Source organism: Pseudomonas sp. JUb42 (assembly GCF_024807945.1).
GTDB lineage: Bacteria > Pseudomonadota > Gammaproteobacteria > Pseudomonadales > Pseudomonadaceae > Aquipseudomonas.
Window position 1 is genome coordinate 1 of the sequence record NZ_JANUFD010000023.1, and the last position, 82,581, is coordinate 82,581.

The 82,581-nt window shown below is 60.4% G+C and carries 72 protein-coding genes, 1 tRNA gene and 1 pseudogene; 30 read left to right on the forward strand and 44 right to left on the reverse strand.

Annotated elements, in window-relative coordinates:
- Positions 1–5 precede the first annotated feature (5 nt).
- A tRNA-Leu gene (locus M2401_RS32170) sits at positions 6–92 on the reverse strand.
- Between the two features lie 215 nt (positions 93–307).
- Here M2401_RS32170 and rnr point away from each other — a divergent pair.
- From rnr to dnaB, 7 genes are all read left to right on the forward strand, one after another.
- On the forward strand, positions 308–2,959 hold the full coding sequence (gene rnr / locus M2401_RS32175) for a ribonuclease R (RefSeq protein ID WP_259110410.1): 2,652 nt from the start codon (positions 308–310) through the stop codon (positions 2,957–2,959).
- Positions 2,956–3,717, forward strand: coding sequence for a 23S rRNA (guanosine(2251)-2'-O)-methyltransferase RlmB (gene rlmB, locus M2401_RS32180; RefSeq protein ID WP_259110412.1), 762 nt, complete (start codon positions 2,956–2,958; stop codon positions 3,715–3,717). Before rnr ends, rlmB begins: the two co-directional genes overlap by 4 nt.
- Before the next feature lie 251 nt (positions 3,718–3,968).
- Positions 3,969–4,394, forward strand: a complete 426-nt coding sequence (gene rpsF, locus M2401_RS32185) for a 30S ribosomal protein S6 (protein WP_259110413.1) — start codon at positions 3,969–3,971, stop codon at positions 4,392–4,394.
- A gap of 28 nt (positions 4,395–4,422) precedes the next feature.
- Positions 4,423–4,653 carry a 30S ribosomal protein S18 gene (rpsR, locus tag M2401_RS32190; protein ID WP_002551829.1) on the forward strand — a complete coding sequence of 77 codons (231 nt, stop codon included), beginning with the start codon at positions 4,423–4,425 and terminating at the stop codon, positions 4,651–4,653.
- Between the two features lie 39 nt (positions 4,654–4,692).
- A complete protein-coding gene (locus tag M2401_RS32195; protein WP_259110728.1) occupies positions 4,693–5,589 on the forward strand; it encodes a hypothetical protein in 897 nt (298 codons plus the stop codon).
- 19 nt (positions 5,590–5,608) lie between these two features.
- Entirely contained in the window at positions 5,609–6,055 is a 447-nt protein-coding gene (gene rplI / locus M2401_RS32200; RefSeq protein ID WP_259110731.1) for a 50S ribosomal protein L9, read from the forward strand.
- 123 nt (positions 6,056–6,178) lie between these two features.
- On the forward strand, positions 6,179–7,573 hold the full coding sequence (dnaB, locus tag M2401_RS32205; protein WP_259110734.1) for a replicative DNA helicase: 1,395 nt from the start codon (positions 6,179–6,181) through the stop codon (positions 7,571–7,573).
- A 31-nt stretch (positions 7,574–7,604) separates the two neighbouring features.
- On the opposite strand, the gene M2401_RS32210 is transcribed toward dnaB, so the two are convergent.
- Positions 7,605–10,505, reverse strand: a complete 2,901-nt coding sequence (locus M2401_RS32210; protein WP_259110737.1) for an RHS repeat domain-containing protein — start codon at positions 10,503–10,505, stop codon at positions 7,605–7,607.
- Positions 10,506–10,655: 150 nt separating this feature from the next.
- The gene (locus M2401_RS32215) at positions 10,656–14,978 is read right to left on the reverse strand and encodes a DUF6543 domain-containing protein (protein WP_259110740.1); all 4,323 of its coding nucleotides are present in this window, start codon (positions 14,976–14,978) and stop codon (positions 10,656–10,658) included.
- A gap of 214 nt (positions 14,979–15,192) precedes the next feature.
- On the opposite strand from M2401_RS32215, the gene M2401_RS32220 reads away from it, so the two are divergent.
- The gene (locus M2401_RS32220; protein WP_259110743.1) at positions 15,193–17,499 is read left to right on the forward strand and encodes a YgiQ family radical SAM protein; all 2,307 of its coding nucleotides are present in this window, start codon (positions 15,193–15,195) and stop codon (positions 17,497–17,499) included.
- Between the two features lie 47 nt (positions 17,500–17,546).
- On the opposite strand, the gene M2401_RS32225 is transcribed toward M2401_RS32220, so the two are convergent.
- A complete protein-coding gene (locus M2401_RS32225) occupies positions 17,547–18,035 on the reverse strand; it encodes a type VI secretion system tube protein Hcp (RefSeq protein WP_259110746.1) in 489 nt (162 codons plus the stop codon).
- A 186-nt stretch (positions 18,036–18,221) separates the two neighbouring features.
- Between M2401_RS32225 and M2401_RS32230 the strand changes: the two genes are divergently transcribed.
- The 6 genes from M2401_RS32230 to azu all read left to right on the forward strand — a co-directional run bounded on the left by M2401_RS32230 (position 18,222) and on the right by azu (position 27,822).
- Complete coding sequence (locus M2401_RS32230; RefSeq protein WP_259110747.1) at positions 18,222–19,094, forward strand: NAD synthetase; 873 nt, start codon at positions 18,222–18,224, stop codon at positions 19,092–19,094.
- A gap of 1 nt (position 19,095) precedes the next feature.
- Complete coding sequence (locus tag M2401_RS32235) at positions 19,096–19,866, forward strand: hypothetical protein (RefSeq protein ID WP_259110749.1); 771 nt, start codon at positions 19,096–19,098, stop codon at positions 19,864–19,866.
- A gap of 226 nt (positions 19,867–20,092) precedes the next feature.
- Entirely contained in the window at positions 20,093–23,383 is a 3,291-nt protein-coding gene (locus tag M2401_RS32240) for a DUF2126 domain-containing protein (protein WP_259110752.1), read from the forward strand.
- A 111-nt stretch (positions 23,384–23,494) separates the two neighbouring features.
- Entirely contained in the window at positions 23,495–26,008 is a 2,514-nt protein-coding gene (locus M2401_RS32245) for a circularly permuted type 2 ATP-grasp protein (protein WP_259110755.1), read from the forward strand.
- Entirely contained in the window at positions 26,008–26,901 is an 894-nt protein-coding gene (locus M2401_RS32250; RefSeq protein ID WP_259110758.1) for a transglutaminase family protein, read from the forward strand. The genes M2401_RS32245 and M2401_RS32250 overlap by 1 nt, the downstream gene beginning before the upstream one ends.
- A 474-nt stretch (positions 26,902–27,375) precedes the next feature.
- A complete protein-coding gene (gene azu / locus M2401_RS32255; protein WP_259110761.1) occupies positions 27,376–27,822 on the forward strand; it encodes an azurin in 447 nt (148 codons plus the stop codon).
- 35 nt (positions 27,823–27,857) lie between these two features.
- Here the strand turns inward: azu and M2401_RS32260 are convergent, their stop codons facing one another.
- The 5 genes from M2401_RS32260 to M2401_RS32280 all read right to left on the reverse strand — a co-directional run bounded on the left by M2401_RS32260 (position 27,858) and on the right by M2401_RS32280 (position 33,057).
- Positions 27,858–28,538: a hypothetical protein gene (locus M2401_RS32260; protein ID WP_259110763.1), complete on the reverse strand. Its 681-nt coding sequence runs from the start codon at positions 28,536–28,538 to the stop codon at positions 27,858–27,860.
- Between the two features lie 208 nt (positions 28,539–28,746).
- Complete coding sequence (locus M2401_RS32265) at positions 28,747–29,763, reverse strand: DUF1338 domain-containing protein (protein ID WP_259110765.1); 1,017 nt, start codon at positions 29,761–29,763, stop codon at positions 28,747–28,749.
- A gap of 224 nt (positions 29,764–29,987) precedes the next feature.
- Positions 29,988–30,815, reverse strand: a complete 828-nt coding sequence (gene nadE / locus M2401_RS32270; protein ID WP_259110767.1) for an ammonia-dependent NAD(+) synthetase — start codon at positions 30,813–30,815, stop codon at positions 29,988–29,990.
- A 40-nt stretch (positions 30,816–30,855) separates the two neighbouring features.
- Positions 30,856–32,055, reverse strand: coding sequence for a nicotinate phosphoribosyltransferase (gene pncB, locus M2401_RS32275; protein ID WP_259110769.1), 1,200 nt, complete (start codon positions 32,053–32,055; stop codon positions 30,856–30,858).
- Between the two features lie 99 nt (positions 32,056–32,154).
- A complete protein-coding gene (locus tag M2401_RS32280) occupies positions 32,155–33,057 on the reverse strand; it encodes a LysR family transcriptional regulator (protein WP_259110771.1) in 903 nt (300 codons plus the stop codon).
- Positions 33,058–33,202: 145 nt separating this feature from the next.
- Here M2401_RS32280 and M2401_RS32285 point away from each other — a divergent pair, with 145 nt between their 5' ends.
- The 8 genes from M2401_RS32285 (at position 33,203) to M2401_RS32320 (ending at position 43,130) form a co-directional block, all read left to right on the forward strand.
- Positions 33,203–34,693 (forward strand): aldehyde dehydrogenase family protein, encoded by a 1,491-nt coding sequence (locus tag M2401_RS32285; protein ID WP_310504170.1) that lies wholly within the window; start codon positions 33,203–33,205, stop codon positions 34,691–34,693.
- Between the two features lie 160 nt (positions 34,694–34,853).
- The gene (locus M2401_RS32290) at positions 34,854–36,137 is read left to right on the forward strand and encodes an FAD-binding oxidoreductase (protein ID WP_259110773.1); all 1,284 of its coding nucleotides are present in this window, start codon (positions 34,854–34,856) and stop codon (positions 36,135–36,137) included.
- Positions 36,138–36,495: 358 nt separating this feature from the next.
- Entirely contained in the window at positions 36,496–37,629 is a 1,134-nt protein-coding gene (locus M2401_RS32295) for an ABC transporter substrate-binding protein (protein ID WP_259110776.1), read from the forward strand.
- A 185-nt stretch (positions 37,630–37,814) separates the two neighbouring features.
- Positions 37,815–38,729, forward strand: a complete 915-nt coding sequence (locus M2401_RS32300) for an ABC transporter permease subunit (protein ID WP_259110778.1) — start codon at positions 37,815–37,817, stop codon at positions 38,727–38,729.
- A 2-nt stretch (positions 38,730–38,731) separates the two neighbouring features.
- A complete protein-coding gene (gene livM, locus M2401_RS32305; protein WP_259110780.1) occupies positions 38,732–40,027 on the forward strand; it encodes a high-affinity branched-chain amino acid ABC transporter permease LivM in 1,296 nt (431 codons plus the stop codon).
- Positions 40,028–40,903 carry an ABC transporter ATP-binding protein gene (locus M2401_RS32310; protein WP_259110783.1) on the forward strand — a complete coding sequence of 292 codons (876 nt, stop codon included), beginning with the start codon at positions 40,028–40,030 and terminating at the stop codon, positions 40,901–40,903.
- A complete protein-coding gene (locus M2401_RS32315; protein ID WP_259110786.1) occupies positions 40,900–41,616 on the forward strand; it encodes an ABC transporter ATP-binding protein in 717 nt (238 codons plus the stop codon). Before M2401_RS32310 ends, M2401_RS32315 begins: the two co-directional genes overlap by 4 nt.
- A 749-nt stretch (positions 41,617–42,365) precedes the next feature.
- On the forward strand, positions 42,366–43,130 hold the full coding sequence (locus tag M2401_RS32320) for an SDR family oxidoreductase (protein WP_259110789.1): 765 nt from the start codon (positions 42,366–42,368) through the stop codon (positions 43,128–43,130).
- A gap of 99 nt (positions 43,131–43,229) precedes the next feature.
- Here the strand turns inward: M2401_RS32320 and M2401_RS32325 are convergent, their stop codons facing one another.
- From M2401_RS32325 to M2401_RS32355, 7 genes are all read right to left on the reverse strand, one after another.
- Entirely contained in the window at positions 43,230–44,363 is a 1,134-nt protein-coding gene (locus tag M2401_RS32325; protein ID WP_259110791.1) for an AGE family epimerase/isomerase, read from the reverse strand.
- 246 nt (positions 44,364–44,609) lie between these two features.
- Positions 44,610–45,182 (reverse strand): HupE/UreJ family protein, encoded by a 573-nt coding sequence (locus M2401_RS32330; protein WP_259110794.1) that lies wholly within the window; start codon positions 45,180–45,182, stop codon positions 44,610–44,612.
- 26 nt (positions 45,183–45,208) lie between these two features.
- Positions 45,209–45,826, reverse strand: a complete 618-nt coding sequence (ureG, locus tag M2401_RS32335) for an urease accessory protein UreG (protein WP_259110797.1) — start codon at positions 45,824–45,826, stop codon at positions 45,209–45,211.
- A gap of 23 nt (positions 45,827–45,849) precedes the next feature.
- On the reverse strand, positions 45,850–46,524 hold the full coding sequence (locus M2401_RS32340) for an urease accessory protein UreF (protein WP_259110800.1): 675 nt from the start codon (positions 46,522–46,524) through the stop codon (positions 45,850–45,852).
- Positions 46,521–47,021, reverse strand: coding sequence for an urease accessory protein UreE (gene ureE / locus M2401_RS32345; RefSeq protein ID WP_259110803.1), 501 nt, complete (start codon positions 47,019–47,021; stop codon positions 46,521–46,523). Before ureE ends, M2401_RS32340 begins: the two co-directional genes overlap by 4 nt.
- 248 nt (positions 47,022–47,269) lie before the next feature.
- Complete coding sequence (locus tag M2401_RS32350) at positions 47,270–47,902, reverse strand: TetR family transcriptional regulator (protein WP_259110805.1); 633 nt, start codon at positions 47,900–47,902, stop codon at positions 47,270–47,272.
- Between the two features lie 223 nt (positions 47,903–48,125).
- Entirely contained in the window at positions 48,126–48,341 is a 216-nt protein-coding gene (locus M2401_RS32355) for a hypothetical protein (protein ID WP_259110807.1), read from the reverse strand.
- 322 nt (positions 48,342–48,663) lie between these two features.
- Here M2401_RS32355 and M2401_RS32360 point away from each other — a divergent pair, with 322 nt between their 5' ends.
- Positions 48,664–50,730: an AsmA family protein gene (locus M2401_RS32360; RefSeq protein WP_259110809.1), complete on the forward strand. Its 2,067-nt coding sequence runs from the start codon at positions 48,664–48,666 to the stop codon at positions 50,728–50,730.
- A 128-nt stretch (positions 50,731–50,858) separates the two neighbouring features.
- Here the strand turns inward: M2401_RS32360 and M2401_RS32365 are convergent, their stop codons facing one another.
- Together M2401_RS32365 and osmE are read right to left on the reverse strand one after the other, a co-directional pair.
- Entirely contained in the window at positions 50,859–51,392 is a 534-nt protein-coding gene (locus M2401_RS32365) for a bacterioferritin (RefSeq protein WP_259110812.1), read from the reverse strand.
- Between the two features lie 92 nt (positions 51,393–51,484).
- Positions 51,485–51,823 carry an osmotically-inducible lipoprotein OsmE gene (osmE, locus tag M2401_RS32370; protein ID WP_259110814.1) on the reverse strand — a complete coding sequence of 113 codons (339 nt, stop codon included), beginning with the start codon at positions 51,821–51,823 and terminating at the stop codon, positions 51,485–51,487.
- Between the two features lie 168 nt (positions 51,824–51,991).
- On the opposite strand from osmE, the gene M2401_RS32375 reads away from it, so the two are divergent.
- The gene (locus tag M2401_RS32375) at positions 51,992–52,882 is read left to right on the forward strand and encodes a triacylglycerol lipase (protein ID WP_259110816.1); all 891 of its coding nucleotides are present in this window, start codon (positions 51,992–51,994) and stop codon (positions 52,880–52,882) included.
- Here the strand turns inward: M2401_RS32375 and M2401_RS32380 are convergent.
- Entirely contained in the window at positions 52,871–53,758 is an 888-nt protein-coding gene (locus M2401_RS32380) for a DMT family transporter (protein WP_259110818.1), read from the reverse strand. The genes M2401_RS32375 and M2401_RS32380 overlap by 12 nt on opposite strands.
- Positions 53,759–53,853: 95 nt before the next feature.
- Between M2401_RS32380 and M2401_RS32385 the strand changes: the two genes are divergently transcribed.
- The 3 genes from M2401_RS32385 (at position 53,854) to M2401_RS32395 (ending at position 56,214) form a co-directional block, all read left to right on the forward strand.
- The gene (locus M2401_RS32385) at positions 53,854–54,660 is read left to right on the forward strand and encodes an AraC family transcriptional regulator (protein ID WP_409034020.1); all 807 of its coding nucleotides are present in this window, start codon (positions 53,854–53,856) and stop codon (positions 54,658–54,660) included.
- A gap of 76 nt (positions 54,661–54,736) precedes the next feature.
- Entirely contained in the window at positions 54,737–55,042 is a 306-nt protein-coding gene (locus M2401_RS32390; protein ID WP_259110820.1) for a PsiF family protein, read from the forward strand.
- A gap of 161 nt (positions 55,043–55,203) precedes the next feature.
- Positions 55,204–56,214, forward strand: a complete 1,011-nt coding sequence (locus tag M2401_RS32395) for an AI-2E family transporter (protein WP_259110822.1) — start codon at positions 55,204–55,206, stop codon at positions 56,212–56,214.
- 86 nt (positions 56,215–56,300) lie between these two features.
- Here the strand turns inward: M2401_RS32395 and M2401_RS32400 are convergent, their stop codons facing one another.
- Positions 56,301–57,566 (reverse strand): Hsp70 family protein, encoded by a 1,266-nt coding sequence (locus M2401_RS32400; RefSeq protein WP_259110824.1) that lies wholly within the window; start codon positions 57,564–57,566, stop codon positions 56,301–56,303.
- A 302-nt stretch (positions 57,567–57,868) separates the two neighbouring features.
- Here M2401_RS32400 and cbpA point away from each other — a divergent pair, with 302 nt between their 5' ends.
- On the forward strand, positions 57,869–58,810 hold the full coding sequence (cbpA, locus tag M2401_RS32405; RefSeq protein ID WP_259110826.1) for a curved DNA-binding protein: 942 nt from the start codon (positions 57,869–57,871) through the stop codon (positions 58,808–58,810).
- Between the two features lie 206 nt (positions 58,811–59,016).
- On the opposite strand, the gene M2401_RS32410 is transcribed toward cbpA, so the two are convergent.
- Together M2401_RS32410 and M2401_RS32415 are read right to left on the reverse strand one after the other, a co-directional pair.
- Entirely contained in the window at positions 59,017–59,307 is a 291-nt protein-coding gene (locus tag M2401_RS32410) for a type II toxin-antitoxin system RelE/ParE family toxin (protein ID WP_259110827.1), read from the reverse strand.
- Positions 59,285–59,533 (reverse strand): CopG family ribbon-helix-helix protein, encoded by a 249-nt coding sequence (locus M2401_RS32415; RefSeq protein WP_259110879.1) that lies wholly within the window; start codon positions 59,531–59,533, stop codon positions 59,285–59,287. The genes M2401_RS32410 and M2401_RS32415 overlap by 23 nt, the downstream gene beginning before the upstream one ends.
- 528 nt (positions 59,534–60,061) lie before the next feature.
- On the opposite strand from M2401_RS32415, the gene M2401_RS32420 reads away from it, so the two are divergent.
- On the forward strand, positions 60,062–60,280 hold the full coding sequence (locus M2401_RS32420; protein ID WP_259110830.1) for a DUF6124 family protein: 219 nt from the start codon (positions 60,062–60,064) through the stop codon (positions 60,278–60,280).
- Between the two features lie 187 nt (positions 60,281–60,467).
- Here the strand turns inward: M2401_RS32420 and M2401_RS32425 are convergent, their stop codons facing one another.
- Positions 60,468–61,604: a sensor histidine kinase KdpD gene (locus M2401_RS32425; RefSeq protein WP_259110832.1), complete on the reverse strand. Its 1,137-nt coding sequence runs from the start codon at positions 61,602–61,604 to the stop codon at positions 60,468–60,470.
- Between the two features lie 198 nt (positions 61,605–61,802).
- Here M2401_RS32425 and M2401_RS32430 point away from each other — a divergent pair, with 198 nt between their 5' ends.
- Positions 61,803–62,156, forward strand: a complete 354-nt coding sequence (locus tag M2401_RS32430) for a co-chaperone YbbN (RefSeq protein ID WP_259110835.1) — start codon at positions 61,803–61,805, stop codon at positions 62,154–62,156.
- 87 nt (positions 62,157–62,243) lie between these two features.
- Here the strand turns inward: M2401_RS32430 and ureC are convergent, their stop codons facing one another.
- From ureC to cbiE, 21 genes and pseudogenes are all read right to left on the reverse strand, one after another.
- Entirely contained in the window at positions 62,244–63,944 is a 1,701-nt protein-coding gene (gene ureC, locus M2401_RS32435; RefSeq protein ID WP_259110838.1) for an urease subunit alpha, read from the reverse strand.
- A gap of 147 nt (positions 63,945–64,091) precedes the next feature.
- Entirely contained in the window at positions 64,092–64,400 is a 309-nt protein-coding gene (locus M2401_RS32440; protein WP_259110841.1) for an urease subunit beta, read from the reverse strand.
- Positions 64,397–64,930 (reverse strand): N-acetyltransferase, encoded by a 534-nt coding sequence (locus M2401_RS32445; protein ID WP_259110844.1) that lies wholly within the window; start codon positions 64,928–64,930, stop codon positions 64,397–64,399. Before M2401_RS32445 ends, M2401_RS32440 begins: the two co-directional genes overlap by 4 nt.
- A gap of 10 nt (positions 64,931–64,940) precedes the next feature.
- Complete coding sequence (locus M2401_RS32450; RefSeq protein WP_259110847.1) at positions 64,941–65,483, reverse strand: GNAT family N-acetyltransferase; 543 nt, start codon at positions 65,481–65,483, stop codon at positions 64,941–64,943.
- Positions 65,484–65,513: 30 nt separating this feature from the next.
- Complete coding sequence (gene ureA, locus M2401_RS32455) at positions 65,514–65,816, reverse strand: urease subunit gamma (protein ID WP_218227681.1); 303 nt, start codon at positions 65,814–65,816, stop codon at positions 65,514–65,516.
- A 126-nt stretch (positions 65,817–65,942) separates the two neighbouring features.
- On the reverse strand, positions 65,943–66,782 hold the full coding sequence (locus M2401_RS32460; protein ID WP_259110853.1) for an urease accessory protein UreD: 840 nt from the start codon (positions 66,780–66,782) through the stop codon (positions 65,943–65,945).
- Between the two features lie 38 nt (positions 66,783–66,820).
- Entirely contained in the window at positions 66,821–67,519 is a 699-nt protein-coding gene (gene urtE, locus M2401_RS32465; RefSeq protein WP_259110856.1) for an urea ABC transporter ATP-binding subunit UrtE, read from the reverse strand.
- Between the two features lie 114 nt (positions 67,520–67,633).
- The gene (gene urtD, locus M2401_RS32470) at positions 67,634–68,506 is read right to left on the reverse strand and encodes an urea ABC transporter ATP-binding protein UrtD (RefSeq protein WP_259110858.1); all 873 of its coding nucleotides are present in this window, start codon (positions 68,504–68,506) and stop codon (positions 67,634–67,636) included.
- Positions 68,503–69,582, reverse strand: coding sequence for an urea ABC transporter permease subunit UrtC (urtC, locus tag M2401_RS32475; protein WP_259110859.1), 1,080 nt, complete (start codon positions 69,580–69,582; stop codon positions 68,503–68,505). The genes urtD and urtC overlap by 4 nt, the downstream gene beginning before the upstream one ends.
- Entirely contained in the window at positions 69,582–71,171 is a 1,590-nt protein-coding gene (gene urtB / locus M2401_RS32480; RefSeq protein ID WP_259110861.1) for an urea ABC transporter permease subunit UrtB, read from the reverse strand. Before urtB ends, urtC begins: the two co-directional genes overlap by 1 nt.
- A gap of 154 nt (positions 71,172–71,325) precedes the next feature.
- Positions 71,326–72,591: an urea ABC transporter substrate-binding protein gene (urtA, locus tag M2401_RS32485; protein WP_259110862.1), complete on the reverse strand. Its 1,266-nt coding sequence runs from the start codon at positions 72,589–72,591 to the stop codon at positions 71,326–71,328.
- Between the two features lie 359 nt (positions 72,592–72,950).
- On the reverse strand, positions 72,951–73,970 hold the full coding sequence (locus tag M2401_RS32490) for an iron ABC transporter permease (RefSeq protein ID WP_259110863.1): 1,020 nt from the start codon (positions 73,968–73,970) through the stop codon (positions 72,951–72,953).
- A gap of 163 nt (positions 73,971–74,133) precedes the next feature.
- A complete protein-coding gene (locus M2401_RS32495) occupies positions 74,134–75,090 on the reverse strand; it encodes an ABC transporter substrate-binding protein (protein WP_259110864.1) in 957 nt (318 codons plus the stop codon).
- A complete protein-coding gene (locus tag M2401_RS32500) occupies positions 75,087–75,875 on the reverse strand; it encodes an ABC transporter ATP-binding protein (RefSeq protein ID WP_259110865.1) in 789 nt (262 codons plus the stop codon). Before M2401_RS32500 ends, M2401_RS32495 begins: the two co-directional genes overlap by 4 nt.
- A gap of 199 nt (positions 75,876–76,074) precedes the next feature.
- Entirely contained in the window at positions 76,075–77,451 is a 1,377-nt protein-coding gene (locus M2401_RS32505; protein WP_259110866.1) for a PepSY domain-containing protein, read from the reverse strand.
- 83 nt (positions 77,452–77,534) lie between these two features.
- The gene (locus tag M2401_RS32510) at positions 77,535–77,939 is read right to left on the reverse strand and encodes a DUF2946 domain-containing protein (protein ID WP_259110867.1); all 405 of its coding nucleotides are present in this window, start codon (positions 77,937–77,939) and stop codon (positions 77,535–77,537) included.
- A gap of 108 nt (positions 77,940–78,047) precedes the next feature.
- Positions 78,048–78,530, reverse strand: coding sequence for a copper chaperone PCu(A)C (locus M2401_RS32515; RefSeq protein ID WP_259110869.1), 483 nt, complete (start codon positions 78,528–78,530; stop codon positions 78,048–78,050).
- A gap of 46 nt (positions 78,531–78,576) precedes the next feature.
- Entirely contained in the window at positions 78,577–78,963 is a 387-nt protein-coding gene (locus M2401_RS32520; RefSeq protein WP_259110873.1) for a DUF2946 domain-containing protein, read from the reverse strand.
- Between the two features lie 214 nt (positions 78,964–79,177).
- The gene (locus M2401_RS32525; RefSeq protein ID WP_259110875.1) at positions 79,178–79,900 is read right to left on the reverse strand and encodes a cobalt-precorrin-6A reductase; all 723 of its coding nucleotides are present in this window, start codon (positions 79,898–79,900) and stop codon (positions 79,178–79,180) included.
- Positions 79,901–79,989: 89 nt separating this feature from the next.
- Positions 79,990–81,072: pseudogene (locus tag M2401_RS32530) on the reverse strand (cobalt-precorrin-5B (C(1))-methyltransferase); the annotation flags it as partial.
- The gene (gene cbiE / locus M2401_RS32535; RefSeq protein WP_259110876.1) at positions 81,072–82,274 is read right to left on the reverse strand and encodes a precorrin-6y C5,15-methyltransferase (decarboxylating) subunit CbiE; all 1,203 of its coding nucleotides are present in this window, start codon (positions 82,272–82,274) and stop codon (positions 81,072–81,074) included. The pseudogene M2401_RS32530 and the gene cbiE, both read right to left, overlap by 1 nt.
- Positions 82,275–82,581 lie beyond the last annotated feature (307 nt).

The window sequence follows — 82,581 nt, forward strand, 5'->3', positions numbered from 1 at the left end:
TGAATTGGTGCCCAGAAGAAGACTCGAACTTCCACGACCTTGCGGTCACCAGCACCTGAAGCTGGCGTGTCTACCAATTTCACCATCTGGGCAATTCGTTGATTTCATTCGATAAATCGTTTGATTTCAACTACAACGTGGCGTGTGCCGTCGTTGTGGGGCGCATCTTACGGAGGCAAAACGGGGCTGTAAACCCCCTTTCGTAAAATTTTTTTGAAATAGCGAAAAGGCGCGGCAAATGGTGTCTTCGCGTTTCAATCGGGTATATGCCAAACTAAATGCATACAGACAAGGTGAACTCATACTAATGGCCGATTGGCAGTCCCTCGATCCCGAGGCCGCTCGTGAAGCGGAAAAATACGAAAACCCTATCCCCAGCCGCGAGCTGATTTTGCAGCACCTGTCCGAGCGTGGATCGCCGGCCAGTCGCGAGCAACTGGTGGAAGAGTTTGGTCTGACCACTGAAGATCAGTTCGAGGCCTTGCGCCGCCGCCTGCGGGCGATGGAGCGCGATGCGCAACTGATCTACACCCGCCGCGGGACGTACGCGCCGGTAGATAAGCTCGACCTGATCCTGGGCCGCATCTCCGGTCACCGTGACGGTTTCGGCTTCCTGTGCCCGGACGACGGCTCGGAAGACCTGTTCATGAGCCCGGCGCAGATGCGTCTGGTGTTCGATGGCGACCGCGCCCTGGCCCGGGTTTCCGGCCTGGACCGGCGTGGCCGTCGCGAAGGGGTGATCGTCGAAGTCATCTCCCGTGCCCACGAAAGCATCGTGGGTCGCTACTTCGAAGAAAGCGGCATCGGTTTCGTCGTGCCGGATAATCCGAAGATCCAGCAGGAAGTGTTGGTGACGCCGGGTCGCAACGCCGACGCCAAGGTCGGGCAGTTCGTTGAGGTCAAGATCACGCACTGGCCGACGCCGCGCTTCCAGCCTCAGGGCGATGTGATCGAAGTGGTGGGCAACTACATGGCGCCCGGCATGGAAATCGATGTCGCGCTGCGCACCTACGACATTCCTCACGTCTGGCCAGAGGCCGTGCTCAAGGAAGCGGCCAAGCTCAAGCCGGAAGTCGAAGATAAGGACAAGGAACACCGCGTCGACCTGCGCCATCTGCCGTTCGTCACCATCGACGGCGAAGATGCCCGCGACTTCGACGATGCGGTCTACTGCGAAGCCCGTCCGGGCAAACTGCGCCTGTTCTCCGGCGGCTGGAAGCTCTACGTGGCAATTGCCGACGTCTCCAGCTATGTGAAGATCGGTTCGGCCCTGGATACCGAAGCACAGGTGCGCGGCAACTCGGTGTATTTCCCCGAGCGCGTGGTGCCGATGCTGCCTGAGCAGCTGTCCAACGGCCTGTGCTCGCTGAACCCGCTGGTCGATCGCCTGGCCATGGTCTGTGAAATGACCATCTCCAAGACCGGCGAAATGACCGACTACGTGTTCTACGAAGCGGTCATCCACTCCCATGCGCGCTTGACCTACAACAAAGTCAGCTCGATGCTGGAGCAGCCCAAGACCAGCGAAGCGCGGCAATTGCGCGGCGACTACAAGGAAGTCCTGCCGGACCTCAAGCAGTTGTATGCGCTGTACAAGGTGTTGCTGGGCGCGCGGCATGCCCGCGGTGCCATCGACTTCGAAACCCAGGAAACCCGGATCATTTTCGGCTCCGAGCGCAAGATCGCGGAAATCCGCCCGACCACGCGCAACGATGCTCACAAACTGATCGAAGAGTGCATGCTGGCTGCCAACGTGGCCACCGCCGAATTCCTCAAGAAACACGAGATTCCCGCGCTGTACCGGGTGCACGATGGTCCGCCGCCGGAGCGTCTGGAAAAACTGCGCGCGTTCCTCGGTGAGCTGGGCCTGTCGTTGCACAAAGGCAAGGACGGCCCGACGCCGAAGGACTATCAGGCTCTGCTGGAAACCGTGCGTGAACGCCCGGACTACCATCTGATCCAGACGGTCATGCTGCGTTCGTTGAGCCAAGCGGTCTACACCTCGGACAACAACGGCCACTTCGGCCTGAACTATGAGGCGTACACCCACTTCACCTCGCCGATTCGCCGTTATCCGGACTTGCTGACGCACCGGGCCATCCGCAGCGTCATCCGCTCTAAACAGGAAACGCCGCACGTACGGCGTGCCGGTGCCGCGACCATCCCGAAAGCGCGCATCTATCCTTACGACGAAGCGGGCCTGGAGCAGTTGGGCGAGCAGTGCTCCATGAGCGAGCGCCGTGCCGACGAAGCCACCCGTGACGTGGTCAACTGGCTCAAGTGCGAGTTCATGAAGGATCGCGTTGGCGAGTCCTTCCCGGGTGTGATTACTGCCGTGACCGGTTTCGGCCTGTTCGTCGAGCTGACCGATATCTACGTCGAGGGCCTGGTGCACGTCACCGCCTTGCCGGGCGATTACTACCACTTCGATCCTGTGCATCACCGCCTGGCGGGCGAGCGCACCGGTCGCAGCTTCCGCCTGGGCGACACCGTGGAAGTGCGGGTCATGCGCGTTGATCTTGACGAGCGCAAGATCGACTTCGAAATGTCGGAAAAAACCACGACTGCCCCAGTGGGTCGCAAGCGTCGCAGCAGCGAACCTGCACCGGCTGCTACCCCGGCACCTGCTGCGGCTGCCAAGGAAAAGGCGTCTGCCCCGGCCCGTGCGCCGAGCAAGCGCCCGGCCAAGGCTGATGGGGCTTCCGATGCCTATCGTCCGAGCGATGCCGCTGCCAAGAATGCCGAAGTACGCAAGAGCCGCGAGCTGAAACAGGCTTTGCTGGCGGAGGCAAAGGGCGGCAGCAAGACCTCATCGGGAAAGTCCGGTAAAGCCGGTTCTGCGCCTGCGTCATCGGGCAAGCCTGCTAAACCCAGTAAGCATCGCAAGGGCCCGCCAAAATCGGGCTCGGCATCTGCGGCCGATGGCGGCAGTCTGCGTAAACCTAAGGCCAAGTCATGAGTCAGTTGGAAAAGATCTACGGCGTGCATGCCGTAGAAGCCCTGTTGCGCCACCATCCCAAGCGGGTCAAGCAGATCTGGCTGGCTGAGGGTCGCAGCGACCCGCGTTTCCAGGTCTTGCTGCAATTGGCTGGCGAGAACCGTGTGTCGGTAGGGCAGGCCGAGCGTCGCGAGATGGACGCCTGGGTCGAAGGCGTGCACCAGGGCGTAGTGGCTGAAGTCAGCCCAAGCCAGGTCTGGGGCGAAGCCATGCTCGACGAGTTGCTCGATCGCACCGAAGGTGCACCGCTGTTGCTGGTGCTGGATGGTGTGACCGACCCGCACAACCTCGGCGCCTGCATGCGCACCGCCGATGCCGCCGGTGCGTTGGCAGTCCTGGTGCCCAAGGACAAGTCGGCCACTTTGACACCTGTGGTGCGCAAGGTCGCCTGCGGCGCCGCCGAAGTCATTCCCCTTGTCGCCGTGACCAACCTGGCGCGCACCCTGGAAAAACTCCAGCAGCGCGGCCTGTGGGTCGTCGGTACGGCGGGGGAGGCCGAGCAGGAACTATACGAACAGGACCTGACCGGGCCGATCATCATGATCATGGGCGCCGAAGGCAAAGGCATGCGCCGCCTGACCCGCGAGCATTGCGACTACCTGGTGCGTCTGCCGATGGCCGGTAGCGTCAGCAGCCTGAACGTTTCCGTTGCTACAGGTGTGTGCCTGTTTGAAGCGATGCGCCAGCGCAATGCCAAGGCGGCCGCTGCGCGGAAGTAGTCTAGCTACGAGCTGCGAGCTACAAGCCGAACGACAGTTGCTTTGGCTTGTAGCTCAAGGCTCGCGGCTGGCAACTGCTCCTGTTCAAATAATCACCAATTGCCTTGCACCTGTGCATCCCCTTCTCTACAATTGCGCCCCTTGCTGTCACGGCAGGCGCTGATGTGCCTGTCCCTGAGCAAGACTCACAGTGTCATTCACTCCTTGTCTGACCGCATTTTGCGGCAGGCTACAACCCGTAAGGAGCATTCATGCGTCATTACGAAATCATCTTCCTGGTCCACCCGGATCAGAGCGAACAAGTCGGCGGCATGGTTGAGCGTTATACCAAGCTGATCGAAGAAGACGGCGGCAAAATCCACCGTCTGGAAGACTGGGGCCGTCGTCAACTGGCCTATGCAATCAACAATGTTCACAAGGCTCACTACGTGATGCTGAACGTTGAGTGCACCGGCAAGGCCCTGGCCGAGCTGGAAGACAACTTCCGTTACAACGATGCCGTGATCCGTAACCTGGTCATCCGTCGCGACGAAGCCGTTACCGGCCAGTCCGAGATGCTCAAGGCTGAAGAGAACCGCAGCGAGCGCCGTGAGCGTCGTGACCGTCCTGAGCACTCCGACAGCGCCGATGGCGTTGATGGTGATGACAGCGACGTTAGCGATAACGCTGACGAGTAATCCACGGACCTTTTGAGGAGCCTATTACATGGCACGTTTCTTCCGTCGTCGTAAATTCTGCCGCTTCACCGCTGAAGACGTGAAAGAGATCGATTACAAAGATCTCAACACTCTGAAAGCCTACGTATCCGAGACCGGCAAAATCGTTCCAAGCCGTATCACTGGTACCAAAGCTCGTTATCAGCGTCAGCTGGCCACCGCTATCAAGCGCGCCCGCTTCCTGGCCCTGCTGGCCTACACCGACAGCCACGGCCGCTGAGACCAGGTCGTCGACAAAAAGTAGCAAAGGATAGAACGCATGCGCGCCATGGCTAATTTCATCATGCGCGGTCGCGTGCAGGCCACTTTGATAGTGGCCGGATGTGCGGCATTGCCGCTGTTGTTCTGGTTGAGTGCTGCCGCAGGATGCCTTGTGCTTCTGCGGCGCGGGTTGAGTGATGCCATGGGTGTCCTCGCCTGGGCTCTGCTGCCGGCCTTGGTCTGGTGGTACTACGGTGATCCTCGCATCTTGATGGTGCTGATCGGCTCACTGGGGTTGGCGACGCTTCTGCGCGCCAGCGAATCCTGGGTCCGCGTGCTGCTGGTCAGCGTGGCAATGGGTCTGGTGTATGCCTTGATCCTGGGTGCGGTTTTCCGCGAACCCATCGAAGCGATGGCGCTGGAGTTGGAAAAACTCTTGCCGCGAATCCTCGAAGGGCTCTACCAACAGCTGTCGGTAGAGGAGCGAGCGCGCCTTGGAGCATTGATTGCACCGGTCCTGAACGGCCTGATAGCGGCTTTGCTGCAAATTGTCAGTGTGCTGTGCCTGATTGTCGGGCGTTACTGGCAAGCGTTGTTGTACAACCCGGGTGGTTTCGGGCGCGAGTTTCGCGCTGTCAGACTGCCTCGAGTAGCGGCGTTGGTGCTGTTGGTGTGCATGCTGGTGGGGCCGAATTTCGGTCCGCAGATGGCGATGTTGACACCGTTGTGCAGTGTCCCGCTGGTATTCGCCGGGCTGGCCTTGATGCACGGTCTGGTGGCTGAAAAGCGACTGGCCAGGTTCTGGCTGGTGGGGTTGTACGTCACGCTGCTCATGTTCATGCAGCTGATCTATCCGTTGCTGGTGGCTCTGGCCATTGTCGACAGCCTGATTGATTTTCGCGGTCGCCTGGCGTCGAAGGACGCCGATGATGGCCCTGCGAACGGTGAAGGTTAAAAGTTAAGAGGATTTTCACATGCAACTGATCCTTCTGGAAAAAGTCGCCAACCTGGGCAACCTGGGCGACAAAGTGAACGTTAAGGCCGGTTACGGTCGTAACTTCCTGCTGCCTTACGGCAAAGCCACCGCAGCGACCGCAGCTAACATTGCTGCGTTCGAAGAGCGTCGTGCTGAGCTTGAAAAACTGGCTGCAGACAAGAAAGCTTCTGCCGAAACTCGCGCTGCCCAACTGGCTGAGCTGGAAGTGACTATCACTGCCACCGCTGGCGACGAAGGCAAGCTGTTCGGTTCGATCGGCACCCACGACATCGCTGATGCACTGACCGCCTCTGGCGTTGAAGTTGCGAAAAGCGAAGTTCGTCTGCCGAACGGCACTATCCGTAACGTTGGTGAATTCGATGTAGCCGTGCACCTGCACAGCGACGTTGAAGCAACCGTTCGCGTTGTCGTGGTAGCAGCTTAAGCAGTACGTAATCGTCTGGCGGCCTGGCCGCTGGAGGATTAACATCGGGCACGATCCTGTTTACAGGTCGTGCCCTTTGTCTTTCTGCTATTCCTTTTTGCAAACACCCGAATTCAGGTGGTCATGAACGAACTTTCCGCTCCCGAGCAATACGATCTGCAAACCGCCGCCCTCAAGGTGCCGCCGCATTCCATCGAGGCCGAACAGGCTGTGCTCGGTGGTCTGATGCTGGACAACAACGCCTGGGAACGCGTGCTGGATCAGGTCTCGGACGGCGATTTCTATCGACATGACCACCGCCTGATCTTCCGCGCCATCGCCAAGCTGGCCGACCAGAACAGCCCGATTGACGTGGTGACCCTGGCCGAACAACTGGACAAGGAAGGTCAGACCTCCCAGGTTGGAGGCCTCGGCTACCTCTCGGAACTGGCGAAAAATACGCCGTCCGTCGCCAACATCAAGGCGTACGCGCAGATCGTCCGACAGCGGGCGACCCTGCGGCAGTTGATCGGTATCAGCACCGAAATTGCCGACAGCGCGTTCAACCCGGAAGGCCGCACGGCTGAAGAGATTCTCGATGAGGCCGAACGGCAGATCTTCCAGATCGCCGAAGCGCGGCCCAAGACCGGCGGCCCGGTCAGCGTCAATACGCTGCTGACGGCGGCCATCGATCGCATCGACACGCTGTTCAACAGCGACAACGCCATTACCGGCCTGTCCACCGGCTACACCGACCTCGACGAGAAGACCAGCGGCCTGCAGCCTGCCGACCTGATCATTGTCGCCGGCCGTCCGTCCATGGGTAAGACCACCTTTGCCATGAACCTGGTGGAAAACGCCGTATTGCGCAGCGACAAGGCGGTACTGGTGTATTCCCTGGAGATGCCAGGTGAATCGCTGATCATGCGTATGCTGTCGTCCCTGGGCCGTATCGACCAGACCAAGGTCCGTGCCGGTCGCCTGGATGACGATGACTGGCCGCGCCTGACCTCGGCGGTCAACCTGCTCAACGACCGCAAACTGTTCATCGATGACACCGCCGGTATCAGCCCCTCGGAAATGCGCGCGCGTACACGGCGCCTGGTACGTGAGCACGGCGATATCGCCATGATCATGATCGACTACCTGCAGTTGATGCAGATTCCTGGTTCCGCTGGCGACAACCGTACCAACGAGATTTCCGAGATCTCCCGATCGCTCAAAGCCCTGGCCAAGGAATTCAACTGCCCGGTCATCGCCCTGTCCCAGCTCAACCGCTCCCTGGAGCAACGGCCGAACAAGCGCCCGATCAACTCCGACTTGCGCGAATCCGGAGCGATCGAGCAGGACGCCGACGTGATCATGTTCGTCTACCGCGACGAGGTGTATCACCCGGAGACCGAGCACAAGGGCATCGCGGAAATCATCATCGGTAAACAGCGTAACGGCCCTATCGGTACTACGCGCCTGGCGTTTATCGGTAAGTACACGCGGTTTGAGAACCTGGCGCCGGGTAGTTATAACTTTGATGATGAATAGTGGTCAGACGTCCAAGGGGGAACGGTAAGTTTCATTGCTGAATACGCCGAGCCAGGATATTAGGCCTGTTTTTTCCATGAGTCATTATGGCGTCTGGGCGATGGGTTGAACCGACTATCTTGAAGCCCAGACGATAGTCTCCTCTGCCACCGCCGGCGCCTTCAAGAATGATGTCTGTCGTTGGTATTCCGCCTAAGCCGGTATGGCTGGGGCGATTTGGGTCGTACTTAGCCAGCGCGTCACGTATTGCATCTTCCATTCCAAGCGTTTCGCTTTTTTTCAAAAACTTCGCAATCGTTGAATCTTCAAAAAAACCGTTGATATCTAGCGTGAGCCTGGGTTTACTTGCTCGCTCCAAAGCGGAGACATCCAGCTCTGGCGCCGAACGCCTGCGTTCGTCCGCCCGGGGCAGGGGCAATAATGAGGCTTCTGTTTTTCTTCTTGCTCGTTCATCAGCACTGATAGATGCCCGTGTCGAGCCTTCCTCCATAAGGAACTGATTGATCGTGCTGGTGCTGCTCCTTACACTGGTTGAGGGGGACGGTGCGCTGAGTCTAATCCCGCTTCGTAGCTCTACGGACATAATATCCTTTAGCTTGTTTTGCTTGTTCTCCTTATAAAAATCACGGGCGTTTTTATTCTCGCTAAACCACTGAAAATCCTCGGCCGAACGAATGTCGAATATTCGCAATTGTCCCTGCCTGGTGTTTGCTACTTGTACCCACTCGACGGGGCCCTGAGCGTTTTTCACGTTTTTCAATAGTTTTGCAGTCTCTGTCTCGTTAAGGCTGAACTCTTGCGTTTGTAGATCTACATGGCTCCTTATAGCCTCAGCGTGCGCGTGCTCGGCTTGTCTCCTTCGCAGCCAGTTCGCTCCAAGGCCTGCAGCTAAAGTTATCAATACCGTCGCAATGCCGATCAGCGCAGCAGTCACGTCGAACCCCTGCCGTCCTTGTTGGTCTGCATGATTAATCGGGTTGTTGGCCACCATGCGATATAGGTTCAGGCCATCCACAGCCCCGCCCGGATCCGGGCTGATCCATCTCTGCAACCACGGCGCGTAATACCGCAGACCATAATAATAAAGCCCGCTGGCATCACGTTCCTTACCGGAATAACGAATGACCTTGTACTTCGCTTCGACGGCGGAGTGGGCCGCCCACCAGGCTGTGCTGCCGAACGGGTAATAGCCTTCATGGCTGATCAGGCGCGCCTCGCTGTCCAGTTCCAGAGTGCAGGAGCCCAAATGATCATCGACGCTGTAGCGCAGTTGATCATTGGCAATACCTTCGGGTTTGCGCTCAACCCAATGCAGGTAACGCACATTGGCGCGCCCGGCTTGCAGGGTGACCACTTCGAGGCGTTCGCCGCTGACGCTATCGGTGCGGATCTCCAGGCCCGGCAGATAGCGTACTTCACGGTTGTGTTGCACGGCTTTCGCTTGGGCCGTGGCGGTCTTGCGCAGGCGCAGGCCGGTGGCGTCGTAGGCATAGCGCTCGCAATCATTATTGCCATTGGCCCGGGTCAGCGAATTGGCTTCCAGCAACTGATTGCGCGCATCCCAGCGCAAGGCTTGCCCGGCCGTCAGTGTCTGCAAGTTGCCATTGGCGTCAAACTGCGTGGTGAAGTCGGGCGGCGCTTCGCCTTCCTGCCAGGGTAGCGCCCGGTTGCTGTCTTCGGCGACACGCATATGGCGGGTGTAGGGCTGTGCGCCTTCATGCTTGAGCTCAAGCAGGCTACCGGCTTCGTCGTATTGGTAGTGCTGGATGTAATTGAGTAACTGGCTGGTATCCAGAGGCAGGTTGGCCAGTTCGGGCAACTCCGGTCGAATGCTCGCCCCAGCGATTTCGCGTCCGGTGGCCTCGATTAGTTGATAAAGGCTGTCGTACTTATAGCGATTGATCGGATCAATGCGCTGATTGGAAAAGTGCCGGGTCGATTGCGCCCGATCTTCGATGCTGATTACGTTGCCACTTGGATCATATTCATAAAGCAGATGCTGCAACGTTTCGCTATTTGACCGGGTAGCGATCAATTCCCGCAGGCGCCCATCCGCCAGGTCGAACAGTGCCTGGCTGAGCACGCCATTACCGGCCGTCTGGGCTTCGATCTGGGCAAAGGCGTTGTAATGCACCTCATGCAACAGTGTTTGCTCGCTTGCGTATTCGGGGGTCAGGTTAATTTCTTTTAATTGTCCCCAGACGCCGTAGGTAAACGCCTGTTGATTACCCAGTGCGTCTGTCTGGGTGAGCATGTCGTCTGTCGGGCTGTAGGTGAATTGTGTGGTTGCACCTTGGCCGGGTTCCAGCAGATCCTCGATAAGTGCCGAATCCGCCGGCCAGTCCGGCAATTCCAGGCTATTGAGGAAACGCCGCTTTTGCTCCAGAACCTGGCCGGTAATCCCGCAGGCCAGCACCTGTTCGCTGCCTGCACCATCGTCGTTGCGGATCAAGCGGCCACACAGGTTGTCGGCAGCGGCTTGCCCTGAGTTGTCGGCGTAAGTGAAGCGCTCCGATGTCCGTAACCCTTGGTCGCCGGATTGCTCGTGCACAGCAGATGGTCGCAGGAATTCGTCGTAATCTGTCAACCAGTGGCTGCCCCGGGCATCCCAGCTTTCAAGTGGCTGCCCGGCTTCACCGAGCAAAGACACCTGCCAACCCGCATCGACACTGTCGACCGCCAGCGCGCTGCCGGACAGGCTGAATACTGTAGCCAGATTGGGGCGTGTTGCAGGGGTGTGATCAAGGCGCGCGGACAGGCGCGCGTCCCAAGTGGCAATGGCTCGGGCTGCCGGATCATAGTGCCGCCTTTCAGTGCGGGCTTGCGCACTGTCACCCACCCGGGCCCGGTGATAGGTGACGTGACGAACATCCAGGCCTCGCCCGTCAATGACCTGTAGTGAGGGCGTTTTTGCGTGCAGGGCATGGGGCATGGCTATGCTCCCGGCGTGCTGTTATCTAAAACGTAGCCCATTTCCATATGAGGGACCGGCTCTGGCCGGGAATACGTTTTCCCGGCTAAAGCCGGTCCCACAGAAAAGCTAAATTAATTCAGTTGATTGAGGTTCCCGGGGGAGGCGTACCTATACGAATTTTTCCGACAACAGGATCTCCCGCACCTGCGCACCGCCCAGGGTGCCGCGATGAATCTCATGGCGGCGCCCGGACTGGGCTTCCTGGATCTGCGTTTGCGCACCCTGGAATCGCTGATCAGGCCGCTTCAGGTGCGCCGCACCGAATGCCGGCGCGTCGCTGGCCAGCTCTGCGTAGTGCAGATGGGCATAGGCCCAGACCTGATTGCGGTCTTTTATCTTCAGTTCGAATTCGTCGATATAGTCGCGCGTTGCGTGTTGCCGGCTGCTTTTCCTGACTCGCTCCATCGGCATGCGCTCTTCATGGGTCTTGCGCACGCTCAGGTTGTTGCTGTCAGCCAGGTACTGCAGGTCGTTGGCGCTGGGTGCATTGTTGCTGATGATCAAGTCCAGGCGCAGGTTTTGGCCTTTTTGCCTGAGGTAGTGCGCCTGCTCACGCAGCTCTGTGGTCCTTCCCAGGGCTTGGCGGCGATCTTCAGAGTTGATGAACTGCGTCGAAGCGTCCTGGATTTCCTGCGCCAGCTCTTCAAGGCGGTTGGCCTGATATTCCAGCAAGCCTTGGGGGGCGGAGGGGGTGGAGTCATTTTTCCTGCCCAGATAATCCGCCAGCGACTCACTGTGTCGGGCTTCATCGATCAGCTTGCGGGCAGAAGCGTCGTAGCTTGGCCAGGCCGGAGCTGAAACGGTGTTGCCGCTGGCGGTGCGCTCCCGTGGCTTGCTGTTCTCGACCCAATACTGGCCATTGCTGGACAGCAGATAGGTCGCCTTGCGCTGGCCACGACTGTCGAGAATGTCGACAATATTGGGGTTGTCACTGCGGGGCTTGCCGCTGAGCACCTGATCGTCCTGAGTGCGTATCTCTACTCGATTTTTTTGCGCCGGAGCGGGCGGGGCTGTGTTGGCGGCGGCTTTTTCCGGTTTTTTCTTCTTGCCTGGAACGGGCCTGCTACGGCTTTGCGGCTCAGGCGGCTCGGGAAATTCATCGAGTTTGGTCAGCAGGCGATCAATCTCATCGTGAGCCAGACCGCGAAGGCGCTCTACTGCCGAGATGATGTATTTATTGGATGTCTGCATCTGTTCGAAAGGGGCTGGGTCTTTCAGGTCGACCGGGAGTTTGTCCAGTGCCTGGACTTCCAGCTCGCTGCTGCTGGTGTAGACATCAATGATGGCGCCGTAATTATGGGAAACATTATCCAGCAGGCAGACCGCGTCGATGAGTGCTTCGCGCTTGTAGGCGAAAGCAGCCGGTAGAGCGGCGAAGTCGGTTTTCGCGACTTTTGCATGCTGTATCAACTGATGATGCAGACTGCCCAGGCTCATATGCTTGAGTTGGTAATAGTTATCCCCGGCAGTGATCAGGTAGGCGGAGGCGTTGGGTTTTTCCAGATGCACCAGCAGTTCGTTGGCGGCGGTCGTAAAGTGATGCTTGCCCATCACGTATTGCACCCGTTGCGTCTCGGTTTTTTCGCGAATTTCCTTGAGACGATCGACTTTCGGCCCGCCGCTGATCAGCCCGACAATGGCGCCGACCCAGATGCCCTGCTCATTGCGGGTGATCGGCTCACTGCGCCCTGGACGGGTACCCACGTAGATATTGCCGACATCCTTGGCGACCGAATCGTCTGGCCTGACGATGCGCATGATCTTGCGCGTTGGGCTCGAAGCGTCAAGGTCGTGCAGCACCTGATAGAACTCGCCTTCGATCTGCACGTAGAGTTTGCCGTTATCGGTGTAGAGACCGTCGCTGTCGATCGTCGCGGTGCTGCGGTATTCGACGCCCTGACGAAAGGCTGCGAGGCGTGTCGTACTGAGCGCGTAAGTGGCCGGTGACGCCAGCAAATCCTCAATGATTGTCACGTTGAGCCGGGCCTGGCTGAAAAGTGCTTCTGTCAGTTTGCGCCCGTCATGAATCTGATAGTTCAGGCCTTCGCGCTGGCTATTGCTCAGGGTGCGCAACAACATTGAGGCCAGCGCATGTTCGCTGCCGATGGGTTGCAGCATGTCGTCGTTGGTCCGGTCGTACCCCGCATATTGATCATCGAGCCTGGCTAAAATGAGGGCACTGCTGGCGGACTCGTTGCCGTAGGTTGCCAGCAAGCGCGGGGTCCTGAAGATCTCGCCGCTGAACCCGCGCGTGCCTTGATACACCTGAATGCAAAGCTCATCAGGCCAGCCGTGCTGCACGGTCAGCAGATTGCAGAGCAGTGCCTCGCCATCCGGTGCCATGCGCCTACCCTTGGGATCATTAAGTGCATTGAAGGCGCTGAGCAGGCGGGCTTGCACGTTGTCGCCCGGATGTGGTGTCAGCATCAACGAGTCCGGACTTGGGTGTGGCTGTTGATCAAGGCCGCGTCGCCATTGCAGGTCACGAATGGCGTGTTCCAGGAGTGGAGCGATCTGGCCTTCGCCGTGCCAGATGGCTTCCAGCTCTGCGCGGGTCACCTGGGTCAGCGTCTGAAGATACTGAATATCCTCACGACTCAATGTCGGCCTGTCAGGGCGCAGCATGCTCTGCAACAGCTCGGTACTGGTCAGGTGGCTGACATCGACCGGCGCCAGGCGCCAATGACCGTGTTGCGGGTCGTAGCGCAGAGCGGGCTGGTACTGCCGTGGGTCGGCATGTTTGAGGCGGTACTGCCCGAGATCTTTGTCGTGGGAAAGTTCGCCAATTCGTGTCTGATCCTCGACCTGAATCAGCGCATAGAGCCGCTGGTTCTTTCTGAAAAGACCGTGCTCATCTGCACTTATTCCATCCAGGATTTTGGCGTCGATCCCGGTATAAGGCTTTAGATCTGCGAGCCACAGGCCGCGCTCGCCGTTGTTCCGCTCCACCTCCCGAGGCGTCCCTATGGCCTTGATCAGCTGGCGGGTGCGCTGGGCCGACAATCGGGCGCCAATACCCTGGATATGGCCGCTGATCACCAGATCGGCAATATCGCCAACGGCCTGAACAAAATCCGCAGACTGGCCACGAGACAGGGCCTCTCCAGCGCTGAGGGTGTTGTGGGCCAACAGCCCGAGAGTGGCGCCGAGCATCAGACGATTGAGCCCGGTGACCCCGCCAGGCATGGGGAGGGTAAGCAGCTCGAGTATTTCGCTGCCGATGTATTTCAGGGTTTTAGTCACCCGTTGCAGGTCACTGCTCGCGGTCGATGTGGTGAGGTGTTGCAGATCTTCGGCGATGACCCGTCTCTGACGCAGGGCCATGGCGGTCAGCAGCGAGTGGCTGGTCGGCTTCGAGATATTTGGTTCGGCACGAATATGGATTCGCGTGGCAGGGGAGGCCTGAGTGCCGAATGCCCGGTAAAGATGCCTGGCCAGCCAGTTCAACTGGCTTTCGTCCACGATCCGGGTTTGCAGCTCACCGAGCAGGGTGGCCTGATCGGTCAGGGAAATTCCGCGCAGCAACCACTCAATTCGATCGGCCGTGGCATCGGTGCAGATCTGTTCGCGCAGTGATTCGATAGCCTGGGCCGGGTCGGCATGATGGCGCAATGCACCGTGCGGGCGGCGGGGGAAATAGCTGAAGACACCGCTGCTGTACGGCAGGCGGATGACGCAGAATGGCAAGCCCAGAGTGTCCGGCCGCCCGAGTAAAGGGACGCCGAACTGCAAATGGAAAAACGTCCACTCCAGACCTTTGGCGCCGGGCGGTATGTGAAATAGCTGGACGCTATCCTCCAGCGCTTGTCCGCTGAGGGCTTTACTGCGAGCGGCTTCCAGCACATCCAACTCAATGCACGCTGTGCAATGGTTGATGACCAACGGTTTGATCGTCGTCTGCAGTTGCTCGTCCAGGGCCAGGCGCAGGCGTGTTGCGAAGTCGAACTGACGAACGGTTTTGATAAAGTCCACTACGCTGAGGCCGGGGACCGGGGCTGCCAACGGATCGCCGGAGTGGCTGTTGAGGGTGCTGGCGCGCTGAAAGTCGAGGCCGGAATGCAGGCCGCTCCCCAGGTTGAAAGCGAAGTTTTCTTTCGCTGCCTGCCATAACGTCCGTGGTGCGGTGTATCCGGGTAGGCGCGTGTGCAGCCAGGTGTGGTCCAGGTCCAGGTTCTGCCCGCACTTGTCCCGTAACAGCGCGGCCAGATCGCGGCGGGCAGACTCTTCAAAAGCCTTTTTGAAGCCTTGAATAGCCTCGGCCAATTCGTTGCGCGCCTGGGGCTCGCTGCGGCAAAGCTGCACATAGCGCTGGCGCCGCTCAATACTCAAGTCGGCGAGATGGGCGCTGAGCCTGGTTTCAATCAGGTTCAAGGCCTGATAGTCGGACCAGGTTTCGCTGGTCATCAGAAGGTCGTCGCTATTTTGCGTCATGCTGGCGTTGCCTTTGTATGAAAAAAGGCAAGCTAACTGCATGTTTCAGGCGCCCGGTCGGTAGATATCTGTCGTGTTGCCCGCCGGTTGTCGACCCGTTGGTCAGCCCTTGGCAGGCGAAGTGCTTAATCCGACGCTCACCGTCGGATTTGGTTAAATTTTGTGCTATATTCCGCGGCCGCGATTTTCCCTGAACACTCTACCGGTCATCGACATGCAAGCAGCCAAGCCGTTATTTGACTATCCCAAGTACTGGGCCGAATGTTTCGGACCAGCGCCTTTCCTGCCCATGAGCCGGGAAGAGATGGATCAGCTTGGCTGGGATTCCTGCGACATCATCATCGTCACCGGTGATGCCTACGTTGATCACCCGTCGTTCGGCATGGCGATCATTGGCCGGCTGCTGGAGTCCCAGGGCTTTCGCGTGGGGATCATCGCTCAGCCGAACTGGCAGTCCAAAGACGACTTCATGAAACTCGGCGAGCCGAACCTGTTCTTCGGTGTCGCTGCTGGCAACATGGATTCGATGATCAACCGCTACACCGCCGACAAGAAAATCCGCTCCGACGACGCCTACACCCCTGGCGGCATGGCCGGCAAACGCCCGGACCGCGCCAGCCTGGTGTACAGCCAGCGCTGCAAGGAAGCCTACAAGCATGTGCCGATCGTGCTCGGCGGCATCGAGGCTTCGCTGCGCCGCATCGCCCACTACGACTACTGGCAGGACAAGGTGCGCAACTCGATCCTGATCGATGCCAGTGCCGATATCCTGCTGTACGGCAACGCCGAGCGGGCCATTGTCGAAGTCGCCCAGCGCCTGTCGTGGGGCCACAAGATCGAAGACATCACCGACGTGCGCGGCACCGCGTTCATCCGTCGTGATACGCCGCAAGGCTGGTACGAAGTCGACTCCACGCGCATCGACCGTCCGGGCAAGATCGACAAGATCATCAACCCGTATGTGAATACCCAGGACACCCAAGCCTGCGCCATCGAGCAGGAAAAGGGGCCGGTTGAAGACCCGAACGAAGCCAAGGTCGTGCAGATCCTGGCGAGCCCGCGCATGACCCGTGACAAGACCGTCATTCGCCTGCCGTCCGTGGAAAAAGTGCGTAACGACGCGGTCCTGTATGCCCACGCCAACCGCGTGCTGCACCTGGAAACCAACCCCGGCAACGCCCGTGCCCTGGTGCAGAGGCATGGCGAAGTGGACGTCTGGTTCAACCCGCCGCCGATTCCCATGACCACTGAAGAAATGGACTACGTGTTCGGTATGCCCTATGCGCGTGTTCCGCACCCGGTCTATGGCAAGGAGAAGATCCCGGCCTACGACATGATTCGTTTCTCGGTGAACATCATGCGCGGCTGCTTCGGTGGCTGTACTTTCTGCTCGATCACCGAGCACGAAGGCCGGATCATCCAGAACCGTTCCGAAGAGTCGATCATTCGCGAGATCGAAGAGATCCGCGACAAGGTGCCAGGCTTCACCGGCGTCATTTCCGACCTCGGCGGCCCGACCGCGAACATGTACCGCATCGCCTGCAAGAGCCCGGAAATCGAATCCGCCTGCCGCAAGCCGTCGTGCGTGTTCCCCGGCATCTGCCCAAACCTGAACACCGACCACTCGTCGCTGATCCAGCTCTATCGCAGCGCTCGTGCACTGCCGGGTGTGAAGAAGATCCTGATCGCCTCCGGCCTGCGCTATGACCTGGCTGTCGAGTCGCCGGAATACGTCAAGGAACTGGTGACCCACCACGTCGGTGGCTACCTGAAGATCGCCCCGGAACACACCGAGGAAGGTCCGCTCAACCAGATGATGAAACCGGGCATCGGCAGCTATGACAAGTTCAAGCGCATGTTCGAGAAGTATTCAAAAGAGGCGGGCAAGGAGCAGTACCTGATCCCGTACTTCATCGCCGCCCACCCCGGCACCACCGATGAAGACATGATGAACCTGGCGCTGTGGCTCAAGGGCAACGGTTTCCGTGCCGATCAGGTACAGGCGTTCTACCCGTCGCCAATGGCTTCGGCGACCGCCATGTACCACTCCGGCAAGAACCCGCTGCGCAAGGTCACCTACAAGAGCGACTCGGTGACTATCGTCAAGAGCGAGGAACAGCGTCGCCTGCACAAGGCTTTCCTGCGCTACCACGACCCTAAAGGCTGGCCGATGCTGCGCGAAGCGCTGATCCGCATGGGCCGTGCCGACCTGATCGGCGCGGGCAAGGATCAACTGATTCCTGCGCACCAGCCGACCACCGACAGCTACCAGAGCGCCCGTCGCAAGAACTCGACGCCGGCTGGCAGCCATAAGGTCGCCAAGGAAACCACCACCAAAATCCTCACCCAGCACACCGGCCTGCCACCTCGCGCCAGCGACGGCAGCAAGCCGTGGGACAAGCGCGAACAAGCCAAGGCCGCCGCCGAAGCCCGCAACAGGCAGGCCGCCAAGGAGCGCATCGACGCCGCCAAGGGCAAAGGCCCGAAAGCACCGAAGCGCAAACCGGCAGTGCCGCGTTAAGCGTCTTTGAGTGATAAAAAACGCCAGCTTTCGAGCTGGCGTTTTTTTTAGATTTTTTCGTTTTGACGGATGTTCCAGCCGTATTTGACGGGGCCGCCTTCTTTGCTGCCGTCGGCATTTTGCGGTTGATAACTGACCTCTACCTTGGCGAAATTGAGGGCGATGCTTTCCTTGAGGGTTTCGTCACTGGTGCCCGCATCGGTGTCGTAAGACGCGACCATGACCTCCTTCAATGTGATGATCATGTACTCAACCGGGCTGCTACCGCCCGCTTTGCGGATGGTGAGGGTGGCTTGCGGATAATGCTTGCCACTTGAGCAGGCCATCATCAAGTTCGGGGAAGATTTATCCAGCGATTTGCAAAGACTCAGGTTGCCGATATTAACTTTGCCTGCGCCCCCACCACTGCCCTGATGCATCGAGCCGGACTGCGACATGCCCCATTGAAACTTCTCAATATCAATCTCTTCCTTGTGCACGCTGTCCTTGGATTCTCCCTTTATATCGCCCAACTTCAAAAACATATCGATAGCCATGAACGCTCCCTTAAAAACAATGGTCGACGAATTGTCGGTCAGCACTTTTTCTTACTGGGGAGTTGATCGCAAGAGAGTAAGAGTGGAACGAGACCGTTCACACACAGCTAAGAGAGATTTCCTACATCGTTGTAGAAGATGACTGCCTATTCTCGTTCGCTCTGGCTTGGTAAAAAGGGAAAAGGGATGAGTTCCATACAACTTCGGGATGGGTTTTCCGTTGCAAGAAGCTTGGCGAGGGAGCACATCGAAAGCGCTGTGGATCTCAGGAAGCTGTTTCGTGTCATCGATAGCGATCCGGCAATTGTCGGTGCCGGGGTTGTCTTCATTGATGGCGATTTCAATGTGGTAACGCTCAGGGAGTTTCAGCCGATTTGTAGTGTTGCTGTGAAGCGAGTGATTTTGCGAGAAGCGCCAGGACATATGGGGGCACAGGAGTTTCACAGGGCGCTGGAGTCGAATACTCGCGAATCTAAGCTAGTAATGGACGCGGTATCTACTGTGGCCGCATGCGGCGGAGCTTATCTAAGTTGGACAGTAGTATACGGCGGGATAATGGTTGTACCTGTCACCGCAGGCGTAAGCTTGGTGGTATCGGCAATAGGTGTGGTCTCCGCAGTGGCGGGGTCTGCTCAGTGCGTAGTGGGCGTATTGCGAGTCGCTGCTGAGATTTTGGACCCGAAGGGTCTGGATAAGGTGGATTCCGAGGAGTGGTATCAAACCATGATGGCAGTGCTTGATGGCATAACTCTTACAGGCGCAGCCCTGTCTATGTTCTCAATCATGCGGCACGTACTGGTTACAAGAGCCGCTACTAGAAAGACTTACCGGGAAATACTTCGGGGATTATCTCGTCGGGAGAGGTTGGCACTTACAGCTGAGGTGCACAAATATAGAAAGGATTTTATTGGGCTTCCCAAACGCTATACAAATGCACAAATCCGGCAGCAAACTTATACTCAGCTGAGGGATTTAATAGCTGTAGGGGCAACTGTCGGCGGTAGTCTGATCTCGGGGAATTTAAAGCCGATAGCGGTTGCGGTGTATGGGGAGTTTTGAAATGTATATGTCTGAAAGTGCCATGGAATTTAGAAGGAGGCATTTTTTAGTGTTTATCGTCTCTATTTTTTTAGGGATGATTTCTTGCGCACTCGTACTGGTGCTGGCAATAGGTACTTATTTTGAGCGTTCAGACTTGAATTTGGTGTCTAGATGGATGTTTGCGGTAATATTGATATCGAGTGCGCTCCAGACATTCTTCTGTTTTAGAATTTTGCGAGGCTGCACACGTTGGGTCGGTGGGATGGTGTTTTTATTTACATCATGTTTTTTCATTTCAGCGCCGGCAATTACCTACGATCCGGATTTTGGGTTGTATGCCATTGCGTTGAGTCTGCCGCTCCTTGGTCTGTACTGTTTGAATAGTGAGCGCTATCGGGCGATGCTGGAGGCTGCAAAGAGGAGCCGCTTGGAGAGAACGGGGGGGCGTCAGCCTAAATTGAAAACTTCAAGGCGGCAGATGGCCATAAATAACGGGCTCAGAGCAAAGTCAAAAAAGCCTTTCGTGAGGGAGGAAGTCGGCACCACGATCATAAAGTGGATATTTTGGGCTCTCACTATTTTCTTTATTTTCGGGGTGGTGGTGAAGCTATTTTTAATTTACGAAGGGCTGGTGACAGGGGTTGTAGTCAGCGCTAGTCGTTACGGTTCCCCTAAAAGCTATTCGTTTGCAGATGATCCGTGGATGTTTGGAATATCTATGCTGTTGCACTTGCTGGTAATCGGGGTGTGCGGTCTTTTCTTGAAATTAATGTTATTGCTTCGCGAATGATTGGACGTCACGCCACAATTCGATGATGCTCGGTGGCAGCGCCATTTACACAAATAACCCCGCTCGCCCCATATCCGTGCAACCCTTGCACCGTACCCTTTGCCTGGCGCGATTTTGGTGCTGTGCTTAGCTGAGCGGGCAGTACTAACGCCGCTGGCGCCGGATTTTGCCGAGTGGCATAAGTCTTGCGCGGTTCGATTACCGTCCAGGCCGCAGGAGGCACGCCGTGTCGATTCATATTGCCTTGCACCATGTCACGCATTACCGCTACGAACGTGCGGTTGAACTGGGTCCGCAGATCGTGCGCCTGCGTCCGGCTGCTCATAGCCGTACCCGAGTGCTGTCTTATTCACTGAAGGTGCTGCCGGAAAACCATTTCATCAACTGGCAGCAGGATCCCCAGGGCAATTATCTGGCGCGTCTGGTTTTTCCGGAAAAAACCAAAGAGCTGCGCGTCGAGGTCGATCTGGTCGCCGAGATGGCGGTGTTCAATCCGTTCGACTTTTTCCTCGAGCCCTACGCCGAGAAAATTCCCTTTATCTACGCCAGCGAAGAGCAGCGTGAGCTGGCCCCGTATCTGGAAAAACTGCCGCTGACGCCCAAGTTCGCGGCTTATCTGGACAGCATCGACCGCGAGCCGCTGCCAGCCATCGATTTCCTGGTGGCGCTGAACCAGCGCCTGAGTCAGGACATCGAGTACCTGATCCGCATGGAGCCGGGTGTACAGACCCCGGAGTTCACCCTCGATAACGCCTCCGGTTCCTGCCGCGATTCGGCCTGGCTGCTGGTACAGCTGCTGCGTCATATGGGCATGGCCGCGCGTTTCGTCTCGGGCTACCTGATTCAGCTCAAGGCTGACGTCGAAGCGCTCGACGGGCCGTCCGGTACCGATGTCGATTTCACCGACCTGCATGCCTGGTGCGAGGTGTATCTGCCCGGCGCCGGTTGGGTCGGTCTCGATGCCACTTCCGGTTTGTTCGCGGGAGAGGGGCATATTCCCCTGGCCTGTAGCCCTGAGCCGTCCTCCGCAGCGCCGATCAGCGGTCTGGTCGAGCCGTGTGAAACCGAGTTCAGCCATGAAATGTCCGTCGAGCGGATTTGGGAAGCGCCTCGCGTCACCAAACCCTATACCGACGTGCAGTGGGCCGAGATCCAGGCCCTGGGCCATCAGATCGATGCTGATCTGAAAGCAGAGGACGTGCGCCTGACCATGGGCGGCGAGCCGACGTTCGTGTCCATCGACGACCGCGACGGCGCCGAATGGAACACTGCCGCCCTCGGCCCGCGCAAACGCGCCTTGTCGGCCGATCTGTTCCTGCGCATGCGCAAGCACTACGCGCCCCACAGCATCGTGCATTTCGGCCAGGGCAAGTGGTATCCCGGCGAGCAATTGCCGCGCTGGTCGCTGAACTGTTTCTGGCGCAAGGACGGTCAGCCGGTCTGGCGCAATGATGCGCTGATCGCCGATGAAACCCGGGATTACGGTGCTACCGGTGAACTGGCCGGGCGCTTCCTCAGCAGCGTGGCCGAGCGCCTAAAGGTGCCGGCACGTTTTGTGTTCCCGGCCTACGAAGACAATTTCTATTACCTGTGGCGTGAAGGCGCGTTGCCGTTGAACGTCACGGCTGAAGATCCGCGCCTGAGCGACGAGATGGAGCGCGAGCGCCTGCGCAAGGTGTTCAATCAGGGACTGGACAAGGTCATCGGCCAGGTCCTGCCGTTGGCGCGTACAGCGGCCGGGGATCGCTGGCAGAGCGGTCGCTGGTACTTGCGTGACACCCATTGCCGTCTGGTGCCGGGTGATTCGGCGCTGGGCTACCGTCTGCCACTGGCGTCGCAGCCATGGGTCAAGGCGGCGGAGTACCCGTACATCCATCCGAACGACCTCAATCAGGACTTCCCCGAGCTGCCTGGCAGTGATTTGGTCAGCACGCGGCTCGATGGTTTACCTGAGCATGTCGAGGGTGCGGCCGAGGCTGTGCCGGTGGTCGACGAGTCCGCTGACTGGCTGACCCGCACGGCGCTATGCTGTGAAGCACGCGATGGCCGCTTGTATTTGTTCATGCCGCCGTTGCAGAAGCTCGAGGAATACCTGGAGCTGGTGGCCGCCATTGAGGCCACCGCGCAAGAGTTGAATTGCCCGATCCTGCTGGAAGGCTACGAGCCGCCACACGACCCGCGTCTGTCCAACTTCCGCGTGACCCCGGACCCGGGCGTTATCGAAGTCAATGTACAGCCGTCCGCCAACTGGGACGAACTGGTCGAGCGCACCGAATTCCTCTACGAGCAGGCCCGTCTCACCCGCCTGACCACTGAGAAGTTCATGATCGACGGGCGCCATACCGGCACCGGCGGCGGCAACCACTTCGTGCTGGGCGGAGCAACGCCAGGAGACTCGCCGTTCCTGCGCCGTCCGGACCTGCTGCGCAGCCTGCTCAGTTACTGGCATAACCACCCGTCGCTGTCGTATCTGTTCTCCGGGCTGTTTATCGGCCCTACCTCCCAGGCACCGCGGATCGACGAGGCGCGCAACGATTCGCTGTACGAGCTGGAGATCGCCTTCGCCCAGATGCCCAAGGCCGGCGATACCGTTGCGCCATGGCTGGTTGACCGGCTGCTGCGCAACCTGCTGATCGACGTGACGGGTAACACCCACCGTGCCGAGTTCTGCATCGACAAGCTGTATTCGCCGGACGGTGCCACCGGGCGCCTGGGGCTGCTGGAACTGCGTGCGTTCGAAATGCCACCCCATGCCCGCATGAGCCTGGCCCAACAACTGTTGCTGCGTGCGCTGGTCGCGCGGTTCTGGCGTGAACCCTATGCGCCGCCGAAACTGGCGCGCTGGGGCACCGAGCTGCATGACCGGTTCATGCTGCCGCACTTCATTCAGCAGGATTTCAACGACGTCATCGTCGAACTCAACGCCGCAGGCTATCCGCTGCGCGCCGACTGGTTCGCCGCACACCTGGAGTTCCGATTCCCAAAGGTCGGCGACTATGCCGTCAGTGGTATCGAGCTGGAGCTGCGTCAGGCCCTGGAACCCTGGCACGTGCTGGGCGAGGAGGGCTCGGCCGGTGGTGCGGTGCGCTATGTGGATTCGTCCCTGGAGCGTTTGCAGGTCAAGCTCAATGGCCTGCCGCCGCAGCGTTACGTGCTGACCTGCAATGGCATCCCGGTGCCGCTGCAACCGACCGGGCGCACCGGCGAGTTCGTCGCCGGGGTGCGATATCGCGCCTGGCAGCCGGCCAATTGCCTGCAACCGACCATTCCCGTTCACGCACCGCTGGTTTTCGACCTGGTGGACACATGGATGCAGCGCTCACTGGGCGGCTGCGAGTATCATGTCGCCCATCCTGGCGGCCGTAACTACGAAACCCTGCCGGTCAACGCCAACGAAGCAGAAAGTCGGCGTCTGGCGCGGTTTTTCCGTATCGGCCACAGCCCCGGCAAACTGGATGTGCCACCGCTGACCATCAATGATGAGTTGCCTATGACGCTGGATATGCGTCTGCATTAAATAAGTGCAACAGCCGGACGATACTATAGGGAGGGGTGTGATATCACATCGACATCCCTGTAGTGTCGTCCGTGCCTATTTGAAGTCCTTACAGTCTCTGCCGAGCCCTCCATGCCTGACCTGCTTGACCGCTATCCGCTTTCTGCGGGTACTTACCACGAGATGCTCGATGCCAGCGGCGCCGTGCGCCCGCATTGGCTGCGTCTCTATGAGCATTTGCAGCGCAGCACGCCTGCCCAGCTGATTCAGCGCCAGGCCTTGCTGACCCGGCAAATCCAGGAAAACGGTGTTACCTACAACGTCTATGCCGACCCCAAGGGCGCCGATCGTCCGTGGGAGCTGGATCTGCTGCCGCATCTGATTGCTGCGGATGAGTGGAAACAGGTGTCCGCCGGCATCGCCCAGCGCGCACGCCTGCTCAATGCGGTACTGGCGGACTTGTACGGCCCGCAGACCCTGATTGCCAACGGCTTGCTGCCTGCCGAACTGGTATTCGGTCACAACAATTTCCTCTGGCCGTGCCAGGGCGTGAAGCCGCCGGAAGACATCTTCCTGCACATGTACGCCGTAGACCTGGCGCGCACCCCGGACGGGCGCTGGTGGGTCACTGCCGACCGTACCCAGGCGCCGTCCGGTGCCGGTTATGCCCTGGAAAACCGGCAGATCGTATCCCGGGCGTTTCCGGATACGTATCGCGACTTGCAGGTGCAGCACCTGTCGGGCTTTTTCCGCAGCCTGCAGGAAACCCTGGCCCGCCAGGCGCCGTCGAGCAACGAAGCGCCACTGATCGTGCTGCTGACGCCGGGGCGTTTCAACGAAAGCTATTTCGAACACCTGTATCTGGCCCGTCAGCTCGGTTATCCGCTTGTTGAAGGCGGGGATCTGACCGTGCGCGACGCCACGGTCTACCTCAAGACCCTCAGTGGCCTGCGCCGGGTGCACGCGATCATGCGGCGCTTGGACGATGACTTCTGCGACCCGCTGGAACTGCGCACTGACTCGGCCCTGGGCGTGCCCGGCCTGCTGGAAGCGGTGCGTCAGGGCCGGGTGCTGGTGGCCAATGCCCTGGGCAGCGGCGTGCTGGAATCGCCGGGCCTGCTGGGCTTCTTGCCGAAAATCAATGAATACCTGTTTGGCGAAGAGCTGATCCTGCCGTCGGTGGCGACCTGGTGGTGCGGTGAGCCGCCGGTGCTGGCCCAGGCGCTGGAAAAGATGCCCGAGTTGCTGATCAAACCGGCCTTTCCATCCCAGAGTTTCGCTCCGGTCTTCGGTCGCGACCTTAACGAGAAACAGCGCAAGGCCCTGGCCGAGCGCATGCAGGCGCGTCCGTACGCCTATGTCGCTCAGGAGCTGGCGCAACTGTCCCACGCACCGATCTGGCAGCCCGACGGCGAGCAACTGCAACCTCGGGCCATCGGCATGCGTGTGTATGCGGTCGCCGGTAGCGACGGCAGTTATCGCGTGCTGCCGGGCGGCCTGACCCGAGTTGCTGCCGAAGCCGATGCCGATGTGGTGTCGATGCAGCGTGGCGGTGCGAGCAAGGACACCTGGGTGTTGGGCGAGCAGCGTTCCTACGGCGGCGAGCCGTGGAAAAGCCAGCGCACCCTCGGCGTCCACGACCTGATCCGCCGCGACCCGTATCTGCCGTCGCGGGTGGTGGAAAACCTGTTCTGGTTCGGCCGCTACTGCGAACGCTGCGACGACAGTGCGCGGATGCTGCGCATCATGATCGCCCGTTATGTCGACGACGATGATCCACAAGCCTTGCAGGCTGCGGTGGCCTTGGGCGAAAGCCTGGGCCTGCTGCCGGGGATCGACGAAGACGACGAGGAGGCCAGCACCCTGCATAACCGCCTGCTCGCCGGCCTGCTCGGTGAAGACTGGGCCTTCAGCCTGCGCGCCAACCTGCAACGCCTGCAATGGTCGGCGTCCCAGGTGCGCGGCAAGCTGTCCCGGGAAAACTGGCAGGCCCTAGTGGAGCTGCAGCGCGAAGCTACCAGCCTCGACACCAAGGAACCGGATTTCGGCGAACTACTGGATTTCCTCAACCGTCTGGTGATGTCCCTGGCGGCGCTGTCCGGCTTTGCTCTGGACGACATGACTCGCGACGAAGGCTGGCGTTTCCTGATGATCGGCCGGCGTATCGAGCGCCTGAAATTCCTCAGCAGCAGCCTCGCGGCGTTCATCCGTGGTGCGGCGGCATCGGATCAGGCCGGCCTGGAATGGCTGCTTGAATTGGGCAACAGCAGCATCACCTACCGCTCGCGTTATCTGGCGCTGCCGCAACTGATCCCGGTCCTGGATTTGCTCCTGCTCGACGAGCAGAACCCCCATGCCGTGCTGTTCCAGCTCAAACTGGTGTCGCGTTCGCTCAACAGGCTCAATGAAGACTTCGGTGCACCCAAGGACAACAGTTTGAATGTGCAGATCAAGCGCCTGGCGGCGTTCGATCTCGGTTGCCTGGAAAATGCACTGTTTGGCGAAAGCAGCGTACAGGCAGCTCTCGATGGCCTGGCCGACCTGCTGCAAGGCATCGCCGAAACCAGCGGTCAGGTATCCGACCGCCTGGCCCTGCGCCATTTTGCCCATGTCGATGATGTCAGCCAGCGCACGGTGTCCGTCTGATGAGCGCCCATTACCAGATTCTTCACGATACCCATTACAAGTACGACAGCCCGGTGTCTCTGGCTCAGCAGCTGGCGCATCTGTGGCCGCGGCGTAACCCCTGGCAGCGCTGCACTGAACAGCAACTGGTGATCAGCCCGGCGCCGACCACGCGCCGCGATGAGCTGGACGTATTCGGTAATCCCCTGACCCGCCTGGCGTTCGAGCGGCCCCATGACGAGCTGCAGGTCAATGCACGGCTACGGGTCGAGGTGCTGCACAAGCCGTTGTTGGACTTCTATCAGTCGCCTGCCTGGGATTCGACCCGCAGCAGCATGACTTACACCGCCCGGCCCATGTCAGCGGACATTCTGGAAGCCTGTCGTTATCGTTTCGAGTCGCCGTATGTGCACCTCAAGCAATCGTTCGTCGACTTCTCCGCCGTCTGCTTCCCGCCGGGGCGGCCGCTGCTGCTCTGCGTGCAGGCGCTGATGGAGAAAATCTTCAAAGAATTCACCTTCGACGACGAAGCGACCCAGGTGGCGACGCCGCTGGTTGAAGTGCTTGAGCGCCGTCGCGGGGTCTGTCAGGACTTCGCCCACCTGATGCTCGCCTGCCTGCGCTCGCGGGGTCTGTCGGCGCGCTATGTCAGCGGCTACCTGCTGACCCAGCCTCCGCCGGGCCAACCGCGCCTGATTGGCGCAGACGCCTCCCACGCCTGGGTCTCGGTGTTCTGCCCGGTGCTGGGTTGGGTGGATTTCGATCCGACCAACAACGTGCAGCCGGCGCTGGAACATATCTGCCTGGCCTGGGGACGGGATTTCTCCGACGTCTCGCCGTTGCGGGGGGTGATTCTGGGCGGCGGCAACCATGACCCGGAAGTGCGGGTGACGGTGATGCCGGTGAGTGGGTGATCACGTCACAAGCATTCATGGTTGGGAGAACATAAGTTGCTGGTGCCAATTGTGGGGAGAGAACTCTGTGGGAGCGAATTCATTCGCGAAGAAGGCGGCTCAGACGACAGATTTTTATCTAATGTACTGGCCTCTTCGCGAATAAATTCGCTCCCACAATTCGCTGTGACAACCGTAATTCATTGATCAATCGCGCAACCGCGCCCCTTCGATCTCATGGGTATAGCTGCCGCTGGCGCCACAGGCGTAGGCGGCGAGCAAACTGCGAAACAGGCTATTGAAGGTCATGATGGCGGGCTCTCTAAGTGGGCATGGCGCGATACTACGGCGCGGCTACGCTTGAGGCTGGTTGATTGTCTCCATGACCCTGATAGCCTTTCACTCGGTTCCGTTGATGCAAATCATTGGCAGCAGCGCAGGGATCAGGCAGTCTCGCGGGCAAATGATCGAAACTTCCTGCCTTGGAGACTCCTTATGATTCGCAAGCTTGTTGCTGTATCGCTGCTGACCCTGGCCAGTGGCCAATTGCTGGCTGCCGAGTGCGCTATCACGGTGGATTCCACCGACCAGATGTCCTACGACACCAAGGCCATCGAGATCGACAAGAGCTGCAAAGAGTTCACCATCAACCTGAAACACTCCGGCAGCCTGCCAAAAGCGGTCATGGGTCATAACCTGGTGATCAGCAAAGAGGCCGATGCCCAGCCGATTGCCACTGATGGCCTGAGCGTTGGTATCGACAAGAACTACATCAAGGATGGCGACACCCGCGTTATTGCCCATACCAAGGTGATCGGCGCCGGTGAAACAGATTCCCTCAAGCTGGATGTGTCCAAGCTCGATGCAGCTGAAAAATATATGTTTTTCTGCTCCTTTCCTGGCCATATCAGCATGATGAAAGGCACTGTCACTCTGAAGTAAGTCGGTAGACCGCGCGCGACCTGTTCCAGACTGGATCAGGTCGCCGGTTCGGCCATGCGCAACGTCATGCGAATGGTCTTGCCCGCCAGTTGCTGGCGGCTGACCGCGCCGCCGGGCCGTCGTTGATGCCTGCCATCGCTGGCCACCTTCCAGTCCTTGTCCGCCGCTTCACACTCCAGGCGCCTGGCTTCGGCTTGCCCCTCGGCAGCCCAGACAGCCCGCCAACTGCACAGCCCCCGATACTCCTTCGCCCCTGACGCCGGAAACCCCGGAACGCCGTTCTTCTGCCGTGGGCTCATGTCCGGCCGTATGGCGATGACCCCGCCGCTGGTGCTACTGCGCAGTGCGTGCTGCTCGCCATGGAAACCATCGATGACCAGGCTCACCTCGCTGAGCAGCATCTCGCAGTCGGGCAGGCTGTAGCTCAGGGCGATCTCGAAGTTGAAGGCCTGCACGTCGGGCGCGCTGTCGTGTTGCAGCAGCGCAGGCGGGTAGTTGCAACGATGGGATGAGCCGGATGGTGTGTAGTGGGCAGTGGCACGCAACGCACTATGGGCAGGGATTTCGCCGCTGAGGGTGAAGGATGCGGCGCTGCTGTCCGGGGCGCGGGAGATTGACTGGCTGGCGGCGGTGGCAATCCAGCAGACCACGGCAAATGCGGCGCACGCCGGAATGAACCACGGACGCTGGACGATGGAGCGTTGTTGAGAGAACACGGTGTAGCCCTGAACGACATGTCTGGAAACAGATTGCCGAGAGGGGCAGGCCGGTTCAAGAGTCCGAGGGAAATTCAGAAATGTCCTACAGGTCGATACCTGTGGGAGCGAGGCTTGCCCGCGAAGAGGTCAGTACATTCGATATTTATCTATCGTCAGGAATACCGTATTCGCGGGCAAGCCTCGCTCCCACAGGGGGATGTTGACGTTACCTGGCGGTCATCTTGAAGATGCCCTGGGCATTGCTGCTGTCGAAATTGAGGTCCAGACGCTCAGTGTCCGGGTCGATCTTGCGCTGGATGAACTCGACGAACGAGCCCGGCACCTGTTGTTCCCGCACGCGCCCCGAAGCATCGGCAAAGCCGCGGGTGACGGTGCAGGCGCGGTAGGCGGTCTGCATGACCCGGCCCGAGGTGGACACTTCGATGCTGTCCTTCATGGGCCGCTCGATGCGGTTCTGCTCGGCAACCACGGCTTCCAGGTCGATCACCCGGTCAGTCAAGTGGTTGAAGCTGTTGCCTTCGGTGGATATCCAGGCCATTTCCGCGCTTTCGGCGAGCAGGGTCTGGTAATCGGCCTGTTGCACCACGCCATGCTGGCGGTCGAAAGCCTGATACAGGGCTGGCAGCAGGGCGCGGGCTTCGGCCAGGCTGCAATGGCGGGTCAGGCGCAGGCGCTTGAGGATGCTCAAGTGCTCGCTGGTCAGCGGGTCACGGCTGCTGCTGACTACGCGGGTCACGGCATTCTGGAAGGCTTCGCTGAAGCGGCCCGGATGCAGCTCGGAGACGAAGAACTGGGCGATATCTTCCGGCAGGTCCATCTGGCGATAGGCCCAGCCGGTCATGTTCAGTTTGGTCAGCGGGTAGGTGCGCACATCGGTGAAGCCCAGGGGCTCCAGCAGACGCGAGAACGCCTGGCGGCCACGCGGCAGCTCGCCGTTTTCCGGCCAGTCGACGGTGCGGATGGCGCCGTGGTCGAACACCACCTTGCGGTCCTGTTGCGCCTGTTCATCGACATAGCTACGGCCCGCTGGCACGGCTTCGGTCAGCTTGTACAGTAAGCTCAGGTTCAGCGCTTCGGCCAGCCAGGCGCGGTGCAGGTTGTCTTCGCCCCAGGAGAACTCATGCAGACCCTGCGGGACTTCGACGTGACTTTCCAGCCACTGTGCGGCCGGTTGACCGACGACGGTGGCGACGAGAGAGAAGAGGCCTTGGAACGAGGACATGGGCAGCGGCTCTGACGATGGCAAATGAGGCCATCATCAAAGCCCCTATTGACGATGCGGACAAGCGAAAAAAAACGGCGGGTTCATTCCGTTTTCTATTGCTGGCCACTACATGCTGTGGGAGCGAGGCTTGCCCGCGAAGGCTTCGGCGCGGTATTTCTGAAGCACCCCGCTGTCTTTTTCGCGGGCAAGCCTCGCTCCTACGGACCGCTATAAGGCCCGAATCACGGGGCGTACGGCAGATCCCGCTTGTGCTGGGTCTTGTGGTAGGTGTCGGCAATGATCCTGAACGCTTCTTCGCGCACCGGCTCGCCATGCAGGAAAGCGTCGATCTCGGCGTAGGTCACGCCGTGGCTGGCTTCGTCGGGTTTGCCGGGGACCAGGTCTTCCAGGTCGGCAGTCGGGATTTTCTCCACCAGATTCTGCGGCGCGCCGAAGCTGCGGGCGATGGCGCGGACCTGGTTTTTCACCAGACCGCTCAGAGGCGCCAGGTCGCAGGCGCCGTCGCCGAATTTGGTGAAGAAGCCCATGACGGCTTCCGCCGCATGATCCGTACCGATCACCAGACCACCCAGGGCGCCGGCGATGGTGTATTGGGCGACCATGCGCGTACGCGCCTTGATATTGCCTTTGACGAAGTCCACGGCGCTGTCTGGCAGCCCGTCGAACGCCTTGACCTGTTCGGCCAGGGCTTTCACCGACGGGGCGATGTCCACGGTGTGGCGCTCGTCGGGGTTGATAAAGTCCACGGACGCGGTGGCTTCGTGCTCGTCATGCTGGATGTGATACGGCAGGCGCACGGCAACGAAGCGGTAGGCCTGATCACCGGTGCTCTCGCGCAGTTCCTTGACCGCGCGTTGCGCCAGCAGCCCGGCTGTCAGGGAGTCGACGCCGCCGCTGATGCCCAGTACCAGGGTCTTGAGCCGCGAGTTTTGCAGGCAGTCCTTGATGAACTGAATGCGTCGGGCGACCTCGGCCTCAAGGGCTGCCTGGTCGGCGAAAGGTGGCTGGACCTTGAGCTGTTCAGCGATTTCGAGCTGTACCGCTTGCATGATTCACTCCTTGGTTTTGAAGGCGTTGGCGGTGGTTGAGTCAGCCGGGCACCTTGAAGACATGGCGCAGGTAGGCGACAAAATTCGGGTCCTTGCATTGGGTCTTGCCGGGTTCGTCGGAGATCTTCGCCACCGGCTGGCCGGCGCAGGCGGTCATCTTCAGGACGATACTCATCGGCTCGACGCCCGGTATGTCAGCGGTCAGGTTGGTGCCGATGCCGAAGCTGACATTGATCCGACCACGCAAGGCGCGGAATATTTCCAGGGCCTTGGGCAAGGTCAGGCCATCGGAGAAGACCAGGGTCTTGCTCATGGGGTCTATGCCCAGGCGCTGGTAATGGGTGATGCATTTTTCGGCCCAGATCACCGGATCGCCCGAATCATGGCGCAGGCCGTCGAACAGCTTGGCGAAGTACAGATCGAAATCGGTAAGGAAGGCGTCGGTATTGATGCAGTCGGTCAGGGCGATACCCAGCAGGCCGCGGTATTCGCGGACCCAGCAGTCCAGCGCGGCAATCTGACTGTCGATCAGGCGCGGGCCGAGCTGTTGGTGGGCCATGATCCACTCATGGGCCATGGTGCCCAGGGGCTTGAGGTCATTCTGGCGCGCAAGCTGCACATTACTGGTGCCGACGAACTGGCCGGGGAAGTCTTTCTTGAGCACGCGTACGACTTCTTCCTGTACGCGATAGGAAAAGCGCCGACGGGTGCCGAAGTCAGCCACTTTAAGCTCGGCCAGCTCATCGGGTCGGGCATTGGCGGTCAGCCAGTCGAACTTGCGGTACAACTGCTCCCGTGCCTCGCTGAGCAGAATCCCCGAGTGACGCGTGCGGTTGCGCACTTCGCTGACGATGGCCAGCAGCGGCACTTCAAAGAGAATCACATGCAGCCACGGGCCATGCAGACGGATGCACAACTCACCATCCTCGATGCTGGCCTTGACGTAGCGCATGTTGAAACGGAACAGGCCCAAAAAGCGCAGGAAGTCAGGCTTCATGAACGTGATGCGTTCCAGAAAGGCCAGTTGCTCGTTGCTCATGGACAGCTCGCACAACAGTTCGATTTGCTGGCGAATTTCGTTCAGATACGGGCGCAGGTCTTCGCCATTGCGGCAGCGAAACTCCCACTCGACGTCGACGTTGGGATAGTTGTGCAGCACGGCCTGCATCATGGTCAGCTTGTAGAAATCGGTATCCAGCAAGTTCTGCACGATGCGGTCGGAGAAGGCGCTCTCGCTCATGTTTTATTGGTCTCCAGAGTCGCCGATAAAGTAGGGGCAGGCTGTCAGGCAGGTGATTACAGGGCAGTGCCGACAGGTGCAGAGGCGGCATTGTCGCGCTTAATCCGTCGGGTTATCCAACTGTTCCAGCATCCATTGCACAAAATCACGGACTTTGGGCACCTCGGCGGCATGCTCGGGGTAGGCCAGGTAATAGGCGTCATGGCTGGGCAGGGCGTGGGCCCAAGGGATGATCAGCTTGCCATCCGCCAGCTCCTCTTCGACCAGGAAACGCGGCAGCAGTGCCACGCCGCAACCGACCTGGGCGGCGCGGATGCACATATAAAAGGTCTCGAAACGCGGCCCGTGGTAGCTGTGTTCGGTGTGATAGCCCTGGCTGTCGAACCATTCGTGCCAGGCCTGGGGCCGATAGGCGTTTTGCAGCAGGACCATGTCGGTCAATTGCGTCGGATCGGTCAGTGGCGTCGACGGCAGGCTGTCGGGGGAGCAGACCGGCACCAGTTCTTCGTCGAACAGGCGCACGCTCTCGGCGCCAGGCAGGGCGCCCTGGCCAAAGTAGAAGGCCAGATCGCAACGGCCCTGGATCAGGTCGTCCGCGCCCTGTTCGTTGATCAGGTCCAGATGAATGTGCGGATGACGCAGGCGCCAGCCCTTGAGTCGCGGCACCAGCCAGCGCGCGCCGAAGGTCGAGGGTGTGGAAACCCGAAGGACTTCGGTTTCACCGCCGTAGGAACGCAGAAAGTGCGTGGACATCTCGACCTGGGTCAAGATCTTGCGTACTTCCGCCAGATACAGTGCCCCGGCGGGCGTCAGTTGCAAACGGCGACGGACCCGGCGGAACAGCAGGTGTTGCACCAGCTCTTCGAGCTGCGCGACCTGCTTGCTGACCGCGCTCTGGGTCAGATTCAGCTCTTCGGCCGCGCGGGTGAAGCTCAGGTGCCGGGTCACCGCTTCAAAGCATTGCAGGGCGGTGATCGAGGGCAGGTAGCGCTTGTTCAGCATGGGTGGGGTCGCCTTGACGCTGGATCGCAGGTTGCATGAATAAACGGAATGATATCTCGCCGAATGGTCGTTTGTTGCAATGTATGAACAAGGCTATTACTAGAGCCTGAAGATTTTCCCGAATTCTGCAATCAAAGGAGCCACCATGCTTACCGACCTGCTAACCCGTCTCGGTGTCGATCCAGCCCTGTACCAGAAGGGCGACAAGCCTGTGCACACACCGATCAACGGCGAGCGCATCGGCGCTGTGACCTGGCAAGGCGCGGCTGAAGTCGAGCAACAGGTGACCCGTGCCGACGCAGCGTTTGACGCCTGGCGCAAGGTTCCGGCCCCCCGTCGTGGCGAGCTGATCCGCCTGTTCGGCGAAGCGCTGCGCAAATATAAGGCTGACCTGGGCGAGCTGGTGTCCTGGGAAGCGGGCAAGATCACTCAGGAAGGCCTGGGTGAAGTGCAGGAAATGATCGATATCTGCGACTTCGCGGTTGGTCTGTCCCGCCAGCTGTACGGCTTGACCATCGCTTCCGAGCGCCCGGGCCACCATATGCGTGAAACCTGGCACCCACTGGGTGTGGTCGGCGTGATCAGTGCGTTCAACTTCCCGGTGGCCGTCTGGTCGTGGAACACCGCACTGGCGCTGGTCTGCGGTAACTCGGTGATCTGGAAACCGTCGGAAAAGACCCCGCTGACCGGCCTGGCCTGTCAGGCGCTGTTCGACCGCGTCGCCAAGGACTTCCCGGATGCACCGCCTTATCTCGCCCAAGTGATCATTGGCGGCCGCGATGCCGGTGAAGCCTTGGTCGATGACCCGCGCGTCGCCCTGATCAGCGCTACCGGCAGCACCCGCATGGGCCGTGAAGTCGCACCGAAGATCGCCGCGCGCTTTGCCCGCAGCATCCTTGAGCTTGGCGGCAACAACGCCATGATCCTCACCCCGAGTGCCGACCTGGACCTGGCCGTGCGCGCAGTATTGTTCAGCGCCGTCGGTACTGCCGGCCAGCGTTGCACCACTTTGCGTCGCCTGATTGCCCACGAATCGGTCAAGGCTGACTTCGTTTCACGTCTGAAAACCGCGTACTCGAAAGTCCGTATCGGTCACCCGCTGGAAGGCAACCTGATCGGCCCGCTGATCGATCAACAAAGCTTCCAGGGCATGCAGGACGCCCTCGAGCAGGCGCTTAGCGAAGGCGGCAAGGTATTCGGCGGCGAGCGTCAGTTGCAGGACACCTTCCCTAACGCTTACTACGTTTCCCCGGCCATCGTTGAAATGCCTGAGCAAAGCGCGGTGGTGCGCCACGAAACCTTCGCTCCGATCCTTTATGTGATTGGCTACGAGGAGTTCAGCGACGCCGTGCGCCTGAACAACGAAGTGCCACAAGGCCTGTCCTCGTGCATCTTCACCACCGACGTGCGTGAAGCCGAGTCGTTTATCTCGGCAGTGGGCAGCGACTGCGGTATCGCCAACGTCAACATCGGCCCAAGCGGCGCGGAAATCGGCGGCGCCTTCGGTGGCGAGAAAGAAACCGGCGGTGGCCGTGAGTCCGGTTCGGATTCGTGGAAAGGCTACATGCGTCGCCAGACCGCGACCGTGAACTACTCCCGCGAACTGCCGTTGGCGCAGGGTATTACCTTCGACTGATTGATGTGGCGCTGATGCAGGGCTGATGTGGGGCCGGCTTTAGCCGGGAAGACGCAGGCAGGATCGATAAGCTTCTATCGTCTTTACATTTGTCTTCCCGGCTAAAGCCGGTCCCACCGTATTCAAATGAACCATCGTTGTCTCTTTCCGGGGTTTTGCGATGTCGCTACGCGAAGAATGTCTATGGGAAACGCTGACGCCGCAGAGGCCTGACGCGTCAGCGTTGAAGGGGGAGGTGACGGCGGATGTCTGTGTGATCGGCGCAGGCATCACCGGGCTTTCCGCTGCGATACATCTGTTGGAACAGGGCAAGAGCGTCGTGATCGTCGAAGCCCACCGCACCGGCCAGGGCGGCTCGGGGCGCAATGTGGGGCTGGTCAACGCCGGTTTGTGGATCCCGCCGGACGATATCGAAGCAGGGTTTGGCGAAGCCATCGGCAGCCAATTGAACAGCATGCTCGGCGGCGCACCTTCGCTGGTGTTCAGCCTGATCGAAAAATACGGCATCGACTGCCAGGCGCGCCGTGAAGGTACGCTGCACATGGCCCATAACGCTCGTGGCGGCGCTGATCTGCGCAGTCGCGAGGAACAATGGAAGCGCCGTGGCGCGCCCGTTGAGTTGTTGACCGGCAAGGCCTGTGAAGAGGCCACCGGTACCAAACAGATCACCAGCGCCTTGCTCGACCGCCGCGCCGGGACGATCAACCCCATGGCCTACACCAGTGGCCTGGCCAAGGCTGTGGAAACCCTGGGTGGCCGCCGCTACGACCATTCTCCGGTCACGCGTCTTGAGCGTCAGGGCGAGCGTTGGTGTGTGGTCACTGATAACGGCGCGGTGATGGCCAGTCAGGTGGTGATCGCCTCCAATGCCTACACCGAAGGCGAGTGGACCGAGCTGCGCCGCAGCTTTTTCCCCGGCTATTACTATCAGGTCGCCTCGGTGCCGCTCAGTGGTGACGCTGCCGCGCAGATTCTGCCGTTCGGTCAGGGCTCGTGGGATACCCGTCAGGTGCTCAGCAGCATCCGCCGTGACGCCGATGGTCGCCTGTTGCTGGGCAGTCTGGGCAATGGCAATCAAAAGCCGGGCTGGTTCCTCAAGGCCTGGGCCGACCGGGTGCAGCAGCATTACTACCCGTATCTGAAGAATGTCGAGTGGGAGTGCACCTGGACGGGCTGTATTTCCTTCACGCCTGACCACTTATTGCGCATGTTCGAACCGGCTCCCAGCCTGGTTGCGGTCACGGGCTATAACGGTCGCGGCAATACCACGGGGACGGTGGTCGGCAAAGCCTTTGCCGATTACCTGTGTACCGGCAATGCCAAGGTGCTGCCTATACCGTTCACGCCGATGGCGCCGTTGGTCGGGGTGGGCCTGCGCAGTGCTTTCTATGAGGCGGGTTTCTCGCTTTATCACGCGGGCCAGTGTCTGCGAATCGTCATATAAGTGGCAGTTCGGACAAGTTGAACGGCACTTTTTTGCACATCCACTAACCTCAAATGGTGCGTCCCGTAGCGGGTGCGCACCGTGGGTGTGCATTTCGGTGACGCACCCTGTTACAGTCCGGTTGTACGCAGAGGGAAGGTCCGGTTGCAATGTTTATTTGGGTGGGTTGCTCTTTTTTCTTGAGAGGTTGCACCTGTCGCATTCCTACAGGTTGTACGTCCCGATAGGAAAGGCACGAAACGCCCAATATCAACAAAATCGCGACTTTTTTCAGAATAAAAAAGTGATGGCACGGCGCTTGCTCTGAGCAATCCCCGTAGTCGCAGTGCTAACTAAAAAACCTCAGGAGCACCAACTCATGTCGCAGACGTTTTACAGGAAAGGTTTTCTGGCAATCGCAGTCGCTACTGCATTGGGCGTGTCGGCGTTTGCCCAGGCAGACGTCAAAATCGGCGTAGCAGGCCCGATGACCGGTGCCAACGCTTCGTTCGGTAAGCAGTACATGAGCGGCGCTCAGGCCGCAGCGGATGCGATCAACGCTGCTGGCGGCGTTAACGGCGAGAAAATCGTGTTGACCGCCTACGACGATGCCTGCGAGCCGAAACAGGCCGTTGCCGTTGCCAACAAGGCAGCATCGGATAAAGTTGCAGGCGTAGTCGGTCACTTCTGCTCCTCGTCGACTATCCCGGCGTCCGAGGTCTATGACGAAGCGGGCATCATCGCGATCACCCCGGGCTCCACCAACCCAACCGTTACCGAGCGTGGTCTGGGTGCCATGTTCCGTATGTGCGGTCGTGACGACCAGCAAGGGATCGTGGCCGGTGACTACATCGTCGATGTGCTCAAAGGCAAGAAAGTCGCGGTCATCAACGACAAAGACACCTACGGCAAGGGCCTGGCTGACGCCACCGCCAAGCAACTGACCAAGCGCGGCGTCAAGCCAGTGCTGGAAGAAGGTCTGACCCGTGGCGAGAAAGACTTCAGCGCCCTGGTGACCAAAATCCGCAGCGTTGGTGCTGACGTAGTCTACTTCGGCGGCCTGCACCCGGAAGCCGGTCCACTGGTTCGCCAGCTGCGTGAACAAGGTCTCAAAGACGTCAAGTTCATGTCCGATGACGGCATCGTGACTGACGAACTGGTCACCACCGCAGGCGGCGCTCAATACGTCGACGGCGTGTACATGACCTTCGGCGCTGACCCGCGTCTGCTGCCAGACAGCAAGGCCGTGGTTGAAACCTTCCGCAAGTCGGGCTACGAGCCTGAGGGCTACACCCTCTACGCTTACGCTTCGGTCCAGGCTCTGGCTGCCGGCTTCAACGGCGCCAAGTCGAACAAGGGCGAAGACGCAGCCAAGTGGCTCAAATCCCATCCGGTCAAAACCGTCATGGGTGAGAAAAACTGGGACTCCAAAGGCGACCTGAAAATCTCCGACTACGTGGTTTACCAGTGGGACAAAGACGGTAAATACCATCAGCTCGAAAAACAGAAGTAAGTTGAACGCTTAAGTCGGACCGGCTGTTGCGTGGCATTGCGCCACGCAACAGTCAGGCCCGGTCATGGGTGCTGCGCCCTGTAGCCCCGGATTTCTTATGTAGTCATTGCCTGCGTCCCGGCACTCCTCACGAGGGAGTCCCAGACCGGTTCCGGCGTGGCCCTTCAAGTTCGTGAGCGTGCGTGATGGATGGTATTTTCCTGCAACAAATGGTCAACGGCCTGACCCTCGGTTCGGTCTACGGCCTGATCGCTATCGGTTACACGATGGTCTACGGCATCATCGGCATGATCAACTTCGCCCACGGCGATGTGTACATGATCTCGGCTTACCTGGCGGCCATCGGCCTGGCAGTCCTGTCATTCTTCGGTATCGAGTCGTTCCCTTTCCTTATTCTCGGCACGCTGATCTTCACCATTGTGGTGACCGGTGTTTACGGCTTTGTCATTGAGCGAGTGGCCTACAAACCCCTGCGCAACTCGACGCGCCTGGCGCCCCTGATCAGTGCCATCGGCATTTCCCTGATCCTGCAAAACTATGCACAGATCGCCCAGGGCCCTCGCCAACAAGGCGTACCGACCCTGCTCGAAGGTGCCTGGCGTTTTGATATAGGCAGCGGTTTTGTCCAAATTACCTACACCAAGATCTTCATCCTGATTGCCGCCTTCATCGGCATGGGCGTACTGACCTACATCATCAAGTACACCAAGCTCGGCCGCATGTGCCGCGCTACCCAGCAGGACCGCAAGATGGCGTCGATCCTGGGGATCAACACCGACCGCGTGATTTCCTACGTTTTCGTTATCGGCGCCGCCATGGCTGCACTGGCCGGTGTGCTGATCACCATGAACTACGGCACGTTCGACTTCTTCGCCGGCTTCGTCATCGGCATCAAGGCCTTCACCGCAGCGGTATTGGGCGGGATCGGTTCGTTGCCGGGTGCGATGCTCGGTGGGTTGATCCTGGGGGTTGCCGAGTCGCAGTTCTCCGGTCTGATCAACTCTGATTATAAGGATGTGTTCAGTTTCGGCCTGCTGGTCGTGATCCTGATCTTCCGTCCTCAAGGCCTGCTGGGTCGCCCACTCGTGGCGAAGGTATAACCATGTCTGCTCCTGTCAAACCCATCGATATCAAACAAAGCCTGATCGACGCGGTAATTGCCGGCCTGCTGGCACTGATCGTGTTCGGCCCGATCGTCGGCATCGTCCTGGACGGCTACGGCTTTAATACTCAACCCACCCGTGTTGCCGCGCTGGTTGGCGTGGTCATGGTCGGGCGCTTCCTGATCAGCCTGTTTCTGCAAACGCCCAAGGGCCGCAACATCACGCAAAGCTTCGAAACCGCCGGATCGGGTGTGCATGTGCTGCCCCACGATTACAAGACGCGCCTGCGCTACATCATCCCGTTGATGATCGTGATTGCCGTCATATTCCCGATCTTTGCCGACAAGTACGTGCTGACGGTGGTCATTCTCGGCCTGGTCTACGTGTTGCTGGGCCTGGGCCTGAACATCGTGGTCGGCCTGGCCGGTCTGCTCGACCTTGGCTACGTGGCGTTCTATGCCATCGGCGCCTACGGTCTGGCTCTAGGCTATCAATACCTCGGGCTGGGCTTCTGGTCGGCATTGCCGTTGGCGGCGATTGCTGCCGCGTTGGCAGGTTGCATCCTTGGCTTCCCGGTCCTGCGTATGCACGGCGACTATCTGGCTATCGTGACCCTGGGTTTCGGCGAAATCATTCGACTGATCCTCAATAACTGGCTGTCGTTTACCGGTGGTCCGAACGGCGTGCCGGTGCCTTCGCCGACTTTCTTCGGCCTGGAATTTGGGCGTCGGGCCAAGGACGGCGGCATCCCGATCCACGAGTACTTCGGTTTCGAATACAACCCGGACCTGAAATTCATCTTCATCTATGCCGTGCTGTTCCTGGTTGTGCTCGCGGTGCTGTACATCAAGCATCGCCTGACCCGCATGCCGATAGGCCGTGCCTGGGAAGCGCTGCGTGAGGATGAGATCGCTTGCCGGTCCATGGGCCTGAACCACGTACTGGTCAAGCTCTCGGCATTCACCATCGGCGCCTCTACTGCCGGTCTGGCCGGGGTGTTCTTTGCCTCGTACCAGGGCTTCGTCAACCCGACCTCGTTCACCTTCTTCGAGTCGGCGCTGATCCTGGCCATCGTTGTACTGGGCGGCATGGGGTCGACCATTGGTGTGGTGATCGCAGCCTTCGTACTGACTGTTGCCCCTGAGATGCTGCGCAGCTTCGCCGAATATCGCGTGTTGTTGTTCGGCATCCTGATGGTACTGATGATGATCTGGCGCCCACGCGGCCTGATTCGTATCAGCCGTACCGGCGTGCGCCCACGCAAGGGTGTGCTGGCTAAACCGGAGGGCGTGTAAATGAGTGATGAAATCGTCCTGTCCGTCGAAAACCTGATGATGCACTTCGGCGGCATCAAGGCTCTGAGCGATGTCAGCCTGAAAGTACGTCGCAACTCGATCTTCGCCCTGATCGGCCCAAACGGCGCGGGCAAGACCACGGTATTCAACTGCCTGACCGGCTTCTACAAGGCCACGGGCGGGCGCATCCAGCTCAATGCCAAGGGCAAGCAGACCAACGTGATCCAGTTGCTCGGCGAGCAATTCCAGGTCGCGGACTTCCTCTCGCCCAAACGCTTCATTAACCGCCTGTACTACAAGATGTTTGGCGGTACGCACTTGATCAACCGCGCAGGCATGGCCCGGACCTTCCAGAACATTCGCCTGTTCAAGGAAATGTCGGTGATCGAAAATCTGCTGGTGGCCCAGCACATGTGGGTCAACCGCAGCATGATCGCGGGCATCCTCAATACCAAGGGCTACCGCAAGGCCGAAGACGACGCCATGAATACGGCGTTCTACTGGCTGGAAGTGGTCGATCTGGTGGATTGCGCCAACCGCCTGGCCGGTGAGCTGTCCTACGGCCAGCAGCGCCGCCTGGAAATCGCCCGGGCCATGTGCACGCGGCCTCAGGTGATCTGCCTGGACGAACCGGCAGCAGGCCTCAACCCGCAGGAAACCGAGGCGCTGAGCGGCATGATCCGCCTGCTGCGCGACGAACACGACATGACCATCGTGCTGATTGAGCACGACATGGGCATGGTCATGGGCATCTCCGACGATATTGTGGTGCTCGACCACGGCAACGTGATTGCCATGGGCGGGCCGGAACAGATCCGCAACGATCCAAAAGTGATCGCCGCGTACCTGGGCGCTGATGAAGAGGAATTGGTATGAGCAAGCCGATCCTCGAACTGAAAGAGATCGACGTGTATTACGGGCCTATCCAGGCCCTGAAAAAAGTCTCGATGTACATCAATGAAGGCGAGACCGTGAGCCTGATCGGCTCCAACGGTGCGGGCAAATCCACTTTGCTGATGTCGATCTTTGGCCAGCCGCGTGCGGCTGCGGGGCAGATTATCTATCAGGGTGTCGATATCACCCAGAAGTCGTCCCACTACATCGCCTCCAACGGCATTGCCCAGTCGCCGGAAGGTCGCCGGGTTTTCCCTGACATGTCGGTCGAGGAAAACCTGATGATGGGCACCATCCCCATCGGCGACAAACACTCCAGCGAAGACATGCAGCGTATGTTCGAGCTGTTCCCGCGTTTGAAGGAACGTCGTAACCAGCGCGCCATGACCATGTCCGGCGGCGAGCAGCAGATGCTCGCCATCGCCCGCGCCCTGATGAGCCGTCCCAAGCTGTTGCTGCTGGACGAGCCGAGCCTGGGCCTGGCACCGATCATCGTGAAGCAGATCTTCTCCACGCTGCGCGAGCTGGCGAAAACCGGCATGACCATCTTTTTGGTCGAGCAGAACGCCAACCACGCGCTCAAACTGTCTGACCGCGCCTATGTGATGGTCAACGGCGAGATCCGCCTGAGTGGCACGGGGCAGGAATTGCTGGTCAATGAAGAGGTTAGGAACGCCTATCTGGGCGGTCACTGATTTCGTCAAGAAACGCCTGTTTTTACCCGACGCCCCGAGTGCAAAACACTCGGGGCGTTGTTTTTTGCCAATTGTGGAAAACAATTTTGACGCGGGCTGGCAGTGCGACATAAAACCGCTGCAAACAGTTGTTTTGTCACGCTTTTGACTTGTTCAGTATTACTGTGGAGCTGGCTGTGAATAAGATGGTAGTAGCTGTCTGGAGGCCTTGATCTACGTGGTTTGTAGCTCGTTGTTCGTTTTTTGATCAGTGATTTTTGGCGGTATTTTGAGGGCCTTTGTCAATGCCTTTTGACCTGGTTGTTCATACAGCTCAGGGGTGGGAAAAGCCTGTGGATAACTCTGTGGGCAAGCGTTGGAAAGAGCCCTGTGAGGGGCGTAATTACTGGTCCGGCAGGCACCTGCCTGTGAGCGGTAACAGGCACAAGGCCATGCGCCTTCACCAAATTGCCAGCCCAGGTCAAGCACAAATACCGTACAGCCCACGAAATCCGCTGGCTGTGGGCAAATGCAGTTGCCCACGGTTATTGTGGGCCTGACTGTGGATAAGGTGGGCAAAACCCCGTGCAGGCCAGGCGCGGCGTGGCTTTGCCTGAGTTGATCGTTTTTTGACCAGTCATATCCGGGAAATGGTTTTTTTATCCACAGACTTGCCGTGAACCTGTCTGGCCGGGCATTCTGCTGGGCCTTCCCATTTGCGCCCGACGCCACTCGATTGCGTCGTCTTCGCGCCTTTTCAGGAGAATGAAATGACTTCCACCGTATTCATCACTGGTGCCACTTCCGGGTTCGGCGAAGCCTGTGCCCGTCGCTTTGCCGAAGCCGGCTGGTCGCTGATCCTGACCGGGCGCCGTGAAGACCGCCTGAGCGCCCTGAAGGCCGAATTGTCGAAGCAGACCAAGGTGCATACCCTGGTGGTCGACGTACGCGATCGTGGGGCCATGGAGACCGCCATTGCCGGTCTGCCGGAAGAGTTTGCCAAGATCCGCGGCCTGATCAACAACGCTGGCCTGGCCCTGGGTATCGATCCTGCGCCCAAGTGCGATCTGGACGACTGGGACACCATGATCGACACCAACGTCAAAGGCCTGGTCTACGCCACGCGCCTGCTGCTGCCGCGCCTGATTGCTCATGGTCGCGGTGCCAGTATCGTCAACCTGGGCTCGGTGGCGGGCAACTACCCGTATCCGGGCGGTAACGTCTATGGCGGCACCAAGGCGTTCGTCGGCCAGTTCTCCCTGAACCTGCGCAACGACCTGATCGGCACTGGTGTGCGCGTGACCAATCTGGAGCCGGGCCTGTGCGAAAGCGAGTTCTCCCTGGTGCGCTTTGGCGGTGACCAGGCCAAGTACGACGCCACCTACGCCGGTGCCGAGCCGATCCAGCCGCAGGATATCGCTGACACTATCTTCTGGATCCTCAACACCCCGGCCCACGTCAATATCAACAGCCTGGAACTGATGCCGGTCAGCCAGACCTGGGCCGGGTTCTCGATTGATCGTTCGCGCGGTTAATCGATAGTTTGATGCAGCACCGTAGGAGCGGCTTCAGCCGCGAGTGACGCTCTCCCGGCTGAAGCCGGTCCTACGGTTTACTGCGCAGGATCCACAGGGTCATGGCGCTGCAAAATACTCGGCCAGCCCCAGATAGCAGGTCGCCAGGTGATAAGGCGTGGTGGACGGCATGTCACTGCGGCTGACCTGGCCATCGGCGTCCAGGCACTCATGCCAGCCCTTGGCATGCAGGAAGCGCTGTTGCAGGGCCTGCAATAGTTGCGGAACACGCTGATCAGCGTCTGGCCGCAGCACCAGGGCGCGCAGGTACTCGGCCTGGGCCCAGATGCGCTGAGTCGCATCCCGCACCGTGCCATCAATCTCCAGCATCGCCGTGACCGCACCATTCAGTGTGTCGACGCCCTGTGCCTCGGCAAGCGCGAATGACCGCTTCAATGACCCATGCAGCGCACTGCCGCGCAGGTGTTCGGACGACTCCAGCAGATAGAACCACTCAAACTGATGGCCCGGTTCATACCAGTTATCCACAGTACCTTTGGGTTTCTCCAGCATCAGCCCGGTATCCGGGTCGATAAAGCGCTGCTGCATGGCCTCGGCCAACCCGTCCAGTGCCTTTAGGGTGGCAGCATCTTCACGCACCGACACCGTAGCCAGAAATGCCTCGGCGAGATGCATCAGCGGGTTCTGCAGCGGGCCGCTGTCCAGGCTCGACCAGTCCTCGGCCAGCACGGCTTCGTACAGCCCGGTGCCATCGGCAAAACGCCCGGCGACCACGTTGAGGGCGGCATTGAGCACCGACTCCACCAGCGGCTCACGTACCTTGGCCCAGTAATGGGCGCAGGCAAAGATGATGAAAGCGTGGGTGTAGAGATCCTTGCGCCGATCCAGGGGCGCGCCCTGGGGGTCGATGCTGTAGAACCAGCCGCCGTGCTCGGCATCATGGAAGTGGCGCTGCAACGAGCGAAACAACGCTGCCGCACGTATCTCAGCGCCTGGGACTCGCCCGATCAGGCTGGAAAACACAAACAGCTGTCGGGCACAGGCCATGGCCCGATAACGCTGCGGCGGCAAAGGGGCGTGCTGACCGTCGACGGCTTCATAGGGCAGGGCGAGTTGAGTGTTCCAGCCGGACTCCTGCCACAGCGGCACGATGACCTGCAGGAAATGCTGCTGCACGGCCGCAAACAGGGCGGTCACTTCAGGCTGGGGGGCGGAGCGAGGGGCATCAGACATTGGCGGGTGTCACGGCAGGGTCGAATTGCGCGACATGGTAGCGCGCTGGCCCGGTGGGTGCGAATTCATTCGTGAAAGGGGAAATTGGCTTGGCCTCTTGGCGGGCAAGCCCGGCTCCTACAGGTGCATACGGTCCTGTGGGAGCGAGGCTTGCCCGCGAAGACGATGAAGCAGCCGACGATGATGTCGCGCCTGTCGCGACTTTTTCGCGGGCAAGCCCGGCTTCTGAAGGTGCGTTTGACTCGCTTACCCCACCATCAACCACACACCCACCGCAGCAGACACTGCGCCGGCGACCCGTACCAGCGGTGCAGCAGCCTGTGGCAGCACACGCACCACGGCGTAGCCTGCGGCATGCAGGGCGGCGGTAGCGGCGACGAAGCCTGCGGCGTAGGCCCATGGGCTGGCCATTTCCGGCAGTTCGTTACCGTGGGCGACGCCGTGGAACAGGGCGAACAGCGCGGTTGCGGCGACGGCCATGAACAGCGGCGGACGCACGGCTAGCGCCACGGCCATGCCCAGGGCCATCACCGAGGCGGCGATGCCGGTTTCCAGGCCCGGCAGCGCCAGGCCCTCGAAACCCAGCACGCCACCCAGGAGCATGGTGCCGACGAAGGCGCACGGCAGGGCCCAGCGGGCGGCGCCTTTCTGTTGGGCGGCCCACAGGCCTACGGCTATCATCGCCAGCAGGTGGTCGATGCCGCTCAAGGGATGGCTGACACCGGCCAGCAGGCCGCTTTCGTCGTGGCCGGGGTGAGCGAAGGCCAGGGCTGGGGCGAGCAGCAGGGCCAGGGCGGCAAGGGCTTTTTTGTAGGTCATGGACAAACTTCCTTGAGAGAGGGAATTCAGGCGGCCTGGGTCAGCAGGCCCTGGCGTTCGATAAAGGCAATGATCTGCTCCAGACCCTGGCCGGTTTTCTGGTTGCTGAAGACAAAGGGCTTGTCGCCGCGCATGCGCTTGGTGTCGCTGTCCATCATTTCCAGGGACGCGCCCACCAGCGGCGCCAGGTCGATCTTGTTGATCACCAGCAGGTCGGACTTGCAGATGCCAGGACCACCCTTGCGTGGCAGCTTGTCGCCGGCCGACACATCGATCACATAGATCGTCAGGTCGGACAGTTCGGGACTGAAAGTGGCGGACAGGTTGTCGCCGCCGGACTCGACGATGATCAGGTCCAGCCCTTCGAAGCGGCGGTTCAACTGGTCCACGGCTTCCAGGTTGATCGAAGCGTCCTCGCGAATCGCGGTATGCGGGCAGCCGCCGGTTTCCACGCCAATGATGCGTTCCGGCGCCAGGGCTTCGTTACGGACCAGAAAGTCGGCGTCTTCGCGGGTGTAGATATCGTTGGTCACGACCGCCAGGTTATAGCGATCGCGCAGGGCCAGGCACAGGGCCAGGGTCAGGGCGGTCTTGCCCGAACCGACCGGGCCACCGATACCTACGCGCAGGGGTTGGCTGTTCATTGAGTTCTCCATTGAGAGGCTGATCAGGACCGGAACAACCGGCTGTATTGACGTTCATGAGCCATGCTCGCCAGGGACAGGCCAAAACTGGCGCTGCCGATATGACATGGGTCGAGAGTGGTGGCGTGTTGCTGCGCCTGTTCAAGCAGAGGCAGCAATTCACTGGTCAGGCGTTGTGCGGCTTGCTGGCCCAGAGGCAGGGTCTTCATTAGCACCGCCAACTGGTTTTCCAGCCAGCTCCACAGCCAGGCGGCCAGGGCGTTATCCGGCGTGATCCGCCAGGCCCGCGCCGCCAGGGCCCAGCCCAGGGCCAGGTGTGGCTCGCTGGTCTGGGCGAGAAAGTCCCGGGCGGCCTGATCCAGCTCCGGCAGACCCAGCAACAACTGTTGCAGGGAATAACCCATCTGCCGGCTTTCCTGGTGCAGCTCACGGCTTTCCCGACTGGCGCGGTGTTCTTCGCTCAGTTGCAGCAGCTGGCCCCACTCATCCTCGGCGGCAGCGCGGCAATGGGCGAACAACAAAGGCGCCTCGAAACGGGCCAGGTTGAGCAACAGTTGATCAGCAATCCAGCGTCCGGCACTGGCCGGGTCTTTGACGATGCCTTGCTCTACGGCCATTTCCAGGCCCTGGGAATAGCTGTAGCCGCCAATCGGCAATTGCGGACTGGCCAGGCGCAACAAGGCCCAGGCGTTATTCACTTGCGCACACCAAACTGGTGCAGGCGTGGCGGGTAGTTGAAGTCTTCTTCACCGGCGCGGGAATGGTGATGGCCGCCGCCGTAGGCGCCGTGCTCCGGCTGGAACGGCGCTTCGATGGATTCGGTATGGGCGCCCAACTGATCGAGCATGGCCTTGAGCACATAGTCATCGAGTAGACGCAGCCAGCCGTCACCGACTTGCAGGGCGACGTGGCGGTTGCCCAGATGGTAGGCCGCACGGGTCAGTTCGAAAGCATTGGAACAGGTAACGTGCATCAGTTGTTCAGGCCGAGCACAGACCCGCACGATACGGCCGTCCTCGGCTTTGAGGAATTCACCGTCGCGCAGCGGCTGCTGGCCGCGTTCGAGAAACAGGCCGACATCTTCACCGTCAGCACTGAAACAGCGCAGGCGACTCTTGCTGCGCGCCTCGAAGTTCAGGTGCAACTCGGCAGCCCATTCGGCCTGGGGTTCGATTCTTTGATGAATCACCAACATTGAGGGGGCATCCGGCTGATTGCGATGCTTCAAGTTAGAGCAAGGGGCTTGCCAACAGTGCAGAGTGTAGGAAATAGCTGACGGATCGGTAGCCTTGCCGAGGATTTATGTCAGATAACGGTGCCAGATTAATCCAAGGTGCATCTTTGTGGTGCGTTGACGTGGGTGTGCACATCCGTAGGAACGGCTTTAGCCGCGAGCGCTCTCCCGGTTAAAGCCGGTCCTGCGTGAAAACCACTGCGGCTGGCTCACTCGGTACTGCCCAGCCCCTGCCAGTGCTTGGCGCCGATAAAGATAAAGCGCAACTGCTGGGTGATCTTGGCTTCGGGGGTCAGATGCTGGGGCAGGGAGGCTGCTGGCGGGTCGATCAGCTCCGGGAGCATGGAGAACACGCTGCGTACCACCAGGTCGGCAATAATCGACAGCGCGGCGGCATCCAGGTGTTGCCAGCGGGTCATGTTGCCAAGGTCGGCGGCAAGGTCGGTACTGATGCCCTCGCGCAATGCCGCCAGGGCCTGGCGGACTCGCACCGAACCGCCGTACTGCTCCCTTGCAAGAAAAAGGAACTGCGAGCGATTGGCCGCCACCACATCAAGGAAGATACGCACCGAGGCGTCGGTAATACCGCCCAGCAGTACTTCATTGTGGCGCACCATGCGCAGGGTTTCGCGGAAGGTCTGGCCGACTTCGCTGACCAGGGCCAGGCCGAGTTGGTCCATGTCATCGAAGTGGCGATAGAAACCGGTCGGCACGATCCCCGCCGTGCGCGCCACTTCCCGCAGGCTCAGGCTGCCAAACCCGCGCCCGCTCTCCATCAGGCTGCGAGCGGCGTCGAGCAAGGCGTGGCGGGTCTGCTGTTTCTGTTCGGCACGAGGCAGCATGGGACGGCTGAATTCTGCGAGGAGAGGGTGCGGCACTCTAGCAAATGCGCTGGAGGATGTGTGCAGGAAGCAATTCTGAAGGCGCGAATTCTGTGAACACTAACAGTGTGGGAGCGAATTTATTCGCGAATGCGGTATTTCAGTCGCACGTGCGTTGAATGTACTGGCCTCTTCGCGAATGAATTCGCTCCCACAATTCGCTCCCGCAGATTAACAGCTGGACTTAGACGCGCTGATACTGCTGCACCACACGCTCAGGATCATGTTCGGCTACGCGCTTGTATTGACGGCTGATGCAGTCTTCTTGCGCGACGTGTACATGCTCAGCCTGCGAACCGGCTTTCATTTCGGCGGACGGCGCGTGTTCAGCCACAGGCATGGCGATGGCGCTGGCCGCGAAAATGGAAAGGGACAGGCTGAGCAACAGATGGAGTTTCATGAAGGGGTGCTTCTCGATAGGGCATTTAATTGGGTACGAGGGCAATATTACCCGCAATCTGTCGATGCAAAATTACAAAAAATTAATGGTAACAATCGATGAAATTGATTGTTGTAGCAAAGCCCCGTGAATCGTGGCGTGCAGGGTTTTGCTTTTGCGCCGCAATGGGGATTTTTCGTCCTGTGCTGCTTCATCATCGCGCTTTTCGTCCTGGTTGCTAAAAACCGGTAATCCAATCAAACCCTTGGCGCTTTAATCAGTCGAACAACAAAGTCGTACGCAAACTGCCGCAGAAGGCAGCTTGTTATTGGGAGAGGCACGCATGACGCGCAGTCGAAAAATTCTTGCCTGGAGCGGTGGCATCCTGCTGCTGGTTCTGGTCGTCCTGATCGTCGTTATTGCTACTTTCGACTGGAACAGGCTCAAGCCCACCATCAATGAAAAGGTCAGCGCCGAGCTGCATCGGCCTTTCGCCATCAATGGCAACCTGGCGGTGGTCTGGGCGCGGGAGCCGGATGAAGGCGGCTGGCGCGCCTGGGTGCCGTGGCCGCACATGATTGCCGAAGACCTGAGCCTGGGTAATCCGGACTGGTCGAAAACCCCGCAAATGGTCACCCTCAAACGCGTCGAACTGCGCCTGGCGCCCTTGCCTTTGCTGATGCAGCGCGTGGTCATCCCGCGCATCGATCTGACCGGCCCCGAGGCACGCCTGGAGCGCCTGGCCGATGGCCGCGCCAACTGGGTCTTTGATTTGCCCAAGGCCGATCCCAATGCCAAGCCCTCCAGCTGGGTAGTGGATATCGGTGCGATCAAGTTCGACAAGGGTTTGGTCAGCCTGAACGACCAGACCCTCAAGACCCAGCTGGACCTGGTGATTGATCCGCTGGGCAAGCCGATTCCCTTTGCCGATATCGTCGGCGGCAAGGAGGCGAAAAAGGCCCAGGACAAAGGCGCTACACCGCAGGACTACGCGTTTGGCCTGAGCGTTAAAGGCCAGTATCACGGCCAGGCATTGCAGGGCACGGGCAAGATCGGCGGCCTGCTGGCGCTCAAGGACGCCGCGCAGCCGTTCCCGGTGCAGGCGGATGTGCAGGTCGGCGATACCCGTATCGCCATTGCTGGCACTTTGACCGACCCGCAGAATCTCGGCGCTCTGGATCTGCGTCTGAAACTGGCAGGTACCAGCCTGGGCAATCTCTATCCACTGACCGGCGTGACCCTGCCTGAGTCGCCGGCATACGCCACCGATGGTCACCTGATCGCCAAGCTGCATGACCCGGCGGGCATGAACTTCAAGTACGAGAACTTCAACGGCAAGATCGGCCAGAGTGACATTCATGGTGACCTGGGTTTCGTCGCCAGCCAGCCTCGGCCGAAACTGACCGGCAAACTGGTCTCTGAGCAACTGCTGTTTACTGACCTGGCGCCGTTGATTGGTGCGGACTCCAAAGCCGATCAGAAGAAGCGCGGCAGCGACAGTCAGCAACCGGCGGGCAAGGTACTGCCGGTGCAGAAGTTCGAGACTGATCGTTGGGCGGCCATGGATGCCGACGTCGAATTCACCGGCAAGAAAATCGTCAAAAGCCCTGAGCTGCCTTTTACTGACCTCTATACCCACGTCGTGCTCGACGACGGCCAGCTCAAGCTGCAACCCCTGCGCTTTGGTGTGGCCGGGGGCAAGCTCGATGCCGATCTGCAGCTCGATGGTCACGCCCAGCCGCTGCAGGCACAGGTCAAGCTGAGTGCACGCAACTTCAAGCTCAAGCAACTGTTCCCGACCTTCGAGCCGATGAAGACCAGTTTTGGCGAACTCAATGGCGACGCTGATTTCAGCGGGCGCGGTAACTCCGTCGCCGATTTGCTCGGCACTGCCAACGGTAATTTGAAGTTGCTGGTCAATGACGGCGCGGTCAGTCGCGGCCTGATGGAAATCGCCGGGCTCAACGTCGGCAACTACGTGGTCGGCAAAATGTTTGGTGACAAGGACGTGAAGATCAATTGTGCCGCCTCGGACCTGAGTATCAAGGATGGTCTGGTGACGCCACGACTGTTCGTCTTCGATACCGAGAACGCGATCATTTATATCGATGGCACGGTGAATATGAAAACCGAGCAACTGGATATGAAAATCAGCCCCGAATCCAAGGGCTTCCGCGTGTTTTCGTTGCGTTCGCCGCTGTATGTGAACGGTCCATTCGCCAAACCCAATGCCGGTGTCGAGAGCGGCCCATTGCTGCTGCGTGGTGCAGGGATGGTGGCGTTGGGAGTGGTTGCAGGGCCTGCGGCGGGCTTATTGGCTCTGGTCGCGCCTAGTGGCGGTGAGCCTAATCAGTGTGCGCCGTTGCTGGAGCAGATGCGGGCGGGGAAGGCACCGAAGACGGTGAAGTAAGAGTTCGCCCATGTCACATGTGGGGGCGGATTTATCCGCGAAGATGGCGTATCAGGCGACAAAAATGCGTCGAATGTACGGTCGTCTTCGCGAATGAATTCGCTCCCACCGGGTGGGAGCTTACTTGGTTACAGGTCTTTCAGAATGTCGGCCATATCGTCGGCATGTTCTTCTTCCTGAGCCAGGATGTCTTCGAAGATGCGGCGGGTGGTCGGGTCCTGGTCACCAATGAACTGGATGATTTCCCGGTAGCTGTCGACCGCGATACGCTCGGCCACCAGATCCTCGTAGACCATCTCTTTCAAGGTATTGCCCGCGACGTACTGCGCGTGGGAGTTCTTCGACAGGGTGTCGGGGTTGAATTCCGGCTCACCGCCCAGTTGCACGATGCGCTCGGCCAGCAGGTCGGCGTGCTCGGCTTCCTGCTGCGCGTGCTCGAGGAACTCTGCTGCCGCGACACTGGCCTTCAGGCCGGTGGCCATGTAGTGGTGGCGCTTGTAGCGCAGCACGCACACCAGTTCAGTGGCCAGTGATTCGTTGAGCAGCCGCAGGATGGTTTCGCGGTCGGCGCTATAGCCTTCGGTCACGGCACCGTTTTGCACATTCTGGCGTGCACGCTGACGAAGGGTGTTTACATCGGACAATTGCTGCACGTTACTCATCAGGTATCTCCATGGCGTGTACGGTTATCCGTCAGGCTCTATGGCTTGAGCGGTCACAAATTGTGAGTCCCGGCGCCATGGAATAGTTCGGTTTAGTTCGACCGCTGATTCTTCTCGTGCTGCTCGCAGGTCATGAAGCCTTTGCTGTCGACCTTGCCGATATCGTTGAACGACACGTAATAAACCTGCTTGGCGCCGTCCTTGCTCAGTACATAGTTATTGCAGGTGCCGGGATAGGCCTTGCGCAGCATGCGGCTGGACGGTTCGCCGCCGATGGTCAGGACCTGCTGTTCATTCATGCCCAGCTCCACTTGCTTGACCAGCGGCTGGCTGCGGTAGGTCAGGTAATCCACCGGGTTCTGCACCTGGCTGTGGCTACAGCCCGCAAGAGTGGTGAAGACGGCCAGGGCGGCGAGGGTTTGCTTGTACATGGCGATTACTCGTGGGAAAGAGCCTCAGGAAGGGCCCGATACCGGTTTGAGCCCTGAGATTGCACAAGAGTTCGATGTTGGGGTGGCGATAAAGCATTACTTTGCCACGACGCTGGTTTTGTCATCTTCAGCGGTTATTGCTGGACGGATGGTCGCTAAGGAGTGCTCATGGCAGAAGATCAGGCAACCCGTTATCCCTTGTTGCTGGTGCCCGGCATGTTGGGGTTTGTCCGGCTGGGTTTCTATCCGTACTGGTTCGGCATCGTCAAGGCGCTGCGCCGGGGCGGGGCGCAGGTCTACCCGGTGATGGTCTCGGCCATGCACTCCACCGAAGTGCGCGGCGAACAGTTGCTGGCGGCTATCGACGAGATCCTGCGTGAGACGGGTGCGCAAAAGGTCAACCTGATCGGCCATAGCCATGGCGCCCTGACCAGTCGTTATGTCGCGGCGCGCCATCCCGAACGGGTGGCGTCAGTCACCTCGGTGGCCGGGCCCAATCATGGTTCGGAGCTGGCCGACTATCTGGAGCGGCGTTTCCCTCTGGGCAGCTTCGGCAATGGCGTACTCAACGTGGTGCTGGGTGTTTCGGTCTGGCTCCTGGGGCTGTTGGAAACCGGCTATCGCGGCCCGCGCCTGCCCATGGATATCGATGCGTCGCACATGTCCCTGACCACCCGTGGCGTTGAACAATTCAATCGCCAGTATCCCCAGGGCCTGCCGCAGACTTGGGGCGGGCAGGGCGAGGAGCTGGTCAATGGCGTGCGTTATTACTCCTGGTCAGGGACCTTGCAGCCCGGGCGCAGTAATAAGGGTAGTAATCGCTTTGACGGCAGTAACCTGACCTGCCGCTTGTTTGCCCACGCTTTCGCCCATGAACGCGAACAGTGTGACGGCATGGTCGGGCGCTACAGCTCGCACCTGGGCACGGTGATCGGCTCCGACTATCCGCTGGACCACTTCGATATCGTCAACCAGCACTTCGGCATGGTCGGCAAGGGCGCCGACCCGGTCGGGCTGTTCATGCAGCACGCCGGACGGCTCAAGGCCTCAGGACTGTAGCGCGACCGGGCGCAACGGCGTGCGCCAGCGTTCGGCAAGGATCACCCCGACAAGGGTCAGGCCGCCGCCGAGCAGGTGAAAGGACGCCAGCTGTTCGCCCAGGATCAGTGCCGCTGCCAGCACCGTGACGATCGGCAGCAGATTGAAGAACAGCGTGGTGCGCTCCGGCCCCAGACGGGCGATTGATTGCATCCACAGCAACGGCGCGAGCATTGAAGTCGGGATGCCGGCATACAGCACCAGCGCGATATTGTGCATGTTCAGCCCGACCCGTGGCGTCAGCAGGAACATCGGCAGCAGCATGATGGTTGCCGCCACGGCCTGCAGATACAGCAGTTGCAGCGGCGGCAAGCGCAGCTGCCATTTGCGCAACAGGATGCTATAGACCGCAAACGCCAAGGCGGCCAACAGCAGCATGGCATCCCCCAGATTCAGCCCCTGGTGGGCCAGATTGCCGATATGCCCGGCCGACACCACTTCCAGTACCCCGGCCACCGAAATCAGCGCGCCGATGACCGCCCCCCAGGTCAGTTGCGAGCCGAGCACGACCGAAGCCATCAGCAGCGCCATGATCGGAATCAGCGACGGAATGATGGCCATGTTGGTAGCCGAGGTGATGCCCGCCGCGAAGTAGGCCAGGCTTTGAAAGAGGGCCATGCCCAAGGCGGCCAGGACTATGACCTTGCCTAGCACCGGCTTGATCGCCGCACGATTGCGCAACACCGGCAGGATCAGGAAGGGCGTAAACAGCAGCGCCGCCAGCAGCCAGCGATAAAAGCCGATCTCCGACGGTCCGATGGCCCCGGCGCTGGCCTTGGTGACAAGGGTATTGCCGGCCCAGATCAGGACCGTCAACAGGGGAAGCAGATAAGACATGAATGACGCGTCTCCATAATGAACCCGGAGTATCTGCCTGTCTGGTTGGCTGGCTATACTCCGTTTCAGACAATCAGCTATTCAAGACGGACATCATGGCCACAAAGATCGTCAACATGCCCAGGGTGCCGGTCAGTGGCCTGGAATCTGATCAGCCGCTGTTCATTTATCTGCGTTACGGCGAGTTTGGCGCTGACAGCTACAGCGATACCCACAGCCATACCTGGGGCCAGCTCAACTACGCGTCCCGTGGCGTGATGCAGATCGAAGTCGGCAGCCAGCGCTTTCTGTCGCCGCCGCAATATGGCGTGTGGGTGCCGCCGGGCATGGAGCACAGCTGTTACATGCGCGATGCGGTGGTCTATCGCTCGGTGTATATCGCCAGCGAGCAATGCAGTGATTTCCCCAGCGAGCCTTGCACGCTGGAGATCGGGCCGATCCTGCGAGCCATCTTCGGTGACTTCGCCGAGCGCGATGTGCGCCTTCCCGAAACGCCCGCCGATATCCGCCTGGCCCAGGTGCTGATCGACCAGTTGCGCAGCGCGCCGGTGCAGACGCGCTACCTGCCTTATGCGCAGAGCGCAGGCCTGGCCCTGGTGATGCAAGCATTGCAAGCCGACCCCAGCGACAACCGCACCCTGGCCGAGTGGGCGCAGCAGGTGTACGTCAGTGAACGCACCCTGGCCCGGCAATGCCTGCGCGAATTGGGCATGAGCTTCGGCGACTGGCGCCAGCGCCTGCGCTTCCTGGCCGCCATCGAAGCGCTGGACAGCCGTCAGACCGTGCAGGAAATCGCGTTCGACATGGGCTACAGCAGCGCCTCGGCCTTTATCGCCATGTTCCAGCGTCAGGCCGGTTGCACGCCGGAGCAGTACCGTCGTCAAGGCAGCGGCCATGCCTGACACGTCTCGCAACATTTGTTGACTACACTTCAAGACAGACTGCGCTGACTGGCGCAGCGGTCAGGGAGATGGATCGATGAATATAGTGCGTGCTTCTCTGCTGTGCGTGGGCCTGCTCATCAGTGCTCAGGGCTTTGCTGCCACGGCGCAACAAAACAAGATGACCACCTGCAACGCCGACGCCACCGCCAAGTCGCTCAAGGGCGATGAACGCAAGGCCTTCATGAGCACTTGCCTCAAAGCCACCCCGGCTGTTCCGGCCGCAACAGCGCTGACGCCGCAGCAGGAAAAAATGAAGTCCTGCAATGCCGATGCGGCGAGCAAAACGCTCAAGGGTGACGCGCGCAAGACCTTCATGAGCGACTGTCTCAAGAAGAAATAATTCTTCGCGGGCAGCCTGACCGATAGCAAAGCCACGCCAACCCTGATCGCGCCTGGGTTGGCGTGAAAAATCCGCTTTCACTCCCACTCATCAGATGACTGGTTCTCGCCCCGGAACGCTGGCAGACTGCCCACCTCTTTGCGTTGCGGGTTTGAAGGGCTATGCCAACGTTTTCTTCGCGTCAGGTTTTGTTGGCCAGTTGGGTCATTATCATTGGCGGTTTGCTGCTGGTCATGCCGTTGACGCTGTTGCCCAGTCTGTTGGCGGGCCTGCTGGTCTACGAGCTGGTCAATATGCTGACCCCGCTATTGCAGCGACTGGTCGCCGGCGAGCGCGCCCGTTGGGTGGCGGTAGCCCTGCTGGGCACACTGGTGGTGAGCGTACTGGCGCTGATCTTTGCTGCTGCCATCAGCTTTGTCCTGCATGAGGCGGAAAACCCTGGCGCCTTCCTCGACAAATTCATGACTCTGGTCGACCGCGCCCGCGGCCAGCTGCCGCCGATGATCGACAACTACCTGCCCGCCAGCGCCGCCGAGTTCCAGGTGTCCCTGGGCGAGTGGTTGAAACGCCACGTCGGAGAGCTGCAATCCCTCGGCAAGGGGGCGGCGCATACCTTCGTCACGCTGCTGATCGGCATGGTGCTGGGGGCGATCATCGCCTTGCAGAAGATTTCCGAAGTGCACACCCGCAAGCCATTGGCGGCTGCATTGTTCGACCGCCTGAGCCTGTTGAGCAGCGCGTTTCGCAATATCGTCTTCGCCCAGATCAAGATTTCCCTGCTCAACACCGCCTTTACCTCGGTGTTCCTGGCGGTGGTCCTGCCGTTGTGCGGCATCCACCTGCCCCTGACCAAGACCCTGATCGCCCTGACGTTCCTGCTTGGCCTGTTGCCGGTAGTGGGCAACCTGATGTCCAACACCCTGATCTTTATCGTCGGCCTGTCGCTGTCGATCTGGGTGGCGCTGGCAGCGTTGGGCTATCTGATCGTGATCCACAAGGTCGAGTACTTCCTCAACGCGCGGATCGTCGGCGGGCAGATCAATGCCAAGTCGTGGGAGTTGTTGCTGGCGATGCTGATCTTTGAATCAGCGTTCGGCCTGCCGGGGGTGGTGGCAGGGCCGATTTATTACGCTTATCTCAAGAGCGAGTTGCGTAACGCGCAGTTGGTTTGACGCAGATGTAAAACAATGTGGGACCGGCTTTAGCCGGGAATGCGCCTTCCCGGCTGAAGCCGGTCCCACAAGAAACCATTGAGCAATCAGCCGTAGCGCTTCTTCGCCTCGATCGCCAATCCGCTGCCGATACTGCCGAAGATATTGCCTTCCACATGGCGGGCATTGGGCAGCATGGCCGAGATGCTGTTGCGCAGCGCCGGGATGCCGCTGGAACCGCCGGTGAAGAACACCGTATTGACCTGATCGACCCGGGCACCGGCCTTGACCAGCAATTCGGTCACGCTGTTGCGCACCCGTTCCAGCAGCGCGTCGATAGCTGCTTCGAACATCACCCGGCTCAGATCCACACTCAGGCCGGCTTCGATGCGGTCCATCGGCAGGTGGCGGTTTTCGTCGTGGGTCAGCTGGATCTTGGTTTCTTCCACTTCCATCGCCAGCCAGTGCCCGGCGCGCTGATCGATCAGCTTGAACAGACGGTCGATGCCCTGGGTGTCTTCGATGTCATAACGCATGCTGCCCAATGCCAGCTGGGATTTTTGCGAGTACACCGAGTTGATGGTGTGCCAGGTCGCCAGGTTGATGTGGGTGCTGGTGGGCATGTAGGCGCCGCTTTTCATGCGGCTGCCATAACCGAACATCGGCATTACGCCTTGCAGGCTCAGTTGCTTGTCGAAGTCGGTCCCGCCGATGTGCACGCCACCGGTGGCCAGGATGTCTTCATGGCGGTCGTCGTAGAACCGCCGGTCTGGCGACAGGCGCACCAGGGAGAAGTCCGAAGTACCGCCGCCGATGTCGACGATCAGCACCAGTTCCTCACCGGTAATGGTCGACTCGTAGTCGAAGGCGGCGGCGATGGGTTCGTACTGGAACGAGACGTCCTTGAAGCCGACTTTGTGCGCCACGGCAGCCAGGGTGTCCTCGGCGTCCTGGTCGGCGGCGATGTCGTCATCGACGAAATGCACCGGGCGACCCAGTACCACTTCCTCGAATTCACGGCCTGCGGTGGTCTCGGCGCGTTTCTTCAGCTCGCCGATAAACAGCCCCAGCAGGTCCTTGAACGGCATGGCCGTGCCCAGCACGCTGGTGTCGTGCTTGATCAGCTTGGAGCCCAGCAGGCTCTTGAGTGAGCGCATCAGGCGCCCTTCGTAGCCTTCCAGGTACTCGTGCAGGGCCAGGCGGCCATACACCGGGCGACGTTCTTCCATGTTGAAGAACACCACTGACGGCAGGGTGATCTTGTCGTCCTCCAGCGCAATCAGCGATTCCACGCCCGGTCGCAGCCAGCCGACCGTAGAGTTGGACGTGCCGAAGTCGATACCGCAGGCACGGGCCGGGGATTGGTCATTCATGTCTTTTACGTTCCAGTCAAAAAACGGCCGCGCAGTGTATGTCAGTGCAAGCCGGATGCGTAGGGCGAAACATCGGGAATCCAAAGTTATCTGTATTTCATCGCCTGACTTGAACTAAGGCCTTTGACCCCCAATCTTCAAGGCATTCCCGGGCAACGAGCGCACGCGGCTTCAAGCCAGCGCGTTCGGCTGCCGATACACTTCAACGCCAATTGATCCAGATGCCTTCTTGATAAGGCGGATGCGCCGCGCAAAACACCCGTGCGTCGGGCGCCTGGACAACCGAGGATGGTAACCACTCGATGGATTTCAAAGACTATTACAAGATTCTTGGGGTTGACCCGACGGCGGACGAGAAGGCGATCAAGGCCGCCTACCGCAAGTTGGCCCGCAAGTATCACCCCGATGTGAGCAAAGAAGCCGGGGCCGAAGACAAGTTCAAGGAGGCCGGTGAGGCCTACGACGTGCTGGGCGATGCGGAAAAACGTGCCGAATACGACGAAATCCGCAAATACGGCCAACAAGGCCGGCCGTTCCAGACGCCGCCGGGCTGGCAGAGCCGCACTGGCGCGGGCGCTTATGAGAGCAATGCGGACTTCTCCGAGTTCTTCAGCTCGATCTTTGGTGGTCGCGGCCAGGGCGCAGGAGGCGGTCGGCCACGCAGCCAGGCGCGCAAGGGCCAGGATGTAGAGATGGACCTGGCGATCTTCCTCGAGGAGACCCTGGCCACCGAGTCCAAGCAAGTCAGCTTCAAGGTGCCGCAGCACAACGCGGCGGGCCAGCGCATGGCTGATATCACCAAGACCCTGAACGTGAAGATCCCGGTTGGCGTGGTCGATGGCGAGCGTATCCGCCTCAAGGGCCAGGGTGCGCCGGGGATTGCCGGTGGCGAAAACGGTGATCTGTACCTGACCATCCGCCTGGCGCCACATCCGCGCTTCGAGATCGAAGGCCATGACCTGGTCATCACCGTGCCATTGGCGCCGTGGGAAGCAGTGCTCGGTACCAAGGTCGCGGTCCCGACCCTGACCGGCAAGATCAACCTGACCATCCGCCCCGACAGCCAGAACGGCCAGCGCCTGCGTGTCAAAGGCAACGGTCTGCAGAACAAGCAGGGCAGCCGTGGCGACCTGCTGGCACAGATCAAGATCGTCATGCCCAAGACCACCGACGACGCCACCCGCGCGATGTGGAAGGCCCTGGCGGACAAGGCCGGCTTTGATCCGCGGGCGCAGTGGAATTGATGGGTGGTCCGGTCTTTTTGTAGGACTGGCCGCTGGATCACTCGTAGGACCGGCTTTAGCCGGGAGAGGGCCGTCACCTGCGCAGCATTTTTCTAAGCAGGAATGCCGCCCTCCCGGCTAAAGCCGGTCCTACAGGGGGCTCGCGGGGTTCGCAGAAAGTCTGGCCTGACGCATGACCAGTTCAGATGAAAGTGCATCGTTTGATATCACCAACAGTCGGCCCGTTCAGTACGTTGATGAACGACTCGCAGAACCTGAATCCTGCCTCTTTCTATCCGATACAGCGCAATCAGCGGATATCGGCTAAATACCAACTGACGTACATCAGGGCCCTGCGAAGGGCGCCCCATCCCACTGACCGTTGTTAGCTGCGTCAGCGCCGCAATGACCTGAGCTATGAGGGCGTCTGCTGCTTTCGTGCCTGCTTGTGCTTCGTAATGCTCATGAATACCTTCCAGATCGCTGTCTGCCTTTTCAGTCAGTGCGATTGTTAGCACGCGCGATCCATTTGGCTTTTACGGTTTCAAGGTCGATAAGGCGACCTGCATCGGCGTCAGCAATGCCCTCCTGAATGGCGCGCAGATACCACGACTCGGTCTCCACGTAGCGTGCCAGCGCGCGTTGCAGGTGATATTGGCGATCTTGATCAGTGGCGAGAGCCAATTGATCCAGTTTTTCTACCAGTTCACCGTCAGCATTGAATGAAAGAACGGGCGACTCCATGACGTATCCCCAGAATTGACGGCTGTAGGTGGACGGCTGAAAAGTATAGCGCTGCCGATCAAAACTCAACGAGGGATGTCCTTTTGAATGGATCATGGGTTTTGGCATCTCGAAAATTGGAAGGTGCATAAAGTTAGCAACGTTACCTGCGCTCCATGCGGTATATGGTTCTTACCTGATGCGTGTTTTCCCATGTCTCGAAAAGCTCTGATAGCAGGACGCTTCCCTTTCTTTTGAGTGAAATTTCCGAGAAAATCCGGACCCCTTGCGCCTGCCGATTCGGCTCTCTAACCTCCTGCCGTCGCTGCAAAATCAGCGATCAGGCCATGGTAGGTCTGGAGCATGTAGGCGCACGGCGCCACCTTTAGCGAGGCGCTTTTTTACGGCCTGAGTTTTGGTGGCCGTATGCAGGACGCCCTCGGGCGAGCCGGGTGCCTACAACCGGACTACCAGCCTGTGTACGGCCGCCACCCAATCGTCTGGTAGCGAGTAAGTGTCGGCTCCTCATGCGTTGTAGGAGTTGTACCCATGAAAGAAATCACCCCCGATTTACCGCTGATCGCCAATCCCGCCCTGACTCCCCAACAGGCGCATGTCCAGGCCTCGGACATGCTGCGCTGCACCCTGGCGGCTACCTATGAATATGGCGAGAGCATGAGCGGGCGTTCGCGGCATTTGATGTTTGCGGTGTTGCATCAGCTGGAGGGGATCAATGCGATGATTGATCGGTCGCTGGCGGTGGAGTGATGGCTAGCAGGGCCTGCTCGGGTTCTGCATGATCAGCTGAAATAACTACGCTTTTGTGGGAGCGAATTCATTCGCGAAGAGGCCGGCCCATCCGATGCATCTCCATCGCCTGAAATACCGCTTTCGCGAATAAATTCGCTCCCACAGATTTGAGTGTTTCAGGTAAGCCCATTCCAGATGAGGTTGGCTATGCCGGGCTTCTGGGCAGCACCACGGTAAAGGTGGTGCCGTCGCCGATGGTCGAGGTCACGGTGATGCTGCCGCCGTGGGCCATGACCACTTCCTTGACGATGAACAGCCCCAGACCAAGACTGGTCGAGGGGTTTTGCGGGCCGGAGGTTTCGCTGGCCGCCCGTACCAGCGGGTCGAAGATGCTGCCAATGGCGTCTTCGGCAATCGGCTCGCCCTTGTTATGCACGCTCAGGACTACGTGATCTTCTTCACCGATGAGCTTGATATCGACCTCATGGTGATTGGCGCCGTGCTGAATGGCATTGCCGATCAGGTTTTGCAGCAATTGGTTAAGGCGCCCGTGATCCCACTGGCCCTGAGTGTCGCCGCGCACATTGAGTTGCGGGTTCTGCCCCGGCCGGGCGGCGCAGGCTTCGGCGATGGCTTCGCGACAGGCATTGGCCAGGTCCATGGGCTTGCAGTCGATGGGCAGGCTGGCGCCCAGGCGGCTGCGAACAAACTCCAGCAGATCATTGACCATGCCCCCCATGTGCCGGGTGCCGATCTTGATATGGGAGATATAGGCCAGGGCCTTGTCGTCGAGATTGGCGGTAAGGGCCAGGCGTTCGGTGGACATGCTCACCGCCTGCAACGGCGCGCGCAGGTCATGGCCGAGAATGGCCAGGAAGATATCCCGCGAGCGGTCGACCTGTTCGGCATAGGCGGCGGTGGATTCGGCCAGGGCTTCGTCGATGGCTTCGTTGAAGCGGATCATGTCCTGGAAATAAGCGATATCCGGCGAGGTCAGGCTCTCGACCCACAGGCGAATGACCGTGGCGCGCAGATGGCGAAACTCCGAAGTCATCTGCACCAGGTCGAAACCGACGATATGGCGCAGCTCGCCATGACTGGCGGCGGCCTCATCCAGGCTCGGGGTCTTGCCCGGCTCTTCACCCCTGGCCTTCTCGATCTGCTCACGCTTGCTCTGCGCGGTCTTCATGTCCCGTGACGCGGCCAGCAGGATCGATTTGGCATGGTCACGCAGCTCGACGCGATCCATGGAGTCGGCCGCCGGCTTCAGGGTTCTGGCAAAGTCTTCCCACTCGTCGACGATGCGATCTACATGGGCAACGATAAAGTCGGACAGACGCATAACCAGTTACCTCAACGAGAAGCCCGTGATCTTAGCGCTTTTGCGGTTTCCGACAAATAGCCGTTGCGCGGTTATAAAGCGGCCTTTACTGAAAGGTGAAGCCTCGACGAACGGGTCAGGGTCATTTTAGGCAGTGGACGGGTTGTCGACCGATATTGGATGAGTACGTTGAGGAGGGAGCGGGACGGGAGCTTCAACATGAGCGTAATCGTGGTTAACGAAGAGTCATTTGAAAACGAAGTGACGCAAAGCGAGGCACCGGTGGTTGTCGAATTCAGCCAGCCTGGTGTGAATGAATTTGGCGAGCCGGACAAAAGTGCCAGGACAGGCGAGATTATCGACAAGCTGGCGAATGAATATGCCGACAAGGTCAAGTTTGTTCGCGCCCCAGAGGGGACCTACACCCTGTCAGGCAAGACCGTAGAAATCAGGTCTGTACCGGTTGTCCTTTTTTTCAAAGCGGGCGAACAGGTAGACAAAACTTCCGACTTTCATCTGGTCGCCTGGTATAGACAGAAAATCAAAGACTTGTGGGATATCACAATGTCTTGAACAGAGTGTCAGCTGCGAGCTGCGAGATACAAGCCGATGCAGTAATCGGCTTCTACTTGCGGCTCGTAGCTCGTAGCTGCCTCTCTATCAAAACAGAAAATAGCGCTGCGCCATTGGCAGCACGTCCGCCGGTTCGCACCATAGCAACACGCCGTCGGCCTTGACCTGGTAGGTCTGTGGGTCGACGTCGATGTCCGGCAGGTAGTCGTTGTGGATCAGGTCTTTCTTCTGCACGCTGCGGCAGCCCTTGACCACGCTGATCTGTTTTTTCAGACCAAGGGTCGCCGGTACGCCTGCGTCGAAGGCCGCCTGGCTGATGAAGGTCAGGCTGGTGGCGTGCAACGAGCTGCCGTAGCTTGCGAACATCGGGCGGTAGTGCACCGGTTGCGGGGTCGGGATCGAGGCGTTGGCGTCGCCCATGAGGCTTGCGGCAATGGCGCCGCCCTTGAGGATCAGCGTCGGCTTGACGCCGAAGAACGCCGGGCGCCAGAGCACCAGGTCGGCCCACTTGCCCACTTCGATCGAGCCCACTTCATGGCTGATGCCGTGGGTGATGGCCGGGTTGATCGTATATTTGGCGATGTAACGCTTGGCGCGGAAGTTGTCGTTGCCCTCGCCATCCTGAGGCAGCGGGCCGCGCTGCTTCTTCATTTTGTCGGCGGTCTGCCAGGTGCGCATGATCACTTCGCCAACCCGGCCCATGGCCTGGCTGTCGGAGCTGAGCATGGAGAACGCGCCCAGGTCGTGCAGGATATCTTCGGCGGCGATGGTCTCGCGGCGGATGCGGCTTTCGGCAAAGGCGACGTCTTCGGCGATGCTTGGGTCCAGGTGATGGCAGACCATCAGCATGTCCAGGTGTTCGTCGATGGTGTTGCGGGTGAAAGGCCGCGTCGGGTTGGTCGAGCTGGGCAGCACGTTGGGGAAGCCGCAGGCCTTGATGATGTCCGGGGCATGGCCGCCACCGGCGCCTTCGGTGTGATAGGTGTGGATGGTGCGGTTCTTGAACGCGGCCAAGGTGGTTTCGACGAAGCCGGACTCGTTCAGGGTATCGGTGTGAATGGCCACCTGTACGTCGTATTCGTCGGCCACGCTCAGGCAGTTGTCGATGGCCGCCGGGGTGGTGCCCCAGTCTTCATGCAGTTTGAGGCCGATGGCCCCGGCCTTGACCTGCTCGACCAGCGGCCCCGGCAGGCTGACGTTGCCCTTGCCGGTGAAGCCGATGTTCATCGGGAACGAGTCGGCGGCCTGGAGCATGCGCGCCATATGCCATGGCCCCGGCGTCACGGTGGTGGCGTTGGTCCCCGTGGCCGGGCCGGTGCCGCCGCCAATCATGGTGGTCACGCCACTCATAAGGGCTTCTTCGATCTGCTGTGGGCAGATGAAGTGAATGTGGGTATCGACGCCGCCCGCTGTAAGAATCATGCCTTCACCGGCGATGACTTCGGTGGCGGCACCAATGGCAATGGTCACGTCCGGTTGAATATCCGGGTTACCGGCCTTGCCGATGGCGGCGATGCGGCCGTTTTTGATGCCGACATCAGCCTTGACGATGCCCCAATGGTCGATGATCAGGGCGTTGGTGATCAGGGTGTCGACCACTTCGGCGGCCAGCAGTTGGCCCTGGCCCATGCCATCACGAATGACCTTGCCACCGCCGAACTTCACTTCTTCGCCGTAGGTGGTGAAGTCTTTCTCGACTTCGATCCACAGCTCGGTGTCCGCCAGGCGAACCTTGTCGCCAACGGTGGGGCCGAACATGTCGGCGTAGGCTTGTCTGGAAATCTTCATCGGGATTCCTTGGATTCATTAAATTCGGTATTTCGGCCGTTCACCGTTGGAGCGAGGCTTGCCCGCGAGCCGGCTGACGCGGTGTGTCAGGCAAACAGCGTCGAGGCATTCGCGGGCAAGCCTCGCTCCAACGGGTGTGGAGTTGAATTAATCCAAATCCCCCATCACCCGCCCGGCAAACCCGAACACCCGGCGATGCCCGGCCAGGTCCACCAATTCCACTTCCCGCGACTGCCCAGGCTCAAAGCGCACGGCCGTGCCGGCCGGGATGTTCAGGCGCATGCCGCGGCTGGCGGCGCGGTCGAAGGTCAGGGCGTCGTTGGTTTCGAAAAAGTGAAAATGCGAGCCGACCTGGATCGGCCGATCGCCGCTGTTGGCAACGCTCACGGTGATCGTGCGGCGCCCGGCATTGAGTTCGATGTCACCGGGCTGGATCTGGTATTGGCCAGGAATCATGCGGGTTGTCCCAAAGTCTTGAAGTAGATGGCGGTCGGCGTGTAGCGGCCGTCCGGGCTTTGACAGTAGTTGGGCAGTTCGCCCACCCGGGTGTAGCCCAGGGCGCGATAGAAGGCTTCGGCAGCGGACCCGGCTTCGGTGTCCAGGTACAGCAGGCCGCGCCTGTGCTGCTGGGCCATTTGCTCGACGGCCTTCATCAGCTGGCTGCCCAGGCCGCGGCCCTTGGCGTTGTCGCGCACCATGAGTTTCTGGATTTCAGCTCGGTTGCGCCCGTTGGCTTTCTGGCACAGAGCCAGTTGGGCGCTGGCCAGGACTTCTTCGTCCTGCACCACCACCCATAACAGCAGGCTGCCGCTGGTGACTTCACTTTTCAGGCTGTCACACCAGGCATAGGCCTGTTCGCTGTCCAGGTCGGCCATGAACCCTACCGAGGCGCCGTGCTGCACGGCATCCAATAACAGTTCGACCAAACCATGGCGGTAATGCGCAAAGCTTTCAGCGTTCACACGTCGTAACTGGGCGGGGTTCATGGGCTGCTCTCTAGTGAGTGTGCGGAGCTTGCGAGGTCGGGGCCGTGGCGCCCGGCGACAGGTCCAGTTGCATGAAGGTCAGGTCCAGCCAACGGCCGAACTTGGTGCCCACCTGGGGCATTTGCCCGGTGGTGATGAAACCGAGGCGTTCGTGCAGGCCTACGGACGCGGTGTTACCGCTTTCGATGGCCGCGACCATCATGTGCTTGTCGCACAGGCGCGCGCGTTCGATCAGGGCTTGCATCAGCAGCGGGCCGAGGCCTTTGCCGCGCTGGTCGGCGCGCACGTAGACCGAATGCTCAACGGTGTGGCGGAAGCCTTCGAAGGGCCGCCAGTCACCGAACGAGGAATAACCCAGGACCTGGCCGTCGTCCTGAACGGCGACGAGGATCGGATAACTCTGGGTCTTGCGCGCGTCAAACCAGGCCTGGCGGTTGGCCAGGTCCACGGGTTGTTCGTTCCAGATCGCCGTGGTGTTGAGGACGGCGTCGTTGTAGATGTCCAGCACGCCCGGCAGGTCGGCGGGCAGTGCATCGCGAATCAGGAAAGTCATGGGCGGTTCTGCGTCCTTGTTGTGCTCGGCTCAGGCGATCGGCTGGTGCACCGTGACCAGTTTGGTGCCGTCAGGGAAGGTGGCCTCGACCTGGATCTCCGGGATCATTTCCGGGATGCCTTCCATGACTTGCTCACGGCTGAGCAGGGTAGTGCCGAAATGCATCAGCTCGGCGACGGTCTGGCCATCCCGGGCGCCTTCGAGCAGCGCTGCTGAAATATAGGCCATGGCCTCCGGGTAGTTGAGCTTCACGCCCCGGGCCAGGCGCCGTTCGGCGACCAGGCCGGCAGTGAAGATCAGCATCTTGTCTTTTTCGCGTGGGGTCAGGTCCATGTTTGTTCCGTATAAAAAGTGGCAGATCGTTGGAGCGAGGCTTGCCCGCGAACCAAGCGACGCGGTGTATCAGGCAAACGGTGTTGAGGCCTTCGCGGGCAAGCCTCGCTCCCACAAATTAAAATTTCAGGTACTCCAGATCCTCGGTGCCACCGCCTCGCGCCCCAGCAATACCGGGCGCAACAGCTTCCACAATGCAATCAGCCAGGCCCGGGCATGCAGGGCCTCGTCGGCCAGGCAGCGGGCGACTACCAGCCCCGGTAGTTGGGTCAGGTCGCCGCGCACGTTGCTGTTCAGCGAGCGACAGGTTTCCAGCAGTTCGCTGTCGATCTCGCCGGTAATCAGCAGGGTGGCGAACACGCTCTTGCCATCCAGGCCCATGGGCGAGTCGAGCAGGCCGTCGCCGCCGATGATGCGTTGCCGTTCGTGCCAGAGCAATTGGCCATCGCGGCGGATATCCAGGTGCGACTGAAAATGCCCCTGGGCGAAACGTTCGTCACTGGCCGGTCGGCCCAAGGCCACCACATCCCAGTAAAGCAGGCGAGCGTCGCCTTGCAGTTCGATACGGGTAGTGAGTTCGGCCTGGGCGGCGCTGAACACGATGGTTTCCTGGGGTAGCCATTCCAGCGTGGCGCCGGGGGCTACCTTCAATTCAAGCTGCTGATAGGCCGGGCCTGCGGCGCGATACCACTTGGCCGCGCCGGGGCTGGTCAGTTGCGCCCAGGCATCGGGGCCGACCGTGGCCGAGATATTCAGCCGGTCACCGCCCGCGATACCGCCGGGTGGGTGGACGATGATGTGCTGGCAGACTTGCGGGCCTTCGGCGTACAGGTGTTTCTGCACGCGCAGCGGGCCGATATGGCGTCGTTGCACCGGCCGCGTACTATCGCCGAAACGCCCATAGCCCAGCTCCAGCTCGGCGTGCCAGCTGGGGGTGAACAGGGCGGTGTGGGCAGGAAGATTCATAGGGGTCGTTGTCGTTCTGTGAAGGTAAGCACCTTAGATCAAATCGTTACCAGGCCGCGAACACCTTCGCTTTCCATATTCTCGCCACGGCCCTGCTGGACGATTTCGCCACGCGACATCACCAGGTATTGATCGGCCAGCTCGGCGGCGAAATCGTAGAACTGCTCCACCAGCAGAATCGCCATGTCGCCGCGCTCGGCGAGCTTCTTGATCACCGCGCCAATCTCCTTGATCACCGACGGCTGGATGCCTTCCGTGGGTTCGTCGAGGATCAGCAGGCGTGGGCGACTGGCCAACGCCCGGCCAATGGCCAGTTGCTGTTGCTGGCCGCCGGACAGGTCGCCGCCACGGCGTTGCTTCATCTGCAGCAGCACCGGGAACAATTCGTAGATAAAGGCCGGGACTTCCTTGGCTTCGGAGCCAGGAAAGCGCGACAGGCCCATCAACAGATTTTCTTCAACCGTCAGGCGCCCGAAGATCTCGCGACCCTGGGGCACGTAGGCGATCCCGGCATGCACGCGCTGATGGGGCTTGAAGCCGGTAATGGCCTTGCCTTCCCACTGCACCGAGCCTTCCTTGGATGGCAGCAGGCCCATCAGCACCTTGAGCAGGGTGGTCTTGCCCACGCCGTTACGGCCCAGCAGACAGGTCACTTCGCCGATCTTCACGTCAAAGGACAGACCGCGCAGGATGTGGCTGCCGCCGTAATACTGGTGAAGCTTTTCAACTTGGAGCATTCGTTCGTTCCTCACAAGCGGCGAGCTACAAGCTTCAAGCCGCAAGAAAAAGCAGTTCGGAGTACGCGCTTCTAGCTTGTCGCTTACAGCTCGAAGCTCGCAGCTGGGCGCTTTTCAGCGCCCCAGATACACCTCGATCACCCGCTCATCCGCCTGCACTTCTTCCAGCGATCCTTCGGCCAGCACGCTGCCCTGGTGCAGCACCGTGACGTGGTCGGCGATGGTGCCGACGAAGCCCATATCGTGTTCCACCACCATCAGCGAATGCTTGCCCGCCAGGCTCTTGAACAGTTCGGCGGTGAATTCGGTTTCGGCGTCGGTCATGCCCGCTACCGGCTCGTCGAGCAGCAGCAATTGCGGGTCCTGGACCAGCAGCATGCCGATCTCGAGGAACTGTTTCTGGCCGTGGGACAACAAGCCTGCCGGGCGATGCATAGACGTGGTCAGGCGGATGGTGTCCAGTACCTGGGCGATGCGGTCCTGCTGTTCGCCACTCAGGCGCGCGCGCAGGCTGGCCCATACCGATTTGTCGGTCTTCTGCGCCAGCTCGAGGTTTTCAAACACGCTGAGGGCTTCGAATACCGTGGGTTTCTGGAACTTGCGACCGATGCCGGCCTGGGCGATCTGCACTTCGCTCATTTGCGTCAGGTCCAGGGTTTCGCCGAACCAGGCCTTGCCGTGGCTGGGGCGAGTCTTGCCGGTGATCACGTCCATCAGGGTGGTCTTGCCCGCGCCGTTGGGGCCGATGATGCAGCGCAGCTCGCCAACGCCGATGTACAGGTTCAGGTCGTTCAGGGCCTTGAAGCCATCGAAGCTGACGCTGATGTCTTCCAGAGTCAGGATGGTGCCGTGGCGCGTGTTGAGGCCCTGGCCTGCCGCCTGGCCGAGGCCGATGGCGTCACGGCTGGTACCGGCGTCCTTGTTCGGCGACAGCAGCGGCTCGTAGGCCGGTTCCAGCATGAACGAGGGAGTCGGAGTGGTTTTCATTGTTCGCCCCTTTTCTTGAGCAGACCAATCACACCCTTGGGCAGATACAGGGTCACGATGATGAACAGTGCGCCGAGGAAGAATAGCCAGTACTCGGGGAAAGCCACGGTGAACCAGCTCTTCATGCCGTTTACCAATCCGGCGCCGAGCAGCGGGCCGATCAGCGTGCCGCGCCCGCCCAGGGCAACCCAGACGGCAGCCTCGATGGAGTTGGTCGGCGACATTTCGCTGGGGTTGATGATGCCGACTTGCGGCACATACAAGGCTCCGGCCAAGCCGCACAACACCGCACTCAGGACCCAGACGAACAGCTTGAAACCGCGTGGATCGTAGCCGCAGAACATCAGGCGGTTTTCGGCGTCGCGCACGGCGGTCAGGACCCGGCCGAACTTGCTTTGGGCCAGGCGCCAGCCAAGGAACAGACTGGCGACCAGCAGCACCACCGTGGCGATAAACAGCGCCGCCCGCGTGCCTTGGGAGCTGATGCTGAAACCGAGAATGCTGCGGAAGTTGGTGAAGCCGTTATTGCCGCCGAAGCCGGTTTCGTTGCGGAAGAACAACAGCATGCCGGCGAAGGTCAGGGCTTGGGTCATGATCGAGAAATACACGCCCTTGATCCGCGAGCGGAAGGCAAAGAAACCGAAGACCAGCGCCAGCAGCCCTGGCGCCAGTACCACCAGACACATAGCCCAGAGGAAGTGCTGGGTGCCGCTCCAGTACCACGGCAGTTCGGTCCATGACAGGAAGGTCATGAAGGCGGGCAATTCATCGCCCGATGCCTGGCGCATCAGGTACATGCCCATGGCGTAGCCGCCGAGGGCGAAGAACAGGCCATGGCCCAGGGACAGCAGCCCGGCGTAGCCCCAGACCAGGTCCAGGGCCAGGGCGACGATGGCGTAGCAAAGGATCTTGCCGACCAGGGTCAGGGTGTAGGCCGACACTTGCAGGCTGTTGTCGGCAGGCAGCAGCGACAAAAGCGGCAGGGCCAGCAATACGGCCAGTACCACGGCGCCAATCACCAGCGTGCCCTTGGGGCCGACCTTTTGTGCAGCAGTTAGCATCAATGGCTGGCTCATCAGTCGATCACCCGTCCTTTCAGTGCGAAGAGGCCTTGCGGACGTTTCTGGATAAACAGAATGATCAGCGCCAGGATGAGGATCTTGCCCAGTACGGCACCGATCTGCGGTTCGAGAATCTTGTTGGCGATGCCCAGGCCGAAGGCTGCGGTGATGCTACCGGCCAACTGGCCGACGCCGCCGAGCACCACCACCAGGAACGAGTCGATGATGTAGCTCTGGCCCAGGTCCGGGCCGACGTTGCCGATCTGGCTGAGGGCCACGCCGCCGAGCCCGGCGATGCCGGAGCCCAGGCCGAAAGCCATCATGTCGATACGTCCGGTGGGCACGCCGCAGCAGGCCGCCATATTGCGATTTTGGGTCACGGCGCGCACGTTCAGGCCCAGACGGGTCTTGTTCAGCAGCAGCCAGGTCAGCAGCACGACGAACAGGGCGAAGGCGATGATGACGATGCGGTTGTACGGCAGCACCAGGTTGGGCAACACCTGGATCCCGCCGGACAGCCATTCGGGGTTGGCGACTTCGACGTTCTGCGCGCCGAAGATCAAGCGCACCGCCTGGATCAGCATCAGGCTGATGCCCCAGGTGGCGAGCAGGGTTTCCAGCGGGCGGCCGTACAGATGGCGGATCACCGTGCGTTCCAGGGCCATGCCGATCAGCGCGGTGATCAGGAAGGCCACCGGCAGGGCCACCAGCGGATAGAACTCCAGTGCCCCCGGTGCATAGCGTTGGAAAAACAGCTGCACCATGTAAGTCGAGTAAGCGCCCAGCATCAGCATCTCGCCGTGGGCCATGTTGATCACACCCAGCAGGCCGAAGGTAATCGCCAGGCCCAGGGCCGCCAGCAGCAGGATCGAACCCAGGGAAATGCCGCTGAACACCTGACCAAGCACTTCGCCGATCATCAGTTTGCGTTTGACCTGGGCCAGGCTGGTCTCGGCGGCCAGGTGCACGGTGGCATCCGGTTCGACGCCGGGGGCGAGCAGGCCTTCAAGGCGGGTACGGGCCAGCGGGTCGCCGGTTTCACCGAGCAGACGCACGGCGGCCAGGCGAATGGTCGGGCTGCTGTCCACCAGTTGCAGGTTGGCCAGTGCCAGGCTCAGGGCGCTGCGCACCGTGGTGTCGTTTTCGTTGGCGACTTCCCGGGTCAGCAGGTCGAGTTGCGCCGGGCGCGCGCTTTTTTGCAGTTGCAAGGCAGCGCTCAGGCGCAGTTTGGCGTCGGCGGCCAGCAGCTGGTGGCTGGCCAGGGCGTTTTCCACCAGGCCGCGCAGGCGGTTGTTCAGGCTGATGGCCTGGGGTTCATCGGGCGTCGGCGCATCGGCTACGGCAGGTGCGGCGGGATCGACGGCGGTGAAGCTGTCGCCATTCTGGATATAGGCGCGGTTGCTGCTGTCAGCGGCGACGCGGCCTTCCTGCAGGGCGATGATCAGTTCGACACGAGCCGGGTCGGGCTTGGCCGCCCAGGCTTCGAGCAATTCGGCACGCTCGGCGGATTCACCGGCGACAAAGTCGCTGGCATCGCTGGCGTGGGCTGCCATAGGCAGCAGTAAAGCGAGGGCAAGGATGATGCGGTGCAAGGCATTGGGCATATCGGGTGTCCTGAGAGCCAGTCCCCTCTGCCATGTAGCACATAGAGGACTGTGGGAGCGTGGCTTGCCCGCGAATCGGTCGGTATACCGACACATTTTCAGGGTTTGAAATACCGCCTTCGCGGGCAAGCCTCGCTCCTACAAATTCAGATGCTTAGTTGCTCTTCACCGCATAGTCAGGCTTCTTGTCGTTGCCAGGGATGAACGGGCTCCACGGCTGGGCGCGGATTGGCTCCTTGGTTTTCCAGACGACGTTGAACTGACCGTCAGCCTTGATCTCGCCGATCATCACCGGCTTGTGCAGGTGGTGGTTGGTCTTGTCCATGGTCAGGGTAAAGCCCGACGGCGCAGCGAAGGTCTGGCCGGCCATGGCTTCGCGGACCTTGTCGACGTCAGTGGACTTGGCTTTCTCGACCGCCTGGGCCCACATGTGGATGCCCACGTAGGTGGCTTCCATCGGGTCGTTGGTCACCGCCTTGTCGGCGTTCGGCAGGTTGTGCTTCTTGGCGTAGGCTTTCCAGTCGGCGACGAACTTGGTGTTGACCGGGTTTTTCACTGATTCGAAGTAGTTCCAGGCAGCCAGGTTACCCACCAGCGGCTTGGTATCGACGCCACGCAGTTCTTCTTCGCCGACCGAGAAGGCCACGACCGGTACGTCGGTGGCTTTCAGGCCCTGGTTGCCCAGTTCCTTGTAGAACGGCACGTTGGAGTCGCCGTTGACGGTGGAGATCACTGCCGTCTTGCCGCCCGCCGAGAACTTCTTGATGTTGGCCACGATGGTCTGGTAGTCGGCATGGCCGAACGGGGTGTAGACCTCTTCGATGTCCTTGTCCGCTACACCTTTGGAGTGCAGGAACGAGCGCAGGATCTTGTTGGTGGTACGCGGGTAGACGTAGTCGGTGCCCAGCAGGAAGAAGCGCTTGGCTGCGCCACCGTCTTCGCTCATCAGGTACTCGACCGCAGGGATGGCCTGCTGGTTAGGCGCTGCACCGGTGTAGAACACGTTCGGCGACATTTCTTCGCCTTCGTACTGCACGGGGTAGAACAGCAGGCCGTTGAGTTCTTCGAACACCGGCAGCACCGATTTGCGCGATACCGAGGTCCAGCAGCCGAACACCACGGCAACTTTGTCCTGGGTCAGCAACTGACGGCCTTTCTCGGCGAACAGCGGCCAGTTGGAGGCCGGATCGACCACCACAGGCTCCAGCATCTTGCCGTTGACGCCACCCTTGGCGTTGATTTCGTCGATGGTCATCAGGGCCATGTCCTTCAGGGACGTCTCGGAGATGGCCATGGTCCCGGAAAGCGAGTGCAGGATACCGACCTTGATGGTCTCGGCAGCTTGAACGGTCCATGTAAGACCCATGGCGGCGATAGACGCGGACAGGGTGAAAGCTTTGATCAGACTGCGACGCTTCATTGGGCTTGCTCCATTCTTGGATTTCGACAAGACGCACGGGAATAAATACCTGTGAAGATCTTTAGCAAAGGCTGGGCCAACGAAGGAAAAGTCGTTGTAGAGCAGTAAGTTGACGAGTTGGACAGGAAATATCGCACCAAGGTGGGACTTGGCTGTGGTGCATGGTCGTCCGGGTGCGCCTGCGTGGTGCGTTGTCGGCGGGTAGCGAATTGTGGGAGCGAATTCATTCGCGAATAGGGTGGTTCGAACGATAGAGCTGCATCGTATGTACTGGCCTCTTCGCGAATGAATTCGCTCCCACAATATGCTCCTCCTTAAGTGCTTCCACGGGGATTGAATCTGCAAGCGCTGGTTGTCGATTAACGCTTGCGCATCAACCCAATAAAAAACAACCCGCCAATCGCCGCCGTGGCCACGCCTATGGGCAGGTCTTCCGGGGCGATCAGGGTGCGGGCGGCGACGTCGACCCAGATCAGAAACAGGCTGCCGAGCAAAACACACACCGGCAACAGCCGCCGATGCTCGGCCCCGACCAGGCGCCGGGCGATGTGCGGGACCATCAGGCCGACAAAGCCGATGGAGCCGCTGATGGCCACCATGACCCCGGTCATCAGCGAGGCGATCAGGAACACCTTGATGCGCACGTGACGGGCGTTCAGGCCCAGGGTCACGGCGGTCTGCTCGCCTGCCATCAAAGCGTTCAAGGCCCGCGCCATGGCCAGCAGCAGGATCAGCCCGAGCAATACGCTGAAGGCCGGAATACCCAGCAACTCCCAGCGCGCCAGACCGAGGCCGCCGAGCATCCAGAACATCACGGCCGAGCTGGCGCGATGGTCGCCGAGAAACAGCAGCAGGTTGGCCACGGCCATCATCACGAAGGACACGGCGATGCCGCACAGCAGCAGGCGATCACTGTCCAGCCGCCCGCTGCGACTGGCGATCAGCAGCACCATGAACATGCTCAACATGGCGCCAATGAACGCGGCCAGGGGCAGGGTCAATACGCCGATGATTTCGCCGACATGCAGCACCACGATCACCGCGCCCAAGGTTGCGCCGGAGGTCACGCCCAGCAGATGCGGGTCGGCCAGGGGGTTGCGGGTTACCGCTTGCAGCACCGCACCGGTCAGCGCCAGCCCGGCACCCACCAGTGCACCGAGGAGCATGCGTGGGACGCGGATCAGCCAGACGATGTGCTCCTGCCCGGCAGTCCAGGCCTGATTGACCGCGCCGAGCCCGAACAACTTGTGCAGCAGGATCCGCCCGACCACCTCAGCCGGCACCGGTGCCGGGCCGAAGCCCAGAGACAGCACACAGGACAGTAGCAGGGCGGTGAACAGTGCCAGGAGCAGCAGGCGGTAGCGGTTAACACCGCTCATATCAAACACAACCATTTGAAGGCACATGATCTCTGTGGGAGCGAATTTATTCGCGAATGCGGTGTTTCAGACGATAAAAATGCGTCTGATGTACCGGCCTCTTCGCGAATGAATTCGCTCCCACCGAATCCCACGGGTTTTCGCGCCTTATGTCTTATGAGTGTCAACTCCGGAACCCGGCCGCGAGGGTCTCGATCGCATCGATATTGTCGATCCCCGGCGTCGCTGCCACGTACGGGATGACGATAAAGCGCTTGTTGCGAATCGCGTCCACCGATTGCAGGGCCGGGTTGTTGAGCAGGAATTGCTCCTTCTGCGCGGCAGTCACTTCGCCGTAGTCGACGATCACGATTACCTCGGGATTGCGCTCCACCACGCTTTCCCAGTTGACCCGAGTCCAACTGGCGTCGATGTCATCCAGCACATTGCGCCCGCCTGCCGTATCAATCAGCGCCTGGGGCATGGCCAGGCGGCCAGAGGTCATGGCGCGGTCTTCGCCGCTGTCGTAGAGGAACACCCGAGGTCGGGTGGGGGGCAGGGCGGCGGTGATGGTTGCCACGCGCTGCTGCATGCCGGCGATCAACTGTTCGGCGCGATCCTGCACGTCGAAGATCCGCCCCAGGTTGCGCAGGTCGCCGTACATCATGTCCAGGCTGGCAGGCGGGCGCTTCATGACGAAGGCGCATGATTCGGTCAGCTCAAGGACCTTGATCCCCAGCGGCGCAAGGGTCTGCGGGGTTAGATCGCCGCCGACGCGCATGCCGTAGTCCCAGCCGGCGAAGAAGAAATCGACGTTGGCGTTGAGCAGGGTTTCCACCGACGGGTATTTGCTCGCCAGTTCCGGCAGACCGTCGAGGTCATGGAGCATTTTCGGCGGCAGGGTTTTCCAGCCGCTGATGCCAGTGAAACCGACCATGCGTGAACGAAGCCCCAGGGCCAGCATCATCTGGGTCATGTTGATGTCATGGCTGACGGCGTGACTTGGCGCCTTGTCGAAGGTCACCTGGCGATCACAGCTCTGCACGGTGACCGGGTAGTGAGTGGCCTCGGCCATGGCATGGTCGGTCAGGCCCAGCAGGCTGAGAAACAAAATGGCGCGTAATGGTGCAGAGAACGTCATGGGTGGGTAATCCAGGTAATGCGTGGGTAACCGGAAATTGGATGGTCGTCGATCAGTGCCTCGACGCCGAATACATCGCGTAACAGCTCGACGGTGAGCACTTCATGGGGGCTGCCGCTGGCAACGATGCGCCCGTGATCTATGACGTACAGGCGGTCACAAAAAGCCGCAGCCAGATTAAGGTCGTGGATGCTGGCCAGGGTGCCGATGCCCAGACGCTTGACCTGTTGCAACAGCTCCAGTTGATAGCGCGGGTCCAGGTGGTTGGTCGGCTCGTCGAGAATCAACAATTGCGGTTGCTGGGTCAGGGCCCGGGCCAGAATCACCCGCTGCTTTTCCCCGCCGGACAGGGTGGCGAAGGCGTGATCTTCAAAGCCCTGCATACCCACGGCCTGCAACGCCTGGCGGGCAATCTCCCGGTCGGCCTCGGTGTTGCCGTCGAACAGCGCCTTGTGCGGCGTGCGACCCATGGCGACCACTTCATCGACGTTCAGGCCAAATGCATCGGGGAATTCCTGCAGGACGACGGCAATGCGTTGTGCGCTCCAACGCGGTGATTGCGTCCACAGATCGACGTCATCGAGCAGTACCTGCCCTACCGTTGGTCGGGTAAAGCGATAGGCGCAACGCAGCAAACTGGTTTTACCGCTGCCATTGGGGCCGATCAGCCCGACAAATTCCCCCGCTGCCACCCGCAGGCTGACATCGCGCAATTGGAACTGATGATGGCAATGGCCCTTTTCCAGGGGCGACCAGCAGAGATTGGACAGTGTCAGAGAGGTCATTCGAAGGCGTTCGATCAGTCGGAATTAACAGCAGGACAGCATAGAGATGGCTCTATTTCGCGCATCTCGGCGTGTTCATGCTGAGCATGAGGTGGCGTCACGTTGGTCGGCCGGGAGGAGGAGACGGGGCCAGAAGCAAGCCGGGAGAGGAATTCATCACAAAACCAACCCATAGGCTTCTGGCCCCGCACCTCGCAATTTAGGCTTGCGCGGGAAATTTAGCAAAGCGCGAAAGGACTAGACGATCGAGTAGTCCCACCACGATCAGCGACGCGCCGACCAATGGAAACGCCACTGCCAGGGCAAACATGATGCCGATGGCGGTCTTCCAGCGCGGTAAATCATGGCGCAGTGGCGGCACACCCAGACCACCTTGCGGGCGGCGTTTCCACCAGATCACCAGGCCGCTGACCGAACCGAGCAGCACCATCAGGCACACCAGCAGGATCAGCAACTGGTTGATCCAGCCGAAAAACTTGCCTTCATGCAGCATCACCCCCAGTTCCGTGGCGCGGGCGACGGTGTTGTAGTCCTGAAAACGCACGTCGGCCAGCACCTTGCCGCTGTATTGATCGATATGCAGAGTGGCATCGTTGCGCGGGTCGTCGGCGAATACTGACACCGTGAACACGCCATCAGCGGTTTTCGGCGCGGTAATGCTGTAGCCAGGCTCGATGCGCCGCTCTTTGGCAATTTCCACTACCTGTTGCAACGACAGTTTGGGGGCCGCGGGGGCGGTGGACATGGTGCCGTGGTGCATGTGCTCGGCGTGATCGCCGCTGGACACCGGCATCGGCGTGTTTTCCATAGCCCAAGGCACGGTCTGCACGCTGGCGGTGTTCAGTTCACCGGCCTGTTTGTCGGATTGCGGGACGTTATCCCACATTGCCGCCGGAAAGGTATTCCACACTGCCGCGTACTGCTTGCCCCACATGCCGGTCCAGGTCATGCCGCTGATCAGCATGAACAGCAGCAATGCCGAGCCCCAGAAACCGGTGACGGCGTGCAGATCCCGCCACATCAAGCGACCACGACTGCTCAAGCGCGGCCACAGTACGCCTGCCCCGGAGCGGCCCCGCGGCCACCACAGGTAGAGACCGGAGACCACCAGCATCACCCCCCAACCGGCGGCCAACTCCACCAGGCGGTCACCGACCGTGCCGATCAGCAGTTCGCCGTGCAGGGCGCGGGCGAGGGCTTGCAGGTTGTTCTTGGCGTCCTGAGTGCCGAGGACCGAGCCGCGATAGGGGTCGAGAAACACATTCACTTCGCGGCCTTCCTGCATCACCACGAACTGCGCGCTGCCTTCGGCATTGATCGGTGGCAGGTATTTTTTCACCGTGGCCTGTGGATAAGCCGTCAGCAAGCGGCGTTGCAACTCGTCGGCGCTCAAAGACTGCGCTTGCGACGGCCGTACGCTGAGCAGGTCGCGGTACATCAGGTTGTCGAGCTGGGGCTTGTACAGATAGATGATCCCGGTAATCGACAGCAGGATCATGAACGGCGCGACGAACAGCCCGGCATAGAAATGCCAGCGCCAGGCCAGGTTATAAAACGACACATTGGGTTTGGACACGTAAAAAGCTCCCCATCGGGACAACACACGACAGCGCCCGCCCACAACCGAAGCTGCGGGCGGGGCATGGAATCAATCAGGTTTTATCGCGTGAGGGAGAGCGGCGGGGCACGGCTGCGGGCGTTGATGAACACGCTTTGCCGGGCGTGTCCCTGTTGCGGGGTGGCACTGAACAGGTCGGACTGACGCGGCGGTGCCGGGGCGAAAAAGGCCAGGGCCTTGGGCAGCGCCGGGCAACCGAACAACAGGGTGCAATAGCCGCACTTGGCCCACAGCACGTGGTCGGCTTTGCTGGCGTCGTCCTGCTGTTCGGCGCTGGCGTGGTGCAAGTCCATGTCGGCGGACATCGGCATGTCCATGGACATACCGGCGTGCTGATCCATCGGCATCGCCTGGGAAATCAGCGGACCGATAAAGATCATCAACATGGCGAACAGGCTTAGCCATGCCGAGGCGCGCCGATTGTTCGAGGGTGGGAGCGAATTCATTCGCGAATGGTTGTCTCGGTCGATGGAGATGTAGCGGTCATATTGGCCTCTTCGCGAATGAATTCGCTCCCACAATTCGTACCCCCATAGGGTGATCAGTGAATAGGGTTATTTCATATTCATCTGCATGGCGCCATCAGGCGCCTGCTTGAGCACCTCGACCTGCACGGTCACATCCCCGGCTTTCTCGAAGTGCAGGGTCAGCGGGAAGTGCTGTCCTGCGACCAGTTGCGAGCGGTCGTTAAGCTCCAGCAGCATCACGTGGTAGGCCATGGGCGCGAAGAGTGCATCCTGGCCGGGGGCAATGTCCACCGCCTGTACCTGCTGCATCTTCATCAGACCGTCGACATGTTGATGCTCGTGCAACTGCGCGCTGCCTGCCACGGGGCTTTGCACGCTGAGCAGACGATCCGGAGTCTGTCCGGCATTGTGAATGACGAAGTAAGCAGCGACGGTCGGTGCGTTGGGCGGCAGCTCCAGGGACCAGGGCGCGTTGATCTGCAACGCGCCTGCCTGATAACTCATTTCCTGGGCATGGCTATAGGCAGCGGGCAACAGCAAGGCAGCCAGCATCAGCAGTTTCTTGAACATGACAACTCTCCAGACGATCCATTGATTGCGTAGAAGGCGTAACGCGTCAGGCGTTTGGAGAGGCGCGTGGGTTCATGCTGGGCCAGTGCAGGCGCGGCGGGTTGTACAGCAGGAAACGCTGCGGCGCGAAGCGTTCCGGCTCGACCTGGACGAAGAGGCCGCCATTGAGCCCGCTCGGCAGAATGACCACGACATGGCCGGAACAGCAGCCGCAATGTTGCATGGCGGCATGTTCATCACGGTTCGACGGGGCCTGTTCGACACCCTCGAGGACAATCGCTACCTGCCGGGTGCCGCTACCGGTACAGAAACTGCCCCACAGCACCCGTTCCCCCGAGACTTGGGAGGGCATGGGCGAAAGAGGCATGACCAGCAGGCTGAACAACACTGCAAAGCAGGCTATCCAGACAGCGGTGGTCCGGCGTGACGACATGGGCAATACCGTGATGAAGAATGGGGGTTATTTAGCCTGAACCCGGCGCCGATGTAAAAAGCCCGGGCCGTGGCGGGTTGTCGCGTGGCGTCGAAAGATGGCGACAACCGGTCGGACCGGCTTCAGCCGGGAAGACAATATGACAGGCGATAGAGATGTATCGATCATGATTCCATCTTCCCGGCTAAAGCCGGTCCCACAAGGTCGCATTTATTCAGGTCTGATCGCGCAAGTTCGCCAATAAATCCTCCACCGAAGCAAACTCCCGATCCACTCCAGGCAACTGCGGCCGCTTCAAGATCAGCACCGGTACCCCGCGCTCCCGCGCAACCTGCAGCTTGGGTTCGGTGGCGCCGCTGCCGCTGTTCTTGCTGACCAGCACATCGATCCGCCGTTGCTCGAACAAGGCGCGTTCATCTTCGAGATGGAAGGGGCCACGGGCGCCGATCACTTCGCAACGCGCATTGCCTGGATAGCTGTCCAGGGCGCGCAGGGTCCAGAACTGCGGCTCAGGGATTTCCTCCAGGTGCTGCAACGGCTCGCGACCCAGGGTGAACAGTGGACGCTGGAAAGACGTCAGGGCGGTGATCAGCTCGGCCCAGTCGCTGACTTCACGCCAGTCATCCTCCGGCCCGGCCTGCCACGCCGGGCGGCGCAAGGCCCAGCACGGCACGCCGGTCAGTTGCGCGGCGCGGGCGGCGTTCTGGCTGATCTGCGCGGCGTAGGGGTGGGTGGCGTCGAGCAGCAGGTCGATGTTCTGCTCGCGAATGAACGCCGCCAATCCCTCGGCGCCGCCATAGCCGCCGACCCGCACTTCACACGTCAGGTCAGTGGGCACCCGACCGACGCCGGCAAGGCTGTAGATGTGCTGCGGGCCAAGGGTACGGGCAATGGCCAGGGCTTCGGTGACGCCGCCCAGGAGCAGGATGCGGTTCATCGCTCTTCCTTTGTGGGAGCGAGGCTTGCCCGCGAAGAGGCCTGTAAGGTCGATACATCTTCGCGGGCAAGCCTCGCTCCCACGGAATCAGCATGACCGACAATCCCGCCCTGTCGATCAATGGCAAACACCTCGACCTCAACCTGCGCCGGAACCACGCTGCGAGCAAAGTCCAAGGCATGCTGACAGACAATATTGCCCAACTCGACGCCTTGAGCTGCACTCAGCGCCAGGGCCTGCTGACTGGTATTGGCTTCGCGGATCGCTTGTTGCAGGGCTTCGTCGGCACCGCCATCGGCGGCCCAGCGCGCCAGTTGTGGCAGGTCGATGCTGGAGTGGCGGCTGTGCAGGTCCATATGTCCTGCCGCCAGTTTGCTGATCTTGCCGAAGCCGCCGCACAGGCTGAGCTTGCCCACGGGGACTTTGCGCAGATGCTTGAGCACCGCGCCAACGAAATCGCCCATCTCGATCAGGGCAATTTCCGGCAGGTTGTAGACGCGGCGCATGGTGTCTTCGCTGGCATTGCCGGTGCAGGCGGCGATATGGCTGTAGCCGTTCGTGGTGGCGACGTCGATGCCCTGATGAATCGAGGCGATATAGGCCGCGCAGGAGAAGGGCCGGACGATGCCGCTGGTGCCGAGGATCGACAGGCCACCCAGAATCCCCAGGCGCGGGTTCATGGTTTTCAGGGCCAGTTCTTCGCCGCCCTCGACATTGACCGTGACCTCGAAACCCCCGCCATAGCCCTGATCAGCGGCCAGCTTGAGCAAGTGCTCGGTCATCATCCGGCGAGGCACCGGGTTGATTGCCGGTTCGCCGACGCTCAGCACCAGGCCGGGGCGGGTAACGGTGCCGACGCCGCGTCCGGCGCTGAAACGCACGCCGGGCTCTTTGTTCAGTTGCACCCGGGAAAATACCAGCGCGCCGTGGGTGACGTCGGGGTCGTCACCGGCATCCTTGATGGTCCCGGCTTCGGCACCGCCGTCCTGCAGGCGGCAGAACTCCAGGCGCATCTGCACCTGCTTACCCTTGGGCAAGGTGATCTCTACCGCGTCGCAGGCGTCGCCACCCAGCAACAGCCGCGCCGCCGCCAGACTGGTGGCCGTCGCGCAGCTGCCGGTGGTCAGGCCACTGCGCAGCGGTGCGGGTTGTTCGGCGGTTTCGTCGCGCATCACGGCTTGATCACTTCCCACAGGGTGATAGGCAATGCCTGACGCCAAGTGTCGAAATCGCCCAAAGGTTTGGCATGGGCGACCTGGATACGGGTCAGTTCGCCGCCGTGCTGTTCACGCCAGGTCATGAGCATCATTTCGCTTTGCAGGGTCACCGCATTGGCGACCAGTCGACCGCCGGATCGCAACTGTTGCCAGCACTGCTCGAGCACGCCGGGGCGGGTCACGCCGCCGCCGATAAAGATTGCGTCAGGGGTTTCCAGGCCGGACAGTGCCTCGGGCGCGCTACCACGAATCAGTTGCAGGCCCGGTACGCCGAGGGCATCGCGATTGAGTTCGATCAATTGCTGACGACCTTCGTCGGCCTCGATCGCAAGGGCGCGGCAGGTTGGATAGGCGCGCATCCATTCGATACCAATTGACCCGCAGCCGGCGCCGACATCCCACAGCAACTCGTCGGGCAGTGGGGCCAGGCGCGCGAGAGTGATGGCCCGCACATCGCGCTTGGTCAACTGACCGTCGTGCTTGAAGGCCGCGTCTGGCAGGCCGCAGACGGGCGACAGGCGCAGGGTGCCGGCATCGGCGCGGCAGTCGATGGCGACCAGGTTCAGCGCAGCGATTTCGGCGTCGCTCCAGTCGCGGGCCAAACCTTCTACGCGGCGTTCAACTGTGCCGCCCAGATGCTCCAGTACGGTCATGGGGCTGGCACCAAAGCCGCGTTCACGCAGCAATTGGGCAATCGCCGCCGGGCTGCTGCCGTCGTTGCTCAGCACCAGCAGGCGTACACCGTGGTGCAAATGCAGATTCAGCGCCGCCAGAGGCCGGGCCACCACCGACAGCGTGACCACCTCCTGCAACGGCCAGCCAAGGCGGGCGGCGGCCAGGGAGTAAGAGGAGGGCGCAGGCAGGATCAGCATCTCGTCGTTGGCCACTACGCGACTGAGGCTGGCGCCCACGCCGAACAGCATCGGATCGCCGCTGGCCAGTACACAGACTTCATTGCCGCGTTGTGCCAACACGGGCTCCAGGGAAAACGGGCTCGGCCAGGCACGCCGCTGGGCATTGATGCACGGCGGCAACAACGCCAACTGCCGCGCCCCGCCAAACACCTGGCTCGCCCGCAACAGCGCATGCCGGGCATTCCTGCCCAGCCCCTTGAAGCCGTCTTCACCGATTCCCACGACCGTCAGCCAGGGCGACATTTACTTACCTCGATCCGATTCGGGGGATAAAGGCGGCATGATACTGCGCTGTCGTGCAGCAAGCACGGCGCGGCGCTGATTGTGGGAGTGAATTCTGTGGGAATGGGTTGTGGGAGCGAATGGTGGGAGCGGATTCATCCGCAAAGACGGCATCCCAGGCGATGAATTTCTATTGGATGTACCGGCCTCTTCGCGAATGAATTCGCTCCCACATCTATGGTTCCCCCTTTTTCTGCAATACTGTTTTTGATGCGTGTAATGGCTTGCTGCAATCTATCCGGCGTCTGGGATTGCTCCCGCGCCTCGA

What these genes read in the sequence shown, in the direction of transcription:
- livM (WP_259110780.1), top strand. Translation starts at nt 38,732, where the DNA reads ATGTCTGCTCCTGTCAAACCCATCGATATCAAACAAAGCCTGATCGAC.
- M2401_RS32265 (WP_259110765.1), bottom strand. Translation starts at nt 29,763, where the DNA reads ATGTCCTCGTTCCAAGGCCTCTTCTCTCTCGTCGCCACCGTCGTCGGT.
- M2401_RS32310 (WP_259110783.1), top strand. Translation starts at nt 40,028, where the DNA reads ATGAGTGATGAAATCGTCCTGTCCGTCGAAAACCTGATGATGCACTTC.
- pncB (WP_259110769.1), bottom strand. Translation starts at nt 32,055, where the DNA reads ATGAGCGAGAGCGCCTTCTCCGACCGCATCGTGCAGAACTTGCTGGAT.
- urtA (WP_259110862.1), bottom strand. Translation starts at nt 72,591, where the DNA reads ATGAAGCGTCGCAGTCTGATCAAAGCTTTCACCCTGTCCGCGTCTATC.
- M2401_RS32490 (WP_259110863.1), bottom strand. Translation starts at nt 73,970, where the DNA reads ATGAGCGGTGTTAACCGCTACCGCCTGCTGCTCCTGGCACTGTTCACC.
- ureC (WP_259110838.1), bottom strand. Translation starts at nt 63,944, where the DNA reads ATGAAGATTTCCAGACAAGCCTACGCCGACATGTTCGGCCCCACCGTT.
- urtE (WP_259110856.1), bottom strand. Translation starts at nt 67,519, where the DNA reads ATGCTCCAAGTTGAAAAGCTTCACCAGTATTACGGCGGCAGCCACATC.
- M2401_RS32525 (WP_259110875.1), bottom strand. Translation starts at nt 79,900, where the DNA reads ATGAACCGCATCCTGCTCCTGGGCGGCGTCACCGAAGCCCTGGCCATT.
- M2401_RS32430 (WP_259110835.1), top strand. Translation starts at nt 61,803, where the DNA reads ATGAGCGTAATCGTGGTTAACGAAGAGTCATTTGAAAACGAAGTGACG.
- M2401_RS32230 (WP_259110747.1), top strand. Translation starts at nt 18,222, where the DNA reads ATGAGTTCCATACAACTTCGGGATGGGTTTTCCGTTGCAAGAAGCTTG.
- M2401_RS32415 (WP_259110879.1), bottom strand. Translation starts at nt 59,533, where the DNA reads ATGGAGTCGCCCGTTCTTTCATTCAATGCTGACGGTGAACTGGTAGAA.
- M2401_RS32375 (WP_259110816.1), top strand. Translation starts at nt 51,992, where the DNA reads ATGGCAGAAGATCAGGCAACCCGTTATCCCTTGTTGCTGGTGCCCGGC.
- M2401_RS32225 (WP_259110746.1), bottom strand. Translation starts at nt 18,035, where the DNA reads ATGGCTATCGATATGTTTTTGAAGTTGGGCGATATAAAGGGAGAATCC.
- M2401_RS32440 (WP_259110841.1), bottom strand. Translation starts at nt 64,400, where the DNA reads ATGATTCCTGGCCAATACCAGATCCAGCCCGGTGACATCGAACTCAAT.
- M2401_RS32510 (WP_259110867.1), bottom strand. Translation starts at nt 77,939, where the DNA reads ATGAATTCGCTCCCACCCTCGAACAATCGGCGCGCCTCGGCATGGCTA.
- azu (WP_259110761.1), top strand. Translation starts at nt 27,376, where the DNA reads ATGATTCGCAAGCTTGTTGCTGTATCGCTGCTGACCCTGGCCAGTGGC.
- M2401_RS32330 (WP_259110794.1), bottom strand. Translation starts at nt 45,182, where the DNA reads ATGACCTACAAAAAAGCCCTTGCCGCCCTGGCCCTGCTGCTCGCCCCA.
- M2401_RS32300 (WP_259110778.1), top strand. Translation starts at nt 37,815, where the DNA reads ATGGATGGTATTTTCCTGCAACAAATGGTCAACGGCCTGACCCTCGGT.
- M2401_RS32235 (WP_259110749.1), top strand. Translation starts at nt 19,096, where the DNA reads ATGTATATGTCTGAAAGTGCCATGGAATTTAGAAGGAGGCATTTTTTA.
- M2401_RS32360 (WP_259110809.1), top strand. Translation starts at nt 48,664, where the DNA reads ATGACGCGCAGTCGAAAAATTCTTGCCTGGAGCGGTGGCATCCTGCTG.
- cbiE (WP_259110876.1), bottom strand. Translation starts at nt 82,274, where the DNA reads ATGTCGCCCTGGCTGACGGTCGTGGGAATCGGTGAAGACGGCTTCAAG.
- M2401_RS32290 (WP_259110773.1), top strand. Translation starts at nt 34,854, where the DNA reads ATGTCGCTACGCGAAGAATGTCTATGGGAAACGCTGACGCCGCAGAGG.
- urtC (WP_259110859.1), bottom strand. Translation starts at nt 69,582, where the DNA reads ATGAGCCAGCCATTGATGCTAACTGCTGCACAAAAGGTCGGCCCCAAG.
- M2401_RS32250 (WP_259110758.1), top strand. Translation starts at nt 26,008, where the DNA reads ATGAGCGCCCATTACCAGATTCTTCACGATACCCATTACAAGTACGAC.
- M2401_RS32195 (WP_259110728.1), top strand. Translation starts at nt 4,693, where the DNA reads ATGCGCGCCATGGCTAATTTCATCATGCGCGGTCGCGTGCAGGCCACT.
- M2401_RS32420 (WP_259110830.1), top strand. Translation starts at nt 60,062, where the DNA reads ATGAAAGAAATCACCCCCGATTTACCGCTGATCGCCAATCCCGCCCTG.
- rnr (WP_259110410.1), top strand. Translation starts at nt 308, where the DNA reads ATGGCCGATTGGCAGTCCCTCGATCCCGAGGCCGCTCGTGAAGCGGAA.
- M2401_RS32325 (WP_259110791.1), bottom strand. Translation starts at nt 44,363, where the DNA reads ATGTCTGATGCCCCTCGCTCCGCCCCCCAGCCTGAAGTGACCGCCCTG.
- M2401_RS32320 (WP_259110789.1), top strand. Translation starts at nt 42,366, where the DNA reads ATGACTTCCACCGTATTCATCACTGGTGCCACTTCCGGGTTCGGCGAA.
- rpsR (WP_002551829.1), top strand. Translation starts at nt 4,423, where the DNA reads ATGGCACGTTTCTTCCGTCGTCGTAAATTCTGCCGCTTCACCGCTGAA.
- rlmB (WP_259110412.1), top strand. Translation starts at nt 2,956, where the DNA reads ATGAGTCAGTTGGAAAAGATCTACGGCGTGCATGCCGTAGAAGCCCTG.
- ureE (WP_259110803.1), bottom strand. Translation starts at nt 47,021, where the DNA reads ATGTTGGTGATTCATCAAAGAATCGAACCCCAGGCCGAATGGGCTGCC.
- M2401_RS32425 (WP_259110832.1), bottom strand. Translation starts at nt 61,604, where the DNA reads ATGCGTCTGTCCGACTTTATCGTTGCCCATGTAGATCGCATCGTCGAC.
- M2401_RS32285 (WP_310504170.1), top strand. Translation starts at nt 33,203, where the DNA reads ATGCTTACCGACCTGCTAACCCGTCTCGGTGTCGATCCAGCCCTGTAC.
- ureA (WP_218227681.1), bottom strand. Translation starts at nt 65,816, where the DNA reads ATGGACCTGACCCCACGCGAAAAAGACAAGATGCTGATCTTCACTGCC.
- M2401_RS32280 (WP_259110771.1), bottom strand. Translation starts at nt 33,057, where the DNA reads ATGCTGAACAAGCGCTACCTGCCCTCGATCACCGCCCTGCAATGCTTT.
- M2401_RS32245 (WP_259110755.1), top strand. Translation starts at nt 23,495, where the DNA reads ATGCCTGACCTGCTTGACCGCTATCCGCTTTCTGCGGGTACTTACCAC.
- M2401_RS32450 (WP_259110847.1), bottom strand. Translation starts at nt 65,483, where the DNA reads ATGACTTTCCTGATTCGCGATGCACTGCCCGCCGACCTGCCGGGCGTG.
- osmE (WP_259110814.1), bottom strand. Translation starts at nt 51,823, where the DNA reads ATGTACAAGCAAACCCTCGCCGCCCTGGCCGTCTTCACCACTCTTGCG.
- M2401_RS32400 (WP_259110824.1), bottom strand. Translation starts at nt 57,566, where the DNA reads ATGAATGACCAATCCCCGGCCCGTGCCTGCGGTATCGACTTCGGCACG.
- M2401_RS32315 (WP_259110786.1), top strand. Translation starts at nt 40,900, where the DNA reads ATGAGCAAGCCGATCCTCGAACTGAAAGAGATCGACGTGTATTACGGG.
- M2401_RS32365 (WP_259110812.1), bottom strand. Translation starts at nt 51,392, where the DNA reads ATGAGTAACGTGCAGCAATTGTCCGATGTAAACACCCTTCGTCAGCGT.
- M2401_RS32445 (WP_259110844.1), bottom strand. Translation starts at nt 64,930, where the DNA reads ATGAACCCCGCCCAGTTACGACGTGTGAACGCTGAAAGCTTTGCGCAT.
- ureG (WP_259110797.1), bottom strand. Translation starts at nt 45,826, where the DNA reads ATGAACAGCCAACCCCTGCGCGTAGGTATCGGTGGCCCGGTCGGTTCG.
- dnaB (WP_259110734.1), top strand. Translation starts at nt 6,179, where the DNA reads ATGAACGAACTTTCCGCTCCCGAGCAATACGATCTGCAAACCGCCGCC.
- M2401_RS32460 (WP_259110853.1), bottom strand. Translation starts at nt 66,782, where the DNA reads ATGAATCTTCCTGCCCACACCGCCCTGTTCACCCCCAGCTGGCACGCC.
- M2401_RS32355 (WP_259110807.1), bottom strand. Translation starts at nt 48,341, where the DNA reads ATGAAACTCCATCTGTTGCTCAGCCTGTCCCTTTCCATTTTCGCGGCC.
- cbpA (WP_259110826.1), top strand. Translation starts at nt 57,869, where the DNA reads ATGGATTTCAAAGACTATTACAAGATTCTTGGGGTTGACCCGACGGCG.
- M2401_RS32495 (WP_259110864.1), bottom strand. Translation starts at nt 75,090, where the DNA reads ATGACGTTCTCTGCACCATTACGCGCCATTTTGTTTCTCAGCCTGCTG.
- M2401_RS32385 (WP_409034020.1), top strand. Translation starts at nt 53,854, where the DNA reads ATGGCCACAAAGATCGTCAACATGCCCAGGGTGCCGGTCAGTGGCCTG.
- M2401_RS32220 (WP_259110743.1), top strand. Translation starts at nt 15,193, where the DNA reads ATGCAAGCAGCCAAGCCGTTATTTGACTATCCCAAGTACTGGGCCGAA.
- M2401_RS32215 (WP_259110740.1), bottom strand. Translation starts at nt 14,978, where the DNA reads ATGACGCAAAATAGCGACGACCTTCTGATGACCAGCGAAACCTGGTCC.
- rpsF (WP_259110413.1), top strand. Translation starts at nt 3,969, where the DNA reads ATGCGTCATTACGAAATCATCTTCCTGGTCCACCCGGATCAGAGCGAA.
- M2401_RS32295 (WP_259110776.1), top strand. Translation starts at nt 36,496, where the DNA reads ATGTCGCAGACGTTTTACAGGAAAGGTTTTCTGGCAATCGCAGTCGCT.
- M2401_RS32520 (WP_259110873.1), bottom strand. Translation starts at nt 78,963, where the DNA reads ATGTCGTCACGCCGGACCACCGCTGTCTGGATAGCCTGCTTTGCAGTG.
- M2401_RS32390 (WP_259110820.1), top strand. Translation starts at nt 54,737, where the DNA reads ATGAATATAGTGCGTGCTTCTCTGCTGTGCGTGGGCCTGCTCATCAGT.
- urtD (WP_259110858.1), bottom strand. Translation starts at nt 68,506, where the DNA reads ATGAAAACCACTCCGACTCCCTCGTTCATGCTGGAACCGGCCTACGAG.
- M2401_RS32395 (WP_259110822.1), top strand. Translation starts at nt 55,204, where the DNA reads ATGCCAACGTTTTCTTCGCGTCAGGTTTTGTTGGCCAGTTGGGTCATT.
- M2401_RS32210 (WP_259110737.1), bottom strand. Translation starts at nt 10,505, where the DNA reads ATGCCCCATGCCCTGCACGCAAAAACGCCCTCACTACAGGTCATTGAC.
- rplI (WP_259110731.1), top strand. Translation starts at nt 5,609, where the DNA reads ATGCAACTGATCCTTCTGGAAAAAGTCGCCAACCTGGGCAACCTGGGC.
- urtB (WP_259110861.1), bottom strand. Translation starts at nt 71,171, where the DNA reads ATGCCCAATGCCTTGCACCGCATCATCCTTGCCCTCGCTTTACTGCTG.
- nadE (WP_259110767.1), bottom strand. Translation starts at nt 30,815, where the DNA reads ATGCAAGCGGTACAGCTCGAAATCGCTGAACAGCTCAAGGTCCAGCCA.
- M2401_RS32350 (WP_259110805.1), bottom strand. Translation starts at nt 47,902, where the DNA reads ATGCTGCCTCGTGCCGAACAGAAACAGCAGACCCGCCACGCCTTGCTC.
- M2401_RS32515 (WP_259110869.1), bottom strand. Translation starts at nt 78,530, where the DNA reads ATGTTCAAGAAACTGCTGATGCTGGCTGCCTTGCTGTTGCCCGCTGCC.
- M2401_RS32380 (WP_259110818.1), bottom strand. Translation starts at nt 53,758, where the DNA reads ATGTCTTATCTGCTTCCCCTGTTGACGGTCCTGATCTGGGCCGGCAAT.
- M2401_RS32500 (WP_259110865.1), bottom strand. Translation starts at nt 75,875, where the DNA reads ATGACCTCTCTGACACTGTCCAATCTCTGCTGGTCGCCCCTGGAAAAG.